The sequence below is a fragment of the Salinispora mooreana genome (assembly GCF_000379065.1).
Classification (GTDB): Bacteria; Actinomycetota; Actinomycetes; order Mycobacteriales; family Micromonosporaceae; genus Micromonospora; species Micromonospora mooreana.
On the sequence record NZ_KB900614.1, the window covers coordinates 5005307 to 5091824 of the forward strand.

Genomic DNA, 86518 nt, shown 5'->3' on the forward strand with positions numbered 1-86518 from the left:
GCGACGACCCGGTCCCCTCGTTCGAGTGCGGCCGTGGTGAAGGCGCGGCCCAGGCCGCGACTGGCGCCGGTGATGAACCAGGTGCGGGCAGCGGTGTCGGACGGGTCGCGCATGGGGTTCTCCTACCTTCAACGGGTGACTTGCAAGACGAGACGTAACGTCTCGGTTGGTGACCCTACGCCCCCCGGCCACCTCTCACAAGACGATGCGATTCGTCTCGCTAGCTATGATGATGGGATGGCACCCAACCCCAGCCGTCGGCGGGAGAGCTCCCGGCGGGCCATTCTCACGGCCGCGTTCGACCTGCTTCAGGAGGTCGGTTACGCCAAACTGACCATCGAGGGCATCGCCGTGCGCGCCGGAGTGGGAAAGCAGACCATCTATCGCTGGTGGCCCTCCAAAGGCGTCGTCATTTTCGACGCATTCCTCATGCTCAATGAGGGCGGTGCGGGTGAGGCGGTACTCCTTCCTGACACCGGCGACCTGCACGCAGACCTGACCGCGGTCCTGCGCGCCACTGTCGCGGAGCTCAACGACCCGCGCTACGACCAGCCACTGCGCGCGCTGGCCACCGAGATCACGCACGATCCCGAACTGGCCGCCGCCTACGCCGAACGCCTGGACAAGCCGATGCGGCACGCCAAACGACACCGGCTGCACAGCGCCCAGCAGGCCGGCCAACTCGCCGTGGATCTCGATCTTGACGTGGCGGTGGACATCATCTGGGGGCCGGTGCTCAACCGCTGGCTACAACGTAGCGGCCCCCTCACCATCGAGTACGCCGACAGTGTCGTCACCGCCGCCCTCAACGGCCTTCACCCCCGCCCTCGAAACGACCGGGTCGGGCGGACAGTCGACGGTCGGGCCGTTTAGCGCTGCCACCAGCCCATTAGTGGACCGAGCGTTTCGGCCACCCTGCCGACCCCACCGCTCTGCTGGTCATGGGTACACCACACCGACCTCGCGCTGCGGGCCGCAGTCAACACTCGAGACCACCAACGAGCGCCGGCACCCGCCTCAGTCCACGTCGAACGCGGCACGCAGGGTGTCGCGGTGGGCGCGCACATAGCTGACGTCCGCCTCGTAGAGATCGGTGTGCCCGTCCGCGATGTGCTGCTGGAACGCCTCGTTACCCCCGCTGGCCTGCTCGCGCATGAAGTCGATGAGCGCCAGCAGCCGGTCCGGAACGACGTCGATGACCTCGGCGCCGACCTGCGGCCCGTATGCGCGGCAGAAGCCGGCGACTCGACGTCCCTGCTCCGTCGGGTTGCCGAAACTCTCCGGGTTGCTCGGTGCCTGAAGCGGCGCGAACCGGTAGACGGCGTAGGCGATGTCCCAGACCCGCGGTCCGGGGTGAGCCGCGTCGAAGTCAATGACGCCAACGGCAGCGCCGTTTCTGACCACGCAGTTGTACGGGGCAGCGTCGCCGTGGCACATGACCTCGGCCGGCTGCCGGGCTGGGAGCAGCCAGGAGTCGTCGGGGCGCGGATGGAATGTGGCGCTCGCGTCGTGCAGGGCCCGGAGCAGTTCGGCGGCGGTGGTGAGATACGCGCGCGTACGCAGATGCGGCGAGAGTGTTTCGGGTACCTCGCCGTCGACGAAGGTGAGCACCTCGTTGTTGTCACTGTCGAAGCCACGTGGCACTGGCGCGCCGCGGAAACCCTGGTCACGCAGATGTCGCAGGAGTCGGTGGATGGCCGGTGCCGCCGGTGACGCCGGCCGGTGGACGACGTCACCGCAGCGGCGTACCACGTTCACCCCGCCCCGGAAGTCCTGTCGAACAGTCATGTGCCGCTCGCAATCAGCGGGATCAGGCCGGGCTTTGACTGGTCATACATCAATCTAGGATGCCTGTCGTCGTGCCCTCGGCGGCACCCTAACCCCTCCGCCGGCCCTGTTACGGTCGACGAATCGTCCGCCACCACCCCGAAGGACAGGTTGTGGGTATCCCCGTCGTCGTCCTAACCCTGCTTCTCGCCGCGGTGATCCTGGCTGCGGCCGTCCCGAAGCTCGCTGGCCAGGCCCAGATGCGGGAGCGGATGGCCCACCTGGGGGTCTCCCCCGCCCGCACCCGGATGATCGGCGGCCTCGAACTCCTCGCGGTCGCCGGCCTGCTGCTGGGCCTGCTCTGGTGGCCGATCGCCGTCGCTGCCGCGGTCGGTTTGGCCCTGCTGCTGATCGGGGCAGCGGGCCACCATGCCCGCGCGAAGGACCCGGTCCCGGCGGTCCTGGTCCCCGTGGTGTTCGCGTTCGCCGCCGCCGCGCTGGCCGTCCTGCACGTCCTGAGCGCCTGATGTCCGAAACGCCGCCCGAGTCCGTACAGCTCAACCTGCCCCGACCCGGATTAGTACTGGCCGGGCAGCACGTCAGCGTTGCAGGCAAAGCCAGCGGTCGAACCAGGCGCGCGGGCGGTGTAGGACGTCAAGTTGGTGGGCACGCGCTCGGCGAACACCACCAGTGCGGCGGCGTCGGTGTGGCACAGTTCGGTGGGGCAGACGTGGCGGCACATTGCCCGCATCCGCCGGGACCTGCTCGATGACGCTACCGGCGCGGCTGAGGGTGACCGATCGGACCTCTGAACCGTTGATCTGGCCGTTGCCGGCGATGGGCTGCGCCACACCGTCCGCCGTCAGCAGCTGCTGCCGCTGTCTCCGCCGGAGGAACCTGCACCGCTGTCCCCGCCGGAGAGCCATCCGCCCCCACTCGAACCGCTGTCGCAGGAGGCACCATCGTCGCCGCCTGCCGTGGCGTCGGGTGCCGACGACGCGTACGCCGACGAGCCGCGCCGACCCGTCGGCGTACGCCGACGCCCGAGGAACCAGAAGGTGAGGACGACCGCGCCCGCGGCGGCGAACAGCCCGAAGAGAATCTCCATGTCGACGACGGTACGGAAGTCGATCAACCCTCTTGGGCGATGCCGGATGCGGTATCGGTCAATGTGTGGGCGGCGCGGCGGTAGTCACGCAGGATCCTGAAGCGCCGCGGGCGGCGATCAGCGCGGCGTCTTGTCGATGGGGAACTGTACTTCGGTGAGCAGCTCAGCGGGACTGACCGTTTGAGGGTCGTTGAGGTAGATTTCGCGCGGTGGGCCCGCCAGACGCACATCCTCCTGCTCGATCCAGCCGGTGACGACGTGGTAGGCGGGGCTGATCTCCTGGTACGGCCCGCGGTGGACGGTGGTGGCGACCGGACCGCCGGGGAGCTCGCGGTAGCGGACCGGGTCGCCGGGTAGGACGGTGCCGGCCGGGACCGGGATGCAGATCTCGATGTCGCCGTTGGTCTGTTCGTCGATGACGTCGTGGTAGATGACGAACGGCTTCCCGTTGGACTCGGCGCCGGCGTTGCCGATGGCGTCGACGACCGTGCCGAAGCCGCGGCCCATGTCGGCGCCGATCGCATTGAGGCTGGTGTGCAGGGTGAGACTGGCCACCGGAATGGTGGCGGCTTCCTTCACGATGACGTCGTAGGGCATAACACGTCCTCCTCGATCGATGAGTGCCTGGAGGAACCGCAGCATCCGCTCCTGCTCGGCGAGCCGGGCCCGCAACCGCTCCCGGTGCGCGACGAGGCGCTTGCCGGTCAGTTCCGGGTCGTCGTCGGCGAGTAGGTCACGGATGTCCGCGATCGGCATGTCGATCGTGCGTAGTACCCGGATCACCTCGGCCCGCTCGGCCTGGGCACGGCGGTAGTAGCGGTAGCCCGAGGACGGGTCAACCCAAGCGGGTGCGAGCAGGCCCTGCTCGTTGTAGAAGCGTAGGGCCTTGACTGACAGCCGGCTCATCCGGGAGAAGCGCCCGATCGGGATCAGGTTGTCCATGCTCGGTTCCTCCGTTCCGCACCGATGTTCGAGTCTCCCCTGGTGGGAGAGTCAAGCCTGGGACGGCGGTTCGGCGAGTCGCAGGCCAATGGCGAGCAACGACGTCCAGCCTGCGACCGCAGAGGCGGCCTCGCGGGAATCCATGGCTCCGTGGCGCTCCGCTGCCCCGGATCGCGGCGACCCTCGGCCCGGACTGGACCGTCAACGTCCTCACCGCCTGGATCCGCCACACCCGCACCCGACCGCTCCTGGCCAACCCACCAACCCCACGCGTGGCGTCGCAGACGCAGGTCAGGACCGTCAAAGGCGAGAAGAACCGCCGTCAGGGCTGGCACCCACATCGCACCCACGTGACCCACCATCCACACAGCAGGAAGGGCCTGACCGCCACTACCGCAAGTCAGACCCTTCACGACCTTGCGCACCGAAGGGATTCGAACCCCTAACCCGCTGATCCGCAGGCCGCGTCATCGTCGAGGTCCAGCCAGCGGGTGATGCCGATCTGCCGAAGAAACGGGACATCGTGGCTGACGACGACCAGCGCGCCCCGGTAGCCGGCCAGCGCCTGGGCAAGCTGGCTGACGCTGTCCATGTCGAGACTATTGGTTGGCTCGTCCAGTAGCAGCAGCTGAGGAGCGGGGTCGGCCAGCAGTAGCGCCGCCAGCGTCGCGCGGAAGCGCTCACCTCCCGAGAGCGTATCCACCAGCTGATCGGCGCGGCCGCCCCTGAACAGGAACCGGGCCAGCTGGGCGCGGATCTGGTTTCCGGTGGCGTGCGGGTTGAGACGGGCGACGTTGTCGAAGATTGTCCGCTGGCCGTCGAGCAGGTCCAGTCGCTGTGGCAGATAGCGTAGCGCGACATGGGCACAGACCTCGCCCTCCGCGGGCGGGAGCTGTCCGGCAATGGTACGCAGGAGGGTGGTTTTCCCGACGCCGTTGCGGCCGGTGAGCGCAATGCGCTCGGGCCCGTGAACCCGCAGGTCGTCGACCTTGCGGCCGGTGCGCAGACGGGTGCGATCGATGGTCAGGACGGTGCGGTGGGGCGCAACGGTGGTGTCCGGTAGGTCGATACGGATGGTGTCGTCGTCGCGGAGCCGGTCCTCGGTCGCGTCCAGGTGTTCCTTGGCGTCCGTCAGGCGCTGGTCGTGGACGGCCTGTTGCCTGCCGCGTGAGACCTGGGCGGCGCGCTTCATGGTCTGGGCGGAAGCTTTGTCCAGGCGGTTGTCGGCGTACATCTGTTTGCCGTAGCGGGCGCTGCGGGCCTGCCTCGTCTGCGCGGCGGCCAGATCGCGGCGCTGCCGGGCGAGGTCGGCGCGGGCGGTGGCGTGAGCCCGCTCAGCAGCTTCCTGCTCGGTGGCGATGGTGTTCTCATAGGCGTTCAGGTTGCCGCCGAAGGTGCGCACGGTTCCGGTGCGCAGCTCGGCGATCTGGTCAACGCGCTCCAGCAGTTCGCGGTCGTGGGTCACGACGATGACGGTGCCCCGGTAGCCGGTGACCGCGTCGTAGAGACGGTGGCGAGCATGGCGGTCAAGGTTGTTGGTCGGCTCGTCCAGCAGCAGGACGACGGGGCGGGCCAGCAGAAGGGCGGCCAGGCGCAGCAGGACTGCTTCGCCGCCGGAGATCTCGCCGACGGTGCGGTCCAGCCTGATGTGACCCAGGCCCAAGCGGGCCAGGGCAGCGTGGGTGCGCTCTTCCACATCCCACTGGTCGCCCAGGGCGGTGAAGTGGTCCTCGCTGGAATCGCCGGCTTCGATCGCGTGCAGGGCGGCGCGTACGGAGGCGACACCCAGCACCTCTTCCACACGCATCGCGGGATCGAAGGTGAGGTCCTGGGGCAGGTAGCCGGGATTGCCGGCGACGTGGACGGTGCCCGAGGAGGGACGGAGCCGACCGGCGATCATTCGCAGGAGGGTGGATTTCCCGCTGCCGTTGCGCCCGATCAGACCGGTACTGCCTTCCCTGGCTGCCCAGGAAAGATCGTCCACAACCTGTGTGCCGTCCGGCCAGGTGAACGACAGGCCACTGCACAGGACGGGTGCGGTGGTGTGAATGCTCATCAGAGGGTCTCCCGTGTACGTACTGGTAAAAAGGGGGCCAGTATGTGGAGACACCACACGCGTGGAACACTGCGGACTTCGTGAAGACAAGCGCCGGAATGGAGGTCAAGCTAGGCAGAAATGCCGGGCCTGCGGGCAGCTCACTTCCGAGGTCACATTCGTAGACGCCACGTCTCGGGCGCACGGTGTCTCAGACCTCAGAGGAGCACTTGCCTCTCCCAACGGCGAAAGCAGATACGCCTTCCAGGGTACACGCACCGTGGCCTAGCCGTAGTAGACCATGGGACGGGCGGTTGCCCGTGGCCACGATCGCGGAGTCGGGTCTGCGCGTAGCGGCAGATGTACGGTTGAACACCGAAAGGCTGTTTCGATCGTGGACTCGTCTCCGTGGCGTCCAGGAGCCGACCTCCAGCGATTGATCATGAAGGCTGGAGCCCGCCGAGGTCGAAATGGGCCGCACTGACCCACAACTGTGGTGCCCGGCAGGTGGCGGGCAGGTCCCAGTGCATGTGCCGACAACGTCACTACCGGCGAGTCCGCATTCGGTAGCGTGGTCCTATGGATCCGGTGCCTGAGCAGCAGGACAACTGGGTACCGGACCTGCGTACCCTGCGGTGGGCTGCCGCGCAGGTCGACGCCGACGTACTCGCTGCGGCGATCGCGCACGACGTCCCACGACGGACCGACGTCCCAGCCGGCCTGACGCAAGAACTGTGGCGCGCGGCCGCCGACGCGGCGTACGAGGCTACCTGGTGGCCGGTCCTGCAAGCCGCGCAACGCCTTCGGGGCGCCCCCGGCCAACCAACCAAGGGTTGAGCGCGTATTCACTGACCGGTTGGGTTGGGCGTCAAGCTGTCCTCTGGGGCTGAGGAACATCCGTGTCGAATCGTGCGCGAAGCGGTCTCCGGGCTGGGTTCTCGGGCGGTGCTCCTTCCAGCTCCCCGAGTTGCCCGGCGCGCTGCGCCCCCTGTGTGACAAGAACGCCTCCGACGATGAGTGACGACACGGGCGCGCCGTGCTTGGCGACGTCGGCCGCGTAGTTCTCCCCGAGGACGGCCCGGCCAGCCTCGGCAGTGACATGGTCAACTGAGACGACGGTCGGCACCTGTCGGTCTCGCCGGCTGGCAGAGCCGTATAGCTAGAGATGTCTTTCTAAAGTATTCTCTATCATGTGATCGACGAGGTGCCTGAACGGTCAATCAAGCTCACCGACCCCCGCACCCTGCGGGCGTACGCGCACCCGTTGCGGATGCGTCTGATCGGGCTGCTGCGCAGCGACGGCCCGATGACCGCCACTCAGGCTGCCGCCCGGCTCGACGACAATGTGCCGAACTGTTCGTTCCACTTGCGACAGCTCGCTAAGTACGGGTTCGCCGAACGCATTCCCGGGGCGGACGGTCGGGAGCGGCCCTGGCGGGCCACCGCACCAGACACGTCCTGGGACGACGACTCCGACGACCCGGCCATGAAGGCCGCCACGGACCAGCTCAACAGCGTGATGCTCGCCCTCTACGTGCAACGCGCGCAGGACTACCTCGCGGTCCGCGGCGACGAGTCTGTCGAATGGCGGGCTGCCACCGGCTTCGGCGACGCATTGCTGCACGTCACCGCCACTGAGCTGCGCGAGCTCACGAAGGAGGTCAAGGCGCTGCTGGCCCGATACGACGAACGGGCTGCCGACCCGGCAAGACGCCCGCCCGGGTCTCGCCCGGTGCAGATCATCCAGATGGCGGTGCCGCGTGGACCCGTACCCTCAGAGGGCCAGCGAGCAGAGACGGACCGTGACTAAACCCCTCGTTCTGGCCGATCCGGCACCGCCACGCCGGCCGCGCATCCCGCGACTGCTACAGCAGACAGCCTTCCGCCGATACTGGTCCGCGCAGACTGTCTCGCTCTTCGGCGACCAGATCACCATGCTCGCCGTGCCGCTGCTGGCCGTGCTCGCGATCAGCGCCGGACCCGCCGAGATGGGCTACCTGACCGCCGCCTCGCTGCTGCCGCACCTGTTCTTCTCCCTGCCGGCCGGCGCCTGGGTCGGTCGGTATCCGCACCGCCGCCAAGTGATGATCATCGCCGATCTTGGCCGTGCAGGTCTTCTACTGGCTGTGCCACTGCTGTGGTGGGCGGACGCACTGAACCTGCCGCTGCTCTGTGTCGTGGCCTTCCTGATCGGGACCCTCTCGGTGTACTTCGAGGTGGCGCACAGCAGCCTATTCGCCGCCTTGGTCCGGCGACCGGACTACGTTAACGCCAGCAGTCTGATCAACGGCAGCAGAGCAATGTCCTATGTGGCTGGCCCAAGCATCGGTGGCGTCCTCGTTCAGGTACTCACCGCCCCGGTCGCGCTGGTCGCCGACGTGCTCACCTACCTGACGTCGGCTGTCTTCCTGACCCGCATAAAGGTCACCGAGCATCCCGGACAAAGCGGTCCCGGCCTGGGCATGGCCGCCGGCGTGCGGTATGTGGCCCGTTCTGCGGTGCTACGGGCGATCCTGCTTGGCACCACCACGCTCAACCTGTTCACCTACATGTTCACCGCGCTCTTCGTGCTGTACGTGACCACCGAGCTGGACGTCTCCCCCGGCGTGCTGGGCCTTATCGTCGGGGCCGGCGCGTTCGGCGGACTGCTCGGCGCAGCGGTCACCGGCCCGGTCAGCCGCCGGATCGGCATCGGCCCCGCGGTAATCCTCGGCCTCGTCGTCTTTCCGGCCCCACTGATCCTCGTGCCGCTGGCCGGGGGACCGCGGTTGCTGGTGCTCGCGCTGCTGCTCACCGCCGAGTTTGTCTCCGCGCTGGGCGTCATGGTCCTCGACATCGCCGCCGGGTCGGTGCAAACCGCGGCCGCTCCGGAGCGGATGCTCGCCGTGGTCTCCGGGTTCAGACGCACCGTCAACTACGGCATCCGGCCGGTTGGCGCCCTGATCGGCGGGGTACTCGGCGCCGCGATCGGGGTACGTTCCGCCCTCTGGATCGCCAGCATCGGTGCCCTGCTCGGGGTGTTCTGGGTCGTCTTCTCCCCATTGCGCACCATGCGCAAGCTGCCCGAGGCATGATGTCCCCCGCAGCGGGCCCGGTTGGCAGCAACTGCCGACCGTACGCGGGGACATCCGGTCTCGCGCCGTAGCCGAAAGCTCATCAACAAGCTACCCGCCACGCGTTGCCGCACGCGTCTTGCCGACGTCGACCAAGACGTTGCCGGAGTTCCAGCTGTCGACCACCTGCAAGCCCTCGTGAATCTCGCGGCGCAGCTCGTAGGAGACGCCGTACTCACACGCGAAGATCTCGCGGATCACCCGGCCCACTCCACCAAGGCGGCGAAGGTCGGGTGCTTTCGGGCCGCTGTGGGTAAACCGGCGCAGCACCTGCTCGTGTCTCGTCTCGTTTGAGTTGGCGGTGTTGAGTGGGGTTGACCTGTGGTTCGCCATTCGTGTTCGGTGTGGTCACTGGTCATCGTCTCTCACTTGAAGTGGCGGATTTCGGGGAACGGGGTTCGGGTGAACCCCGCGTGGCGTTCGTAGAACTCGGTGCGGGTCTTCGCGTGCTTGTGGCGGATCTCGTTGATCCACCGCTGGATCGGGTTGGGGACCGACTCGTAGTTGCGGCGCAGGAGGCGGGTCCAAGGCCGTTCCAGCCAGCGGGCGAAGTCGGGTGGCTGGTTGAGGCGTTTCGCGACGTGTTGATAGAAGTTGGCCGTCTGGAACTCGCGGACCATCGCGATGTGGCGGCGCCATTCGAGGTCGCAGAAGACCTCGGTCAGAGCGACGGCTTCGGGATAAACGAGCAGGTGGGTCGGGTTGTGCGGGGTGTGGAAGCCGGGGAGTGCCTTGCCTCGGACTTCCCAGCGTTCATGTAGACGGGGAACGAGGCGATAGCTGTGGGGCGCCCAGTCCATGATGATCTGGGTGGCGCGGTGTAGCTGTCCGTAGGCCCACTGGCGGTCGCCGGTGGCGGCGAGGAGTCGGCCGTAGCGGCGGTGGGCGGTGATGATCTCTGGGGTGTTGGTGAGGTCGGTCCTGTCGGCGAGCCAGACGCGGTGCTTGCGGCAGAGCTTGGGGAAGTAGAGCGAGTAGACCCTGATCGTGTGCTGCGCGGGCAGCCGGGCGGCGCATTGGTCGCAGTAGTCGTGCAGGCCCCACGCCCGGGAGGGTCGGAACGCGGGAATCTCCTCGGGCAACGTGTCGTCGAGGCGGTGCAGGCCGGGGAGCGCCTTGCGGAGCCGAGCTGCCGGTATTCCGGTGAATGTCTCCAGCCGGTCCAAGGAGTGCTGGTTGACGCGGATGTCGAAGTCGTTGACCAGAGATCGGGTCAGGCCCCGGGTCGGCCGGCCCAGCGCGCCGAGCAGGATCGTGGGGCGGGCGAGGTCGTTGGCGTCGGCCAGCCGGAAAACGTAGGAGATCACCGTCTCGCCGCGCATCGGCCGGACACGGACGGGTAGTCGCTGGGCGGTCTGCTGCCAGGTCTTCATTGCGGACCTGCCCGGCGTGGGCGAGGCGGCGTGAACTGGGCTTGAGCGGCGACATCGAGGATGACCGCGTCGAGATGCTTCTTGGTGATCTTCTCGGTGCCGTCGGTGATGGCATCGTTGGCGGCCTCGTGGATGAGCTGGTCGAGGCTGCCGATCATGCCGCCGGTGCGGTCGTGCAGGTAGCCGGCCTGCTCGACCAGGCTGCCGGGCTGGTGACGGTGCAGCCGTAGCGCGTGTTCCATTGCGGCGACCAGCTTGGCCCAGTCCTGCTTGTCCTGCGTGGTGCGGTGGGTGAACGGGCTGGTGTTGACCGGGATGAACCGGCCGGCGATCTGTCGGCCGCGGACACCGGAGAACATGCCGTTCTCGTCGAGGTCCAGACCGGCATAGACAAAGGTGGCGCTAATCGTGTCGAAGAAGTATTTGAGCTGGTCGGAAGCGTTCTTGCCCTGGCGGGTGGTGAGGTCGAGGCGGTGGATCTCGTCGACGAGGACCATGCCGGTGCCGACCCGGCGCATCACCGAGGCGACGGTGTGCGCGATCGACTGTGGGCTGTCGCGGGGCGCGACGGGCAGCCCGAGGAAGATGGCCATCTCGGTGGCCAGCATCTTCGGGGTGGCGTCGGGTGGGACGACGACATAGACGACGGGGATGCGGTCTGAGACGCCGGGGCTGCGGCGTTCCAGTTCGATCTGAAACTTCTTGCCGAGCTGGGTGATCGAGGTGGACTTGCCAGTGCCGCTGGCGCCGGACACGATCAGGCCGCGGCGGCCCAGTTGCTTGCCGCGGTTGTTGATGACCAGCTTCGTGCCGGTGTGGATGACCTTCTTGATGTCCGGGGTGGCGACCAGCAGCAGCGCGGAGTGGTAGTCCTGCCGGGCCTCGTCGTAGAGATCACGCTCGAACGGCGTAAGCCGCTTCCAGTCCTCGGCCGGCAGCAGGCGGGGCGGCTCCGGGCTGATCTGCGCGACGAACGAGGCCCAGCCCTGCTTGGTGGCCAGAGGATGCCGAACGTCGGTGGAGAGCAGGCTCATCGACCCGCCTCCAGATCATCGGCGAACGGATCGAACAGCGCGAACGGAACGACCTCACCGACCAGCACCGGCGGCTCGTCCTGCTCGGCCTCCGCTTCGCTGGCGGGCAACGCCGGCGGCGGGTCGGCCGACGGCCCCGGCTCCGGCGCCGCGGGTGCAGCGAGCGCCGCGGTGGTCAGCTCCGGCGGCAGATGGTTGCTCATCAAATGGGCGCTGCGGGTGCGGGCCAGGGCCCGGCCGCTGCCGGATCCTTCGTCGGCCCGGCGCAGCAGCGCGGCCAGAATCACCGCGACGGTCATCTCGTTGGTGTCGTCCAGGCCCCGCTGCGCGGCAATCTTGCGGGAAGCCCGCCAGGTGAAGTCGGCGAACGGCTGCCCGACCACGCTGTAATGCGTCCAGGGAACCGTGATCCAGCCGCCGTGGTGGTGGTTGCGCACCCAGATCCGCGAGATGTCGTAGGGGTCGTAGTGGACTTCCCAACGTCCGGCGCGGCTACTGACGCCGGAGCTCTTGCGGACGTAAGGCCGCAGCTCAGGACAGTTGTAGGTGCGGTAGTCGATCTGGATTCCGCCGTCGCCGATGGCCCGCCAATCCGCCGGCAGCAGCTCGATGTAGTCCTCACCGGTCAACGCGACCGGGACGTAGCCGGCCGCGGCGACCAGCGCCGCGTAGGCGTCGTTCGGCGACGCCGCCTGGTCCGGAGTGAACGGGTGCCGTAACCCGTCATGGGGCCGGGACTGCCACCCGGCGATCACCCACTCGTCGAACAGTTCTTGCAGGTCAGGCAGCGACCAAACGGCCCGCTCAGCGACGTCGGCGCCGCGGCGGGTGACATCGCGGCCGGTGTAACCGGCGACGTGCTGGCAGAACAGCGTGTTGATCGACTCGAAGGTCCGCTCGACGATCGCCTTGTCCGTGGGCGTCTGCTGGTGCGCCGGCTGCACCGAGATGCCCAGCGTGTTCGCTGCGCGCAGGAACACCTCCGACAGGAACACCTTGCCGTGGTCGATCACGACGGTGTCCGGGACGATCACCGGCTTCGCCGCGGCCAGCGCCATCCGTGTGTCCAGGGAGATCAGCCGCTGGTGCGGGATCCGCGACGCCGACATCGCCAGCGCGGCGTCCCAGCCCGGCCGCATCAGCTCAGGGACCGTGACCCGCGCCAGCAGCAGCGCCGCGTCGACCGCCTTCGCACCGACCGGCCGCAATACGCCGGCGCAGATCGTGCGGGTCGCGATGTCGATCGCCAGAACGAGTTCGGCGCGGCCGATGACCCCGTCGTCCATGACCGCCATGACGTCCAGCGGGGTGCTGTCCATCTGGACCTGCTCACCCGGGCGGTTCGCCGTGGTCACGGCGTAGCGCCGGGCCGGCTTGTTCGCCGCCTGCCGCCGCGTCGTCGCCGCCCCGAAGGTGTACTTCCCGGCCGACAACGCTTCCAGTAACCGGTAACAGGTCGCCCGCGACGGCATCGGCACCACACCCGGACCGTGCTCGTCGTCCAGCATCTCGCGAATCTGCCGGATCGCCCGCGACTTCGTGCCCGTCGACGTCGCCGTCTGCGCCTCGACCACCGTGGCCGCCGCCGCGACCACCCGCGCATCGACGTTTCCCGCCGGTTTGACCGCGCGCGCATACCGCGTGTCAACCAGACCCCACAGCCCCTGCTCACGATAGCGCTGCCGCATCCGCTCGACCGTGCGCACGCTCGTCCTCGTCCCAGCCGCCGTCAGCTCGACGGCCTTGGCCCGCTGCCGGGCCGCCAGCGAGTGCGTCACCGGGTCATACTCCGGGCGCGGCAGCGTGCCCTCCGGCGCGTCCGGAGCCACCCCCGTATCGACCTCAATCAGGTGCCGTTCCCACGTCCGCGCCGCCTGCACCACCTTCTCCGGCAGCGTCTCCAGCAACCCCAGCGGGTCCACCTTCGGCGCCGGCGCCGCACCCACCAGCTCGAAATCCTCGGCGGCCAGCAGATAGCCCAGCGCGACCACCGTGGTCTGCCCGGCAGCCGACAGCAACCGGATCACCGTGCCGGAGATCGCCACCACGGTATGCGCGCCACCGGCGAAAACGACCCGATCACCGACACGGAGCACGCCCGGCCGCTGCATCACCGCGCTCACCGGGCCACAACCACATCAGCGGACACGTCCGCGTCGGCCGCCGCGTGCACCAACGTGCGATCCGACAGCATCAACGCCAGATCCGCCAGCAGCAGCCGCTTCCAGAGCAGGTGGAACAACACCGGCAGCGTCCTCAACGGATCACCGGCCAGCTCGGCGCCGTCCATCAGCCGCCGCGGGCGCTGGAACGCCCGCATCAACTGGCCGGCGACCTCCGCGTCGAAACAGCGCGGATGCCGGTAACCGGCCAGCCAGCGCTGATTGGCCACCAGCACACCGTCGAGACGGTCCCAGACCGCGTACCGCCAGCCCAGCAATGCGCAGGCCCGGTCACTAATGTCGAACACCAGCCGATCATCCTGCTCGATCAACTCCAGCGGCCGGGAGTCCAGCACCAGCACCCCGCCGTCGACCGTACGCACCAGAAAATCCGGCGCATGCCGCCGCTGCCTGCCCTTGTCGCCGGTCCACAGCAGCCAGAACGGTTGCGACACCATCGCGACCACCGACGGGTCGAAGTCCAACGCGACCAGGTGATCCCGCTCGACCCACGACTCGTATCCCACCAGCCGACCCACCGTCGCCGACCAGTACCAACCAGGGAAGTTGCGCTGCCCTCGATACGACGGGAACGACCTCACCGGCCGCTCCAACTCGTCGACAACCTCCGGCATCCACGCCCACGGCACCTGCCGCTCCACACCATCGGCCCCGACATACACGGCCTCGTAATCGGCAAGCGCCACCCGCCCCTGGCTGATCATCGGAACATCATCCGCCATATCAACTGAGACGAATACGCAGGGCCGCCAAGTCTCGTGAGACACATGTGTTTGTGTCCACGTAGGTTTCCGAAGCTCGATCGCCGGTTACCGCAAGTCATACTCGGTGCGGTGTGGCTCCGTCCTGCCAGCGGTAGAGGTCGCGCAGCAGGGAAATCTCGGCGCCGTGATGGATCAGCTCCCTGTTGACGTGCAGGACCCTGTTCTCCATGGGAAACCGCTCGGGACCCACCGTGGGCGGATTGTCCAGGTCAGCGTCCGAGAGCTCGAGGACCCCCGCGTTCCATCTCCCATACATCTCATCGAGCTGTTTCAGCGCCTCGTCAGCGGTCCCCGCGTAGGCGAATGTCTCGGAGTCGACTTCCTGGCCGCCGAAGTACCACCCGACCCGATAGCCAAGGCACGAGACGATGATGTGCGCCAGCCGCCAGGCAATCGTGGTCACCGGGGCCGGCACCGGGGCAGGGGACGCGAAGTCCACCGTCCATTCCCCCGAACCTGCCGACATCGGAGCGGCCGACGTGCCATGCGGGCGGATGCTCCAGCAGCCGCGCACCGGCTCCCAGAAGTACTCCTCGTCAGTAAGACCGTCCAGCCGCGGCCGCAGGTTCTTGCGCCAGTACCAGTCCAACTGCTCCGCGAGCCGCTCGCTTCTTGCCATTGCCGCACACTACAGACCCGTCGAGCAGACGGCGTCCGCCAGATCCGGTGAGACTCCGCCACCTGTACCGACAGGTCGCCTGAGACTCCGCCAGCTCAGCAGAGAACTGACAGCTCGCTCTCGGGCCGTTCCCCGTCGCAGTGCGGTGGCCTTCCTTATTATCTAATTATTATTACCGGTAATCCAACAATCTCTAGGATTGAGCAAAACGGACAAAATCTCGATGCATCATAATTACTGTTATGGTGTAGCCGTGTGCGCAGCCCCGCTCGCGTCAAGGTCAACAGTGTCCTGGCTCGGTGCACCTGATGCGGCGCAGTGAAGTTGACGCCATGGATCGGTGGATCTGATGCCGGCCCAGTGAAAGTGATGCCGTAGCGTCGCCGGTGGTGTGCTGTTGGTGCTGCGCCCTCCGCAGCCGCGTCCGCAGAGCCTGCATCGTGCTACCCGGGCGCAGCGGCGTGGGCGCCATCGCGCTGACGCCGAAGAGTGGGCCACGGCGGAGGAGCGCGGTTTGCTGCTCGACGTGTCTGTGGAGAGGCCACTCCGGACCGGCCGCACGCATCGGCCGCGGACCTGCGGCAGCCGGCACCTCCCGAGCTCTCCGCCGATGCGCTGAACTCGACGGTGACCGCGCCCGCGGCCATGTTTCGCTTCACCGTTGCGGTCAGGCGTAGGCGTCCTCGAGGGCGAGGCGTCGCACGGTACGCAACGTCGATTGGAGGCTGTCGAGGTCGGTGGAGCCCAGGGCGAGGCGGATCGCCTGCGGTAGGTGCACCGTGGTGGTGAACGGCTGCGCCGTGGTGACCGAGATGTGGTGCCGCGCGAGGGTGGCGGTCAGGCGATCGGCGCGTGCGTCCTCGGGCAGCGGCAACCAGGCGAAGTAGGACGAGGGGTGGCTGATGAGCGGCAGGCCCGCCAGTTCTTGCCGGGCGAGTGCTTGGCGGGCTTTGGCGTCGTTGCGCTTCTGAGCTTCCAACTGGTCCGCCGTGCCGTCTTCGAGCCAGCGGCAGATGATCGCGGTGGTCAGTGCCGGGGTGTTCCAGGTCGTGGCCCGGATCGCGCGTTCGAGTGCGGGCACGGTGGGCGGCGGAGCGAGGACGAAACCGACCCGCAGGCCAGTGGCGATGCTCTTGGACAGTCCCGAGACGTAGACGGTGATCTCCGGCGCGGTCGCGGCCAGCGGCGGCGGGGGGTCCTCGACGAGGTAGGCGTAGGAGGCGTCTTCGATAATGACCGCGCCGTGCCGTCGGGCAATCTCGATCAGACGGACGCGGTCGGCCGCCGACATGACCCAGCCTAGCGGGTTGTGCAGGGTGGGCATGGTGTAGATCGCGCGCACCGGGCGGGCCGCGCACAGCTTCTCCAGGGCTTCGAGGTCCGGCCCGCCGGTGGTTGTGGGGATGGGCTGTAGGTCGAGGTGGAAGGCGTGTGCGAGCACCTTGAAGCCCGGGTAGGTGAGTGCGTCAACCACGACGACATCGCCGGCGTTGAGCGCGGCCATGACGGTGACGGCCAGGCCGTGCTGCGCGCCAGTGACGATGAGGATCTGATCCGCGTCGGCGGTGATTCCGCGGCGCCTCAGGTGCCGCGCGATCGAGGCTCTGTCCCGGGGGCGGCCTCGATGCGGTTGGTAGCGCAGCAGCGAGTCGAGGTCACCGGAGGTGGCTACCTCCCGCAGGGCCTGCCGTAGGAGATCGGCCTGGCCGGGCAGCGACGGATAGTTGAAGTTGAGGTCGACCACGTCCGTGGCGACTGCCTGCTGGTCGATGCCGTGGCCGACCGGAACCGCGGGGTCGCGCACGAACGTGCCGCGGCCCTGTTCCCGGCTGACCAGGCCCATCACTTCCAGTTCGGCGTACACCCGGGTCGCGGTGACCACGGCGATGCCCTCCCGGGCGGCGAGCCCACGGTGGGTCGGCAGCCGCGTACCTGCGGCGAGCCGCCCCGCACGGATGTCGGATGCGAGCGCGTCCACCAGGGCTTTGTAACGTGCGGCTGCCATACACCACATTGTATCCATGACAATTTTTTGACTGTCCTGTCCTCTGGCTCCTACCGTCGTCCCAGACCCGCCCAGCCGGAAGGACAGCCACGTGCACATCGCCATCCTCACCTTCGAGGGCTACAACGAGCTCGACTCCCTGATCGCGTTCGGTGTGCTCAACCGCGTCAAGACCCACGGCTGGCGCGTCACGATCGCTACCCCTAGCCCCACGGTGACGTCGATGAACGGGGTGGTCATCGAGCAGATGTCCACCCTTGAGCAGGCGTGCGCCGCTGATGCCGTAATCGTCGGCAGCGGCATTGCCACTCGCGACATCGTCGAAGACCCGGCGATCATGAAAGTCCTGCGTGACCTGGACCCCTCGCACCAACTCATCGCGGCGCAGTGCTCGGGCGCGCTCGTACTGGCCAAGCTCGGTCTGCTCCACGACATTCCCGCCTGCACCGACCTGATCACCAAGCCCTGGGTCATCGCCGCCGGCGTCGAGGTGCTCCACCAGCCCTTCTACGCCAAGGACAACGTCGCCACCGCTGGCGGCTGCCTGGCCTCGCACTACCTCGCCGCCTGGGTTATCGCCCGCCTCCAGGGCAAGGGCGCCGCCGAAGGCGCGCTGCACTACGTCGTCCCGGTCGGCGAGAAGGAGGAATACATTGAGCGCGTCTGGCGCAACATCTCCCCCTACCTGCCCGCCCCCACATCAGCGTTCGCCTGAACCACCCGGCCCCGAGGCCGACGAAGGTATGACTTCCGCGCCCGAACCAAGGCTATCTGTTTCTGGTCCTGGGACAGCTGCACAAGCGTGTGCCTCAGGGGTGGCTGTCAGCTGGTTCGGACACCGACGAGGGTCGGGCCATGCTGAGGGCTGGTCTAGTGTCCTGCGTAGAGCCGGGATCTGCACCCGTACCGCCTGGACCAGGACCGCGGCGGGCGCGGGCCGGTCGGGTTGGTTGGGCAGTAGGTCGGCGACAGCGGTGCGGATCGCGCCGCGGCTGACACTGTGCGCGCGTGCCAGGGCGGCCGATTAGGGCAACTCAACAAGCAAGTTGATCTATCTCGAAGGGTAAATGGTGCGGCGCTCGGCTTATCCGCAGCAGCCACGCGATCCTCCCAGCTGCATATCCGTGACTACTCCAGTGGTGCCAGTGCCATGAGAGGGCCACCTATGTGTTGAACGTGGACCAGTTAGAGCCTATGCTGCAAGGCGTTCACGATCAACTATTTAGGTAGTGGAGACCGGGAATATGACCTACCACAGCATGGGACGGCACGTCTGAGGGTGCTCTCCTTCGCGCGACACGGGGCGCATGCGAGGGAGCAGCGTCCTCGCCCGACGAGGGGCCGCGTGGGTATTGACGCGGAAAGGCCAGGCTCACGCCCGTCGCCTACAGGAACACCGGCAAGGCGACCAGTCCGCGTACTCGGAACGATTCCCGCCACCGTATGTCGCGGGCAGGCACGGCCAGCCGCATCCCGGGAAAGCGGGCAAGCAGGCTGGTGGGAGACCGGTCAGCAGGTCGTCGGCGGGCCGCGCTCTCTTGTGCGCCACCTGTTCGATCAGGAAACGCCGCATGTTGGCCATGGCCGGACAGGACTGGGCGGGCTGGTTGGCGTCGGCGGACAACAGCGTGTTCGTCCACGTGCGGAAGTCGACGCTGGCCTGGGTGGGCAAACCAAGGGGTTCATGCATGACCTGCAGGGGCAGCGGTGACGCGAGGGAGCCGATCAGCTCCGCGTGGTCGTTGCCGGCGAGACCGTCCAGCAGCGTGCTGACGGTTGTCTCTACAGCGGGGCGCAGGTCGGCGATGCGGCGGGGAGTAAAGGCGGCAGCCGCCAGCCGTCGGAGTCGAGTGTGGTCGGGCGGGTCGCGGTTGAGCAGATGCGCGTCCAACTTGGGAGACAGCGACGAACCGTGCTCACCATCGGTACTACTGAAACGCTTGTCCACCGACAGAGGCGCGGGTCGGTGAATGCCGCTCGCACGTCGTCGTAGCGGGTGACAAGCCACGCGGGGGCTCCATCTGGCGTGCGGACGTGATGCACCGGAGCCTGTTCCCGCAAGGCGTTGTACCGCCGGTGCGGGTCACCAAGCAGGCGCTGTTCGAAGACAACAGCCGGTCGTGACGTCATGCCATCTCCCGGCAGGTGGCCGCGTTGCTTGCGGCGATCGAGGCGGCCAGGGTTGCCGCCTCGACGCTTCCGGCTTGGCTCCGGCAGGTCCGGCGCGTTCGCCGCTACGACGGGCCCGGATGTTGCCGATGACCATCCTCCACAGCCTCCGAGTCCCTCGCACAACCGTCTGGGGATCATGGCTGCGGCCGAGTATAGATGCCTCCAGTCCGGAGGTGACAACATCAGATGCTGCCAGCTTCGGCACACGAATCGGTGTACTGATTTCAATCCAACTCGCCGGATCCAGCCGGTAGCTCGTCGGCCGATCGTGTCCAAACCAACCCCGCTGGCTACCGACCACCCACCACTTTCGCTGGACGTCGCTGCGTGACTGAATCCGATTGAGGTGACCTGCTTGACCAGGCAGGATCCCATTCGTGACCCAGGCGACCTTGTGGACCGCACGGATCCAGCTCGTGCCGTTGAACGACGATCACGTGGACGGTGAGATCGGGCTCGACGCGGATCCGGAAGTCATGCGCTACCTGGGCCGGCCGCGGCAACGGGCGGAGGTGGAGCAGGCGCATCGGCGGCGAATCGCCGTCGCGTCGGCGGTTCCCGGGCTCGGTTTCTGGGCCGGGCTGGTGGAGGGCTCGTTTGTCGGATGGTGGATTTTGCAGCCGCCGGAGCGCGCGGATCAGGGGCCGGTCGAGGGGCAGGCGGAGTTGGGCTACCGACTACTGCGCCGGTACTGGCGTCGAGGCCTGGCCAGTGAGGGCGCCCGCGAACTGATCCGGCACGGCTTCGCCGACTTGGGCCTGCACCGCATCTTCGCCGAGACGATGGCGGTCAACCTGCCCTCCCGCGCGACCATGGCGGCGGTCGGGTTGGACTACGTGCGTACCTTCCACCTGGACTTCAACGACCCGCTGCCTGGCAGCGAGCACGGTGAGGTTGAGTACGCGACCACCCGCCAAGAATGGCTGGCCAACCGGACAGGCGTTGTCCCTCAACCACCACCCGGAAAACACGCGGCGGATCGGGCCGAACGGGCGGTACCACGTGCCAGCGTTGGTCGGCAGAATCAGCGCTCATGATCGACACAAGGGCTACCGGTGACACCTGCCCGGAGTGCGGTACTGCCACAGTCGCTCCGCGCGGGGCCCTGCTGTGGTGCCCGGCCTGCGAGTGGAACCTCGAAGCGTACGACGCTGAACGCATCGGCCCGTTCTTCGGCTGGCGCTGGCTGGACCGACGGATCCACGGCATTGGGTACCGCATGACCCGTCGCCAGTTCGACCGGCTGCGCGGGCGACCGCTGGGCAGTAGTGGCGTCGGCGCAGCCGCCATCGTCACCGCCACCGCATCCTGCTTGCTGTTTCTCGGCGTGGTGGCCCTGGCTGCCACCGGGATCTGGCTGCTCGTCGCCTTCTCCTTCCCGGGCCCGTCGCTGCTGCTGGCGGTTCCCCTGCTCGCCCTCGCCATCGGACTACGGCCCCGCTTCGGGCGGCTCGACCCCGACGCCGATGTCCTCCGCCGGGACCGCGCACCCGAGCTTTTCACCCTGGTTGACGAGGTGGCGCAGGCGGTGGGGGCGCCGGCTCCCGACGTGATTGCCGTCAACGCCGACTTCAACGCGTACGCGGCGACGGTGGGCATCCGCCGTCGGGTGCTGTGTCTCGGACTGCCGTACTGGGGGTCCCTCGTACCGCAGGAACGCGTCGCCCTGCTCGGTCACGAACTCGGCCACTTCGTCAACGGCGACCCGCGGCGGATGCTGCTCACCCAGCCGGCGTTCACCACCCTCGGCTCCGCGGCGGACCTTCTCCGCCCGACGCCATTGACCGCCCCCGGCCTCATCGAGTGGATGGGGGCGGCCCTTGGGCGAATCATCCAATACCCGCTGTCGCGTCTGTTGTTCACGCTGCATGTGGCACTCGTGTGCGTGGCGCTGCGAGACAGTCAACGGGCCGAGTACCTGGCGGACGAGATGTCTGCGAAGGTCGCGGGAACAGCCGCCGCGAAGAGCCTGCTGGATACCGCGCTACGGGTCGAGTCAATGTCGCTCGCCGTACGCCGGGAGTCCAGGGCGGGGCACGGTCCCCAACGGTGGCAGGCGGCGGTCGCCGAGTCGCGGGAGGCCAGCGCCGATGAGCTGCCGCCGTTGCGGCAGCTGTCGGGCCGCGAGGAGGCGCCGCTGTTCTCCTCCCATCCGCCGACCGGTCTGCGTCACCTGATGCTCGAGGGCGTTCAGCGGCACGATCCGGCGGTGGTGCTCACGCAGCAGCGTTCGTCCCGCATCGACAATGAGCTGACCAAGGAGTACGAGTCAGCCCGCCGGGTGCTGGCCTGGTGAGTCCGTAGCTGAGGCGGCGGCGTCATCGCGAGTCAGCTCACGGTAGGAGAGGTAGTCCGCGAGGCGAGCGGATCCGGTGAGCATCGCCCGGCCACGGGCAGTGATCCGCTCCCGCCACTGTTCGATCGACGCCGCCAGCGGGCCGGCCCCACCGGCGGCGTGCACCTGCTTGATCACCGCGGCGATGTGGTGCAGCAGGTAGCCCCCGCGTCGCAGGAGGTGGGCGAGTTCGGCGTCGCGTACGTCCTCGGGTGAGTAGACCCGCGCGGTCCGGGAGCGGGCGGGGGCCAGGATGCCGGCCCGCTCCCACTTACGCAGCGTGGCTGGGGTCACACCGAGCCGGCGGGCAAGGACCCCGACGGAGACTGACGGGTCTGGACCGGACGCGGACGAGGTGGATTCGGACGCCAGCACGACGGCCGCCGCGGCGACCTGGTCCAGGGTCTCCCGGTCGCGGTGCAGCAGTACGTGGGCGGCATCGACGACAGCCAGAGCCGACGGAAGGTCGTCCCGGAGGACCGACTTCATGATCTCCCCGGCCGGCTGAGAGCCGTACCCCCGAACCAGCGCGACGTAGGCGGTCAGCGCGCCCGCATGGTCGTCGGTGTAGCTGCGGTAGCCGCTCGCCGTCCGCGTGGCCGGCGGGATCGCTCCGGCCGCCTCGTAGTTGCGGACCGCCTGCGCGGAGAGCCCGTGCGGCCGGGCCAGATCCACCGGCCGATACACCGCTGTTTGAGGCTTCAACAGCCAATCTCCCGGTAATCGATGGTCATAGTTTAAACCGAAGGTTCAACGATACGGTTAAGGCCATGGCTTTCGATACGGAGTTGCATGCCCTTGTCCGTGCCCACCGGCCGCGGCTGCTCGCGATCGGCGAGCCTTACCACGGTGAGCCGGCCTTCCCCCACCTGCGCAATCGGATCCTCGAGACCCTCGTCGGGCACGGCTTCCGGTCCATCGCCATCGAGTCGGACCGGGCCGCCGGGCTCACCGTCAACGACTATGTGCAGGGCCGCCGCGACGAGGTGGACCTGAGCACCGGCATCAGCCACGGCTGGGGCACCCACCCCGCCAGCCGCGAACTGATCGACTGGCTACGCGCGCACAACGAGAAGCTGCCGCCCGAGGAGCGGGTCACCTTCCACGGCTTCGACGCACCAACCGAGATCACCGGGGCACCAAGTCCCGGGCCGATCCTGCGTGAGCTGCGCGACTACCTCGGCGAAACCGGGGCTGACCTGGACCGCCTCGTCGGCGACGAGAGTTGTTGGACCGCCCCCGAAATCATGTTCGACGCGACGCGATCCCCCGGCCGGTCACCGGAGGCAACGACGCTGCGCGGTATCGCCGAGGACTTCCGCACACTGCTGTACGCCGAGGCGCCTCGCCTGGTCCGGGAGACATCGCTGGAATCCTGGAACCGGGCCGCGGTACTCGCCCGCACGGCTGTCGGCCTGCTCACCTACCACGGCGTGATGGCCGTACCGGGCAGCCAGTCGCAGCGCATCGGTCGCCTGCTCGCCGTCCGGGGTGCGCTGATGGCGCAGAATCTGCTCGACATCGACGCCCTCGAGCGGGACCGGGGGCCGGTCCTGGTCTGCGCCCACAACGTCCACCTGCAACGGCACCCGGGTCGGTGGGACAGCCACTGGGAGGGCCAGGACCTGGCAGCGCAGTGGAATGGTGCCGGCTCGATCGTGTCGGCGTCGCTCGGCAACAGGTACGTGTACGTGGCCGGCAGCCTGGGGGCGAGCGGGCCGCTCGGTCTCGGGCCACCGGAACCCGGTACCTACGAGTACCAGCTCGGCGCCGAGACCGGGATCTTCCCGCCGCCCACCGACGACGATCTCCACGCACGCGCGGCCGACCTGCTCGGACTGTTCTCGCTGGACGCGGCGACGGTCGAGACCTGCGAGGCGATCCTGCACCTCGGGTTCGCGCCGGGCGCGGCCGACGCGGCCCGGATTTCCGGCCTGGCGGGGGTGACCGAGACCCGGATCCCGCCGGGACCCGAGCAGCCGCCCCACACCTGGGGTAACCGGTTCTTCTTCACCGCCGCGGACCGCGTACGACCGTTCGCCACGATCGTCGGGCACGATGTCCCGGGCTTCGACGAGCGGTCCCGCCTGGCCGACGCCGGACGGTACCGGCTGAACATCGAGGTCGGTCGAGCCGAGTTCCGTAACCTGTTCGGCTACGGGCCGGAGGAGTTCGCGGCACACCGCGACGGGCTCGACTTCGCGGAGCCGGACCGCCTGCTGCCCCATCCGGTCCACGCCGGGCAGGGTTGGGTCGGCGTGGTCAATCCGGGCCCCGCCACCGTGCAGGAGGTGACGCGGCTGGTGGCGCAGGCTCGCTCCCGCGGCGGATCAGCAGAGTCTGCTGCCGGCTAGGGCAGTTGTCACGAGTTGCCGCAGCTCGGTGAGGTGCACCAGGCGGGCCACCGCGACGTAGACGGCACCGCCGATGACGCCCGCCGTGGTCACGATGATCAGCGCCCCGCGGTTCGGGGAGTCGAGCAGCGGGGTGAGGGCGTAGACCGTGAGGCCAGCACAGCTACCGGAGAGGCCGACGGCGACCGCTACCCGGGCATGTGTACGAAGAAGTCGGCGCCCGTCGATCCGGCCCAGTCGGCGGCGCAGGAGAAGGGCGGCGGCCGTGAGGCCCACCGTGTAGGCGACCGCGTAGGCGAGGGGAACCCCGACCACGGCGGTGGCGCGGGGTAGTAGCCGCGACGCGGCGAAGCAGCCGGCCGCGCCGACGGCGGTGACCCCGACGGTGATGGCCGCGGGGGTCTTGGTGTCCTGCAGGGCGTAGAAGCCGCGTTGCAGAATCATGAAGCCGGTGAACGGCACCAGGGCCGCCCCGAAGGCTGCCACCACCGCCCCCAGCAGGGCGATCGCCGACGGTGAACTGCGGCCGTGGGCGAACAGCAGGGTGGCGATCTGTGGGCCGAGCACCGTCAGGGCTACCGCGATCGGGGCGACGGCGACAACAGCCAGCCGTACCGCCTGGGACAGGTCCTCGACGATGTGGCCGTGCTGGCGGCCGGCGGCGTGGCGACTGAGCCGGGGCAGCATGGCGGTCATCACCGACACGACGATGACCCCGAACGGCATCTGGAACACCGTGAGCGCAATCTGGAAGGCGCTGACCCCGCCCGGTCCGCTGAGCGAGGCGACCCGGGTGGCCACGGCGAGCAGGATCTGCGCGGCGACAACCGACACGAGGACCCAGCCGCCGAGCCGGCCGATGCGGCGGATCCCGATACCCCGTGGGTTGAGCCGGGGCCGAAGGGTGAAGCCGCTGTGTGCCAGCGCCCACACCACCAGGATCATCTGGGCAAAGACACCCGCGGTGGTGCCCACGGCGAGCAGCAGCAGCTGCCCGGTGGGCATCGACGTGATGCTGGTGGTGCCGCCGATCGCCAGGTAGGTAAGCCCGACAGCGATCACGATCAGGCTGTTGACAACCGGCGCCCACATCGGAGCGGCGAACCGGCCCCGGGTGTTGAGCACAGCGCCGGCGGTGGCGCTGAGGCCGTAGAACAGGATCTGGGGCAGGAAGAACCGGCACAGCAGCACCGCCAGGTCGTGCTGCTCGTCAGAGAAGCCCGGCGTGTAGACCGCGACCAGCCATGGGGCCGAGATCATCGCGATCAGCGTGACCGCCCCGAGCCCGTACACGCCCAGCGACAGCAGCCGCTGGGCGTAGACCACCCCGCCATCGGACTCGGTCAGTGCGGCACGCACCAGCAGCGGCACCACCACGCTGGCCATCGCACCTCCGAGGACAAGCTCGTAGACGGCGTTGGGCAGGGTGTTCGCCACGTTGTAGCTGTCGAGCAGACGGCTCCCCATTCCCAGGGCGGAGGCCAGCACCACCAGCCGGACGAATCCGACGACCCGGGATACCAAGGTTGCCACCGCCATGGCCCGGCCCGCGCTGCCAAGGGAAGATTCTTCTGCCATGGCGATCTTCCTAGCGCACGGGCGCCCGCCCCGGAGCCCGGCCCCGGCCCCGGCCCCGGCCCCGGCCCCGGCCCCGATTGGAGCACCAGGTGAGCACCGAGTCGACGATTCCGCGGTGTGTGCAGGACAGTGGCATCACCAGCATCGCGCTCACCACCTCCCCTACCAACTGCCCCGGTTCTATCTCACCGTCCTCAAGGAGGTGGAAAGGCGCAGCATCCGGATACCCGTCGTCCCCGCTCCCGTGGCCGTCGCCCCACAGATACCGATCCCGGAGACCGGCGTCACCTCCTACGACCTGATTTCCGGCGAGGTGAAGCGGATCCTCGCCTACCAGAACAAGGGCTGGCTCGCCACACCGCAGGAGCTGCGGCGGTACCTCTCCTGGCTGTGGAGCAACCACGGGTCTGGCTGGCTCGCACGCTGGGCCGCTACGGGTGGCGACGCCGACTCCGCTGCGCCGACTCTCTGCCGGGTGTCGCCCCGGCTGCTGCCGACCGTGCCCGAGCTCTGCGGGTCGCGCGCAGCAACAGTCCGGCGTAGAGCAGCAACAGGGCGTCCTGGAGCAGCACGAACCAGCCGAGTCCCTGGGTCAGGAAGCGCCCGAAGCAACCGCAGTTGTCGACTGTCAGCCCCCGCGCGAACGCCTGTGCCGCCAGGACGGCCCAGGTCACCGCCACCCCCGTATAGATCCAGGCCGGGGTCAGCGCGCACGACCGTGGTCGGGTCAGTAGCCAGAGCCCACCGGTCAGTTCCCCCAGGATCAGCACCGCGGCCAGCCACGGCAACGCCGCCGCGGGCGCGATCTCGTACGCGGCGAGGATGTCTGGCATCGCGGGCCACGACACCAGCTGGCCTGCTCCCATCGCCGTGAGGATGGCCCCCAGGACAGCACGAAGCCACATGAGCCGACGCTAGCGGCAGAACCCAGCTCCAGCACCACAAAAACAGCTGGCTGCCCGGGCACCCCAGCTGCTTTAATGAACGAACAGTCATTTATTAATGAGGGAGTGGCGATGGTGGGACGCCCGCGCGGGGTTGACAACGCGGTGATCCTGCGTGCAACGACGCAGGTCATGGGACAGGTGGGTCCGGCGGGCCTCACGTTGGCCGCCGTGGCACGCGAGGTCGGGCTGGCGCCGGCGACCCTGGTACAGCGCTTCGGCTCCAAACACGGCCTACTCCTCGCCCTCGCCAACCAGACGGAGAAGGACATGAGCGAGCTGGTGGGGCGAGTGCGCCGGTCGCACGATTCGGCGCTCGGGGCCCTGGCGGCGCTGATGGTGCGCTCCTTGGCGGCGCTGAGCACCCCGGAGAGCTACGCCAATCACCTGGCATTCCTGTGCATGGACCTCGGTGATCCGCAGCTCTACGAACGGGCCCTGGCCATACACCACACTCAGCAACGAATGATCGAGCAACTACTCACGGAGGCAGTGGGCGCCGGCGAGCTCCGCACCAACAGCAGCCCCACAGCCCTGGCCCGCACGGTGCAGGCGGTCATCGCCGGCTCCGGCCTGAACTGGGCCCTGGAGCGCGAAGGCGGCCTCGAACAGCGGCTCCGGCAGCAGCTCGACGCGGTGCTGGCACCCCACCTGCCGCCGCACGCCAACCCTGATATGGAGGAGTCATGACCATTGACGCACGCCCACTGGCCGGAAAGGTGGCCCTGGTCGCCGGCGGCACCCGAGGCGGCGGACGGGGCATCGCCATCGAGCTCGGCGCCGCCGGCGCGACGGTGTACGTCACCGGACGAAGCGGCGCCGGCCAACGCTCCCACCTGGCCCGCCCGGAGACCATCGAGCAGACCGCCGAGCTAGTCACCGCCGCCGGTGGACTGGGTATTGCCGTCCGAACCGACCACAGCCGTCCCGACGAGGTCCAGGCGCTCGTCGACAAGGTCGCCACAGAGCAGGACGGTCAGCTCGACATCCTGGTCAACTCCGTGTGGGGCGGGGACCCGCTGGTTGACTGGGAACATCCCCTGTGGGAACAGGAGCTGGACACCGGTCTGCGGCTGCTGCGGCAGGCGGTGGAGACCCACATCATCACCAGCCGGTACGCCCTCCCCCTCCTGGTCGCCCGCCGCAGCGGCCTGGTCGTGGAGGTGACCGACGGCAACACCGCCCGCTACCGTGGCAGCCTCTTCTACGACCTGGCGAAATCCGCGGTCATCCGCCTCGCCGTCGCCCAGGCTGCCGAGCTCAAGCCCCACGGCGTGGCGGCCGTAGCCATCACGCCGGGCTTTCTCCGTTCAGAGGCCATGCTGGAACACTTCGGTGTCACCGAGGCCAACTGGCGCGACGGCGTAGCCCAGGACCCGAACTTCGCCCACTCCGAGACCCCGGCCTACCTCGGTCAGGCTGTCGCGGCGCTGGCCGCAGACCCGAACATCATGGCCAAGACCGGGCGCGCCCTGGCCACCTGGGGCCTCTACCGGGAGTACGGGTTCACCGATGCCGACGGCAGCCAACCGGACTTCGCCGCCCACTGGGCCAAAAACCTGGCCGAACAGCACGGGCCCCTGGGGGAACCGCTCTGACCCGATGCCACACCTCGGGGTGCGTCGTCGCGGCAGCGGCATGGTGTCTGGCCGCGACGGGTATGGGTGGGGTATGGAGCATTTCAGGATCGGGACTGTCGCCCAGGAGAGTGCGGATTTCCGTCAGGTGTTGTGGACCGGGGAGCACACCCAACTGGTCGTCATGACCATCCCACCCGGTGGGGAGATCGGCGCGGAGGTCCATGAGCACACCGACCAGATCCTGACCTTCGTCAGCGGCGTCGGCGAGGCGCTGATCGCCGGCGAGAAGCGGGACATCGCCCAGGGCGACCTGGTGGCAGTGCCCGCCGGCACCAGGCACAACATCGTCAATGCCGGACCGAACCCGTTGGTGCTCTACACGATCTACGGCCCACCGGAGCACGCCGACCAGGCGGTGCATCACACCAAGGAGGAGGCCGACCAGGCCGAGGCCGCGGGCATGGACAGGCCGCCGACCGGCTGAGCCCGGGAGCCTCCCGCGCCAGGTCGCCGCCCCGATGAGTGATCAACCGGGGCGGCGGACCTGATCTGGGATGATCTACATCGACCTCCAGGGGTCGCGCACGGTGGGTCGGTCAGAAGTCGTCAGCGGTACGCATGCGGTCACGAATCCAGCTGCCGGCCGGCTTGAGTGGGCCCGTGCCGCCGAAGTCGCCGCTGGCACACGTTCCCGTGGTGAAGACCGCGCCGGAGCGGAAGTCGTCGGAGTAGTTCCAGTTTGCCCAACTGATCTTCTTGCTCGCCATCAGGTCGAGGTAGCGCTGGGACATGGTGAAGTCGTTCGGGCCGTCGCCGGTGTACTGCTGGGTGCCGAACTCGGTCACGAAGATCGGGATTCGGTCGGCCGCAGCCGCCAGGGTGTGGTAGTACAGGTCCCCGTGTGATGCCGCGTAGAAGTGGAAGACGTACATCACGTTGCTGGCCGCCACCGGGTTGGCGGTGATGGCGTCCACGCCGCCGCCACTTCCGGAGACACCGAGCGACGACCAGTCGGGAGTGCCGACGAGCACCACAGCCTCCGGGTCCCGCGCCCGGATGACCGGGATGACCTGGTCGGCGTAGCTCTTGACCGCACCCCAGCTGACCCCGTTCGGCTCGTTCGCGATCTCGTAGAGGACGTTCGCCTTGTCCCGGTGCCGGTCGGCGATCTCGGCGAAGAAGGTCTGCGCGCGCGACAGGTTGTAGTTGGGGTCTCCCGGCGTGAGCATGTGCCAGTCAACGATCACGTAGAGGCCACGAGCGGTAGCCATCTCGATGTAGTCATGGACCAGGTCGGTGAAGCCACGCGGGTCGGTCTCGTAGCCGCCTTCCTGGATGTACATCGAGATCCGCAGGACGTCGGCGCCCCACTGCTGGGCGAGGACGTCGAGGGAGGCGCTGGTCGCGCAGTTGGCGTACCACTGCAGACCGTGGGTGCTCATGCCCCGCAGTTGGATCGCCTTGCCGTTGTCGTTACAGAGCTGCTCACCGCAGACCCGTAGCTGTCCGTTCGCCGCAACCGGCGTGCTACCGGGAGGCGCGGTGGTCGGTGGCGGCGAGGGTGGACTGGTCGTCGGAGGAACCGTCGGCTCGCACGGCTGACCGTTGAGCAGACAACTGCTCGGGCTGCCAGAGCCGGCACCGAGGAAGCCGAACGTCACCGAGGCACCCGGTGCGATCGTGCCGTTCCAGTGCTGGTTGGTGAAGCGGTAGTGCTGCCCGTCGCGGTCCATCAGCGCGTTCCAGTACGAGCCGATGCTGGTGCCCGCTGGCAGGTCGAACTCGACCTGCCAGGAGTTCAGGGTGCTGCTCCCCCCGTTGGTGATGGTGTATCGACCTTCCCAGCCACTACCCCAGTCGGAGACCTTGGCGAACGTCGCGGTCGGCGTGGCCGCCGCGGTCGCGGTGGTGGTGGCCACCATGGCCCCCGCGGCCACGACCGCGAAGATGCCGGCCAGGGCCACAGTCCTCATGCCCAGCTTCATCTGCCCTCCTAGAGACAACGCCCGATCAGCTCGGCCGCGGCTGGTGTCGGGACAGGGACTCCACGTGGCACGCTTTGTTAATATACTTAACTATATCGTGACCTGTCTATACAATGTTGACCTGGATCTGCCCGACTATCGTGCTCACTGATGGGAGTCGAGGCGCTGGGTCGAGCCTGCCGCCAGAGCTTCAGAAACCTGGTGGACGCCGCTGCGGATCATGCCGCCGTACTGGTCGTCGGGGAGGTGCGTAACCAGACTCTGGGCCTGCGCCAGATGCTTCCGCGCTCGCGCGGGGTCACCCAGACGCCGATGATCATCGGCGAGGTTGAGGTGCAGTGAGGGCAGGAGGAGCTGCACCCGCCACGCATGGTCGTACCGCTGGGCACGTTCGTCGGTAAGGGCGTCAGCGGCGGCGAGGGCACGCTCGTCCCACTCGAGTTCAGCCTGGGTGGTGTCCTGCAGATCAGCCAGGTAGTGGGCGAGGGTGCACCGGTGTAGCGCATCACCGGCGGCCTCGATCTGCTCCCAGAGTGCGGTGAGAACGTCGCGGGCCTGGGAGCGCTGCCCGGATCGGCCGAGTTCCACCGCGGCGCCGATGCTCGCCATCGTCTCGTCGGGCACGGCTCGAGCCTGTTCCATGATCCTCCTCAGGTTTCGGATTGTGGGCTGGCCGCTACCGGCATCACCACGGTGGTGATGTCGCCGTCATCGGCGCAGCGAAGAACAGCGGGTAGGTGGGGTTGGCTGATCTGCAGCATCACGTCCGGCCCGAGGCTGGCCACCAGCGCCGGGTACAGCGTGGCGGCGCGGAAGCTGATCGCCACTGGCGCACCGGTGATGTCGGCGGGAACCGCTCTCGGCCTCCCCTGACCTGGCGACGACGTCACGGTCAGATCGCCGTGCACCACGAAGTCCAGGCGCGCCTGTGGACCCGCTGCGATGGTGGCCAGCAGTAGGTCCCGCGGCACGACCACCTGGGTCCGCCACTCCGGTAGCGCGTCGAGGACGATCCGGTAGGCGGGGAAGTCTTCCGCGATTGTCGACAGCCGCCGTTGGCCGCCGGGAGCGGTGAGCTGAACGTACGAATCGGCAGTTTGCCGGATCAGGGTGACCTCGTCGAGCTGATCCGGCGAGTAGTACCGGTATCCAGTGATCGGGTCGACCGCACGGGGTCGCACGAGACCACAGTCGTCGTAGAAGCGCAGGGCGCTGGTGCTGACCTTCGCAGTCCGCGCGAAGACCCCGATCGTCATCCGATCGTCTTGTTCTGCCACGCCGCCCATCCTGAGCCTTCAACCAACCTGAAGGTCAACAACCAACAGGGGTGGCAGCCACGCATGCTTCTGCCGGCGAATCAGACGAGGGTGGCGGCGCGGGCTGCGGGGCCAGGGCTACGGGCACCCACCCTGGACAGCATGAGCCGACGTGGCACGACCCGCGCCGGAGCAGACGCGGGCCAGTCCCCCGTTGCCGGCACAGTCCCATCGCTGACCAGGCGTGGGGACCAGTTGCCAGTGGGGCCGTCATTCGGTTGCCGGCCGATGCGTGGCGCGGACCTCCACTGGGCGAATAGCTGACACATCAGTTGTCACCTATTATGCGTCTGTCCACATGAGTGGACAGAACATGAGGATAGTCATCGCGCACGGAGTGTTGTCAACTGGTGATGACGGTAAACTTTCGCGCTACTCGCCTCAGGAGACGGAGCTGGAGGTGCCCCATGACCGACGACACCCCGCGGAGGCTGGGCGACACCGAGCGCTCCCTGGCCGACAAACTCCACCACCTGTACCAACACCGGCTGCCCGCCGGCCGCAAGAAGCCCTACACCGACCGGGAGGTGGCTGAGGCCGTGCGACGCACGGGTGGGGATGTCTCCGCCAGCTATCTACACGCGCTGCGCACCGGGAAGCGAACGAACCCGACCAAACAGCACATGGAGGCGCTGGCCGCGTTCTTCGGCGTCCCCGCCGCGTACTTTCTCAGCGGCGACACCGGCCGTATCGACGCCGAGCTACGGCGACTCCAGGAGCTAAGCGACCTCAACGAGGCGCTGCAGACCCCAGGCGTCCGGGCCGTGGCACTCAAGGCGCGGGGCCTGTCCGAAGCCAACCGGGCCAACCTCGACGCCATCCTGGACCACGTCCTGTCCCTGGAACGAAGCGCCCTTCGGGAGACAACAGACCCCGAAACGTGACGGACTCCCATCTCCGGTAGTCGGGCTACAACGTCGCGTCGTCGCCCTGGGGACGGGTCGCCAGGCTGTCGAGATGCCCGGCGAGCACCACGCGGAGGCGGTCCGGCGGCATGAGCTCGGTGTGCGCCAGCGCGTGGAGGGTGAGCCCGTCGAGCAGGGCGTGCAGTCGGGCCTTCTCCGCACCGAGGTCAGCGCCCCGAGCCACCAACCCGGCCGCCGCGAGTGCCTCGACAGCAAAGTCGACCACCCGCCGAACCCCCTCGTCGGCCTCGCTGAGCCGCGCCCGGGCCGCCGAGTCAACCTGGGCATGCGAGGTCAGCCACAGCCACACCTCAGCGGCTCTGCGGCGCTGCCGATCCAGCGGCAGGAACTCCTCCAGCGCGTGCTGAGCGATCTCGCGGGGCGTCCCGGTCCAGTTCTCCGTGGCGAAACGTTCGGTCGCCTTGGCTATCACATGCTCCATGGCCAGGACCAACAGGTCAGCCTGGGTGGCAAAGTAGTGCCGCAACGCACTGGGTGACCAGCCGGCCTCGGCAGCGATGCTACGCACCGTGGCCGCGGCGACGCCGTCCCGGTACACGACGCGCCACATCGCCTCGGCCAGTTCGGCACGGCGCGCCTCGTGGTCGACGATCTTCGGCACGGCTCCTCCGGCGGTCGATGGCGCCCCCCTGCTACGGTAATAGTACAGCGTACTAAAAGAGGGGGGCCTGGGTGCTTGTCGCGTTGATCGTTGCCTGTGAGGTGGCCTTCTGGCTGCTCATCGCGGCCGGGCTAGTGGCCCGATACCCGCTTCGCCTTCCCCGCATCGGCGCCGCCCTGCTCATGGCGGTCCCGGCGGTCGACCTTGTCCTACTCGCCGCCACGACGATCGACCTACGCCGTGGCGGCGAGGCCACGGCCGCGCACGGCCTCGCCGCGGCGTACCTCGGTTTCACTGTGGCGTTCGGTCACCGCATGGTTCGCTGGGCCGACGTGCGCTTCGCGCACCGCTTCGCTGGCGGGCCGCCACCGTCTCGGCCACCACGGTACGGACTGGCGCGTGCCCGGCACGAGTGGCGCGACTGGGCCCGGGGCATGCTCGGCTGGGCCGTGGCCTGCGCTCTCCTGCTCGCTGGTATCGCCTTCGTCGGGGACGCGGATCGGACCCAGGAGCTCTGGACGTGGATCGGGCGGCTCAGCGTGTTGATGGTGGCCTGGCTCATCTTCTGGCCGCTCGCGTACACGGTGTTTCCCAAGCGGGAACCGCGCCGCCCCGACCACGCCGTGGGCCCAACCAGGTGAGTCGTCAACCGGTACAGCTCCGGTGCTGGTCGGACCGGGCCAGCACTCCACTACCAACGCGAAGCGGTCAGGTATGACATCAGCTCACCGGGACACGAGCAGTTCGATCTTGTGCGTGCTGGAGGAACTGAGCGCCACCTGGCGCCGGGGAGGCCCACCGAGGCTGCTCACGATCAGCCATCGGCCGCCGAAGCCGACCGTGCCCGCCGTACTCGCCAGCGGCATCGACGGGCACACCCCACTCGACCTCCTGGCACACTGGATCGACCAGTGTCACCGTCATCGTGGCATCGTCAACACGCAGCGGGATCTCGGTGTTGATGCGGTCGCCGTCTCGGGTGAGATTGACGGCCAGCACATTGGCTACGCCATGGACCGCAACGGCCTGGAGTACGTCGTGCGGGGCCAACGACACGGTCCCGAACGGCGCTGCACCAGCGGCACGGACGTCGCGGCCCGCACCCGCCTTCCTGTTCTTCTCACCGAACGGCTCGCCGAGTTGGTCTGGCGGCTGGCGGGCCCGCCGCCGCCCGCCGCCGGTTCTCGGATCCGGGACATGTGGCCCGCCGCCGGACTGATCGACCTGGACGAGGACGAACTTCACGAACGCTACGCGCTGCCCGCTCACCACGAGGGTTACGTACGCCTCGTCACGGTGTCGAGCATCGATGGTCTCGCCGCGGTGGACGGCTCCAGCGCCGCGCTGACCAGCAGCGGCGACCAGCGGGTCTATCGCCTGATCAAACGAGATGCCGACCTGCTGCTACTGGGGGCGGGCACGGTCCGCGCCGAGCAGTACGGGCAGACCGCCCTGTCGGCTCCCGAGATCGCCCGTCGACGGGCCAACGGCCTACCGCCCTATCCGGCCGTCGCGGTCGTCACCCGCAGCCTCGATCTTGACCTGGGTGGCCCGTTGTTCCACCGCAGTATCGGAGGTCACCGCCAGCCACCGCCGATCCTGATCGTCCCCGCCGCCGCGGCGGCCGACCACGGGACGGCGGTAGCCGACGTCGCGGACCTCCTGGTCGCCGGCGACCAAGAGGTCAACCTCAACCAGGCGCTCCAGACGCTTCGACAGCGGGGGCACCGACGTATCGTCTGCGAAGGTGGTCCCTCACTGGCCGGCCAGCTGGCCCAGGCAGACCTGCTCGATGAGATCTGCATGACGATCACCCCGCAGCTGCTGGCGGTGGCCGGCCCGCGGATCACCGCCGGTCCGGCGGGGCAACCTGCGGGCGGGCAGTGGCAGCTGCACCGGTCCCTCCTCGACGAGCAGGGCAACCTGTTCCTGCGCTACACCCGCTCTGGCCCGTCCGACCGGCAGGTCGGGTAAACGATCTATCGCGTATTCACCGCCTGAAGAGCGGTCAGGATCACCGTGAGTAGGGGCCACCGTCGGCATCCCGGTCGCCATCGACCTCCCGGCGATCTGACTATCCTGGACGCGACCTCACCCCGGAGGACGTTGGTTCAGGATCCGCTGGAAGATCAGATGGTCCTGCCAGGCACCGTCGATATGCAGGTAGTTGGCCGCGGCGCCGATCAACGTGAACCCAGCTTTGGTGAGAACGCGCTGACTTCCTCTGTTGCGCACGAGGGTGCCGGCCTCAAGCCGGTGAAGGTCGGCCACCTCGTCGGCAAGCCGGCAGGCATGCCGAACAGCCTGAGTAGCGAGCCCCCGCCCAGCATACCCATGGTCAACCCAGTAGCCGATGTTGGCGCTGCGGAACGGTCCGAGTGCGACGTTGGACAGAGTCAACGTCCCAACAACCCGACCCCCCTCGTCCAACACCCAGGGCACAGTCTGGCCTGATTCCAGGAGCCGGAGCTGATCCTGAACCCGACTCCGCTGCCCCTCTACCGTGAAGAAGGCATCCGCCCGCCGTGGCTCCCACGGCTGAAGGTACTCACGATTGAGCAGGTACGCCTCGCTCAGCGGCCGCGCATCGGACTCCTCCAGCAGACGCATCACAATCGAATCGGCCAAGGGGGTGGGACGGATGGTCACACCCGCCAGCGTAGTGACCTGGCGGCGACGCGCCAGGACTGGCGGCGGCGAAAGCCGCCACAGCCAACCCGCAGCGCACCGTGGCCACGGTCCGCTGCTGCCGGATCCTCAGTCGCGGTCCGGACGTCGCAGGGTCAATGATTGGAAGCAGTAGCCATGACCGGTATCGACCAGGTGGAAGTCCACCACGTCGAACTGCGCGGCGGTGGCAAAGCCGAGCAGCTGTTCGTCGGTGCGCCACGAGAAGAAGCGCGGCGGCACGTGCTGGTCACCGTCGCTGGGACCCTCGGTGCTCTCGTCGCCGCCGTACACCCCGACGAAGTAGAGGCCACCGGGACGCAGGACGGCCCGGATTGCGGTCAGCACCGCCGGCAAATCGCGGTTGGGCACGTGCAGCAGGCAGTTCATCGCGAATACCGCGTCAAAGGAGCCGGCCGGAAAGCCCAGGTGCAGGAAGTCCATCACGTGGGCGTCGATGCCCTTGGCCCGGCAGTGCTCGACCATCACCGGCGACAGGTCGGCGGCAACGACGACAAGCCCCTCCTGCTGAAAGAACGCGCTGTCCTGCCCGGTGCCCGCGCCGACCTCCAGCAGCCGCGCACCCGATGCCAGACGGTCCCGGAACGCCTGACGCTCCGCCACCTTCCACGGTGGCTTGGTTAGCCCGTCGCGCCAGGCCGCGCGGGTGTCATACGCCTGCCGCAGCGGGTCGAGAACCTCGTCATATCGAACGTCCATGTCGGCCATTGTCTCGGGTACGGGCCAGCGGCCCGCGCGCCGCCTTCCACACCCCTGCCGCGGTCCTGCAACGGCCAGCACAGCGACCCGCTCCGATTGGCGGTGGCAACTGCGCGGGGCAAGGCTTCCCACCGTGGGCGGGCTGTGACAGGCTGGAGTCGATGCGACTGGCGGCACCGAGGATGGAACGACCATCGGGGAGCTCGTCGCGGAGGGTCGACCGCCTGGGCCTTCCGTGGGGGCGAGGTGTGCCATGTCCACGTCTATGTCGGTCGCGCGGTCACTGCCAGGTGGACCGGTAGCCGAGCAGATCCTGACCGAGGTGGCACAGGAGGTCACCGAGCTGCGGGCGGCCGGGATGACCCCGGCCCTGGCCACGGTCCTGGTGGGCGACGACGACGCGAGTGTCGGATACATCCGGATCAAACAGCGGCAGGCCATGCAGTTGGGGTTCGCCTCCCCACACGTGCAGCTGCCGGAGTCGGCGTCGCAGGCGGACCTGCAGGCGGTGGTGTCGCAGTTGAGTGCGGACACGTCGGTGCACGGGGTGTTGGTGCAGCACCCGGTTCCCCGGCACCTGGACTTCGACCGGGCGATGCAGGCGCTGGATCCGGAGAAGGACGTGGATGGGATGCACCCGGTGAACCTGGGCCGGTTGGCGTTGGGGCTGCCGGGCCCGGCACCGTGTACGCCGGCGGGAATCGAGGCGTTGCTGGCGTACCACGGGGTGCCGGTGGCCGGCCGGGAGGTGGTGGTGCTGGGCCGGGGCGCCACGTTGGGGCGTCCGCTGGCGATGTTGCTGGCGCAGAAGCGGCCGACGGCGAACGCCGCGGTGACGGTGGTGCACACCGGGGTGACGGACTGGCCGCGGTACACCCGGCGGGCGGAGATCCTGGTGGCTGCGGCGGGGGCGCCGGGTCTCGTACGCCCGGAGCATCTGCGCCCGGGAGCGGTCGTCGTCGGTGGTGGCGTGCGGTACGCGGGGCGGCGGCTGCTGCCGGACGTGGACGAGTCATGCGCCACCGTGGCGGGGGCGATGACTCCCCGCGTCGGCGGAGTCGGCCCGACGACGGTGGCGATGGTGTTCCGGAACGCGGTGCGGGCGGCACGGCAGGCGCTGACTCCACCGCACCCCCGATGAAGGCGAGCACTCGACGCCGGGGCCGGTGCGGCCCTCGAGTTCGGGCGCATCGTCTACATGGTTCGTACGGCTTCCTCGCCAACCGCCAGGAAGGGGGCGGGTGGTCGTAGGCGGAATTCGGTGGACAGCGCCTGGATGTCCTGGATCCGGTCGATGCGGAAAGAGCGGATGTCGTCCCGGAGCCGGTCCCATGCCAGCGCATACCAGACGGGCATGTTGTAGTAGAGGAACTGGATCTCGATCTCGCGCTCGGTGACGGCGCTGCGCCGGTCCTCGTAGCGCACCAGCGCAGTGCGGCATCGCGTGAATGAGTCCAGCAGTTTCTTCATCACTGTGGCCCGGGGCGAGGTGTAGCTCGCACGCACCGGCACGGATGCGGTCTGGCCGATCAAGATCCGTCGACGTAGTGCAAGGATGCGACGGGCCTGCGCCGGTGCGAACGCCGCGGCGACTTTACGGGTGGTCGAGCGTAGGTCATCTAGCAGCAGCGGCGAGCCGACCTTCTCGGCGATGGTGAGGCTGAGAAGCAGGCCGAGCGCCTCCGACTCATTGAGGTGGACCCTGCCGAGCGACCATCCGGACTCGAGGCGCAGCCCGCCACCCGTTCCCCGGTCTCCCTCGATGGGGACTCCCGTCTCCCGTAGCAGCGCGAGGTCGCGGTGCAGGGTGCGTGTGCTGACCCCCAGCTCTGCGGCGAGGTCGGCGGCCGTGGTGTAGTCGCGTTCCGCCAAGATCGCCTTGAGCCGGTCCAGGCGCAGGATCCGGTTCTCCCGGGACTGATCGCTGCTCATCCCACAAATATGCCAGCTAGTGACAGGTTACCCCCTATCGTCGCTCGCACGACGGAAGGAGAAGAGCACACATGCACATCGCACTGGCACCGTTCGGACTCCAGGCAGGCGTCTCCGAGGAGGCCCTGCTCAGCGCCTCCGACCGGTGGGAGGAAGAGTTCGTCAGCAAGCAGGACGGGATCATCAAGAGGATCCTCGTGAAAGACGGCGAAGGCGGCGGTTACGCCGACATCGTGTTCTTCCGCGATCTGCGATCGATCGACGAGGTGGTCGAAGCAGAGCGGAAGAGCGACGTCTGCGCCGCATTCTTCTCGATCATGGACGGCGACGGGTCACACCGCGTCTACGAAGTCCTGAAGAGCTACGAGTGACGGCGGCGCGGATTCCCTTCAAGGACCAGTTCTTCACGCGGGAGAAAGTCGAGCTCATCGCTGGCGAGATCACACATGTGGACTCGGCGTTCAGTGCGGACGAGTTCGTTGCCACGGTCATTGCGCGGTTCCCGGAACTCGAGCTCAAGGCCCGCATCGCCTGGATCGCCACCTGCCTGGATAGATATCTGCCGCGCGACTTCCGGGACGCAGCGAGCACACTGGCGCGCTCGCTGCCCGCCCCGGCCAACCCGGCCCTCTCCGACGGTGACTTCGGTGACTTCATCTACGCGCCATACGCCGAGTACGTAGCCCGGCACGGTTGCACAGCCGAGGACCTCGAGTTCTCGCTGGCCATGCTCCGCGACATCACCACGCGCTTCTCCGCCGAATTCGCGATCCGGCCTTTCCTTGACGCCTTCCCCGACCAGGTACTGACAACGCTGCTGGCCTGGACCGAGGACCAGCACTATCACGTACGGCGACTGTGCAGCGAGGGCACGCGGCCGCGGCTCCCGTGGGCACGGAATCTGACGCTGCCCTACGACGTGGGGATCCCGGTCCTCGACCGCCTCTTCACCGACCCCACCCGCTACGTCACCCGGTCCGTGGCCAACCACGTCAACGACATCTGCAAGAAGAATCCCGAACTGGCACTCGACACTCTTGAACGCTGGCGGGACTCAGGGCTTCAGCAGCCCCGGGAGATGCGCTATGTGATCCGCCATGGTGCGCGGACCCTCCGCCGGGCGAACCATTCCCGAGCACTCGACCTCGTCAGCTCCTCCCTGTCCTGAGCAGGACAGGCAAACGAGGAACGCTGGCCTCGAGGGGGCTGCGACACCGCGAACTTCGTGGTCCAGGCACTAGCTTCGTCCGGGGGTGCGGGGTGCCACCGGTGTGGAGACGATGAAGGAGCTGGTGGTGTGGCCGTGGGGCAGGAACTGGTCGAGGATCGCCGCCAGGGCGTCAACGGCGGCCACGTGCACCTTGAGGAGGAAGCAGTCCTCGCCGGAGATCCGGTGGCATTCACTAACCTCGGGAACGCGGTCGGCCAGGTCTGCGATCTTCGACAACTGGCCCGGACCGGGTTGGATCCGCACCCAGGCGGCGACCGGTAGGCCCAGAGCCGCGGGGTCGATATCGACGTGGTAGCCGCGGATGACGCCGGCGTGTTCGAGTCGGTGCAGACGCTCTCGCACCGCCGGCGCGGACATGCCGACCTGGCGCGCCAACTCCGCGGCGCTCGCGCGTGGGTCGTCGCGCAGTACGCGGAGCAGACGGCGATTGGTGTCGTCGAGCAACGAGTTGCTACTTGGAAGGCCAGTCGGGGGTCTTGGCTCCCGATGCGTCATTGTCATGCTCCTTCAGCCTTCGATCATGCATGGTGCTATCCGCTTTCACCTTCGACGATAGGGGGATGCCACGATCAGTCTCTCGCCTGGGCGCCCGGTCGCTGGCGGCGGTGGCCGCACCGCGGATACCGCCGCACGCCTACTTCGTCGTCAGTGCGGTGTTCCACTACCTCGGTCCGGCGTTCGCGGTGCTGCTTTTCGTCCGCGTGGACGCCCTGGGCGTGGCGTGGCTGCGCATCGCCGCCGCCGCCGTGGTGTTCGCGTTGTGGCGGCGGCCGTGGCGGCTCTGGCGGCGCCTGGACCGGCCCACCCGCCGGCTGCTGATCGGGTGGGCCGCCGTTCTGGCGGCCATGAACAGCGTCTTCTACCTGGCGCTGGAGCGGCTGCCGTTGGGCACGGTCGCCGCAGTCGAATTCCTGCCGGTCATCGTGTTGGCGGCCTACGCCGCCAGAACTCACCGAAACCTGCTCGCGTTGGCCTGCGCGGTTGCCGGGGTGTCCCTGCTCACCGACGTCCGTCTGGTCGCCGAACCGCTCGGAATCGCCTTCGCCGCGGCCAACGCCGTGCTGTTCGCCGCCTACATTGTGCTCGGGCACCGCGTCGCCCGTGGTCAGCAGCTGTCCGGCATCGACGGTCTCGCGCTGTCGATGCTGATCGCCGCCGTCCTCGCGCTACCGGTAGGCATCGGTGACGCCGCACCCGCTGTCGTTGACGTGGTCGCCCTGGCGGCCGGGGTCGGCGTCGGCGTCACCTCGTCGGTCATCCCGTACGTCACCGACCAGCTCGCCATGGCCCGGCTGCCCCGGGCCACCTACGCCCTCCTGGTCTGCCTGCTCCCGGCGACCGCGACCGCGATCGGGGTCATCGTGCTGGCCCAGGTCCCCACCACACCGGAGATCGTCGGGGTCGGTCTCGTGGTCGCCGGTGTCGCCGTGCACCAGGACGGCGAGCAGCCGCGACGACAGCGGGCCCGCGCGGGGCGCTGAAGCCCGCGGGCGCAGGGCGGTGGTACGGGCGCAGGGCGGCACCCGCCACCGAGTCCATCCCGATCGCCGCGTACCCAAGGACGTGGTCGGCCTGTCTGTGCCACGCTGACGCTAACAGCCGGACAGCGACGAACAGGAGGGCCTGCTCACACCGCAGGGTTCCGGCCCACTGAAAGGCGTGAAGCCCGTGAGTAACAGGGATGTGCACCGATTCCTCGAATCGAATCGGGGACTGTGGGACGAGTGGGCGGACATCCACGCCCACTCTGCGTGGTACGACCTGGAGTCGGTACGCCGGGGCACCTGCAAGCTACGGTCGTACGAGGTGGGCGAGGTGGGCGAGGTGGGCGGCCGAAGCCTGCTGCACCTTCAGTGCCAACTCGGCACCGACACGGTCTCGTGGGCGCGGCGTGGCGCGACGGTCACCGGGGTGGACTTCTCTCCCCGGGCCGTCGCTGTCGCCCGCCAGCTCGCCGCCGACACCGGAATCGACGCCCACTTCGTCTGCAGTGACGTCCTGACCCTGCCTGCGGCCCTGACCGGTTCCTTCGACATCGTCTACACCTCGCGTGGGGTGCTGGGCTGGCTGCCGGACCTGACCCGGTGGGCGCGGGTGGTGGCGCACTTCCTGGCGCCCGGTGGCGTCTTCTACGTCACCGACATCCACCCGATCGCCGAGGTCCTGGACTCTTCCGCGGCCGAGCTTCGAGTCAGCCGACCCTATTTTCCCAGGGCCGAACCGGTTGGCTACCCGGTGCAGGGCAGCTACGTCGACCGGGATGCCCAGGTCGCCACCGAGGTGGAGTACCTGTGGCCGCACAGCGTCGCGGAGCTGGTCACCGCTGTCGCGCGGGCAGGGCTCGTGATCGAGTTCTTCCACGAGTTCCCGTGGCTGGATCGGCCATGGCCGTTCCTGCACAAGCAGGAGGGGCTGGGCTGGACCCTCCCCCCTGGCGGGCTGGGCGAGTTGCCGCTGTTCTTCTCACTTCGGGCCGGTAAACCGGCGGCTGGCGATGGCGGATAGCCCACCGCGCCAGCGGCCACGGCGACGGCATCTAGACTCGGCGTCCGATGGACGAGCAGGCCACCCCCGCCGATGCCCGCCCCTGTGCCCACTGCGGACGCCCCGTGCCGCAGCGCACCGGAGCGGGCCGCCCCTTCCGCTACTGCCGGGACAACGACGGCGCCTGCCAACAGGCCGCCCGGACCAGCCGGATGCGACACCGTAACGCCCCCGGGCTACCCGGGCAGGTGGCCCGCACGTGGGAGGCCGTGGACCGGCTTGACCAGATCGTGGCGTCGCTCACCGAGGCGCTGCACGCGCAGCTGTCCCCGGTCGGGGTGGAACAGCAACTGGCCCAGGCGCGCGCCGACGCGGCCAACCAGGTGGCGGCGGCGCAGACCGACCGGGACGAGGCCCGCCGCGCCGCCGAGGACGCCGCCGCCGCCACTGTTCAGGCCCGAGAGCAGGCCCGTAACGCCACCGCCGAGCAGGACAGCGCCCGCGCCGAAGCGGCCCGCGCCGTTGCGCAGGCCACCGCCGCCGCGGACCGCGCCGAGCAGGCTCGTCAGGCTCGGGACCAGGCCCGCCAGGAGGCGAGCGCGGCACAGGCGCTACTGGGGCAGGCCCAACAGGACCGCGACGCCGCCCGTGCGCAGCTACGCAGCACAGATGCCGAACTCACCACCCAGCGGCAGAACGCCACAGCTCTGGTCGCGGAGCGCGACGCCGCCCGCGCCGACGCCCACCAGGCCGCGCAGGCGCAGGCCGCGGCGACCGAGCAGGCCCGCGGACACCGCGCCGACGCGCAACAGGCTCGCCAGGACGCGCAACGGGCGCAGGCGCAGGCCGCGGCGGCGACGCAGGAGCGGGACCGGGCGGTGGCCGACCGGGACCGGGCTGAAGCGCACCGTCAGCAGGCGGTGGGGGACGCGAAGCGGGCGCACGCGGACGCGACGACACTCGCCGAGCACCGCGAATCACTACGAGGTCAGCTGACCGCCGCCCAGCAGGACGTGACCACCGCGCAGGGCCAGCTGGCGGAGTTGACCGCGCGGCTGCGGGCCGCCGAGGGTGACCGGGACGAGGCGCATCGGCGAGTCGCCCAGCTCGCCGACCAGGTCGCCCAGCTGGCGGCCGCCCTGGCGCACCGGGAGACGTCCGCGTCCGCGTCCGCGCCCTGACGCGGGCGAGACCACCTCGTCTCGGCGACCACGCGAACTTTCGGCCAGGTCGGGGCGACCCCGCCAGGCCGGGCTGCCGGCCGGCTACCCTGGTTGCCGGCCGTCACGTGCCACCAGGCGGGAATGGCCCGACGGACACCGACCGTTACACCGAAACAGACCAGCACCACAAACGAGGGGAAGACGATCATGGGCGAGCGCATGCTGCGCGGAAGCCGTCTGGGCGCGGTCAGCTACGAATCCGACCGTAACACCGAGCTCGCGCCGCGTCAGACCCGCGAATACCTGTGCGCCAAGGGTCACCAGTTCGAGGTGCCGTTCGCCGTTGACGCCGAGGTCCCGATGACCTGGGAATGTAAGTTCGACGGCAGCGTCGCCCGGCTGGTTGACGGCAACGAACCGGAGCAGAAGAAGGCGAAGCCGCCGCGCACCCACTGGGACATGCTGTTGGAGCGGCGATCGATCGCCGAACTTGAGGACATCCTCGCCGAACGGCTCAAGGAGGTCCGCACCCGCCGCGGGCGCGCCTGAACCACCCGACACGACGGCACCTGCCTCGGGGATGACCCGGGGCGGGTGTCGTGGTGTCACGGGGGCAGCCCGGGCTCCGGGAGCGCGGTGCCGCGGTGGGGGGCCGGTCGGCGGGTATCGGGCGCCGAGCGCCCCTTGCGCCCTACCGGGGCTCGACGATTTCACCCTCAATGGGCTGGCCGCCGTCAACCACGGTTGGCTCCGCCGACGGCGGCTGCTGTGGGCTGCCCCGGTGCACCCGCACCCGGCGCGGCCCGAACAGATCACCGGCGACCATCGACGACACTCGCCGCTCCGCCGTGCGCCGTACGCCCGCGCGGGCCAGCCGGCGCGCCGGCGGCACCAGCAGCACCACCCCCAGCGCCCCGCTGAGCAGACCCGGAGTGGCCAACAACAGCGCGCCGAGCAACCCCACCAGACCATCGGTGACCTGCGTGCCCGGCGGTTGACCAGCCCGCGCCGCGGTTTGGAAGCCCCGCCACGCGCGCATCCCCTCCCGGCGCAGCAACGCCACGCCCAGCAGCGACGCCGCGAACACGGCCAGCACCGCAATCCCGAACCCGACAGCCCGGCCGACGGCCACGAACACCGCCAGCTCCGCCAACGCCGCCAGCAACAACGCCAACGGTACGAACCTCAGTCCCCGGCGCATCCTCACCTCACCACCCGACCGCCACGCCCCCACTGCCCGGTTCGCCGGTGGTGGAGTACGTCGTCCCGCCCGTCCAGCATGACACGGCCGCACCGCCGCCGACCCCCGCCACCAACGCCGACGACGCCACCGCCGGGCAGCGAAGGGGACCGGGGCAGCGCGCTACGGCCAACGGATCTGCCCCGTGGGCGTGCCGTGTAGCCCCCGACGGAAGGCCAGTCGCCGGTCCGCCACCGCCCACCCGGTGATCCGCCACAACGCCTCGGCGACAATCAGCGGGCTCATCTTGCTGCTGCCCCGTTCGCGTTCGGCGAACGTGATCGGCACCTCCACGATCCGCACCCCGGCCCGGTGCGCCAGCCGGGACAACTCCACCTGGAACGAATACCCCTGCGAGCACACCGACGCCAGGTCCAACGCGTCCAGGGCGCTGAGTCGATACACCCGGTAGCCGCCGGTGGCGTCGGAGACCGGCATCCCCAGGGCCAGCCGCGCGTACAGGTTGCCGCAGCGCGACAACAGCAGCCGCCGCAGCGGCCAGTTGAGCACCTGCGCTCCCCGGGTCCAGCGGGATCCGATCACCACGTCCGCGTCGCGGGCAGCGGCCAGCATCGCCGGCAGATCCTCCGGGGCGTGCGAGCCGTCGGCGTCCATCTCCACCACCGCGTCGTAGCCGCGCTGGCGCGCCCACCCGAACCCGGCCAGATAGGCGGCGCCGAGTCCCTGCTTGCCCTCCCGGTGCAGCACATGCACCCGCCGGTCCTGCCCGGCGAGGGCCTCAGCGACCGCACCGGTGCCATCCGGGCTGTTGTCATCGGCAACCAGAATGTCCACCGACGGAACCGCTCGACGCACCCGTTCCACAATCCAGGTCAAGTTGTCGGCCTCGTTGTAGGTCGGGATGACCACAAGCACCCGCCCCACCCCAGGATGACCGGTCTCGTCACGCACCGTCCTGCCTCCCTCTCACCGGCGTACCGGCCGTCGCCGCACCGCGGGCGCGTCGCCACACCCCACCTGCGGCCAGGGCCGCCACGGCCAGGACCGTCAGCGTCACCTCCGGCCACAACCCGGCCCGGGTCGCGAAGGTGTCTCCGTCGGCGAGGTGTAGCTGCCGCACCACGATCGCGCGGGTGTTGAACTCGGTGGCATCACTTACCCGCCCATCCGGGGAAACGAACCCGGAAACGCCCACCGTCGAGGCCATCAGCGCCGGGCGACCGTGCTCGACCGCCCGCAGCCGCACCATGGCCAGCTGCTGCCGGGCCTCAGCCACATCGAAGGTGGCGTTGTTCGTCTGCACCACCAGCAGCTGCGCCCCACCGGTAACGGTGTCCCGGACCACCTCGTCGTAGGCGACCTCGAAGCAGATCACATCACCGAGCACCACCGGACCGACAGCCAGCACTCCCGGAGTGCTACCCGGCACGAAGTCAGACCGCACCCGATCAACCTGCTTGCTGACCAGTCGGGCCACGTCACGGAACGGCACATACTCGGCAAACGGCACTGGATGCCGCTTCGTGTACAACTGGTCGAGATCCGGGCCGGTCCCCGGCAGCCACAGCAGCCCCGCGTTGCGTACCTGCCCCTCCCCCGGACCGCGCAGCACCGCCCCGACCAGGATCGGCACCCCCACCGCGTCGGCAGCAGACTGGATCCGACTACCGGCGGAAGCGTCGTGCAGCGGGTCGATGTCGCTGGAGTTTTCCGGCCACACCACCAGGTCCGGGCGGGGCCGGGCCCCGGCGGCCACCTGGTCGGCCAGCTCGACGGTGGCCTCGACGTGGTTGTTCAGCACCGCCTGCCGCTGGGCGTTGAAATCCAGTCCCAGCCGTGGCACATTGCCCTGCACGATCGCCACCGTCACCGTCTCCCCACCGCCGTCGGCGCGGATCGGCACGAGTAGCCCGACCGCCGGAACCGCCAGCGCCGCCACCAACGCCCCCGCCACCGGCATCCACCGCCGGCCCGGGTGACGACCCGCCGACCAGGCCGCCCAGGCCGCAGCCACCAGCAGCCCACCGATCACCGCGACCGCGAAGGTGACCAGCGGCGCCCCGCCCAGGGCGGCAAACCGCAGTAGCGGCGACCCGTCCTGGCTAAACGCCAGCCGACCCCACGGGAAACCACCGAACGGAGTGCGATCCCGCAACGCCTCCTGCGCCACCCACAGCACCCCGGTCAACACCGGCCACCCCCACCGGAACCGGTCAACCAGCGGAGAAACCCACGCGGTGGCCGCGCCGAGCAACGCCAGGTAGCCGGCCTGCAACAGCGACAGCAGCACCCACGGCAGAGAGCCGGTGTGCAGGTTGGTCCAGCCCAGCAGCGGAGCGAAAAACGCCACCCCGGTCAGGAACCCGAGGCCAGCGCCAGCGCGCGGACGTCGACGGTGGGTCGCCCCGGCCAACAGGGCCACTCCGACCGCCGCCAACGGCCACACCCCGTACGGCGGAAACGCCAGCAGCATCGCCACGCCCCCACCAACCGCCGCCACCATCGCCACCGGCAACGGCAACCGACGTTCCTGCTTCACTCCCACCGCCGTCGCCGGCATGTCCACGATCACCTGCCGAAGGCTACCCGGCCCGATCCGCGCCGCCCGGCCAGCACAGACCACGGCGGCCTCACCCTCGACCGGGTAAACGGAAATCGGGGCGCGGCAACCGCCGCACCCCGATGCTCCCAGGCCCTTCCCGGCCGGTGGGGCGAGAATGGGACGCGCCGACCTTCGGACCGACCGGACGGCAGACTGGCTGCCCCCGCCTGGCCGTTGTCTACTGGCCGTGCCTCTCACCCTGCCCGTACACCGGTAACCGCGGCCGGTCCGCGCCGCCCCGCCGACCCCCGCCCGCTGGACCTGGCCGCCGCGACCACACACTCGTGTCGCTCGGCCAGCGGACGAAGGGACGAAGCGAACAACAGCCGCTTCCCGTAGTAGGACTCAAAGACGGTACGTGCTCCCCCCGGGGCGCTGTCAACCCGGCCCTGACGAGTCGTCGCCACCACCCGGCGTGTCGCACCGGCCAGCCCGCACCACACCACCCGCAGATCGGGCAACAAGGGCGGGCTAACCCCCCACACGTAACCGTTCAGTGAGAGCGCGCGCCGCGACCGGTTGCTCGGCGCCAAGCAACCCGGCGGCGGCCAGCACATAGTCCACGTCAATCACCGGCCGGGCCGCACGCGGCAACGGCCACCCGCCGGCATAGTCGGCGAGCACCCCCGCGAGCACCCCCGCCGCATCCGCGGGCACAGCGTGCCGCAACACCCCACCCGAACCGACCAGCAGCCGAACATCTCGCAGATCCCGTCCCGCGCGTTCACCCGTGGCCGCCCCGCGGGCGTGCCGCCGCAACGCCACCGTGGCCGCCAAAGCAGCCAACCGCGCGTCTGTCGCCTGCTGCGCCCCACCCACCGGAAGGTACGCCGGGTCGTCGGCACGCCGCTGCGCCGCCACCGCCAACACCTCGGCCTCGGCCGCGTGGAGCAGCCGCTCCTCCACCGCCGCCCGCACCACACCCGGGGCGCTCCACCGCACCCCCAAATCCCCCTCGACGGTGCGGGCCCGCCACAGGCTGCCCGCCACCTCCCGGCCCGGCCCACTCTCCCGCTCATCCGGCGTCAGCACCGAGTACACGTCGGTGGTCGCCCCACCGACGTCCACCACCGCCAGGTCACCACCGAGCGTGTCCGCGAGCAACTCCACGCCGGTCAGCACCGCATCCGGGGTGGCCGCCCGCACCAGCCGCGCAAACCGCGGCCCCCGCGACAGCCGCTTGCCGCCGATCACATGCCGCAGGAACACCTCGCGGATCGCCGCCCGCGCCCCAGCCGGCGCCAACACCCCGATCCGGGGCAGTACATTCTCCGCCACGGTCACCGGCACTCGCGCCGACACCAGCATCGACGACACCTCGTCGCGGACCTGCGCATTACCGGCGAGGACCACCGGAACCCGCCAGCGGGCCCGCGCCAACCGGGACGCGTTGTGCGTCAACGTCTCCGCGTCGCCGCCGTCGGTGCCACCGACCAGCAACAGCACATCCGGGCGAGCCGCCCGCACCGCCGCCAGATCCGCCGCGCCAAGCCGCCCCGCGGCCACATGCACCACGTTCGCCCCCGCCGACAGGCCAACCCGACGGCCCGCCTGCGCGGTCACCAACTGTTCGTAGCCGACCACCGCCAACCGCAGCCCGCCGCCAGCAGACGAACACACGTACCACGGCGCGTCCCCCACCGGCAGGCCCTCGGTCGCCGCCGCTACCGCCGCGTCCAACCCCCGCAACACGTCACTGCCCACCGTGGTGGGCAGTGACGCCGTCGCGACCAGACCCGCGCCGTCGAGATCGACCACCGCCACCTTCGTGTACGTCGAGCCGACATCCGCGCAGATCGCGACGTTCACGCCACCGGTGGCACGACCACCGTGCCCGTCGCGGTGACCGCCACGATCGGCGGATCACACACCTGCGCCGCGGACTCCCCCCGATCCGGACGCCCCCGACACACCACCACGCAACTCAACTCCAACGTGCGGCTACGCGTGCCCACCCGGGTGACCCGACCGGTCACCTCCACCACGTCACCGGCGCGCACCGGTGCCACGAACCGCACGTCCGAATAGCCGGCGAACAAACCCTCGTCCCCGTCGGTGCGGATACAGACCTCCGTGGCGACATCCCCGAACAAACCCAACGCGTACGCCCCGTCGACCAGGCTCCCCGCATAGTGCGCATGCGCGTACGGCACATACCGCCGGTGCACCACCGTCACCCCGACCCTCGGGTCACTCATACCGTCGCCGCCCTCCGGCTCGTGATCAACGTATGGACCAGGTAGGAGGCCACCTCACCTGGGGTGGTGCCACGACCGAAGATCCGGTCCACCCCCAGCTCGGCGGTCATCGCCTCGTCGAAACGCGGCCCACCGACAATCAACAACGGCCGCTTCCCCGCCGGCCAGGCCTCCCGGAAGGCCGCCGACATCTCCCGCGTGTTGTGCAGATGCGCATCCCGCTGCGTGACCACCTGCGACACCAACACCGCATCCGCCTGCTCCGCCCGAGCCGCCGCCACCAAATCCGGCACACTCACCTGCGCGCCCAGATTGCTGACCCGCAACTCCCGGTAGTACTCCAGCCCCTTGTCCCCGGCGATGCCCTTGACGTTGAGAATCGCGTCGATCCCCACGGTGTGCGCGTCGGTGCCGATGCACGCCCCCACCACCGACAGCTTCCGTCGCAACTGCCGCTTGACCACCGCGTTGACCTCCTTCGCCGACAGCAACGGAAAGTCCCGCTCCACCACCCGCACCACCGAGGTGTCCACCAGATGGTTCACCCGCCCGTACACCACGAAGAAGGTGAACCCGTCGCCCATCGGCCGGGCATGCACCAGCATCGCCGGGTCGATGCCCATCTTCCCGGCCAGCTGAATCGCCGCACCCTCGGCTCGTTTGTCGTGCGGCAGCGGCAACGTGAACGACACCTGCACCATGCCGTCACCGGTGGTGTCCCCGTACGGCCGCACGATCTGCTTCTCCGGCACCACCGCCTGCTCCGGCGCGGCCGTCACGACCCCGCCCCTTCCAGGATCTCCACCGCCGGGTTGTAATAGTCGCCCTCGTGCCGCACCACGCCGTCCAACCCCTTACCCCGGTCCGCCGGCCGCTTCATGATCCCGAATGTGCCCTCGCCGATCGCCGTCAGCAACGACTGCTCCCCGACCCGCTCCAACAACTCCACCGCCGAGCCCAGCACCTGGTGCGCCCGCTGCTGAATGAACCCGCCCGACGCCGGCACGAAATCCTCGTGCAGCCCACCCGCGGCACCCAACACATACCGGACGTTCTGCAAGGCGATATCCCGATCCGACAGCCACGGCGTCACCACCGCCTCGGTCATCATCCCCACCAGCAGCATCCCCTGCCCGGTCAGCGCCCCCACCAGGTTGAAAAAGCCGTCGAGCAGGTTGCCCCGAAACACATCCCCGGTCATGTGCTTCGTCGGCGGCATCCACTTCAACGGCGCATCCGGGAACAACTCCCGCGCCAACAGCGCGTGCGCCAACTCCAACCGCAACGACTCCGGCACATCCGGGTTGACCTCAAACGCGTGCCCCAACCCCAACTGCCAGTCCGCCAACCCCGCCTCATGCGCGAAGTACTCGTTGAGCAGCTGCGACACCGTCACCGTGTGCGCCTCATCCACCGCATCGGCAGTCGTCAGATAGTTGTCCTCACCAGTATTGATGATGATCCCCGCCCGGGCGTGCACCTGCCGGGAGAAGCGCTGATCGACAAAGGTGCGAATCGGATTGATATCCCGGAACAAGATGCCGTACATCGAATCGTTCAACATCATGTCCAGCCGCTCCAGGCCTGCCAACGCCGCCATCTCCGGCATGCACAGCCCCGACGCATAATTCGTCAACCGCACATACCGGCCCAACTCCCGCGACGACTCGTCCAACGCCGCCCGCATCAGCCGGAAATTCTCCTGCGTCGCATACGTACCGGCGAAGCCCTCCCGAGTCGCCCCCTCCGGCACATAGTCCAACAACGACTGCCCCGTCGACCGGATCACCGCGATCGCATCCGCCCCCGCCCGCGCCGCCGCCTGCGCCTGCGGAATATCCTCGTAAATGTCCCCCGTCGCCACAATCAGATAAATCCACGGCCGCCGCGGCGGATCCCCAAACCGCCGCACCAACCGCTCCCGCTCGGCCCGCCGCCGATCAATCCGCCGCACCCCCGCCGCGACCGCGCGCCGCGCCGCCCGCCGCGCCGTCGTCGCCGCCCGCCCCGCCGGAACCGCAAACCGCACCGACCCCGCCGCCGCCTTCTGCGCCAACAGCGTCACATCCGCCAACTGCTCCCGCGCCAAGGCATCGAAGACCGGAACAGCCACCCCATGCCCCAAGCCCACATCCGCGACCACCGCATCCACCAACCGGTTCACCCAGGGAATCCCATCCGGATCCGCCCCCTGCACCCCGGCCAGCCGCAGCACCGCCCGTTCCACCGACACCGTCGTATGGCTACGCGCCAACTCCACCACCGGCGCCCCAGCCCGAGCGGCCAACTCCCGCGCCCGCGCCACCAACACCGGATCCAGATCGAGCTTCCCGATCACAAGTCGCCCTCCCCATAGATCGCCGCACCATGCAGCACCGTACGTCGACACACCGGCAACGGCGTCGGGTCCGAAGCACCCCGCGCCTCCGGATCCTCCGCCTGCAACACCGGCAACCCCCGCTCCACCCCCGCCGGGGTATCCCACACCGCGAACGTCGCCGGCGCACCCAACGCCAACACCCCGTCACCATCCCGCCCCACCGCACGCCAGCCACCCCGCGAATGCGCCGCGAAAGCCGCCCGCACGCTCATCCGCTGCGTCGGATTGTGATGCGACACCGCCGCCCGCACCGACCCCCACGGATCCACCGGAGTCACCGGCGAATCCGATCCGAACGCCAACGACACCCCCACCGAATGCATCGCCCCCAACGGATTCGCGGCCAACGACCGATCCAGCCCCAACCGAGACTCATACATCTGACCCGCGCCACCCCACAACCGGTCAAACGCCGGCTGTACTGACGCCACCACGCCATACTCCACAAAACCGGCAATCATCCGCTTGTCCACGAGCTCCGCATGCTCCACCCGATGCCGAGCCGCCCGCACCCGATCCGTACCCAGCCGCGCCGCCACCGCCGCGAACCCCGCCAGCACCGTCGCGATCGCCGCATCCCCAATCGCGTGAAAACCGCCCTGCACCCCGTACCTCGCGCACCCCAACAAGTGATCCCGCACCTGCTCCACCGACAGATACCCATGCCCGCACCCACCCGCATCCGCATACGGCACCGTCAGCTGAGCCGTCCGCGCCCCCAACGCCCCATCAGCGAAGACATCCCCACCAGCACCCACCGCACCCAACTCCCGAGCCCGCTGCGCACCACCCAACTCACCCCAATACCCGTACACCTCCGGCACCCCCACCCCGGAGATCCCCAACAACCCCGTGAAATCCTCCTCGCCGGAAATCTCCGGCCCACCACACTCATGCACCGCCGCAACCCCCAACGACGCCGCCCGCGCCAACGCCGCCCGCTGCGCCGCCACCCGCTGCACCCGACCAACCACGCCAAAAGCCGCCGCCCGCACCACATGATGCGCATCCCGCCGCAGCCACCCCGACTCGTCGAACCCAGCCGCGGCAACCACCCCCGGACACGCAGCCAGCAACGCCGTCGACACCAACGCCGAATGCATCGACGCCTGCGACAGATACACCCGCCGCCCCGCCGCCGCCCGACCCAACTCCGCCGCCGCCGGAGGCACCGGCACCGGCCACGTCGACTCGTCCCACCCATGCCCCAGCACCACACCATCAGGCGGCAACCCCTCGGCAAACGCCGCCACCGCCGCCAACAACTCCCGCCCCGACCGCACACCCGACACGTCCAGCCCCGACAACCCCAACCCGGTGTCGGTCACGTGCACATGCGCATCAACGAACGCCGGCGTCACCAACGCCCCATCCAGATCCACCACCTGATCGGCGACCGGTGCATCAGCGTCCGCCCCCAACCAGGCAATCCGGCCATCGGCGACCAACAAGGCAGTCGCAGCCGGGTCAGCAGGACAATGCAGCACACCGCCGCGGTACAGCGTCGAGGGGTTCGTCATAGCACTCAGTCTGCCGCCAGCCGCGCCTCGAAGAGACGACGCACCCCCGGGTCGGCCCGCACCAAATCCAACGCGAACTCCGCATGTCCCGGCACAAACCCGTTACCAACCAGCATCGTCACATCCGCCGCCAGGCCCTCCGCACCCAACGCCGCCGCCGCGAAACTCGTCGCCATCGAGAAGAACACCACCGTGCCACCGTCAGCCGTGGCCAACACCGCCCCATGCTCACAACCCGGCACATCCACGCACACCACCGTCACATCCGCCGGCACCCCCAACGCCGACAGCACCGCCGTCGACAACGCCACCGGATCCCGCGCATCGGCCAACACCACCGCATCCGCCAACCCGGTCGCCGCCAACGCGTCCCGCTCCCCCGCCACCGGCACCACCCCGACAGCCTGCGTCGCGCCCGCCCGTCGCGCCGCAGCCAACGACAGCGACCCACTTTTGCCCGCACCGCCGATCACCGCGACACTGACCGGCCGCGCGTCCCTCTCCCGCGCCCGCTCGGCCACATACCGCTCCACCACCCGCGCGGTCAACGCCGGAGCCCCGCACACATCCAGCGCGGCGAGCGACAACTCCGGATGCAGATCCGCCGGCAGCACCACCGCGATGGAGCGAGCAAACAGGATCGCATGACCATCACACGGGACCTGCTCGGTGCGGCCATCCCACCGGGACAGCCCATCCGCGACGGCCAACGGCGTCAGCGTGAGCGACACCAGAGTCGCCACCCGGTCGCCCACCCGCAGCCCCAGCGGCGACCGCCGCCCGGCCTCCTCGACTGTGCCGATCAACATGCCACCCGAGCCGGTCACCGGGTTCTGCATCTTGCCCCGGGCAGTGATGATCTCCAGCACCTCGGCGCGGATCCGCGCGCCGTCCCCGCCGTGCTTCTCCCGCAACTGCCGGAAGCTCGCCGCGTCCAGGTGTAACCGCTCCACCCGGATCCGTACCTCGTTCGGTGAGATCGCCGGGCTCGCGTCCAGTCGCCAAGCCGCCTGCGGCAGCACCCCCGCAGGCTCCAGAACGCGGTGCAGACCCACCGGTGATATCACGACGACCTCCCTGTCAGCCGCCTGAAGCCCCGGACCGCGACTCGCAAGGCGGGAAAACTTCCGGCAGAATAAATACTTCGCCGGATAATTTCCAGTACCCTACGGGACCATTGATCATGAACACCACCACCCACAAGGAGGGGGCCGTGACCCAGACCCACCCCGCGGAAACCATCTCCGCAGCCCAGCCTGCACCCACCGCCCCCACCACGGGCCAGCCCTACGAATACCGACGGGCCCCCCTCGTCGAACCCGATTGGACCCGCTTCCCCGGCTGGCGCCACATCAGCCGCGACCAGTGGGAGTCCGCCCAGTGGCAACGCACCAACTGCATCAAGAACATCAAGCAACTCCGCGCCGTCCTCGGCGACCTCGTCAGCGAAACCTTCTACGCCGACCTGGAAGCCGACCAGAAAGCCCTGGCCACCATGTCCATGCTGGTGCCGCCCCAGATGATCAACACCATGGTGCCCTTCGAGGCGATGACCACCGACGCCCTCTACGCCGACCCGATCCGGCGCTACATGCTCCCCGTCGCCTCCGACCGACGCACCGACTGGCCCTCACACCCGTACGCCAGCCGCGACTCTCTACACGAACACGACATGTGGGTCGCCGAGGGCCTCACCCACCGCTACCCCACGAAGGTCCTCGCCGAACTACTCTCCACCTGCCCGCAGTACTGCGGGCACTGCACCCGGATGGACCTGGTCGGCAACTCCACCCCCACCATCGACAAACTCAAACTCACCCTCAAACCCGTCGACCGCTACGACGCCCACATCACCTACCTCCGGGCCCACCCCGGAGTCCGCGACGTCGTCGTCTCCGGCGGTGACGTGGCCAACGTACCGTGGAAGAACCTTGAGTCGTATCTGATGCGCCTGCTCGACATCGAGACCGTGCGCGACATTCGGCTCGCCACCAAGGCCCTGATGGGCCTGCCCCAACACTGGCTCCGAGCCGATGTCGTCGAGGGCCTCGAGCGGGTCGCCCGCACCGCCGCCCGCCGGGGCGTCAACCTCGCGATCCACACCCACGTCAACCATGCCCAGTCCCTCACCCCGCTGGTCGCCAAAGCCGCCCAGACCGCACTGGACATCGGGGTTCGAGACGTCCGCAACCAGGGCGTGCTCATGCGTGGCGTCAACGCCACCACCCCCGAACTACTTGATCTCTGCTTCGCGTTGCAGGGCGAGGCCGGCATCCTGCCGTACTACTTCTACCTGTGCGACATGATCCCCAACGCCGAGCACTGGCGGGTCCCGGTCGGGTACGCCCAACAGCTCCAACACGACATCATGGGCTACCTGCCCGGCTACGCCACCCCACGAATCGTCTGCGACGTTCCCTTCGTGGGCAAGCGCTGGGTGCACATGCTCACCGAATACGACCGGGAGCGGGGCATCTCGTACTGGACCAAGAACTACCGCACCTCCATCGAGTCCGCCGACCTGGAGGCGCTCAACAAGCGATACGCCTACTACGACCCGATCGACTCCCTGCCGGAGACCGGCCAGGCCTGGTGGGCGGCCCACCGCGACGACTGACCCACCTCGGCCCGCCGCCCATGACCACAATTCGTGGGCGGCACCGGGCTACGGCAATCCGGCCTTAGCCCGCAAGCACCAGTCGGAACGACGGCGGGCCCGGCAGCACCTTCTGCCGGGCCCGCCGGGTCAAGCGGTCACGTCACCGCGCAGTCCGATCCAACTCACGATCCGACTGCTCAGCGCGCTCCTCCCTGGCCTGGCGAGCACGGGCGTCGTCCCGCTGCCGGACCCCTTCGACCCGCAGCCGCTCGTCGCCGCAGACATCGCCCACCCGTTCCTTGGTGGCGCCGGTCAGCTCGTCCACCATGTTCTTCGTCTTGGTGGCGAAGCCCATCTCCGCTCTCCCCTCGTGGCGTTTCGGCCATCGACATCGAGTCTTCCCGTGCTGCTGGTGACTATTCGTTTGGGTCGGTATGCGCAGACACCGCGCCTAGTGCGTCCTAGGATGCTAGCCAGGACGGGCTGCGATGCCAGTGGTTGACTGAAAGGCATGGGTGAGCTCCTGTTGATCAGACACGGTGAGACCACGTGGAGCGCCCGTCGGCGACACACCTCGTACACCGACCTCGCGCTGACGCCGGACGGTGAACGGGAGGCCCGCGCGCTCGCCCCGATGCTCACCGGCCGGCGCTTCGCCGCAGTCCTGACCAGCCCCTGCGCCCGCGCGGTGCACACCGCGCGACTCGCCGGCCTCAGCCCGACCGGGACGGACGACGATCTTGCGGAGTGGGACTACGGCGAGATCGAGGGCCGCACCACCGCCGAGGTCCACGAAAGAGACCCCGACTGGAACCTCTGGACCGATGGCTGCCCCGGCGGCGAGTCTCCCCACCAGGTCGGTGAGCGGCTCGACCGGATCCTCACCCGGCTGGGCCCCATCCTCGACCACGGAACCGTCGCCGTGGTCGGACACGCGCACAGCCTCCGGGTGCTCACCGCCCGGTGGCTCGGCCTACCACCCTCCGCCGGGGCGCTGTTCCGGCTGGAGACCGCGACCGTCAGCGTGCTCGGCCACGAACACGGCCGCCAGGTCATCCTTCGGTGGAACCAGCCGGCTCCCCCGGCCCCCGCGGCCGCAGCCGCCCAGACACCTCGGCACTGATCTTCGGCGGCCGGCCCTCGTACGGCGTTGACAACACCACGGTGGTCCGCGTGGTCACGCTCGCCGCCATCCGGATCTCCTGCAGCACCCGCTCCAGGTCCGTCGGCCCGGCCACCCTCAGCAACAGCAGGTAGAAGTCCTCCCCCGCGACCGAGTAACATGAGTCGATCTCCGGTAGGTGGGCCAGTCGCTCCGGGGCATCATCCGGCTGCGAGGGATCAAACGGCCGAATCGCGACAAAAGCCGTCAGCGGCAGGTCCAGCGCCTCGAAGGACACCCGGGCCGCGTACCCGCCGATGACCCCGCGCTGCTCCAGCCGGCGGACCCGCTGGTGCACCGCGGAGACCGACAACCCCACCCGCTCGGCGAGGTCGGTATATGACAGCCGGCCGTCGACGGCCAGCTCCGCGACGATGGCCCGGTCGATCTCCTCCACGGCGAGCAACCTACCGGGAAAAGGCCCGCCACGCGATGCTGGGTCGCCAGAACAGCATCGCGTGGCGGGCCCGCCCCTCCGTCAGCCCTTCGCCAGCGCGCGGGAGATCACCAGCCGCTGGATCTGGTTGGTCCCCTCAACGATCTGGAGTACTTTCGCCTCACGCATGTACCGCTCCACCGGGTGATCAGCGACGTAGCCCGCGCCGCCCAGCACCTGCACCGCGTCGGTGGTCACCCGCATCGCCACATCGGTGGCGAACAGCTTCGCCTTCGCCGCCTCGATCGAGTACGGCCGGCCGGCGTCTCGCAGCCGTGCCGCCGCCAGCATCAGCGCCCGGGCCGCCGATATCTGGGTGGCGGCATCGGCGAGCAGGAATCCCAGCCCCTGGAAGTCGACGATCGCCCGGCCGAACTGCTGCCGCTCCCGGGCATATCCGACCGCGTAGTCCAGCGCCGCCTGGGCCAGGCCAACCGCGCAGGCCGCGATCCCCAGCCGGCCCGAGTCCAGCGCGGACATCGCGATGCGGAAGCCCTTGCCCTCCCCGCCGATCAGCCGCTCCGCCGGCACTCGCGTGCCGTCGAAGACGACCTGCGCCACCGGGGAAGCGTGCAGCCCCATCGTGCGCTCCGGCAGCTGTGGCTCGATCCCGGGCAGGTCCCGGTCCGCGAGCAGGCAGGAGATACCCGAGGCCCCGGCACCACCGGTACGGCAGAAGATGTTGTAGAAGTCGGCCACGTGAGCGTGCGTGATCCACGCCTTCGTGCCGGAGACGACGTACTTGTCGCCGTCGAGGACCGCCCGGGTGGTCAGACTGGCGGCATCCGAACCGCCCTGCGGCTCGGAGAGGCAGTATGCGCCCAGCAGCTCCCCACCGATCAGTTCGGGCAGCAGCTTCCGCTGTTGCGTCGTGCCGTACTCGGCGAGCGGGAAGCAGGACAGGGTGTGGACGCTGATCGCCTCGGCGACCGCGAGCCAGCGGCTGGCCAGGACCTCCAACACCTGCAGGTACACCTCGTACGGCTGGGCAGCGCCCCCGTACTCCTCCGCGTACGGCAAGCCGAGCAGGCCCGACCGGCCCAGGGTGCGCAGCACCTCCCGGGGGAACTCGGCGCGCTCCTCGTGGTCGGCGGCCTTCGGCGCAAGCTCCCGGTCGGCGAGCTCGGTGGCCAGGTCCAGCAGGTCGTGGGCCTCGTCGGTGGGGAGGATCCGGTCGACAGTCATGGGTTGATGAGCTCCGTAGGGGGTGGGGTTGAGCCGTCGCACCCACCAGCTTAACGGTCGTTCGGCTCGCCCCGCCGCCACGGCACCGGAACGCGCAGCGGGCACCATCGGCCGGTCCCCCGCTGTCAGCGTCCACGCCGACGTCGGTGCGGTGTGCCAGGCTGTGGGCATGCCAGCCCCGCTCATGCTCGTGGACGCGCCCAGCCTCTACTTCCGGGCATACTTCGGCATTCCGGAGTCGGCCGCCGTCGGTCCCGAGGGCCAACCGGTCAACGCCGTCCGCGGCTTCCTCGACATGCTGGCGAGCCTGGTCCGTACCCGCCGGCCGGGCCGGATGGTGTGCGCGATGGACCACGACTGGCGACCCCAGTGGCGGGTGACCCTCCTGCCCTCGTACAAGGCGCACCGGGTGGCGCCGGAGGGGGGTGAGGTGGTCCCCGACACGCTGAGTCCGCAGGTCCCGGTGATCCTCGACGTGCTCGACGCGCTCGGCATCACCACCGTCGGCGCCACCGGCTACGAGGCCGACGACGTGCTCGGCACCCTCTCGGTCACCCAGCCGGGCCCGGTCGAGGTGGTCTCCGGTGACCGCGACCTGTTCCAGCTGGTCGATGACGCTCGTGGGGTGCGGCTGCTCTACATCGGGCGGGGGGTGGCGAAGCTGGCAGACTGCGACGACGCTGCGGTCCAGGCCCGATACGGGGTGCCCGCCGCCCGCTACGCCGACTTCGCTGCGCTGCGCGGTGACCCCAGCGACGGCCTGCCGGGGGTGCCCGGCGTCGGCGAGAAGACCGCGGCCCGGCTCGTTGACCGACACGGCGACATCGCTGGTGTGCTCGCCGCTCTGGACGATCCGGACGCCGGTTTCGCGCCGGGGCTCCGGACGAAACTCATCGCCGCGCGGGACTACCTGGCCGTCGCTCCGGCGGTGGTCCGGGTCGCCCTCGATGTGCCGCTACCCGCCCTGCCCACCGACCTGCCAGCCGCACCGGCCGACCCCGATCGGCTGCTCGACCTCGCCGAGCGGTGGAACCTCGCCAGCGCCGTCCGGCGCCTGGTTGACGCCCTGGCCCACCGCGCCGACTGACCGCCGCCGCCCTCCCGGCACCGCGCACGCGGTGCCGGGACCGCTGCGGTGCCAGACGAGACGTACGCCGTCAGGCGGTGGCCTGATAGGAGAGCACCCCGCGGTTCACCGCGACAATGGCCTGCCGCGCGGTGCTGCGCAGCTCGGCCGAGGCACCGCCGGATTCGGCCAGCTGACCGAGCAGGTCAACCACCTGCCGGGCCCAGCGGACGAAGTCGCCAGCCGGCATCTCGCCGTCGATGTGGCCGCTGACGAGGACCTTCGCGAGAGGCTCCCCGCGGGCCCAACGGTAGACCGGCCAGGCGAAGCCGAGATCCGGCTCCCGCGTCACAGTCAGCCCCTGTGCCGCCTCGTCGGCCTCGATCTCCCCCCACAGCTTCAACGTCTCGTCAACCGCCGTCGCCACCGCACCACGCGGCAGCGAGGCGCGCTCGTCAACGTCCCGGCGGGCCTCGAAGACCACCACCGACACCGCCGCCGCCAACTCGGCCGGGCTGAGCCCATTCCACACGCCACGACGCAGGCACTCGGCGACCAGCAGGTCCGCCTCTGTCCAGATCCGGCTCAACATCCGACCGGCGTCGGTGACGCCCCCGTCAACGGCAAGGTAGCCACGGGCCGTCAGCAGCGCCACGATCCGGTCGAAGGTGCGGGCCAGGGAACCCGTTCGGCCGGCCACCCGCTGCCGCAGCTCCGCGGTGTCCTTCTCCAGCCGGCGGCGACGCTCCGCCCAGCGGGCGTGCTCCTCCCGTTCCGGGCAGGCGTGGCACGGGTGACGGCGCAGCTCGGCGCGGAGCTGCACGAGCCGGTCGTCCTCCCCAGCACCGCGCCGCGACCGGCCGCCCCGCCGGCTGCCGTGCCGGTTCAACCCGGTGCCGTTGACCGCGGCGGCCAGGTCCCGGCGCGCGGCCGGGGAGCGGTGGTTGAAGTGTTTGGGCACCCGAATCCGGGTGAGCACCTCCGCCGGGGTGGTGAAGTCACCCGGGCCCACCCGGCCCGCCCAGCGGTCCTGGGTCAGCACCAGCGGACGGGGCTCCCCGAAGCCGGCGGCCGCCGGGTCCAGCACCACCGCAAGGCCAGCTCGCCGGCCGGACGGCACCCGGATCACGTCGCCGACCCGCAGCCGCTCCAGCGAGACGACCGCCGCCGCCTTGCGCTGGCTCTGCCCCTGCCGGGCCAGCTCCCGCTCCCGGTCGGCGATCGCCACCCGGAGCGCGAAGTAGGCGTCGAAGTCACCGTGCTGGCAGGCTGCCTCCGCGCCGTACGCCTGGACCGTCTCGGTGTTGCGCTGGACCTGCCGCGCCAGCCCGACCACCGACCGGTCCGCCTGGAACTGCGCGAACGAGGACTCCAGCAACGCCCGGGCCGGCTCCGCGCCCACGCTGCCGACCAGGTTGACGGCCATGTTGTACGACGGCCGGAAACTCGACCGCAGCGGGTACGTACGGGTGGATGCCAGACCGGCCACGTGCCGCGGGTCGGTCTCCGGGGACCAGACCACCACGGCGTGCCCCTCCACGTCGATGCCGCGGCGACCGGCGCGGCCGGTGAGCTGCGTGTACTCGCCGGGCGTCAGGTCCACGTGCGCCTCGCCGTTGTACTTGACCAGGCGTTCCAACACCACGCAGCGGGCCGGCATGTTGATGCCCAGCGCGAGGGTCTCGGTGGCAAACACCGCCTTCACCAGCCCGCGGACGAACAGCTCCTCGACGACCTCCTTGAACGCCGGCAGCATGCCGGCATGGTGTGCGGCGAGACCCCGCTCCAACCCGTCCAGCCAGTCCCAGTAGCCGAGCACCGACAGGTCCTCGCCGGGGATTGTGGTGATCCGGCTCTCCACCACCCGACGGATCTCGGCCCGCTCTTCCGGGCCGGTAAGCCGCAGCCCGGCGGCGAGACACTGCTGCACCGCCGCGTCGCAGCCGGCGCGGCTGAAGACAAACAGGATCGCCGGCAGCAACCCTTCCCGGTCGAGCCGGTCAACGATGTCCGGGCGCATCGGCCCCCGCCAGCGCGGCCCACGCCGACCTCCCGGGCCGCCACCGCGCCCCTCCCCCAACTCGAGGCGGCGCAGCGTGTCCCGGGTATAGCGCAGCAACTCCGGATGCACATCGTGCTTGCGCGCGGCGTCGGCGTCGTGGAACAGGTCGAACATCCGCCGGCCAACCAGCATGTGTTGCCACAACGGCACCGGCCGGTGCTCACTGACCACGACCTCGGTCTCGCCACGCACGGTGACCAGCCAGTCGGCAAACTCCTCCGCGTTGGACACCGTCGCCGACAGCGACACCAGCGTGACCGAGGCGGGCAGGTGAATGATCACCTCCTCCCACACGCCACCGCGGAACCGGTCGGCGAGGTAGTGCACCTCATCCATCACCACGTACGCCAGCCCCTGCAGCGTCGCGGAGCCGGCGTAGAGCATGTTGCGCAGTACCTCGGTGGTCATCACCACCACCGGAGCATCACCGTTGATCGCGTTGTCACCGGTGAGCAGCCCAACCTGGTCGGCGCCGTGCCGGTCAACGAGATCGTGGTACTTCTGATTTGACAACGCCTTGATCGGGGTGGTGTAGAAGCACTTGCGGCGCCCCGCGTCGGCCGAGGTCCCACCCCGCAGCGCCAGGTGGACGGCGAACTCGCCGACGACCGTCTTGCCGGCGCCGGTGGGGGCGCAGACCAGGACCCCGCTGCCGCGCTCCAACGCCTGGCACGCCTCCCGCTGGAAGTCGTCGAGGTCGACACCGAGGTCGAGGGCGAACTCGTCCAACGCCGGGGACAGGGGGGCCTGTGCGGCCCGGCGGCGTGCCGCGGCGTACCGCTCGGCGGGACTCGACATGGGACCAAGATTAGTGCGTGCCGCGCCGGGACGCCCCACGAGGCCGTCCCATCCGCAGCCGTCCGGGGCGGTCGGTAGGGTGCACGGCGTGCCGGACCGTACCGAACCCGCCCCGACAACCGCCCCGGGTCGTGCTGTTACCCCGACGGCATCCCGCCGGCCCGTGGAAGCGGTGCTCTTCGACTTCCACGGCACGCTCGCGCAGGTGGAGGAGGCCACCGCCTGGGTGACCGCGGCGGCTGCCGCCTGTGGCACCACGCTGGACCGGATCCGCGCCACCGCCCTCGCCGACCGGCTCCTCACCGCCGGCCGGGCCGGGGGGCCGCTGCCCCAACGGGTCCCGCCCGCGCTGGCCGAACTCTGGGCCGACCGGGACCTCTACCCGCATGCGCATCGCGGCGCGTACACCGGACTCGCGGCGACGATCGACGCCGGAATCGAGGGGCTCGCCGACGCGCTCTACGAACGGTTGCTGGTGCCCCAGGGATGGGTGCCGTACCCGGACACCGCCCCCACCCTGGCCGCGCTGCGCGCCGCCGGGGTGCGGGTGGGTGTGGTCAGCAACATCGGCTTCGACATCCGGCCGCTCTTTGCCGCCTGGGGACTCGCCGACCTGGTGGACGGGTACGTGCTGTCGTACGAGGTGGGGCGCTGCAAGCCCGACCCGGGCATCTTCCTGCACGCCTGCGGGACGCTGGCCGTTGACCCGGAACGGGTGCTCATGGTCGGGGACACCCCCGCCGACGCGGGCGCGGTGGCGGCCGGCTGCGCGGTGCTGGTGCTCCCGCCCGGCGAGGCGGGCCGGCCCAACGGGCTCGGCGCGGTGCTGGACCTGGCCGTGCCGGGCTGAGCTCGCTGAGCCGAGCTGACCGGGCAGCTCGACGCGGTGTTGGACCTCGGGCCGGGCTGACCGGTGATCAGCGCAGCAGCCGCACCGCCGCCGGGGCCGCGGTGATCGTCATCGGCAGTTCGGCCAGCGGCTCCCCGTCGGCGTAACCGGTGATGCCCGCGGCGGTCACCTCCACCGTCCGCGCCCGGAAGCTACACACCAACGGGTGGTCAACGTGCGTCCCCGGATAGATGCGGCGTTTGATCCGCAGCAGCGTCCGCCGGTTGAACCGCCCGCCGACCACGACGTCGAGCAGCCCGTCGGTCGGGTCCGCGGCGGGGCAGATCCGCATCCCACCGCCGTAGCGGGCGCAGTTGCCGACCGCCACCAGCACGGCGTCCAGCTCGTGGGTCACGCCATCCAGGCGCAACGTGTAACGGCGGGGCCGCAGCCGGGCCAGCTCCACCAGGATCGCCAGGTCATAGCGGCGCGGGCCACGGGGCCACCGCATCCGGTTGGCCCGCTCATTGATGATCGCGTCAATGCCGGCGGCGAGCACCGCCCCGTACCACCGCTGCGTGCCGTCGGCCGCAGTGGTGTGGGCCAGGTCGATCGGATGGGAGCAGCCGTGCCGCAGCGCGGCGGCGATCGCGTCGGCCGCGGCGAGGGGGTCGGCCGGGAAGCCGGTGTCACCGGCGAAGTCGTTCCCGGTCCCCGCCGGCACCACCGCGAACGGCACTGAAGTGCCCGCCACCGCCTGTAGCGCCAGGTGCGCGGTGCCGTCACCGCCGACCGCGACCAGCGCCGCCGCGCCGTCGGCCACCGCCACGCGACAGGCCGCCTCGGCCTGCGCCGGAGTCCGCGCCGCAAGCACCCGCACCGGGTGCCCGCCGGCCGCCAGCCGGTGCACCACAGTGGGCAGCAGCCCGCGGTGGCGCCCCCGGCTGGCACTCGGGTTGGCCAGGACGGCGACCGGACGACCGGTACCGGTAAAATCGACTGCGGTCACGGCGTGCACCGTACCGGGACGGGAGCGGGACCGCACCCCCACCCGGCACCGCCGGCGGGCAGGCGCAGCAGTGTCAGGTCATGTCGTCGTAGCGGCGCTCGACCGGCGCGGGCTTGGCGACCGGCTCCGGCTCCGCGATCGACTCCGGCGCTCCCACCGGGGCGCTCGCCTCGACCGGGTCACTCCCCTCCGCCAGCGGCGACGCCTCGTCGTCGGCGAGGCCGGCGTAGCTCTCCTTACCGCGGCCCCGACGCTTGTCGTTGAGGAACGCGACACCGACGGCCGCGAAGTAGAGGGCGCACAGGCACAACGCCAACGCGGTCATTCCAAACGGGTCGGGCGTTGGCGTGACCACCGCCGCGAAGGCGAAGAACACGAACACCGCCACCCGCCACCAGCCCAGCAACCGCTTCGCGCTGGCAACGCCGACGAAGTTGAGCATCAACACGATCAGCGGGAACTCGAACGCCACCCCGAACAGCAGGATCAGGTTGGTGACGAACGAGATGTACCGGGTGATGTCGAGGGTGGTATTGATCTCGGGGCCGGAGACCTGCAGCAGGAACTCCAGGCCCTTGGAGGTCACGAAGTACGCCAGCACCGTGCCGGCGGCGAACAGCGGCGCCGCGAGCGCGGTGAAGGCGTACGCGTAGCGCCGCTCGTGCTTGTGTAGGCCGGGGGCGATGAAGGCCCACAGCTGGTACAGCCAGACCGGCGCGGCGAGGATCAGCCCCACCCACAGACCGATCTTGAGGTTGAGCAGGAACAGGTCAGCGGGACCGAGCTGCACGAAGTCGCAGGCGCCGTCGGTGGTCTGCGCCTGGGGAAGCTCGCAGTAGGGCCGCTGCAGGATGCCGCGCACCGGCCCGGCGAGCCAGAGGCCGACGCCGAAGCCGATCAGGATCGCCAGCGACGCCTTGAACAGCCGGTTACGCAGCTCGCGGACGTGCTCGACCAGCGTCATCGAGCCTTCCGAGGCCCGTTGGAAGCTACTCGGGCCGCGTTTACGCAGGGCGAAGGCCACGGTGGTCGGGCCCCTCGATCAGCTGTCGCGGGTGCGCTGCACCGGGTCAACGACCGGCTGCTGCTGCGGCGGGGCCGGGTAGGGCGGCTGCTGGGGATACGGCTGCCCCTGCTGAACCTGCGGCGGCAACGGCTGGTAGCCCGCCTGGGCATCGGCCTTCTCGGCCAGGTCACGGTCGTCGTCGTGCAGGCTCTTCGTCTCGGCCTTGATGATCCGCAGCGAACGGCCCAGCGAGCGGGCCGCGTCAGGGAGCCGCTTCGCGCCGAAGAGCAGGATCAGCACGACCACGAGTACGGCGATGTGCCACGGCCTTAGGGCACCCATGGGAAGCTCCGGTCTCTCGGTGTCGGGCAGGTGGTGTCGCAGCCATCGTACGTGCGTCCGGCGGCGTTGCCATCCGGTGGGCGCTACGGGACCGTTCCAGCCGGGTGAAATCTCGGCCAATCGCGGATGTCCCCGGCAGGCCGCTTCGCCCCGGCCCGGGCCGCCGTGGGTGGGTGACGGTTGGCTACCGGCGGCGGGACCGAACTGCGGCGGCCCACTGCTGGGTGGTCGCCAGCCGTTCCTGCAACCCTTCGGCCCGCGCCTGCAGCGCCGCCGCGGTCGTCTGGAGCGCCGCAGCCTCGTCCGCGTGGCGTTGCAACGCCACCGCCGCCCGACGCAGCCGACGCAGCCGGTTCAACACCGGCCGCACGGCCAGCCCGAGCAGCACGAAGGGGAGCACCACCAGCGCGACCACGATCCACACCACGGCGCTCAGCCTACCGGCCCGCGTCGCCGCCAGGTATGCCCGCCGCGCCCGGCGGCGGCGTGGCGTACGCCGCCAGGGCTGCGGTCGCCGCGGCATGCACCTGTGCGGCCAGCTCCGCCGGCGCCACCACGGTGACCTCCGGTCCCAGGCCCAACACGAAGCGGCGGGCCCAGCCCAGGTCGGTGACCCGGAGCGAGACCAACCACTCGCCATCACCCGGCTCGACCCGCTCACACGGGTAGTACTCGGTGATCCACCGCTCGCTCCGACCGATTCGCAGGGTGACCAGCGGCAGATCCGCCGTGGGCCGGAAGACACCGCCGGTGACGTCGTGCGGCACCGCCTGCGCCGGCACCCGCGCCGGCTCGTCCAACCGGGTCACCGCGTCGATCCGGTCCACCCGGAACATCCGCATCCCCTCCGCCCGGCGGCACCAGGCCTCCACGTACGCCCGGCCGCCGATGACGAGCATTCGCAGGGGGTCAACGGTCCGCTCGATCGTCTCGTCCCGGCCCACCGAGTAGTAGGTGATCCGCAACGCCCGGCCGCTCTCCACCGCCGCCCGCAGCTCCGCCACCCGGTGGTTGTCCGCCGGCAGCCGTACCGCGACCGGGGCACCCAACCGGTCACCCGCGGCATTTTCGATCTTGACCAGGGCCCGCTCCACCGCCTCCCGGTTGGCCACCCCCGGCGTCTCCGCCAGCATGCGCAGCGCCACGACCAGCGCGAGGGCCTCGTCGGGAGTCAGTCGTAACGGCCGATCGATGCCAGCGTCGTAGGTGATCGTCACCCGGTCGCCGTCGAAGGCCATGTCGATCAGATCCCCAGGGCCGTAGCCCGGCAGCCCGCACACCCAGAGCAGCTCCAGATCCTCCCGCAGCTGCCGCTCGGTCACCCCCAGGTCACCCGCCGCCTCGGCGATCTCGATGCCGGGCCGGGCCAACAGGAAGGGCACCAGGTTGAGCAGCCGCGCCAACCGGTCCGCGGAGGTACGGGATCCGGGCCGAACAAACCGGGTCACCGGGCACCCCCGACACCGACGTCGTGGCGCGCGACGGTCTCCTTGAGTCGCTGGATGACCGCCTCCCGCACCTCCGGTGGATCGAGCACCCGCACGTCCGGGCCGTATCCGACGAGCTGACCGGCGAGCGCCTCCGGATCCGCGTACGGCAGGACGAGCTGGTCACCGGTGGAGCCCGAGGTCGTCTCCGCCGCCCATCGGCGCAACCCGGCAGCCCGGTTGGGCGCGACGAGCACTCGGGCGCGGCCGGTGCGCTCCGCCGGATCTGACGAGCGAGCGACATAGCTGATCAGGTCCACCTCGGCCGGCGGCTCGTACGCCCCCAACGGGCCCACTGTCCGAACCGCCCCCACCACCCGGGAGAGACGGAAGCAGCGGGCCGCGGACCGATCCAGGTCGTGTCCCACCACATACCACCGGCCCCGCCAGCAGACCACCCCCCATGGCTGCAGCCGACGGGCAGAGGGCTCGTCCCGGTCCGGGACCCGGTAGTCGAAGGCCACCTCGCGGCGGTCCCGGGCCGCGGCGGTCAGCGGCGCGAAGGCCGGATCCACGCTCACCATCGGCTCCAGCCCGAGCGTGGCCTGTGGGTCCACGTCGACGCCGGCAGCGCGCAGCTTCGCCAACCCGGACGACGCGGCGGCGGCCAGCCCAGCATGCTGCCACAGCCGGGCGGCGATACCGACCGCCGCGGCCTCGTCCGGCTCGAGCGGGATCTCGGGCAGCGCATACTGCCGGCGGGCGATGCGATAGCCCGGCTCGACGTCGAAGGCGCTGGCCGTCCCGGTCTCCAGCGGGACGCCGAGCTCACGCAGCTCGGCCTTGTCCCGCTCAAACTTGCGTTGGAACGCCTCGTGGGCCCGCATGTCGTGCGGATCATGCTCGTAGCCGGGCACAGTCGCGGCGATCTGCACGGCGGTCAGGAACCGTCGCGTGGACAGGAGACAGATCACCAGATTGACCAGGCGTTCGGTACGGGTCCGCGACACGGTACGACGCTAGCAGCCAATGCCGGCGAACAAATGTACCTATCAAGCCCGCGCGTCTCGCCCCCCGGTTGGTCACCGGACCGGCCCGGCCGGACCGTCGCGCCGCCCGATGGCACCCCGGACGCCGGACCCGCCCGGCCCGACCGCTAGCGTCGCGCGCATGGTGCGATGGCGGTCGGGAACGGTAACGGCGGTCCGGCGGGAGTGGAGCGGCGCGGTCGAGTTGGCCGTCACGCTCGCCGACGACTCGACGATGCGCGCGCTCGCCTACCCCGAACTGGTTGGTCAACCACGCGTCGGCGACCGGGTGCTACTCAACGCTGGCGCGTTGCTGATGGGCCTCGGCACCGGCGGCTACGCCCTGGTCGTGGCCCTGCCGGACCGGCTGCCACCGGATCCGCCCGCACCGGCGGAGAGTCGCGCCGGGGGCCACCTGGTCAAAGCCCGCTACACCCCGTTGCAGCCGATCCTGCTCGGCGTCGACGAGGAGGCGTCCCCGCACCGAGCGGCCCTGGCCGACGCCGACGACCTGGACGGCCTGCCCGTGGTCACCGCCGACCTGCACTCCGCCCTCCCGGCGGTGCTCGCCGGGATCCGCGCCGACGCACCCGACGCACGGGTGGCGTACCTGCTCACTGATGGCGGCGCGCTGCCAGCCTGGTTCTCCCGCACCCTCGCCGGGCTCCGCGGGCACCTCGCCGGCACCATCAGCGTGGGGCAGGCGTTCGGCGGCGATCTGGAGGCAAGCACCCTGCACTCCGGCCTGCTCGCCGCACGGCATGTGCTCCACGCCGACCTGGCCATCGTCGCCCAGGGACCCGGCAACCTCGGCACCGGCACCCGCTGGGGCTTCTCCGGGGTGGCGGTCGGCGAGGCGGTCAACGCGATCGCCGCGTTGGGTGGGCGGCCGGTCGGTTCCCTGCGCATCTCCGCCGCGGATCCCCGCCCCCGACACCACGGCGTCTCCCACCACAGCCTGACCGCGTACGGCCGGGTAGCCCTGGCCCCCGCCGAGTTGGTCGTGCCCGACCAACTCGACCCGGCGCTGGCCACTGCGGTCGAGACGGCCCTGGCCCCGCTCACCGCCCGGCACCAGGTGCGCCGGGTGCCGGTAGCCGGCCTCGACGCCGCGCTACGGTCCAGCCCAGTAGCGCTGTCGACGATGGGTCGCGGCCTGGATGCCGACCACGCCTACTTCCTCGCCGCCGCGGCGGCGGGACGGCACGCCGCGCGGCTCGCCGGCTGACCTCCGTTCAGGCCATGATCACCAGGATGGCCCAGGCCACCACAATCGCGGCCAGGGCGAGCGCCAGCACCCAGGTGGGCACCGTGTACTCTCCGCGACGGTTTCGCTCGATCTCGGCACGAATCTTCTGGCGGCGGCGCTCGGTCCAGCTCAGCTTCTGGGAGCCGGAACCGCCCGGTTGACTTGACATCATGGCGTGGCCAGCCTACCCGGCGACCGCCGGGTAGGCCCACCCGCGCCCGGCGCGCTCACATGCTGGCGATCAGCCGCTCCACCCGCTCGTCGTACGCCCGGAAGGGGTCCTTGCACAACACCGTGCGCTGCGCCTGGTCGTTGAGCTTCAGGTGCACCCAGTCGACGGTGAAATCCCGCCGCTTCTCCTGGGCATGCCGGATGAACTCGCCCCGCAGCCGGGCCCGAGTGGTCTGCGGCGGCGTCTCCTTCGCCTCGAAGATCTCCGGGTCGGTAGCCGCCCGGTCCACCTGGCCGCGCCGCTCCAGCAGGCCGTACAGGCCCCGGCCACGACGGAGGTCGTGGTAGGCGAGATCCATCTGCGCCACCCGCGGATGCGACAACGGCAACTCATGCTTGCGCTGATAACGCTCGATCAGTCGCAGCTTGGTCACCCAGTCGATCTCCCGGGCCACCGGCTCCAGATCACCGGTCTCCACCGCCCGCAGTACCCGACCCCAGAGCTCCACCACCCGCTTCGCCGTCTGATCGCCGCCGCGCCGCTCGACGAACTCCGTGGCCTTCGCCAGATACTCCTGCTGGACCTCCAGCGCGCTGATCTCCTTTCCGGAAGCCAGCCGCACCTTCCGCCGTCCGGTGATGTCGTGCGACACCTCGCGGATCGCCCGGATCGGGTTCTCCAGCGTCAGGTCCCGCATCACCACCCCGGACTCGATCATCCGGAGCACAATGTCCGCGGCACCCACCTTCAGCAGGGTGGTGACCTCGTTCATGTTCGAGTCGCCGACGATCACGTGCAGCCGGCGGTACCGCTCAGCGTCCGCGTGCGGCTCGTCCCGGGTGTTGATGATCGGCCGGCTCCGGGTGGTCGCCGACGAGACCCCCTCCCAGATGTGCTCGGCCCGCTGCGACAGGCAGTAGACGGCCCCCCGTGGCGTCTGGAGGACCTTCCCCGCGCCACAGATCAACTGTCGGGTGACCAGGAACGGGATCAACACATCCGCCAGCCGGCCGAACTCACCATGTCGGGAGACGAGGTAGTTCTCATGGCAACCGTACGAGTTTCCCGCCGAGTCGGTGTTGTTCTTGAACAGGTAGATCTCGCCGGCGATGCCCTCATCGTGCAGCCGCTTCTCCGCATCGACGAGCAGCCCCTCCAGGATCCGCTCGCCAGCGCGGTCGTGCGTCACCAGGTCCGCCACCGAGTCGCACTCCGGCGTCGCATACTCCGGGTGCGAGCCGACGTCCAGATACAGCCGGGCACCGTTGCGCAGGAAGACATTGCTCGACCGGCCCCACGACACCACCCGCCGGAACAGGTACCGCGCGACCTCGTCGGGGGACAGCCGACGCTGCCCACGGTAGGTGCAGGTGACGCCGTACTCGGTCTCGATGCCGAAGATTCGCCGCTCCATGATGCGACACTAGCCGCACAAGGCGACATCTGGGCAGTGCTCACCGCACCCGTCCCCGACCGCCCAGCGCCGAATGCGACCCGCACCGCCCCTGCCCCACGGTACGGTGCAAGCCGTGAAAGTCCTCGTCACCGGCGGGGCCGGCTTCATCGGCTCGGCGTATGTGCGCCGGCTGCTCCAGGGCACCGAATCCGTCCTGCGGCCAGACCGGGTATCCGTGCTTGACTCATTGACGTACGCCGGCACCGAAGGCAGTCTCGACCCGGTCCGCGACGACCCCCGCCTGCGCGTCGTCCACGGCGACGTCTGCGACGTGGAGCTGGTGGACGCCACCGTCGCCGGACACGATGTCATCGTCCACTTCGCCGCCGAATCCCACGTGGACCGCTCCATCACCTCCGCCGCCCCGTTCGTCGGCACCAACGTGGGCGGCACCGGCGTCCTGCTCGACGCCGCGCTGCGGCACCGCGTTGAGCGGCTTCTCCACGTCTCCACCGACGAGGTGTACGGCTCTATCAACCAGGGCTCGTGGGTCCCCTCCGCGCCGCTGAATCCCAGCTCGCCGTACTCGGCCAGCAAGGCCGCCGCCGACCTGCTCACCCTCTCCTACCACCGCACCCACGGACTCGACGTGGTCATCACCCGGGGCACCAACACCTACGGCCCCTACCAGCACCCCGAGAAGCTGATCCCCCGCTTCGTCACCAACCTGATCGACGGGCACACCCTGCCGCTGTACGGCGACGGCGGCGACATCCGAAACTGGCTACACGTGGACGACCACTGTCACGGGATAGCGCTCGCGCAACGGAACGGCCGTGCTGGGGGGATCTACCACCTCGGCAGCGATACCGCCCGGACCAACCGGGACCTGACCGGCTTACTCCTCGCCGCGTTCGGCGCCGGTTGGGACCGGGTAACACCGGTGGCGGACCGAAAGGGCCACGACCGGCGGTACGCCCTCGACACCACCGCAACCCAGCGCGATCTCGGCTGGGAACCCACCGTCGACTTCGATCAGGGTCTGGCCGCCACCGTCGACTGGTACCGGGAGAACCGGGCCTGGTGGGAGCCGCTGATCAAGGCCTGAGCGGCCGAGATCAGTGGCTCTCTCGGGCCTAGGAATCGGGGCGTTCCGCTCCATCAGCCGATTCAGTCGAGTCGGCCGCGTCGGCCGGCGCCGTCGAGGCATCCGCCGATGCGGCCGCGGTCTCCCCGTCGTCGAGCAGGGCGGTCAACGCCGCACCGGTAACCCGCCGGAAGGTCCGGCCGACCCGGTCGCGGTCCAGGATGGCGACCTCCAGCTGGTCGGCCGCGATCGTGCGCGCAGCCCCACCCTCACCGCCGACGCTGCCCAGGGCCTGCACCGCCACCTTGACCGCGTCGCCCAACGACATGTCCGGACGGTGGTGCGACTTCAGCACTCCAGCGATCGCCTCGGCCTGACCGCCCATCGCCATTCGGCCGGGCTCATCGTTGACCGACCCGTCGTAGGTCAACCGGTAGAGCTCGTCGTCCTCCGCTGTTGCGCCGACCTGCGCGACGCAGATCTCCACCTCGAACGGCTTGGACTGCTCGGTGAAGATCGCTCCAAGCGTCTGCGCGAACGCGTTGGCGAGCGCCCGCCCGGTCACGTCCCGCCGGTCGTAGCTCAGACCGTTCAGGTCAGCCATCCGCACACCCGCACGTCGCAGGTTTTCGAACTCGTTGTACCGGCCCACGGCGGCAAAGCCGATCCGGTCGTAGATCTCACCAACCTTGTGCAGGGCGCTGGAGAGATTCTCCGCGACGAAGAGCACCCCGCCGGCGTAACTCAGGACCACCGCGCTGCGCCCGCGGGCGATGCCCTTGCGGGCCAGCTCGGAGCGGTCGCGCATGATCTGCTCGGGCGAGGCGTAGAACTGCATGGCCACGACAGAAGTTCTCCTTACGGCGCTGTGCTGGTCGCTGGGGTCGGGTAGGGGGCTCAGCCGCCCGGATTCTCCATCCGGGCAGCGACCACACTTTCGGCGATCGCCGCCGTCTCCGCCTCGGTGAATCGATGCGTGCCCTCCGCCGTAGCGGACATCACCACCGGATAGATCCGCCGGGTCAGGTCCGGCCCACCGGTCGCGGTGTCGTCGTCGGCCGCGTCGTAGAGAGCCTCCACGGCCAGGCGTACCGCCTCGTCAACGGAGAGCCCGAACCGGAACCGCTTCTTCAGCGCCGACTTGGCGAACAAGGAGCCAGAGCCGACCGCGTCGTAACCGGTCTCCTCGTAGGGACCGCCGGTCACGTCGAAGCTGAAAATCCGACCAGCCTTCGCCGGGTCCGTCGCGGCCAGGTCGAACCCGGCGAAGAGCGGGACCACAGCGAGCCCCTGCATCGCCGCGCCGAGATTGCCCCGAACCATCGCGGCCAACCGGTTGGCCTTACCGTCGAGCGAGAGCATCGCGCCCTCGATCTTCTCGTAGTGCTCCAGCTCGACCCGGAAGAGTCGGATCAGCTCGATCCCGATTCCGGCAGCACCCGCCATGCCCACGAGGGAATATGCGTCCGCCGGATACACCTTCTCGATGTCCCGCTGGGCGATCAGGTTGCCCATGGTGGCGCGGCGGTCGCCCGCCAACACGACTCCACCGGCAGCGGCGATGGCGACGATGGTGGTGGCGTGCGGCGTCAGGTCCGTGGCCATCCCGGGCGGCAGCGGCCGTCGTCCGGGCAGCAGCTCCGGCGCCGCCTTGCTCAGGAACGCGGAGAAGGAGGACGTCCCGGCGTTGGTGAACAGATCCGGAAGACGCCCGGATGGGTCGAAAGCCGCTGCCACGTGGTTCCTCTCAGGTACGTGATCGTCCTGGTCGGTCTGCCCGGACTTCTCCGGAACCAGCCAGGACCACCGTTGCGGTTGAAGCAGGGTATCCCGCACCCCTTCTGGCGCGGTGATCGTGTCCAGGTGATGGCGAATCGGCCCCGACGCCTATTCGCCGCCCTTCTGCACGTAGCCCCGGACGAATTCCTCGGCGTTCTCCTCAAGAACGGAGTCGATCTCGTCGAGGAGGTCGTCCACGTCCTCGGTGATCTCGGCGTGTCGCTCGGCGGCTTCCGCGCTCGCCTCCGTCGTGACGTCCTCGGTCTCCTCGCTCTGCTGGGACCGGCCGGTCTGCGCCTGCCCACCGCTGTCACGGGTCGCCATGGCTACCTCCTCCACGATCGTCTGCGACGAACTTACCTCGCGCGGACGACGAAATGGCCTGTCGCGCGCCAGTCACGTGATACCGGTCCACCGCGCCGGACGGCTCAACCACCGGTCAGGGTCTCCAGCAGATCCTTCGCGCTCTCGCAGCGGTCAAAGAGCGCACCGACGTGCGCGCGGGTGCCGCGCTCCGGCTCCATCATCGGCACCCGCACCAGCGACTCCCGGCCCACGTCGAAGATGACCGAGTCCCAGCTCGCCGCGACCACCTCGGAGGCGAACTGGGCGAGGCAGCGACCCCGGAAGTAGGCCCGGGTGTCCTCCGGCGGCTCGGTCATCGCGACCTGGGCCGCCTCCGCCGGCAGCAGTGTCCTCATCGCGCCCCGCGACACCAGCCGGTGGTAGAGCCCCTTCTCCGGGCGAACATCGGAGTACTGCAGGTCAACCAGTTGTAGCTTGGGTGACCCCCAGCCGAGCTTCTCCCGCTCCCGGTAGCCCTCCAGCAACCGCAGCTTCGCCACCCAGTCGAGCTCGTCGGCGCAGAGGAAGACATCCCGGCCCAGCCGGTCCAGCACGCTCTCCCACCGTTGCAGCACGTCGGCGGTCTGCTCGTCAACGTCGTTGCCGTACCGGTCGTCCACGAACGAGCGCACCCGCTCGTAGTAGGCCCACTGGACGTCCAGCGCGGTGAGTCGCCGCCCGTCCCGCAGCCGCATGAGGTGGCCGAGGGAGGGGTCGTGGCTGACCGCACGGAGCTCGCTGACCGGGTCCGCGATGCCGAGGTCAGGGACGAGCGCCTGCTCTTCGATCATGGTGAGAACCAGCGCGGTCGTGCCGACCTTGAGGTACGTGGAGATCTCCGACAGGTTGGCATCGCCAATGATGACGTGCAGCCGGCGGTACTTGTCAGCATCGGCGTGCGGCTCGTCCCGAGTGTTGATGATGGGCCGCTTGAGCGTCGTCTCCAGCCCCACCTCAACCTCGAAGAAGTCGGCGCGCTGGGAGATCTGGAAGCCGTTCTGCCCACCATCCTGGCCGAGGCCGACCCGCCCGGCCCCCGCGACGATCTGCCGGGTGACAAAGAACGGTGTCAGAAACGTGACGATGTCGGCGAAGGGCGTCTGCCGCCGCATGAGGTAGTTCTCGTGTGCGCCGTAACTGGCGCCCTTGTTGTCGGTGTTGTTCTTGTACAGGTGAATAGGGTGGCTGCCGGGGATGGTGGCGGCGCGGCGGGCCGCCTCGGCCATCACCTGCTCCCCCGCCTTGTCCCAGCGCACCAGGTCCCACGGGGTGGTCACCTCCGGAGTGGAGTACTCCGGATGGGCATGGTCCACGTAGAGCCGGGCGCCGTTGGTGAGAATCACGTTGGCCAGACCGAGATCCTCGTCGGCGAGGGCCTCCGCCGGGTCGTACGCGGCGCCGGAATAGGTGAAGCCACGGGCGTCGCGCAGCGGCGACTCCTCCTCGTAGTCCCAGCGAGCGCGCCCCCCACGATTGAGCTCGGGACGCGCCCCGTAGGCGTTGACCACCTGCGAGGAGGTGACCATCGGATTGGCCCCGGCCTGACTGGGCACGGAGATGCCGTACTCGACCTCGGTGCCCATGATCCGTCTAACGCTCATCAACCTACCCGCTTCACTCGCCCCGACCGATCCCTTCGTCGAGAGTAGTCGGCACCGCACCCGATCGTGATGCGGCGGTGCGGAGCAACCACCCAGCGAAGGTCACGAGCCCGGGTCCTAACCTGACCCGGGCTCGTGACCACCGTCGTCAGAGATACTGGCCGGTGTTACTGGCGGTTTCGATGGACCGGCCCGCATCGGCGCCCTTGCCGCCGGAGACGAGCGTACGGATGTAGACGATCCGCTCGCCCTTCTTTCCGGAGATGCGCGCCCAGTCGTCGGGGTTGGTGGTGTTGGGGAGGTCCTCGTTCTCCCGGAACTCATCGACGCAGGCGTCGAGGAGGTGTTGCAACCGCAGGCCCTTGCGGGCGGAGGTGAGGAACTCCTTGATGGCCATCTTCTTGCCCCGGTCCACGATGTTCTGGATCATCGCACCGGAGTTGAAGTCCTTGAAGTAGAGGACATCCTTGTCGCCGTTGGCATAGGTGACCTCGAGGAAACGGTTCTCCTCGGTCTCCGAGTACATCCGCAGGACGACCGCGTCGATCATCGCCGCCACGGTGGCCTGTGGATCGCTGCCGTGCTCGGCCAGGTCGTCCGGGTGCAGGGGCAGGCCGGGGAGGATGTATTTGGAGAAGATGTCCTTTGCCGCCTCGGCATCCGGCCGCTCGATCTTAATCTTGACGTCGAGCCGCCCCGGCCGCAGGATCGCCGGATCGATCATGTCCTCCCGGTTGGAGGCGCCGATGACGATGACGTTCTCCAGGCCCTCCACCCCATCGATCTCGCTGAGCAGCTGCGGGACGATGGTGTTCTCCACATCCGACGAGACACCGGAGCCCCGGGTGCGGAACACGGAGTCCATCTCGTCAAAGAAGACGATGACCGGTGTGCCCTCGCCGGCCTTCTCCCGGGCCCGCTGGAAGACCAGCCGGATGTGCCGCTCGGTCTCGCCGACGTACTTGTTGAGCAGCTCTGGGCCCTTGATGTTGAGGAAGTAGCTGGTGTGCTTCTCCTCGCCGCGCCGCTCGGCGATCTTCTTGGCCAGCGAGTTCGCCACCGCCTTGGCGATCAGGGTCTTCCCGCAGCCCGGCGGCCCGTAGAGCAGAATGCCCTTCGGTGGCCGGAGCTGATGCTCCCGGAACAGGTCAGCGTGCAGGAACGGCAGCTCCACCGCGTCGCGAATCTGCTCGATCTGCGCGTGGAGACCGCCGATGTCGGTGTAGTCGACGTCCGGCACCTCCTCCAGGACCAGCTCCTCGACCTCGCTCTTCGGAATCCGCTCGTAGGCGTAGGCCGAGCGAGGCTCGATCATGAGGGAGTCACCCGCCCGAATCGGGGCGTCGATCAGCGTCTCCGCGAGGTGCACGACGCGCTCCTCGTCGGAGTGGGAAACCACGAGGGCACGGTCGCCGGGAGCGCCGTCGGGCCCGGCGAGCACCTCCTTGAGCATGACCACCTCACCGGCCCGCTCATAACCGAACGCGTCAACGATGTTGAGCGCATCGTTGAGCAGGACCTCCTGCCCCCGGCGCAGTTCGGCGACCTCCAGGGACGGTGAGACGGCTACCCGGAGTTTGCGGCCACCGGTGAACACGTCCACCGTGCCATCGTCGTGTCGCGCCAGGAAGACCCCGTAGCCGCTCGGCGGCTGGGCGAGCCGGTCGATCTCCTCCTTGAGCGTCACGATCTGCGCTCGCGCCTCCTTGAGAGTGCTCACGAGCCGCTCATTGTTCTCGGTCAGCCGCGCCAGTTGAGCCTGGGCGGCCGCCAGCCGCTCTTCGAGCTGCCGGACCTGTCGGGGGCTTTCGGTCAACTTGCGCCGCACCAGAGCGAGTTCCTCTTGCAGGAACGCGACCTGCGTGGAGAGATCGTGGGCCTCCTTCTCCCACCGTGCGGCGCGCGAGTCCGCGTCGTCGCTGCGTGCCACGTCCCACCTCCCCGGGGGGCTTGAACGTTCTGCCCTAACACTAACCGCTATGAGGCCGATTCGGTCCCATGCAACACCCTCGTCACCGAACCTTGATCGCCCCGGGTGGGCTCGGGAATGCGTCCGATGGTTCGGGTACCGTCAAGGCGTACGACGGACGAACCTGGGGGAACGGTGATCGAGGTCGCGACCGACCAGCTACAGGTCTGGGTGGACCAGGACCTGTGCACGGGCGATGGGCTCTGCGTCCAGTACGCACCAGAGGTCTTCGAGTTCGACATCGACGGACTCGCCTACGTCAAAGGGCCGGACGGCGAACTGGTACAGGCCCCGGGCGGCCGGGTGGCGGTGCCGGAACACCTCCGCCTTGAGGTGATCGACTCGGCGAAGGAGTGCCCGGGCGAGTGCATCCACGTGCTCCGCGGCAGCGACGGCACGCCAGTCGCCGGCCCAGGGGCCGAAGAGTGACGGCCGAGGCTGAGGACTGGCCGCCGCTGCCCGCGAGCGGTCAGCCCTCAGCCGAGTGATCAGTACTCAGCCCAGTGGCCGACCGACGGCCGAGGCGACCAACCGGGCGAACTCCTCAAGGCGGGTGATCTGCCCGGCGCCGCCGTCGTCGAGGGTCTTACCGAAGCGCAACGCGTCATGCCGGAGCGAACCGCCCCCCTCCTCACCCGACGGCGCCTCGTCCAGCGACCTCAACAGCAGGTAGACATCGATGCCGTCCACCCGCACGGTGCCCCTGTCGGTGCGGGTGAGCCGCCGCCGACACCCCACCTCGGTGACCGAGGAGATCGGCACCACCCGCAGCGAGGAGGTCATCGAGCCAGGTGGGCCCTCTCCGGGCGGGATGTCCTCGCCGTGCCAGAGGACCAGGCGGCTGCCGTCACAGATGACCACCTCCTGCCAGACTCCGTTGACCTCGTTGACGAACCGTTCCAGGGTGAAGCCGAGCACGGAGGCGCCGCGAAGCACACCGCCGAGCGCCTCCAAGGCCACATCCGGGTCGCGCAGGTAGGCGCGCGCCGCGGACTCGAGGTCCCGATACGGCGACCAGTCCGGAAACACCGCTGGCACGTCGCCGCCGCCTAGGCCCGGCCGTTTCATTCCGTCTCCCCCCACCACCGGTCCACGCCGGTCGGCCGCTGTCGCGTCATTCCCCGCTGTCCTGCTCGACCCTCATGACCGTCATCCCTCCTCCACCGCGCCGGCCTGGGCAGCCGGCGCCTCCCGCAGCGCCGCCCGGCGCTGCGCGTATGCCTCCATACCCTTGCTGGGCTTGCGACGGCGGGGAGGGGCGGTGACCCCCGGCGCGAGCTTACGCGCAGACACCAGGAACGCGGTGTGCGCGATCATGCGGTGGTCGGGGCGAACGGCCAGTCCCTCCGCGTGCCAGTCCCGGACCAGTGACTCCCAGGCCCGCGGCTCCGTCCAGCCGCCCCGCTCCCGCAGCGCCTCCACCAGCTCGGAAAGCTGCGGGGTGGTGGCGACGTACCCAATCAGCACCCCACCGGGCAGCAGGGCCCGCTCGACCATGTCGAGCTGCTCCCAGGGCGTGAGCATGTCCAGGATGATCCGGTCGAAGCCGGTCTCCGGATTCGCCGCCACGTCCCCGACCTGCAGCCGCCAGGCCGGGTGCGGGCCGCCGAAGAACGCCTCGACGTTACGGCGGGCGATCTGGGCGAAGTCGTCACGCACCTCCCATGAGCGCAGCTCTCCGGTGGGGCCGACAGCACGCAGTAGGGAACAGCTCAGCGCACCGGACCCGGCCCCCGCCTCCAGCACCCGCGCGCCGGGGAAGACATCGCCCATCGCAACGATCTGGGCCGAGTCCTTCGGGTAGATCACCTGGGCGCCGCGCGGCATCGACAGGACGTAGTCGGCGAGCAGCGGGCGCAGGGCCAGAAACGCCGTACCGCCGCCGGCGGTGCTGACGACGCTGCCGTCGGGCTGACCGATCAGGGCGTCGTGGTGCAGGATGCCGCGGTGGGTGTGGAACTCCTTGCCCGGCTCCAGGGTGAGGGTGTGCATTCGCCCCTTCGGGTCGGTCAACTGCACCCGGTCACCGGGTTGGAACGGCCCCCGGCGCGCTGGAGGCGGCGCGGGGACGTGTTGGTCGGGTGCGTCGGAGGGCGGTGCGGTCACGTGTTCATCTCCGGTGGGGTTCGAGCAGCTGGGCAAGATCCGCGAGGTGCAGGATGCCGACGACATCTTCGCCTGAGGTCACCACGTACTGTGCGCCCGGGTGGCGCCGCACGGTCTCCAGCACCTGCTCGCCATCGAGGCCGACCGGCACGGTCGGCACCTCGGCCAGCGGCCGAGCCACCGCGTCCACCGGCAACCACGGCCGGCGGTTGACCGCGACCGCCGCGGCGGCAGCCGGGTTGACCAGGGCGTGTGAGCAGCCCGCGGAGTCGGTGACCAACAGCGCGGCCGGCGGGCTGGCTCCGGCGGCGCGCCGCTGCGCCTCGGCGAGCGGGGTGCCGGTCGGAACGGCGCAGACCGGACGGGCCAGCCGGGGAAGATCGATCAGCGAAAGTCGGCGGGTGATCCGGGCCAGCCGAATGGACTGCCCGGCGCCCCGCCAGAGGGTTACCGCGACCAGCAGCATCAGCGGCATCGCGAGCAGCACCGGCGGCGTCGGCGGACGGGTCAGGGCCAGCACGACGGCGGACCCGCCCGTACCGAGGGCGACCACCCGACCGACCCAGCCCGCCACCTCGGTGGCCCGGTGTCGGTCCCGGGTGACGGCCCAGACGGCGGCCCGCAGCGCGCGCCCGCCGTCGAGCGGCAGCCCGGGCAGCACGTTGAATACCGCGACCACGACGTTGCTCACCGCGAGCTGGAAGGCGAGCTGGTGCGCCAGGGTGCGCTCGGGGAGCGCCAGGGTGACGGTGACCGCCGCCGCACCGAGTACCGCGGAGACCGCCGGCCCGGCGAGGGATATCAGCAGATCAGCCCGGGGGGTCGGGGCATCTCGGTCCATCTCGGTGTAGCCACCGAGCAGCTCCAGGGTGATGCCCCGCACCCCGATCCCGAATCGGCGGGCGGTGAGGGCATGACCGAGCTCGTGCAGCAGCACCGACCCGAGCAGGGAGATGACGAAGCCGAGGCCGATCAGGTAGCCACCGGCCGGAGAGAGGGCGAGCTCCCGACGGGCGAACTCGGCGTACAGCACGGTGACGGCCAGGGTGAGCAGCAGCATCGACCAGTCGAGGTGCAGCGGCACCCCGATCACCCGGCCGACGGTCACCCCGGCCGGTCGATGCGGGGCTTGCCTCCTGGAGTCCACTGACCCGATGCTACGCGGGAGCGGATCATGCCCTGCAGACGGCGCGGGCCGCGCTGTCACCCCGGTGCCCTACCCTTCCGGTCATGACAGCGGATCCGGTGACAGCCCAGCAGCTCTCGCCCGCGGCGGAGGTACCGGCCACGGTACGGGCCTCGCTGTCCCCCTCGCGGGCGGCCGACTTCAAGACCTGCCCGTTGCTCTACCGGTTCCGCAGCATCGACCGACTGCCCGAGCAGCCTACCGTGGAGCAGGCCCGGGGCACTCTGGTCCACGCCGTACTGGAGCGCCTGTTCGACCTCTCCCCCGCTGACCGCACCCCGAGGGCCGCCAGCGACCTGGTGGCTCCGCAGTGGGACCGGCTGGTCACCGAGCAGCCGGAGCTGGCCGCCCTGTTCACCGACGACGCCGAGGCCCGGTCAACGTTCCTACGCTCGGCCGCGGGGCTGCTCGAGGGCTACTTCGCGGTGGAGGATCCACGCCGCCTGGAGCCGGCCGAGCGGGAAAGCCTGATCTCCGCGGTGGTGGACGAGGAGCTGCTGATCCGGGGCTATCTGGACCGGTTGGACGTGGCGCCGGACGGCGCGCTGCGGGTGGTTGACTACAAGACCGGCGGTGCACCGCGGGAGGCGTTCGAGTCGCGGGCGCTGTTCCAGCTCAAGTTCTACGCCCTGGTGTTGTGGCGTACCCGCGGCGTGGTGCCGCGGGTACTGCGGCTGCTCTACCTGAAAGATGCCGAGGCCTGCGACTACACCCCGGACACTGACGAATTGGTGCGATTCGAGCGCACGGTGGTGGCGCTCTGGCGAGCGATCGAGGCCGCCACCGCCGCCAAGGACTTCCGCCCGCGGCCAAGCCGGCTCTGTGACTGGTGCAGCCACCAGCGGCTGTGTCCGAGTTTCGGGGGCACGCCGCCGCCGTTCCCGGTCGGCCCGAATCCGGCCGACTCGCTCCGTGACTCGCGATCCCAGCCGATGCCGCCGGGCACCGACGAGTGAGTGGACACCGGGTGCAGGCGGTGGTGCTGGCGTACGAGTCTGGGCTGGCCCGGCCCGGGAGCTGACTGCCCGCCCTTCGCCAGGGGTTGTGCCGCTCACCTACTGTGACCAACAACGAACAGTGGGGTTGACCATCACCGATCGTCGGCGTGCAGGGTCGATCCCAGGGCCGTCGGGAAACCGGCTCGACCGAGCGGGCGCTCAGGGGCAACCCTGAGTGATGATCAGGGACACCCGTAGCACCAAACTCCGCCACGGCTCCACCCCAAGTCGGAGGGATGTGAGCTGGGGAAGATCCATGATGGGACTGTCGCGCTGGGCCGAGGGGGACGGCGCGGACCAAACGACGAGAAGGAGAAGACGTGACCGCGACGGTAGGCCGTCAGGCGCAGGCCGCGGCCCGCGCGAGCGAGGTGTGGAAGGTGTACGGCACTGGGGAGGCGCAGGTGATCGCGCTTCGCGGGGTCACCTGTGAGTTCGAGCAGAGCCGATTCACGGCGATCATGGGTCCATCCGGGTCGGGCAAGTCAACGTTGATGCACTGCCTCGCCGGGCTGGACTCCGTGACCCGGGGCACGGTCTCGATCGGCGAGACCACGGTCACCGGCTTGGGGGACGCCGGTCTGACCAAGCTGCGTCGTGACCAGGTCGGTTTCATCTTCCAACAGTTCAACCTGCTGCCGACGTTGACCGCGAAGGAAAACATCCTGCTACCGCTGTCGATCGCCGGGCGCAAGCCGGACCCGGCCTGGTTCGACACCGTGATCGAGACCGTCGGCCTGCGGGACCGGCTGGGTCACCGGCCGGCGCAGCTCTCCGGTGGGCAGCAGCAGCGGGTCGCCTGCGCCCGGGCCCTGGTCAGCCGCCCACAGGTGATCTTCGCGGACGAGCCGACCGGCAACCTCGACTCACGGGCCGGCGCGGAGGTGCTGAAGTTCCTCCGCAGATCGGTGCGGGAGCACGGGCAGACCATTGTCATGGTCACCCATGACCCGACCGCCGCCGCCTATGCCGACCGGGTGGTCTTCCTCGCCGACGGACAGATCGTCTCTGAGCTGATCGAGCCGACGGCGGAGACGGTGCTGGACACGATGAAGAAGCTCGACACTCAGGTCGAGGTGGGCGACTGATGTTCCGGGCGACCCTCAAGAGCCTGCTGGCGCGAAAGCTCCGGCTGATCCTATCCGGGTTGGCGGTGGTGCTCGGCGTCATGTTCGTCTCGGGCGCGTTCGTGCTCACCGACACCCTCGGCCGCTCCTTCGACGCCGTCTTCGCCGACGCGTACGAAGGGGTGGACGTCAACGTCTCCGCGAGGCCGAAGGAGGGGCTGAGCGACTTCGAGAGAGAGCCGGTGCCGGCCGAGACGGTGGAACGGATCCGGGGCGTCGACGGAGTGGCCGAGGCCACCGGCATCGTGGCCGCCGACGGCGCGCGCCTGATCGGCAGCAATGGCAAGGTGGTCACCTCCTTCGGGCCACCCCAGCTCGGTGAGAACTGGGTGGGCGTGAGCGACCTCGTACAGCTACGCGAGGGCCGGGAGCCGCAGGCGGACGACGAGATCGTCGTCAACGCTGGTCTGGCCAAGGCCGGCCGGGTCGCGGTCGGCGACCGGGTGGGCGTGCTCACGCTCGAGCCGAAGCAGGAGTTCACCATCGTCGGGATCTTCGGCTTCAGCGGAGGCCGCGACTCCCTCGGCGGCACCAACGAGATCATGTTCACCACTCCGGTGGCGCAGCAGCTGATGCTCGGCCAACGCGACGCCTTCACCAATGTCACGGTCACCGCCGCCGACGGCGTCGCCGACGATCGGCTGCGCAACGACATCGCCGCCGCGCTCGGGGCCGACTTCGAGGTGAAGACAGGTGCAGAGCTCTCTGCGGATGCCTCGGCGACGCTGAAGGACGGGTTGTCCTTCTTCAACCGAATCCTGCTCGGCTTCGCCGCGGTGGCGCTGCTGGTGGGGACGTTCCTGATCCTCAACACATTCTCGATCATCGTGGCGCAGCGCACCCGGGAGTTGGCGCTGATGCGCGCCGTCGGGGCGGGCCGCCGCCAGATCATCGGCTCGGTGGTGCTGGAGGCGGTGGCGGTCGGCCTACTCGCCTCCGTGCTCGGCCTCGGCGCCGGCGTCGGCATCGGCGCGCTGCTGGCGTACCTGTTCGGCAACCTCTCCGGCGGGCTCGACCTGGCAGGGATCGCCGTACCCCCGGCGGCGGTCATCGCGGCGTTCGGGGTCGGCCTGATCATCACGGTGGTGGCGGCGCTGCTGCCCGCGCTGCGGGCGTCCCGGATCCCGCCGATCGCGGCGATGCAGGATGTCGCGACGCCGGACCGGCCGCTGACCAAGGTCACGGTGGCGGGCGCAGCGGTGACCTCGACCGGTGCCACGCTGCTCTTCCTGGGCCTCGGCGGACACGCCGGTGGCGACACTCTGATCACCATCCTCGGCGGCGTGCTCCTCGCCTTCATCGGGGTGGCGCTCCTGACCCCGCTGATCAGCCGGCCGGTGGTCGGTCTACTCGGCGGGATCTTCTCCTGGTGGATGCCGGGCAAGTTGGGCCGGCTCAACTCCGGACGAAACCCACGCCGTACGGCGATCACGGCGGCCGCGCTGATGGTCGGCATCGCCCTGGTCACCGGGGTTACCGTCATCCTGGATTCCACCAAGAGCAGCATCAGCGGCCTGGCCCAGGACAAGATCAAGGCCGAGTTGGTGATCGGCGGCTCGCAGACCGGGCCCCGACCGCCGACCTTCGACCCCGCGGTGCTGGAGAAGACCGCGGCGCTGCCCGGGGTGGCGCTGGTCGGCGGAGCATACGGCGATTCGGCCCAGGTCGGCGACGAGCGCACCTGGGTGGGCGCCAACAGCGACGTGTCGACGCTGACGCAGATCTTCGGCGCGCGGGCCACCGCCGGGGACATCAGTCGACTCGGGCAAGATCAGATGCTGGTCAGCTCTGATGTGGCGGCCTCGCGCGGACTCTCCGTCGGCTCCACCGTGCCGGTACAGCTGGCCCGCGCCGAGGCGAAGACCTACACGGTCAGCGGGATCTACGAAGCCGCTGAGCTCCTCGATCCGATCACTTTGCCGGTCACCGCGGCGCAGGGCTTCACCATCCCCCAGCCGATAGCGGGCTTCATCCAGCTCACGCCCGGCACCCAGGCCGCTGACGTGCTGCCGCGGGTGGAGACGCTCCTGGCGGACAGCCCGGAGGTGACGGTGGCCGACCGTGAAGCGTTCATCGAGCAGCAGACCAAGCCGCTCGACGACCTGTTGCGAATGATCCAGATCCTGCTGCTGTTGGCCATCGTGATCGCGGTGCTCGGCATCATCAACACCCTGGCCCTGTCGGTGCTCGAACGCACCCGAGAGCTCGGGCTACTCCGCGCGGTCGGCCTTGGTCGGGCGCAGACCATGGGCATGATCACTGTAGAGGCGGTGGTGATCTCGGTGTTCGGTGCGCTGCTCGGCATTGCCGTCGGCTCCGGCCTCGGCGCGGCCGTCGTCGAGGCGCTACGCGACGAGGGAATCACCGACCTGGTGTTGCCCTGGGCGGACATGGGGACGATGGTCGGCCTCGGCGCACTCGTCGGCGTCCTCGCCGCGGTGATTCCCGCGGTCCGCGCCGCCCGCATCGATGTTCTGGGTGCCATCGCCCACGACTGAGCCCGCTCGCGGAAGGGCCCCGTAGCACCGGGGCCCTTCCGCGCACTGACGACGTGTCACCGGAACGACTGAGCGCTGCCGACCGCCGAAGGCCGTGTCAGGCGAGCGGTTCCCCGAGCAGCGCCGCAAGTAGCTCCAGGTCGGCCGCGGCCAGGCTCGCCAGCTGGTGCACGTCGGCGCAGGGCTCCACCGGCACCTCCGCCGGTACCGCGAGGACCGCCGCACCCGCGGCGAGGGCACTTGCCACACCGGTCGGGGAGTCCTCGATCGCCACGCACCGTCCGATCGGCACACCGAGCACCCGGGCGGCGGTCAGGTAGGGCATCGGGTGTGGTTTGGCCGCATCCACCTCGTCCCCGCACACCACCACGTCGAAGCTGTCCCGCCCCAGGGTGTCGAGGGCAACCTCCACCAACGCCCGAGCGCTGGATGTGACCAGGGCCGTCGGGATCTGCGCGGCACGGACGGCGCGCAGCAGGGTCAGCGCGCCCGGCTGCCACTGCAGCCCGCAGCGGAACAGCTCCAGGATCCGCGCGTTGATCCACGCCGCACTAGCCTGCAGGTCGCGCTCCGGCTGGCCCAGGTCGTCATGCAGGAGCTGCATCGCGGCCGCCATGCTCGTGCCGATCATGGCCTGCCGGGCGTTCTCGGAGAGCACGCCGCCGTAGGCGATTGCCAGCTCGCGCAGCGCGGTGTCCCACAGCTTCTCGCTGTCCACCAGGGTGCCGTCCATGTCGAAGAGAACAGCGGCAGGATGTTGGGCGCTCAGCGTGGGCCTCCTCACCTCGGGGTAAACCATAGATGTTGTCAGCCGCCGCCCCCGCCCGGCACCGATCCTGCTTCCCTGTGACATTCGCCGCTGGCTGGTACCCGATTCGGCTGCGGCCGGCGAGACGTCACCTGCCCGGCGGCCGGGCAACCGGGGTTCGCGCCACCACCGGTGGTGTGTTCAGAGGACGTCTGATTCACGTATTTTGTGTGTGTTGTGGTTGTAGTGGTTCTCGCCAGGTTGGGGTGGTTTCGGCGGTGAGGCGTTTGGCGAGGTTGTCGATCATGGCGAGGGTGATCATGCTGGCGGAGTTGTCGGGTCGTGCTTCGTAGTCGCGGACGAGTCGGCGGTGGTGCATGAGCCAGCCGATGGTGCGTTCGACGACCCATCGCCGTTTGACCACGCTGAAGCCTTTGGCTTGGGGGTTTTTGGTGACGGTCTCGACGTCGACGCCG

The 86518-nt window shown here is 69.5% G+C and carries 84 protein-coding genes, 5 pseudogenes and 1 riboswitch (1 of these 90 only partly in view); of the genes and pseudogenes, 33 read left to right on the forward strand and 56 right to left on the reverse strand.

Annotated elements, in window-relative coordinates:
- Positions 1-113 carry the 5' portion of an SDR family oxidoreductase gene (locus tag SALPAC6_RS0124095; RefSeq protein ID WP_018255866.1) on the reverse strand. The gene continues 748 nt to the left of window position 1, outside the view, so only the first 113 of its 861 coding nucleotides appear in the window; its start codon is at positions 111-113; its stop codon lies beyond the left edge, outside the window.
- Between the two features lie 124 nt (positions 114-237).
- On the opposite strand from SALPAC6_RS0124095, the gene SALPAC6_RS0124100 reads away from it, so the two are divergent.
- Positions 238-873: a TetR/AcrR family transcriptional regulator gene (locus SALPAC6_RS0124100; protein WP_018255867.1), complete on the forward strand. Its 636-nt coding sequence runs from the start codon at positions 238-240 to the stop codon at positions 871-873.
- A gap of 144 nt (positions 874-1017) precedes the next feature.
- Here SALPAC6_RS0124100 and SALPAC6_RS0124105 read toward each other — a convergent pair whose 3' ends face one another.
- Positions 1018-1788 carry a phosphotransferase enzyme family protein gene (locus tag SALPAC6_RS0124105; protein ID WP_018255868.1) on the reverse strand — a complete coding sequence of 257 codons (771 nt, stop codon included), beginning with the start codon at positions 1786-1788 and terminating at the stop codon, positions 1018-1020.
- Positions 1789-1940: 152 nt separating this feature from the next.
- On the opposite strand from SALPAC6_RS0124105, the gene SALPAC6_RS0124110 reads away from it, so the two are divergent.
- A complete protein-coding gene (locus tag SALPAC6_RS0124110) occupies positions 1941-2294 on the forward strand; it encodes a DoxX family protein (protein ID WP_018255869.1) in 354 nt (117 codons plus the stop codon).
- Between the two features lie 50 nt (positions 2295-2344).
- On the opposite strand, the gene SALPAC6_RS29570 is transcribed toward SALPAC6_RS0124110, so the two are convergent.
- The 4 genes and pseudogenes from SALPAC6_RS29570 to SALPAC6_RS0124130 form a co-directional block, all read right to left on the reverse strand.
- Entirely contained in the window at positions 2345-2518 is a 174-nt protein-coding gene (locus tag SALPAC6_RS29570; protein WP_162561502.1) for a hypothetical protein, read from the reverse strand.
- A 111-nt stretch (positions 2519-2629) separates the two neighbouring features.
- The gene (locus SALPAC6_RS0124120; protein ID WP_026190030.1) at positions 2630-2875 is read right to left on the reverse strand and encodes a hypothetical protein; all 246 of its coding nucleotides are present in this window, start codon (positions 2873-2875) and stop codon (positions 2630-2632) included.
- A gap of 117 nt (positions 2876-2992) precedes the next feature.
- Complete coding sequence (locus SALPAC6_RS0124125) at positions 2993-3817, reverse strand: MerR family transcriptional regulator (protein ID WP_018255872.1); 825 nt, start codon at positions 3815-3817, stop codon at positions 2993-2995.
- 390 nt (positions 3818-4207) lie between these two features.
- Positions 4208-5873: pseudogene (locus SALPAC6_RS0124130) on the reverse strand (ABC-F family ATP-binding cassette domain-containing protein).
- Between the two features lie 558 nt (positions 5874-6431).
- On the opposite strand from SALPAC6_RS0124130, the gene SALPAC6_RS0124135 reads away from it, so the two are divergent.
- The 3 genes from SALPAC6_RS0124135 to SALPAC6_RS0124145 all read left to right on the forward strand — a co-directional run bounded on the left by SALPAC6_RS0124135 (position 6432) and on the right by SALPAC6_RS0124145 (position 8926).
- Positions 6432-6689: a hypothetical protein gene (locus SALPAC6_RS0124135; protein WP_018255874.1), complete on the forward strand. Its 258-nt coding sequence runs from the start codon at positions 6432-6434 to the stop codon at positions 6687-6689.
- A 355-nt stretch (positions 6690-7044) separates the two neighbouring features.
- A complete protein-coding gene (locus SALPAC6_RS0124140) occupies positions 7045-7662 on the forward strand; it encodes a winged helix-turn-helix domain-containing protein (RefSeq protein WP_018255875.1) in 618 nt (205 codons plus the stop codon).
- Positions 7655-8926 carry an MFS transporter gene (locus SALPAC6_RS0124145; RefSeq protein WP_018255876.1) on the forward strand — a complete coding sequence of 424 codons (1272 nt, stop codon included), beginning with the start codon at positions 7655-7657 and terminating at the stop codon, positions 8924-8926. The genes SALPAC6_RS0124140 and SALPAC6_RS0124145 overlap by 8 nt, the downstream gene beginning before the upstream one ends.
- Positions 8927-9016: 90 nt before the next feature.
- Here SALPAC6_RS0124145 and SALPAC6_RS29285 read toward each other — a convergent pair whose 3' ends face one another.
- The 7 genes from SALPAC6_RS29285 to SALPAC6_RS0124180 form a co-directional block, all read right to left on the reverse strand.
- Positions 9017-9298, reverse strand: coding sequence for a Tn3 family transposase (locus SALPAC6_RS29285; RefSeq protein ID WP_026190032.1), 282 nt, complete (start codon positions 9296-9298; stop codon positions 9017-9019).
- A gap of 32 nt (positions 9299-9330) precedes the next feature.
- Positions 9331-10338, reverse strand: a complete 1008-nt coding sequence (locus SALPAC6_RS28595) for a TniQ family protein (protein WP_018255878.1) — start codon at positions 10336-10338, stop codon at positions 9331-9333.
- On the reverse strand, positions 10335-11372 hold the full coding sequence (locus SALPAC6_RS0124160; RefSeq protein WP_018255879.1) for an ATP-binding protein: 1038 nt from the start codon (positions 11370-11372) through the stop codon (positions 10335-10337). The genes SALPAC6_RS28595 and SALPAC6_RS0124160 overlap by 4 nt, the downstream gene beginning before the upstream one ends.
- On the reverse strand, positions 11369-13495 hold the full coding sequence (locus SALPAC6_RS0124165; RefSeq protein ID WP_018255880.1) for a Mu transposase C-terminal domain-containing protein: 2127 nt from the start codon (positions 13493-13495) through the stop codon (positions 11369-11371). Before SALPAC6_RS0124165 ends, SALPAC6_RS0124160 begins: the two co-directional genes overlap by 4 nt.
- Positions 13492-14277 carry a TnsA-like heteromeric transposase endonuclease subunit gene (locus tag SALPAC6_RS0124170; RefSeq protein ID WP_018255881.1) on the reverse strand — a complete coding sequence of 262 codons (786 nt, stop codon included), beginning with the start codon at positions 14275-14277 and terminating at the stop codon, positions 13492-13494. The genes SALPAC6_RS0124165 and SALPAC6_RS0124170 overlap by 4 nt, the downstream gene beginning before the upstream one ends.
- Positions 14278-14374: 97 nt before the next feature.
- On the reverse strand, positions 14375-14938 hold the full coding sequence (locus SALPAC6_RS0124175) for a DinB family protein (protein ID WP_018255882.1): 564 nt from the start codon (positions 14936-14938) through the stop codon (positions 14375-14377).
- Positions 14939-15605: 667 nt separating this feature from the next.
- The gene (locus SALPAC6_RS0124180; protein WP_018255883.1) at positions 15606-16943 is read right to left on the reverse strand and encodes an aminotransferase-like domain-containing protein; all 1338 of its coding nucleotides are present in this window, start codon (positions 16941-16943) and stop codon (positions 15606-15608) included.
- A gap of 91 nt (positions 16944-17034) precedes the next feature.
- Between SALPAC6_RS0124180 and SALPAC6_RS0124185 the strand changes: the two genes are divergently transcribed.
- A complete protein-coding gene (locus SALPAC6_RS0124185; RefSeq protein ID WP_018255884.1) occupies positions 17035-17658 on the forward strand; it encodes a DJ-1/PfpI family protein in 624 nt (207 codons plus the stop codon).
- Positions 17659-18444: 786 nt separating this feature from the next.
- On the opposite strand, the pseudogene SALPAC6_RS26740 reads toward SALPAC6_RS0124185, so the two are convergent.
- Positions 18445-19073, reverse strand: a pseudogene (locus tag SALPAC6_RS26740) (cytochrome P450); the annotation flags it as partial.
- A 410-nt stretch (positions 19074-19483) separates the two neighbouring features.
- On the opposite strand from SALPAC6_RS26740, the gene SALPAC6_RS26745 reads away from it, so the two are divergent.
- Together SALPAC6_RS26745 and SALPAC6_RS0124200 are read left to right on the forward strand one after the other, a co-directional pair.
- Positions 19484-20152, forward strand: coding sequence for a GNAT family N-acetyltransferase (locus SALPAC6_RS26745; protein WP_223874286.1), 669 nt, complete (start codon positions 19484-19486; stop codon positions 20150-20152).
- Positions 20149-21411 carry a M48 family metalloprotease gene (locus SALPAC6_RS0124200; RefSeq protein ID WP_018255886.1) on the forward strand — a complete coding sequence of 421 codons (1263 nt, stop codon included), beginning with the start codon at positions 20149-20151 and terminating at the stop codon, positions 21409-21411. The genes SALPAC6_RS26745 and SALPAC6_RS0124200 overlap by 4 nt, the downstream gene beginning before the upstream one ends.
- On the opposite strand, the gene SALPAC6_RS0124205 is transcribed toward SALPAC6_RS0124200, so the two are convergent.
- The gene (locus SALPAC6_RS0124205; RefSeq protein WP_018255887.1) at positions 21385-22137 is read right to left on the reverse strand and encodes a MerR family transcriptional regulator; all 753 of its coding nucleotides are present in this window, start codon (positions 22135-22137) and stop codon (positions 21385-21387) included. The genes SALPAC6_RS0124200 and SALPAC6_RS0124205 overlap by 27 nt on opposite strands.
- An 83-nt stretch (positions 22138-22220) precedes the next feature.
- Between SALPAC6_RS0124205 and SALPAC6_RS0124210 the strand changes: the two genes are divergently transcribed.
- On the forward strand, positions 22221-23804 hold the full coding sequence (locus SALPAC6_RS0124210) for a DUF6194 family protein (RefSeq protein ID WP_018255888.1): 1584 nt from the start codon (positions 22221-22223) through the stop codon (positions 23802-23804).
- Here the strand turns inward: SALPAC6_RS0124210 and murJ are convergent.
- Positions 23781-25343 (reverse strand): murein biosynthesis integral membrane protein MurJ, encoded by a 1563-nt coding sequence (gene murJ / locus SALPAC6_RS0124215; RefSeq protein WP_018255889.1) that lies wholly within the window; start codon positions 25341-25343, stop codon positions 23781-23783. The two genes, SALPAC6_RS0124210 and murJ, sit on opposite strands and share 24 nt — an antisense overlap.
- A gap of 152 nt (positions 25344-25495) precedes the next feature.
- Between murJ and SALPAC6_RS31105 the strand changes: the two are divergent.
- A pseudogene (locus tag SALPAC6_RS31105) lies at positions 25496-25800 on the forward strand (hypothetical protein); the annotation flags it as partial.
- Positions 25801-25813: 13 nt separating this feature from the next.
- On the opposite strand, the gene SALPAC6_RS0124220 reads toward SALPAC6_RS31105, so the two are convergent.
- A complete protein-coding gene (locus SALPAC6_RS0124220) occupies positions 25814-26287 on the reverse strand; it encodes a MauE/DoxX family redox-associated membrane protein (RefSeq protein ID WP_018255890.1) in 474 nt (157 codons plus the stop codon).
- A 105-nt stretch (positions 26288-26392) separates the two neighbouring features.
- On the opposite strand from SALPAC6_RS0124220, the gene SALPAC6_RS0124225 reads away from it, so the two are divergent.
- From SALPAC6_RS0124225 to SALPAC6_RS0124235, 3 genes are all read left to right on the forward strand, one after another.
- A complete protein-coding gene (locus tag SALPAC6_RS0124225) occupies positions 26393-27016 on the forward strand; it encodes a TetR/AcrR family transcriptional regulator (protein WP_223874285.1) in 624 nt (207 codons plus the stop codon).
- Positions 27013-27924: an SDR family oxidoreductase gene (locus tag SALPAC6_RS0124230; RefSeq protein WP_018255892.1), complete on the forward strand. Its 912-nt coding sequence runs from the start codon at positions 27013-27015 to the stop codon at positions 27922-27924. The genes SALPAC6_RS0124225 and SALPAC6_RS0124230 overlap by 4 nt, the downstream gene beginning before the upstream one ends.
- A gap of 73 nt (positions 27925-27997) precedes the next feature.
- Positions 27998-28390 (forward strand): cupin domain-containing protein, encoded by a 393-nt coding sequence (locus tag SALPAC6_RS0124235; RefSeq protein ID WP_033666586.1) that lies wholly within the window; start codon positions 27998-28000, stop codon positions 28388-28390.
- 112 nt (positions 28391-28502) lie between these two features.
- Here the strand turns inward: SALPAC6_RS0124235 and SALPAC6_RS0124240 are convergent, their stop codons facing one another.
- From SALPAC6_RS0124240 to SALPAC6_RS0124250, 3 genes are all read right to left on the reverse strand, one after another.
- The gene (locus SALPAC6_RS0124240) at positions 28503-29891 is read right to left on the reverse strand and encodes a cellulase family glycosylhydrolase (protein ID WP_018255894.1); all 1389 of its coding nucleotides are present in this window, start codon (positions 29889-29891) and stop codon (positions 28503-28505) included.
- A gap of 144 nt (positions 29892-30035) precedes the next feature.
- Complete coding sequence (locus SALPAC6_RS0124245) at positions 30036-30533, reverse strand: hypothetical protein (protein ID WP_018255895.1); 498 nt, start codon at positions 30531-30533, stop codon at positions 30036-30038.
- An 8-nt stretch (positions 30534-30541) separates the two neighbouring features.
- Positions 30542-31177, reverse strand: coding sequence for a MerR family transcriptional regulator (locus tag SALPAC6_RS0124250; protein WP_018255896.1), 636 nt, complete (start codon positions 31175-31177; stop codon positions 30542-30544).
- A gap of 437 nt (positions 31178-31614) precedes the next feature.
- On the opposite strand from SALPAC6_RS0124250, the gene SALPAC6_RS0124260 reads away from it, so the two are divergent.
- On the forward strand, positions 31615-32091 hold the full coding sequence (locus tag SALPAC6_RS0124260) for a helix-turn-helix domain-containing protein (protein WP_018255897.1): 477 nt from the start codon (positions 31615-31617) through the stop codon (positions 32089-32091).
- A gap of 25 nt (positions 32092-32116) precedes the next feature.
- Here SALPAC6_RS0124260 and SALPAC6_RS0124265 read toward each other — a convergent pair whose 3' ends face one another.
- The gene (locus tag SALPAC6_RS0124265; RefSeq protein ID WP_018255898.1) at positions 32117-32734 is read right to left on the reverse strand and encodes a TetR/AcrR family transcriptional regulator; all 618 of its coding nucleotides are present in this window, start codon (positions 32732-32734) and stop codon (positions 32117-32119) included.
- 71 nt (positions 32735-32805) lie between these two features.
- Between SALPAC6_RS0124265 and SALPAC6_RS0124270 the strand changes: the two genes are divergently transcribed.
- Positions 32806-33375, forward strand: coding sequence for a hypothetical protein (locus SALPAC6_RS0124270; protein ID WP_018255899.1), 570 nt, complete (start codon positions 32806-32808; stop codon positions 33373-33375).
- Between the two features lie 73 nt (positions 33376-33448).
- The gene (locus SALPAC6_RS0124275) at positions 33449-34708 is read left to right on the forward strand and encodes a dihydrofolate reductase family protein (RefSeq protein ID WP_050563517.1); all 1260 of its coding nucleotides are present in this window, start codon (positions 33449-33451) and stop codon (positions 34706-34708) included.
- Positions 34709-34825: 117 nt separating this feature from the next.
- Here SALPAC6_RS0124275 and SALPAC6_RS0124280 read toward each other — a convergent pair whose 3' ends face one another.
- Positions 34826-35383: a GNAT family N-acetyltransferase gene (locus SALPAC6_RS0124280; protein WP_018255901.1), complete on the reverse strand. Its 558-nt coding sequence runs from the start codon at positions 35381-35383 to the stop codon at positions 34826-34828.
- 108 nt (positions 35384-35491) lie between these two features.
- Positions 35492-36130, reverse strand: a complete 639-nt coding sequence (locus SALPAC6_RS0124285; protein WP_018255902.1) for a class I SAM-dependent methyltransferase — start codon at positions 36128-36130, stop codon at positions 35492-35494.
- Positions 36131-36274: 144 nt separating this feature from the next.
- Positions 36275-36358, forward strand: a riboswitch (ZMP/ZTP riboswitch).
- Between the two features lie 16 nt (positions 36359-36374).
- Between SALPAC6_RS0124285 and SALPAC6_RS26755 the strand changes: the two are divergent.
- Positions 36375-37314 (forward strand): annotated as a pseudogene (locus SALPAC6_RS26755) (bifunctional 5,10-methylenetetrahydrofolate dehydrogenase/5,10-methenyltetrahydrofolate cyclohydrolase); the annotation flags it as partial.
- Between the two features lies 1 nt (position 37315).
- Here SALPAC6_RS26755 and SALPAC6_RS0124295 read toward each other — a convergent pair.
- Positions 37316-38053 (reverse strand): helix-turn-helix transcriptional regulator, encoded by a 738-nt coding sequence (locus SALPAC6_RS0124295; protein ID WP_018255904.1) that lies wholly within the window; start codon positions 38051-38053, stop codon positions 37316-37318.
- A gap of 71 nt (positions 38054-38124) precedes the next feature.
- Between SALPAC6_RS0124295 and SALPAC6_RS0124300 the strand changes: the two genes are divergently transcribed.
- Together SALPAC6_RS0124300 and SALPAC6_RS0124305 are read left to right on the forward strand one after the other, a co-directional pair.
- A complete protein-coding gene (locus SALPAC6_RS0124300; RefSeq protein WP_018255905.1) occupies positions 38125-38424 on the forward strand; it encodes a hypothetical protein in 300 nt (99 codons plus the stop codon).
- Positions 38421-39221, forward strand: coding sequence for a hypothetical protein (locus tag SALPAC6_RS0124305; protein WP_018255906.1), 801 nt, complete (start codon positions 38421-38423; stop codon positions 39219-39221). Before SALPAC6_RS0124300 ends, SALPAC6_RS0124305 begins: the two co-directional genes overlap by 4 nt.
- Positions 39222-39290: 69 nt before the next feature.
- On the opposite strand, the gene SALPAC6_RS0124310 is transcribed toward SALPAC6_RS0124305, so the two are convergent.
- Positions 39291-39779 (reverse strand): Lrp/AsnC family transcriptional regulator, encoded by a 489-nt coding sequence (locus SALPAC6_RS0124310; RefSeq protein WP_026190036.1) that lies wholly within the window; start codon positions 39777-39779, stop codon positions 39291-39293.
- A gap of 65 nt (positions 39780-39844) precedes the next feature.
- Between SALPAC6_RS0124310 and SALPAC6_RS0124315 the strand changes: the two genes are divergently transcribed.
- The 4 genes from SALPAC6_RS0124315 to SALPAC6_RS0124330 all read left to right on the forward strand — a co-directional run bounded on the left by SALPAC6_RS0124315 (position 39845) and on the right by SALPAC6_RS0124330 (position 43480).
- On the forward strand, positions 39845-40765 hold the full coding sequence (locus tag SALPAC6_RS0124315; protein ID WP_018255908.1) for an EamA family transporter: 921 nt from the start codon (positions 39845-39847) through the stop codon (positions 40763-40765).
- A 202-nt stretch (positions 40766-40967) separates the two neighbouring features.
- Positions 40968-41789, forward strand: a complete 822-nt coding sequence (locus SALPAC6_RS0124320; protein ID WP_018255909.1) for a class I SAM-dependent methyltransferase — start codon at positions 40968-40970, stop codon at positions 41787-41789.
- 47 nt (positions 41790-41836) lie between these two features.
- Positions 41837-42949 (forward strand): coiled-coil domain-containing protein, encoded by a 1113-nt coding sequence (locus SALPAC6_RS0124325; protein WP_026190037.1) that lies wholly within the window; start codon positions 41837-41839, stop codon positions 42947-42949.
- Between the two features lie 189 nt (positions 42950-43138).
- Positions 43139-43480 carry an RNA polymerase-binding protein RbpA gene (locus SALPAC6_RS0124330; RefSeq protein WP_012013503.1) on the forward strand — a complete coding sequence of 114 codons (342 nt, stop codon included), beginning with the start codon at positions 43139-43141 and terminating at the stop codon, positions 43478-43480.
- Positions 43481-43622: 142 nt separating this feature from the next.
- On the opposite strand, the gene SALPAC6_RS0124335 is transcribed toward SALPAC6_RS0124330, so the two are convergent.
- The 9 genes from SALPAC6_RS0124335 to kdd form a co-directional block, all read right to left on the reverse strand.
- Entirely contained in the window at positions 43623-44132 is a 510-nt protein-coding gene (locus tag SALPAC6_RS0124335) for an FxsA family protein (RefSeq protein ID WP_018255912.1), read from the reverse strand.
- A 162-nt stretch (positions 44133-44294) separates the two neighbouring features.
- Positions 44295-45083: a polyprenol monophosphomannose synthase gene (locus tag SALPAC6_RS0124340; RefSeq protein ID WP_018255913.1), complete on the reverse strand. Its 789-nt coding sequence runs from the start codon at positions 45081-45083 to the stop codon at positions 44295-44297.
- Positions 45076-46692: an apolipoprotein N-acyltransferase gene (lnt, locus tag SALPAC6_RS0124345; protein ID WP_397540903.1), complete on the reverse strand. Its 1617-nt coding sequence runs from the start codon at positions 46690-46692 to the stop codon at positions 45076-45078. The genes SALPAC6_RS0124340 and lnt overlap by 8 nt, the downstream gene beginning before the upstream one ends.
- Before the next feature lie 513 nt (positions 46693-47205).
- Complete coding sequence (locus SALPAC6_RS0124350; RefSeq protein WP_018255915.1) at positions 47206-48543, reverse strand: glutamate mutase L; 1338 nt, start codon at positions 48541-48543, stop codon at positions 47206-47208.
- Positions 48540-48932: a 3-aminobutyryl-CoA ammonia lyase gene (gene kal, locus SALPAC6_RS0124355; RefSeq protein ID WP_018255916.1), complete on the reverse strand. Its 393-nt coding sequence runs from the start codon at positions 48930-48932 to the stop codon at positions 48540-48542. Before kal ends, SALPAC6_RS0124350 begins: the two co-directional genes overlap by 4 nt.
- Positions 48929-49711, reverse strand: a complete 783-nt coding sequence (gene kamE / locus SALPAC6_RS0124360) for a lysine 5,6-aminomutase subunit beta (RefSeq protein WP_018255917.1) — start codon at positions 49709-49711, stop codon at positions 48929-48931. Before kamE ends, kal begins: the two co-directional genes overlap by 4 nt.
- Positions 49708-51270 carry a lysine 5,6-aminomutase subunit alpha gene (gene kamD, locus SALPAC6_RS0124365; RefSeq protein ID WP_018255918.1) on the reverse strand — a complete coding sequence of 521 codons (1563 nt, stop codon included), beginning with the start codon at positions 51268-51270 and terminating at the stop codon, positions 49708-49710. Before kamD ends, kamE begins: the two co-directional genes overlap by 4 nt.
- The gene (locus SALPAC6_RS0124370) at positions 51267-52832 is read right to left on the reverse strand and encodes an amidohydrolase (RefSeq protein ID WP_018255919.1); all 1566 of its coding nucleotides are present in this window, start codon (positions 52830-52832) and stop codon (positions 51267-51269) included. The genes kamD and SALPAC6_RS0124370 overlap by 4 nt, the downstream gene beginning before the upstream one ends.
- Before the next feature lie 5 nt (positions 52833-52837).
- Positions 52838-53896, reverse strand: coding sequence for an L-erythro-3,5-diaminohexanoate dehydrogenase (kdd, locus tag SALPAC6_RS0124375; RefSeq protein ID WP_026190038.1), 1059 nt, complete (start codon positions 53894-53896; stop codon positions 52838-52840).
- A 149-nt stretch (positions 53897-54045) separates the two neighbouring features.
- Here kdd and SALPAC6_RS0124380 point away from each other — a divergent pair, with 149 nt between their 5' ends.
- Complete coding sequence (locus SALPAC6_RS0124380; RefSeq protein WP_026190039.1) at positions 54046-55449, forward strand: KamA family radical SAM protein; 1404 nt, start codon at positions 54046-54048, stop codon at positions 55447-55449.
- A gap of 142 nt (positions 55450-55591) precedes the next feature.
- On the opposite strand, the gene SALPAC6_RS0124385 is transcribed toward SALPAC6_RS0124380, so the two are convergent.
- A complete protein-coding gene (locus tag SALPAC6_RS0124385) occupies positions 55592-55786 on the reverse strand; it encodes a CsbD family protein (protein ID WP_018255922.1) in 195 nt (64 codons plus the stop codon).
- Between the two features lie 156 nt (positions 55787-55942).
- Here SALPAC6_RS0124385 and SALPAC6_RS0124390 point away from each other — a divergent pair, with 156 nt between their 5' ends.
- Complete coding sequence (locus SALPAC6_RS0124390) at positions 55943-56554, forward strand: histidine phosphatase family protein (protein ID WP_018255923.1); 612 nt, start codon at positions 55943-55945, stop codon at positions 56552-56554.
- Here the strand turns inward: SALPAC6_RS0124390 and SALPAC6_RS0124395 are convergent.
- Together SALPAC6_RS0124395 and SALPAC6_RS0124400 are read right to left on the reverse strand one after the other, a co-directional pair.
- Positions 56484-56990, reverse strand: a complete 507-nt coding sequence (locus SALPAC6_RS0124395) for an Lrp/AsnC family transcriptional regulator (protein ID WP_018255924.1) — start codon at positions 56988-56990, stop codon at positions 56484-56486. The two genes, SALPAC6_RS0124390 and SALPAC6_RS0124395, sit on opposite strands and share 71 nt — an antisense overlap.
- A gap of 81 nt (positions 56991-57071) precedes the next feature.
- Positions 57072-58214 (reverse strand): acyl-CoA dehydrogenase family protein, encoded by a 1143-nt coding sequence (locus SALPAC6_RS0124400; RefSeq protein WP_018255925.1) that lies wholly within the window; start codon positions 58212-58214, stop codon positions 57072-57074.
- 169 nt (positions 58215-58383) lie between these two features.
- On the opposite strand from SALPAC6_RS0124400, the gene SALPAC6_RS0124405 reads away from it, so the two are divergent.
- Positions 58384-59301, forward strand: coding sequence for a 5'-3' exonuclease (locus SALPAC6_RS0124405; protein ID WP_018255926.1), 918 nt, complete (start codon positions 58384-58386; stop codon positions 59299-59301).
- A 70-nt stretch (positions 59302-59371) separates the two neighbouring features.
- On the opposite strand, the gene SALPAC6_RS0124410 is transcribed toward SALPAC6_RS0124405, so the two are convergent.
- Positions 59372-62140 (reverse strand): DEAD/DEAH box helicase, encoded by a 2769-nt coding sequence (locus SALPAC6_RS0124410; RefSeq protein WP_018255927.1) that lies wholly within the window; start codon positions 62138-62140, stop codon positions 59372-59374.
- An 88-nt stretch (positions 62141-62228) separates the two neighbouring features.
- On the opposite strand from SALPAC6_RS0124410, the gene SALPAC6_RS0124415 reads away from it, so the two are divergent.
- The gene (locus SALPAC6_RS0124415) at positions 62229-62990 is read left to right on the forward strand and encodes an HAD family hydrolase (RefSeq protein ID WP_026190040.1); all 762 of its coding nucleotides are present in this window, start codon (positions 62229-62231) and stop codon (positions 62988-62990) included.
- A gap of 67 nt (positions 62991-63057) precedes the next feature.
- Here the strand turns inward: SALPAC6_RS0124415 and SALPAC6_RS0124420 are convergent, their stop codons facing one another.
- From SALPAC6_RS0124420 to SALPAC6_RS0124445, 6 genes are all read right to left on the reverse strand, one after another.
- Positions 63058-63978: a diacylglycerol kinase family protein gene (locus tag SALPAC6_RS0124420; RefSeq protein WP_026190041.1), complete on the reverse strand. Its 921-nt coding sequence runs from the start codon at positions 63976-63978 to the stop codon at positions 63058-63060.
- A 73-nt stretch (positions 63979-64051) separates the two neighbouring features.
- Positions 64052-65002 (reverse strand): twin-arginine translocase subunit TatC, encoded by a 951-nt coding sequence (gene tatC / locus SALPAC6_RS0124425; RefSeq protein ID WP_026190042.1) that lies wholly within the window; start codon positions 65000-65002, stop codon positions 64052-64054.
- 18 nt (positions 65003-65020) lie between these two features.
- A complete protein-coding gene (tatA, locus tag SALPAC6_RS0124430) occupies positions 65021-65326 on the reverse strand; it encodes a Sec-independent protein translocase subunit TatA (RefSeq protein ID WP_018255931.1) in 306 nt (101 codons plus the stop codon).
- Positions 65327-65510: 184 nt separating this feature from the next.
- Positions 65511-65753 carry a hypothetical protein gene (locus tag SALPAC6_RS0124435; RefSeq protein ID WP_018255932.1) on the reverse strand — a complete coding sequence of 81 codons (243 nt, stop codon included), beginning with the start codon at positions 65751-65753 and terminating at the stop codon, positions 65511-65513.
- 10 nt (positions 65754-65763) lie between these two features.
- Positions 65764-66774, reverse strand: coding sequence for a helix-turn-helix transcriptional regulator (locus SALPAC6_RS0124440; RefSeq protein WP_018255933.1), 1011 nt, complete (start codon positions 66772-66774; stop codon positions 65764-65766).
- A complete protein-coding gene (locus SALPAC6_RS0124445) occupies positions 66771-67763 on the reverse strand; it encodes a helix-turn-helix transcriptional regulator (protein WP_018255934.1) in 993 nt (330 codons plus the stop codon). The genes SALPAC6_RS0124440 and SALPAC6_RS0124445 overlap by 4 nt, the downstream gene beginning before the upstream one ends.
- A gap of 160 nt (positions 67764-67923) precedes the next feature.
- Here SALPAC6_RS0124445 and SALPAC6_RS0124450 point away from each other — a divergent pair, with 160 nt between their 5' ends.
- Positions 67924-69009 (forward strand): DUF3866 family protein, encoded by a 1086-nt coding sequence (locus SALPAC6_RS0124450; RefSeq protein ID WP_018255935.1) that lies wholly within the window; start codon positions 67924-67926, stop codon positions 69007-69009.
- Positions 69010-69016: 7 nt separating this feature from the next.
- Here SALPAC6_RS0124450 and SALPAC6_RS0124455 read toward each other — a convergent pair whose 3' ends face one another.
- Together SALPAC6_RS0124455 and pafA are read right to left on the reverse strand one after the other, a co-directional pair.
- Positions 69017-69202, reverse strand: a complete 186-nt coding sequence (locus tag SALPAC6_RS0124455) for a hypothetical protein (RefSeq protein WP_018255936.1) — start codon at positions 69200-69202, stop codon at positions 69017-69019.
- Positions 69203-69257: 55 nt separating this feature from the next.
- On the reverse strand, positions 69258-70616 hold the full coding sequence (pafA, locus tag SALPAC6_RS0124460) for a Pup--protein ligase (RefSeq protein ID WP_018255937.1): 1359 nt from the start codon (positions 70614-70616) through the stop codon (positions 69258-69260).
- 115 nt (positions 70617-70731) lie between these two features.
- Between pafA and rfbB the strand changes: the two genes are divergently transcribed.
- Positions 70732-71706, forward strand: a complete 975-nt coding sequence (gene rfbB, locus SALPAC6_RS0124465; protein WP_018255938.1) for a dTDP-glucose 4,6-dehydratase — start codon at positions 70732-70734, stop codon at positions 71704-71706.
- Positions 71707-71734: 28 nt separating this feature from the next.
- Here rfbB and prcA read toward each other — a convergent pair whose 3' ends face one another.
- The 5 genes from prcA to arc all read right to left on the reverse strand — a co-directional run bounded on the left by prcA (position 71735) and on the right by arc (position 77340).
- Positions 71735-72529: a proteasome subunit alpha gene (gene prcA / locus SALPAC6_RS0124470; protein ID WP_018255939.1), complete on the reverse strand. Its 795-nt coding sequence runs from the start codon at positions 72527-72529 to the stop codon at positions 71735-71737.
- Positions 72530-72582: 53 nt separating this feature from the next.
- On the reverse strand, positions 72583-73422 hold the full coding sequence (gene prcB, locus SALPAC6_RS0124475) for a proteasome subunit beta (RefSeq protein ID WP_026190043.1): 840 nt from the start codon (positions 73420-73422) through the stop codon (positions 72583-72585).
- A 150-nt stretch (positions 73423-73572) separates the two neighbouring features.
- On the reverse strand, positions 73573-73788 hold the full coding sequence (locus SALPAC6_RS0124480) for a ubiquitin-like protein Pup (RefSeq protein ID WP_018255941.1): 216 nt from the start codon (positions 73786-73788) through the stop codon (positions 73573-73575).
- A gap of 104 nt (positions 73789-73892) precedes the next feature.
- On the reverse strand, positions 73893-75410 hold the full coding sequence (gene dop, locus SALPAC6_RS0124485) for a depupylase/deamidase Dop (protein WP_033666580.1): 1518 nt from the start codon (positions 75408-75410) through the stop codon (positions 73893-73895).
- A gap of 148 nt (positions 75411-75558) precedes the next feature.
- A complete protein-coding gene (gene arc / locus SALPAC6_RS0124490) occupies positions 75559-77340 on the reverse strand; it encodes a proteasome ATPase (RefSeq protein ID WP_018255943.1) in 1782 nt (593 codons plus the stop codon).
- Between the two features lie 174 nt (positions 77341-77514).
- Here arc and SALPAC6_RS0124495 point away from each other — a divergent pair, with 174 nt between their 5' ends.
- Entirely contained in the window at positions 77515-77808 is a 294-nt protein-coding gene (locus SALPAC6_RS0124495) for a ferredoxin (RefSeq protein WP_018255944.1), read from the forward strand.
- Between the two features lie 66 nt (positions 77809-77874).
- Here the strand turns inward: SALPAC6_RS0124495 and SALPAC6_RS0124500 are convergent, their stop codons facing one another.
- The 3 genes from SALPAC6_RS0124500 to SALPAC6_RS0124510 form a co-directional block, all read right to left on the reverse strand.
- Positions 77875-78447, reverse strand: a complete 573-nt coding sequence (locus SALPAC6_RS0124500) for a hypothetical protein (protein ID WP_018255945.1) — start codon at positions 78445-78447, stop codon at positions 77875-77877.
- An 81-nt stretch (positions 78448-78528) separates the two neighbouring features.
- On the reverse strand, positions 78529-79485 hold the full coding sequence (locus SALPAC6_RS0124505; protein WP_026190044.1) for a tRNA (adenine-N1)-methyltransferase: 957 nt from the start codon (positions 79483-79485) through the stop codon (positions 78529-78531).
- A gap of 4 nt (positions 79486-79489) precedes the next feature.
- Complete coding sequence (locus SALPAC6_RS0124510; RefSeq protein ID WP_223874282.1) at positions 79490-80632, reverse strand: site-2 protease family protein; 1143 nt, start codon at positions 80630-80632, stop codon at positions 79490-79492.
- Positions 80633-80715: 83 nt separating this feature from the next.
- On the opposite strand from SALPAC6_RS0124510, the gene SALPAC6_RS0124515 reads away from it, so the two are divergent.
- From SALPAC6_RS0124515 to SALPAC6_RS0124525, 3 genes are all read left to right on the forward strand, one after another.
- Entirely contained in the window at positions 80716-81627 is a 912-nt protein-coding gene (locus tag SALPAC6_RS0124515) for a RecB family exonuclease (RefSeq protein ID WP_018255948.1), read from the forward strand.
- A 362-nt stretch (positions 81628-81989) separates the two neighbouring features.
- Positions 81990-82757, forward strand: a complete 768-nt coding sequence (locus SALPAC6_RS0124520) for an ABC transporter ATP-binding protein (RefSeq protein ID WP_018255949.1) — start codon at positions 81990-81992, stop codon at positions 82755-82757.
- Positions 82757-85294 carry an ABC transporter permease gene (locus tag SALPAC6_RS0124525; protein WP_018255950.1) on the forward strand — a complete coding sequence of 846 codons (2538 nt, stop codon included), beginning with the start codon at positions 82757-82759 and terminating at the stop codon, positions 85292-85294. The genes SALPAC6_RS0124520 and SALPAC6_RS0124525 overlap by 1 nt, the downstream gene beginning before the upstream one ends.
- A gap of 97 nt (positions 85295-85391) precedes the next feature.
- On the opposite strand, the gene SALPAC6_RS0124530 is transcribed toward SALPAC6_RS0124525, so the two are convergent.
- Together SALPAC6_RS0124530 and SALPAC6_RS26760 are read right to left on the reverse strand one after the other, a co-directional pair.
- On the reverse strand, positions 85392-86093 hold the full coding sequence (locus SALPAC6_RS0124530; RefSeq protein ID WP_033666577.1) for an HAD family hydrolase: 702 nt from the start codon (positions 86091-86093) through the stop codon (positions 85392-85394).
- Between the two features lie 166 nt (positions 86094-86259).
- A pseudogene (locus SALPAC6_RS26760) lies at positions 86260-86518 on the reverse strand (IS5 family transposase); the annotation flags it as partial.

Coding starts and splice junctions, on each gene's coding strand:
- SALPAC6_RS0124200 (WP_018255886.1), top strand. CDS start 20,149: ATGATCGACACAAGGGCTACCGGTGACACCTGCCCGGAGTGCGGTACT.
- SALPAC6_RS0124245 (WP_018255895.1), bottom strand. CDS start 30,533: ATGGAACAGGCTCGAGCCGTGCCCGACGAGACGATGGCGAGCATCGGC.
- pafA (WP_018255937.1), bottom strand. CDS start 70,616: ATGGAGCGGCGAATCTTCGGCATCGAGACCGAGTACGGCGTCACCTGC.
- SALPAC6_RS0124240 (WP_018255894.1), bottom strand. CDS start 29,891: ATGAAGCTGGGCATGAGGACTGTGGCCCTGGCCGGCATCTTCGCGGTC.
- SALPAC6_RS0124295 (WP_018255904.1), bottom strand. CDS start 38,053: ATGAGCAGCGATCAGTCCCGGGAGAACCGGATCCTGCGCCTGGACCGG.
- SALPAC6_RS0124220 (WP_018255890.1), bottom strand. CDS start 26,287: ATGTGGCTTCGTGCTGTCCTGGGGGCCATCCTCACGGCGATGGGAGCA.
- lnt (WP_397540903.1), bottom strand. CDS start 46,692: ATGCCGGCGACGGCGGTGGGAGTGAAGCAGGAACGTCGGTTGCCGTTG.
- SALPAC6_RS0124335 (WP_018255912.1), bottom strand. CDS start 44,132: ATGCGCCGGGGACTGAGGTTCGTACCGTTGGCGTTGTTGCTGGCGGCG.
- SALPAC6_RS0124230 (WP_018255892.1), top strand. CDS start 27,013: ATGACCATTGACGCACGCCCACTGGCCGGAAAGGTGGCCCTGGTCGCC.
- SALPAC6_RS0124250 (WP_018255896.1), bottom strand. CDS start 31,177: ATGGGCGGCGTGGCAGAACAAGACGATCGGATGACGATCGGGGTCTTC.
- SALPAC6_RS0124180 (WP_018255883.1), bottom strand. CDS start 16,943: ATGGCAGCCGCACGTTACAAAGCCCTGGTGGACGCGCTCGCATCCGAC.
- SALPAC6_RS0124120 (WP_026190030.1), bottom strand. CDS start 2,875: ATGGAGATTCTCTTCGGGCTGTTCGCCGCCGCGGGCGCGGTCGTCCTC.
- SALPAC6_RS0124410 (WP_018255927.1), bottom strand. CDS start 62,140: ATGTCGAGTCCCGCCGAGCGGTACGCCGCGGCACGCCGCCGGGCCGCA.
- SALPAC6_RS0124325 (WP_026190037.1), top strand. CDS start 41,837: ATGGACGAGCAGGCCACCCCCGCCGATGCCCGCCCCTGTGCCCACTGC.
- SALPAC6_RS0124405 (WP_018255926.1), top strand. CDS start 58,384: ATGCCAGCCCCGCTCATGCTCGTGGACGCGCCCAGCCTCTACTTCCGG.
- SALPAC6_RS0124275 (WP_050563517.1), top strand. CDS start 33,449: ATGACATCAGCTCACCGGGACACGAGCAGTTCGATCTTGTGCGTGCTG.
- SALPAC6_RS29285 (WP_026190032.1), bottom strand. CDS start 9,298: ATGGCGAACCACAGGTCAACCCCACTCAACACCGCCAACTCAAACGAG.
- SALPAC6_RS0124235 (WP_033666586.1), top strand. CDS start 27,998: ATGGAGCATTTCAGGATCGGGACTGTCGCCCAGGAGAGTGCGGATTTC.
- SALPAC6_RS0124515 (WP_018255948.1), top strand. CDS start 80,716: ATGACAGCGGATCCGGTGACAGCCCAGCAGCTCTCGCCCGCGGCGGAG.
- SALPAC6_RS0124105 (WP_018255868.1), bottom strand. CDS start 1,788: ATGACTGTTCGACAGGACTTCCGGGGCGGGGTGAACGTGGTACGCCGC.
- SALPAC6_RS0124480 (WP_018255941.1), bottom strand. CDS start 73,788: ATGGCGACCCGTGACAGCGGTGGGCAGGCGCAGACCGGCCGGTCCCAG.
- SALPAC6_RS0124370 (WP_018255919.1), bottom strand. CDS start 52,832: ATGACGAACCCCTCGACGCTGTACCGCGGCGGTGTGCTGCATTGTCCT.
- SALPAC6_RS0124170 (WP_018255881.1), bottom strand. CDS start 14,277: ATGGCGGATGATGTTCCGATGATCAGCCAGGGGCGGGTGGCGCTTGCC.
- SALPAC6_RS0124175 (WP_018255882.1), bottom strand. CDS start 14,938: ATGGCAAGAAGCGAGCGGCTCGCGGAGCAGTTGGACTGGTACTGGCGC.
- SALPAC6_RS0124125 (WP_018255872.1), bottom strand. CDS start 3,817: ATGGACAACCTGATCCCGATCGGGCGCTTCTCCCGGATGAGCCGGCTG.
- kal (WP_018255916.1), bottom strand. CDS start 48,932: ATGAGTGACCCGAGGGTCGGGGTGACGGTGGTGCACCGGCGGTATGTG.
- SALPAC6_RS0124390 (WP_018255923.1), top strand. CDS start 55,943: ATGGGTGAGCTCCTGTTGATCAGACACGGTGAGACCACGTGGAGCGCC.
- SALPAC6_RS0124525 (WP_018255950.1), top strand. CDS start 82,757: ATGTTCCGGGCGACCCTCAAGAGCCTGCTGGCGCGAAAGCTCCGGCTG.
- SALPAC6_RS28595 (WP_018255878.1), bottom strand. CDS start 10,338: ATGAAGACCTGGCAGCAGACCGCCCAGCGACTACCCGTCCGTGTCCGG.
- SALPAC6_RS0124100 (WP_018255867.1), top strand. CDS start 238: ATGGCACCCAACCCCAGCCGTCGGCGGGAGAGCTCCCGGCGGGCCATT.
- SALPAC6_RS29570 (WP_162561502.1), bottom strand. CDS start 2,518: ATGCGGGCAATGTGCCGCCACGTCTGCCCCACCGAACTGTGCCACACC.
- SALPAC6_RS0124300 (WP_018255905.1), top strand. CDS start 38,125: ATGCACATCGCACTGGCACCGTTCGGACTCCAGGCAGGCGTCTCCGAG.
- SALPAC6_RS0124315 (WP_018255908.1), top strand. CDS start 39,845: ATGCCACGATCAGTCTCTCGCCTGGGCGCCCGGTCGCTGGCGGCGGTG.
- SALPAC6_RS0124260 (WP_018255897.1), top strand. CDS start 31,615: ATGACCGACGACACCCCGCGGAGGCTGGGCGACACCGAGCGCTCCCTG.
- SALPAC6_RS0124450 (WP_018255935.1), top strand. CDS start 67,924: ATGGTGCGATGGCGGTCGGGAACGGTAACGGCGGTCCGGCGGGAGTGG.
- SALPAC6_RS0124285 (WP_018255902.1), bottom strand. CDS start 36,130: ATGGCCGACATGGACGTTCGATATGACGAGGTTCTCGACCCGCTGCGG.
- SALPAC6_RS0124530 (WP_033666577.1), bottom strand. CDS start 86,093: ATGGTTTACCCCGAGGTGAGGAGGCCCACGCTGAGCGCCCAACATCCT.
- SALPAC6_RS0124455 (WP_018255936.1), bottom strand. CDS start 69,202: ATGATGTCAAGTCAACCGGGCGGTTCCGGCTCCCAGAAGCTGAGCTGG.
- SALPAC6_RS0124135 (WP_018255874.1), top strand. CDS start 6,432: ATGGATCCGGTGCCTGAGCAGCAGGACAACTGGGTACCGGACCTGCGT.
- SALPAC6_RS0124330 (WP_012013503.1), top strand. CDS start 43,139: ATGGGCGAGCGCATGCTGCGCGGAAGCCGTCTGGGCGCGGTCAGCTAC.
- SALPAC6_RS0124310 (WP_026190036.1), bottom strand. CDS start 39,779: ATGACGCATCGGGAGCCAAGACCCCCGACTGGCCTTCCAAGTAGCAAC.
- SALPAC6_RS0124400 (WP_018255925.1), bottom strand. CDS start 58,214: ATGACTGTCGACCGGATCCTCCCCACCGACGAGGCCCACGACCTGCTG.
- tatA (WP_018255931.1), bottom strand. CDS start 65,326: ATGGGTGCCCTAAGGCCGTGGCACATCGCCGTACTCGTGGTCGTGCTG.
- SALPAC6_RS0124500 (WP_018255945.1), bottom strand. CDS start 78,447: ATGAAACGGCCGGGCCTAGGCGGCGGCGACGTGCCAGCGGTGTTTCCG.
- SALPAC6_RS0124385 (WP_018255922.1), bottom strand. CDS start 55,786: ATGGGCTTCGCCACCAAGACGAAGAACATGGTGGACGAGCTGACCGGC.
- SALPAC6_RS0124210 (WP_018255888.1), top strand. CDS start 22,221: ATGGCTTTCGATACGGAGTTGCATGCCCTTGTCCGTGCCCACCGGCCG.
- dop (WP_033666580.1), bottom strand. CDS start 75,410: ATGAGCGTTAGACGGATCATGGGCACCGAGGTCGAGTACGGCATCTCC.
- SALPAC6_RS0124160 (WP_018255879.1), bottom strand. CDS start 11,372: ATGAGCCTGCTCTCCACCGACGTTCGGCATCCTCTGGCCACCAAGCAG.
- murJ (WP_018255889.1), bottom strand. CDS start 25,343: ATGGCGGTGGCAACCTTGGTATCCCGGGTCGTCGGATTCGTCCGGCTG.